This is a genomic window from Pseudomonas sp. SDO5215_S409 (genome assembly GCF_054071325.1).
In genome coordinates this window covers 54,708-159,154 of the sequence record NZ_JBSVWN010000006.1, presented here as the reverse complement: position 1 = coordinate 159,154, position 104,447 = coordinate 54,708, and the positions used below count along the sequence as shown (strand labels likewise).

The 104,447-nt window shown below is 63.2% G+C and carries 102 protein-coding genes, 1 other RNA gene and 1 pseudogene (1 of these 104 only partly in view); 67 read left to right on the top strand and 37 right to left on the bottom strand.

Translation table 11 applies throughout. The annotated features are described in order from the left end of the window. A partial coding sequence (locus ACW9H9_RS05635; protein WP_457342164.1) for a hypothetical protein occupies positions 1-180 on the bottom strand: 180 nt, incomplete at its 3' end. Between ACW9H9_RS05635 and ubiD the strand changes: the two genes are divergently transcribed. From ubiD to ACW9H9_RS05615, 4 genes are all read left to right on the top strand, one after another. Then, complete coding sequence (gene ubiD / locus ACW9H9_RS05630; protein ID WP_457342163.1) at positions 170-1,636, top strand: 4-hydroxy-3-polyprenylbenzoate decarboxylase; 1,467 nt, start codon at positions 170-172, stop codon at positions 1,634-1,636. The genes ACW9H9_RS05635 and ubiD overlap by 11 nt on opposite strands. Further along, positions 1,636-2,604 carry a CDP-6-deoxy-delta-3,4-glucoseen reductase gene (locus ACW9H9_RS05625; protein WP_457342162.1) on the top strand — a complete coding sequence of 323 codons (969 nt, stop codon included), beginning with the start codon at positions 1,636-1,638 and terminating at the stop codon, positions 2,602-2,604. Before ubiD ends, ACW9H9_RS05625 begins: the two co-directional genes overlap by 1 nt. 210 nt (positions 2,605-2,814) lie before the next feature. Then, positions 2,815-5,202: a TonB-dependent receptor plug domain-containing protein gene (locus ACW9H9_RS05620; protein ID WP_457342161.1), complete on the top strand. Its 2,388-nt coding sequence runs from the start codon at positions 2,815-2,817 to the stop codon at positions 5,200-5,202. Between the two features lie 26 nt (positions 5,203-5,228). Beyond that, a complete protein-coding gene (locus ACW9H9_RS05615) occupies positions 5,229-5,882 on the top strand; it encodes a gamma-glutamylcyclotransferase (protein WP_457342160.1) in 654 nt (217 codons plus the stop codon). Here the strand turns inward: ACW9H9_RS05615 and glpT are convergent. Together glpT and ACW9H9_RS05605 are read right to left on the bottom strand one after the other, a co-directional pair. Next, the gene (gene glpT, locus ACW9H9_RS05610) at positions 5,879-7,216 is read right to left on the bottom strand and encodes a glycerol-3-phosphate transporter (RefSeq protein WP_457342159.1); all 1,338 of its coding nucleotides are present in this window, start codon (positions 7,214-7,216) and stop codon (positions 5,879-5,881) included. The two genes, ACW9H9_RS05615 and glpT, sit on opposite strands and share 4 nt — an antisense overlap. Positions 7,217-7,423: 207 nt before the next feature. Further along, entirely contained in the window at positions 7,424-8,401 is a 978-nt protein-coding gene (locus ACW9H9_RS05605) for an NADPH:quinone oxidoreductase family protein (RefSeq protein ID WP_457342158.1), read from the bottom strand. A 148-nt stretch (positions 8,402-8,549) separates the two neighbouring features. Between ACW9H9_RS05605 and ACW9H9_RS05600 the strand changes: the two genes are divergently transcribed. After that, entirely contained in the window at positions 8,550-8,957 is a 408-nt protein-coding gene (locus ACW9H9_RS05600) for a flagellar basal body-associated protein FliL (RefSeq protein WP_457342157.1), read from the top strand. Here the strand turns inward: ACW9H9_RS05600 and ACW9H9_RS05595 are convergent. Beyond that, complete coding sequence (locus ACW9H9_RS05595) at positions 8,947-9,402, bottom strand: EVE domain-containing protein (protein ID WP_457342156.1); 456 nt, start codon at positions 9,400-9,402, stop codon at positions 8,947-8,949. The two genes, ACW9H9_RS05600 and ACW9H9_RS05595, sit on opposite strands and share 11 nt — an antisense overlap. Positions 9,403-9,597: 195 nt before the next feature. On the opposite strand from ACW9H9_RS05595, the gene ACW9H9_RS05590 reads away from it, so the two are divergent. Next, positions 9,598-9,747 carry a hypothetical protein gene (locus tag ACW9H9_RS05590; RefSeq protein WP_457342155.1) on the top strand — a complete coding sequence of 50 codons (150 nt, stop codon included), beginning with the start codon at positions 9,598-9,600 and terminating at the stop codon, positions 9,745-9,747. A 5-nt stretch (positions 9,748-9,752) separates the two neighbouring features. On the opposite strand, the gene ACW9H9_RS05585 is transcribed toward ACW9H9_RS05590, so the two are convergent. From ACW9H9_RS05585 to ACW9H9_RS05570, 4 genes are all read right to left on the bottom strand, one after another. Further along, positions 9,753-10,379: a 5-formyltetrahydrofolate cyclo-ligase gene (locus ACW9H9_RS05585; RefSeq protein WP_457342154.1), complete on the bottom strand. Its 627-nt coding sequence runs from the start codon at positions 10,377-10,379 to the stop codon at positions 9,753-9,755. A gap of 59 nt (positions 10,380-10,438) precedes the next feature. Beyond that, positions 10,439-10,617, bottom strand: a non-coding RNA gene (gene ssrS, locus ACW9H9_RS05580) — 6S RNA. 31 nt (positions 10,618-10,648) lie between these two features. Further along, entirely contained in the window at positions 10,649-10,966 is a 318-nt protein-coding gene (locus ACW9H9_RS05575; protein ID WP_300630676.1) for a cell division protein ZapA, read from the bottom strand. Continuing rightward, positions 10,963-11,172, bottom strand: a complete 210-nt coding sequence (locus ACW9H9_RS05570) for a TIGR02449 family protein (protein WP_003177365.1) — start codon at positions 11,170-11,172, stop codon at positions 10,963-10,965. The genes ACW9H9_RS05575 and ACW9H9_RS05570 overlap by 4 nt, the downstream gene beginning before the upstream one ends. A gap of 138 nt (positions 11,173-11,310) precedes the next feature. Here ACW9H9_RS05570 and ACW9H9_RS05565 point away from each other — a divergent pair, with 138 nt between their 5' ends. The 8 genes from ACW9H9_RS05565 (at position 11,311) to gcvH (ending at position 20,279) form a co-directional block, all read left to right on the top strand. Further along, the gene (locus tag ACW9H9_RS05565) at positions 11,311-11,868 is read left to right on the top strand and encodes a YecA/YgfB family protein (protein ID WP_457342153.1); all 558 of its coding nucleotides are present in this window, start codon (positions 11,311-11,313) and stop codon (positions 11,866-11,868) included. Positions 11,869-11,888: 20 nt separating this feature from the next. After that, positions 11,889-13,211: a Xaa-Pro aminopeptidase gene (gene pepP, locus ACW9H9_RS05560; protein ID WP_457342152.1), complete on the top strand. Its 1,323-nt coding sequence runs from the start codon at positions 11,889-11,891 to the stop codon at positions 13,209-13,211. Continuing rightward, on the top strand, positions 13,208-14,395 hold the full coding sequence (gene ubiH / locus ACW9H9_RS05555) for a 2-octaprenyl-6-methoxyphenyl hydroxylase (RefSeq protein ID WP_457342151.1): 1,188 nt from the start codon (positions 13,208-13,210) through the stop codon (positions 14,393-14,395). The genes pepP and ubiH overlap by 4 nt, the downstream gene beginning before the upstream one ends. A gap of 142 nt (positions 14,396-14,537) precedes the next feature. After that, complete coding sequence (locus ACW9H9_RS05550; protein WP_457342169.1) at positions 14,538-15,755, top strand: 2-octaprenyl-3-methyl-6-methoxy-1,4-benzoquinol hydroxylase; 1,218 nt, start codon at positions 14,538-14,540, stop codon at positions 15,753-15,755. A gap of 156 nt (positions 15,756-15,911) precedes the next feature. Continuing rightward, complete coding sequence (locus ACW9H9_RS05545; protein WP_457342150.1) at positions 15,912-16,916, top strand: extracellular solute-binding protein; 1,005 nt, start codon at positions 15,912-15,914, stop codon at positions 16,914-16,916. 72 nt (positions 16,917-16,988) lie between these two features. Then, positions 16,989-18,605, top strand: coding sequence for an ABC transporter permease (locus ACW9H9_RS05540; RefSeq protein WP_457342149.1), 1,617 nt, complete (start codon positions 16,989-16,991; stop codon positions 18,603-18,605). A gap of 156 nt (positions 18,606-18,761) precedes the next feature. After that, positions 18,762-19,844, top strand: coding sequence for a glycine cleavage system aminomethyltransferase GcvT (gcvT, locus tag ACW9H9_RS05535; protein ID WP_457342148.1), 1,083 nt, complete (start codon positions 18,762-18,764; stop codon positions 19,842-19,844). Positions 19,845-19,895: 51 nt separating this feature from the next. Beyond that, entirely contained in the window at positions 19,896-20,279 is a 384-nt protein-coding gene (gcvH, locus tag ACW9H9_RS05530; RefSeq protein ID WP_457342147.1) for a glycine cleavage system protein GcvH, read from the top strand. Between the two features lie 48 nt (positions 20,280-20,327). Here the strand turns inward: gcvH and ACW9H9_RS05525 are convergent, their stop codons facing one another. The 6 genes from ACW9H9_RS05525 to ACW9H9_RS05500 form a co-directional block, all read right to left on the bottom strand. Beyond that, positions 20,328-21,467 carry a DegT/DnrJ/EryC1/StrS family aminotransferase gene (locus ACW9H9_RS05525; protein ID WP_457342146.1) on the bottom strand — a complete coding sequence of 380 codons (1,140 nt, stop codon included), beginning with the start codon at positions 21,465-21,467 and terminating at the stop codon, positions 20,328-20,330. A gap of 165 nt (positions 21,468-21,632) precedes the next feature. Continuing rightward, complete coding sequence (locus tag ACW9H9_RS05520; protein ID WP_457342145.1) at positions 21,633-21,950, bottom strand: DUF2388 domain-containing protein; 318 nt, start codon at positions 21,948-21,950, stop codon at positions 21,633-21,635. Between the two features lie 69 nt (positions 21,951-22,019). Further along, complete coding sequence (locus tag ACW9H9_RS05515) at positions 22,020-22,466, bottom strand: NfeD family protein (protein ID WP_457342144.1); 447 nt, start codon at positions 22,464-22,466, stop codon at positions 22,020-22,022. Between the two features lie 10 nt (positions 22,467-22,476). After that, positions 22,477-23,397, bottom strand: coding sequence for an SPFH domain-containing protein (locus tag ACW9H9_RS05510; RefSeq protein ID WP_457342143.1), 921 nt, complete (start codon positions 23,395-23,397; stop codon positions 22,477-22,479). 50 nt (positions 23,398-23,447) lie between these two features. After that, positions 23,448-25,151 carry a GspE/PulE family protein gene (locus ACW9H9_RS05505; RefSeq protein WP_457342142.1) on the bottom strand — a complete coding sequence of 568 codons (1,704 nt, stop codon included), beginning with the start codon at positions 25,149-25,151 and terminating at the stop codon, positions 23,448-23,450. A gap of 82 nt (positions 25,152-25,233) precedes the next feature. Next, the gene (locus ACW9H9_RS05500) at positions 25,234-25,572 is read right to left on the bottom strand and encodes a hypothetical protein (protein WP_457342141.1); all 339 of its coding nucleotides are present in this window, start codon (positions 25,570-25,572) and stop codon (positions 25,234-25,236) included. 127 nt (positions 25,573-25,699) lie between these two features. Between ACW9H9_RS05500 and ACW9H9_RS05495 the strand changes: the two genes are divergently transcribed. Beyond that, on the top strand, positions 25,700-26,170 hold the full coding sequence (locus ACW9H9_RS05495) for an Lrp/AsnC family transcriptional regulator (RefSeq protein ID WP_457342140.1): 471 nt from the start codon (positions 25,700-25,702) through the stop codon (positions 26,168-26,170). A gap of 27 nt (positions 26,171-26,197) precedes the next feature. Here the strand turns inward: ACW9H9_RS05495 and ACW9H9_RS05490 are convergent, their stop codons facing one another. Then, positions 26,198-27,565 carry a CYTH domain-containing protein gene (locus ACW9H9_RS05490; protein WP_457342139.1) on the bottom strand — a complete coding sequence of 456 codons (1,368 nt, stop codon included), beginning with the start codon at positions 27,563-27,565 and terminating at the stop codon, positions 26,198-26,200. A gap of 158 nt (positions 27,566-27,723) precedes the next feature. Here ACW9H9_RS05490 and argE point away from each other — a divergent pair, with 158 nt between their 5' ends. Beyond that, positions 27,724-28,872, top strand: a complete 1,149-nt coding sequence (gene argE, locus ACW9H9_RS05485) for an acetylornithine deacetylase (protein WP_457342138.1) — start codon at positions 27,724-27,726, stop codon at positions 28,870-28,872. A 133-nt stretch (positions 28,873-29,005) separates the two neighbouring features. Continuing rightward, positions 29,006-30,304 carry an amino-acid N-acetyltransferase gene (gene argA / locus ACW9H9_RS05480; RefSeq protein WP_457342137.1) on the top strand — a complete coding sequence of 433 codons (1,299 nt, stop codon included), beginning with the start codon at positions 29,006-29,008 and terminating at the stop codon, positions 30,302-30,304. Between the two features lie 43 nt (positions 30,305-30,347). Here the strand turns inward: argA and tauA are convergent. Further along, positions 30,348-31,357, bottom strand: a pseudogene (gene tauA / locus ACW9H9_RS05475) (taurine ABC transporter substrate-binding protein); the annotation flags it as partial. A gap of 369 nt (positions 31,358-31,726) precedes the next feature. On the opposite strand from tauA, the gene ACW9H9_RS05470 reads away from it, so the two are divergent. The 8 genes from ACW9H9_RS05470 to ACW9H9_RS05435 all read left to right on the top strand — a co-directional run bounded on the left by ACW9H9_RS05470 (position 31,727) and on the right by ACW9H9_RS05435 (position 38,964). Beyond that, positions 31,727-33,112 (top strand): OprD family porin, encoded by a 1,386-nt coding sequence (locus ACW9H9_RS05470; RefSeq protein ID WP_457342136.1) that lies wholly within the window; start codon positions 31,727-31,729, stop codon positions 33,110-33,112. Positions 33,113-33,389: 277 nt separating this feature from the next. Continuing rightward, positions 33,390-34,028 (top strand): peroxiredoxin, encoded by a 639-nt coding sequence (locus ACW9H9_RS05465; RefSeq protein WP_457342135.1) that lies wholly within the window; start codon positions 33,390-33,392, stop codon positions 34,026-34,028. A gap of 244 nt (positions 34,029-34,272) precedes the next feature. Then, positions 34,273-34,866 carry an NADPH-dependent FMN reductase gene (ssuE, locus tag ACW9H9_RS05460; RefSeq protein ID WP_457342134.1) on the top strand — a complete coding sequence of 198 codons (594 nt, stop codon included), beginning with the start codon at positions 34,273-34,275 and terminating at the stop codon, positions 34,864-34,866. 95 nt (positions 34,867-34,961) lie between these two features. After that, entirely contained in the window at positions 34,962-35,930 is a 969-nt protein-coding gene (locus ACW9H9_RS05455; RefSeq protein ID WP_457342133.1) for a sulfonate ABC transporter substrate-binding protein, read from the top strand. Positions 35,931-35,955: 25 nt separating this feature from the next. Further along, complete coding sequence (ssuD, locus tag ACW9H9_RS05450; protein ID WP_457342132.1) at positions 35,956-37,104, top strand: FMNH2-dependent alkanesulfonate monooxygenase; 1,149 nt, start codon at positions 35,956-35,958, stop codon at positions 37,102-37,104. Between the two features lie 9 nt (positions 37,105-37,113). Beyond that, positions 37,114-37,902: an aliphatic sulfonate ABC transporter permease SsuC gene (ssuC, locus tag ACW9H9_RS05445; protein WP_457342131.1), complete on the top strand. Its 789-nt coding sequence runs from the start codon at positions 37,114-37,116 to the stop codon at positions 37,900-37,902. Next, positions 37,899-38,705, top strand: a complete 807-nt coding sequence (gene ssuB, locus ACW9H9_RS05440) for an aliphatic sulfonates ABC transporter ATP-binding protein (RefSeq protein WP_457342130.1) — start codon at positions 37,899-37,901, stop codon at positions 38,703-38,705. Before ssuC ends, ssuB begins: the two co-directional genes overlap by 4 nt. Before the next feature lie 43 nt (positions 38,706-38,748). Continuing rightward, positions 38,749-38,964 carry a TOBE domain-containing protein gene (locus ACW9H9_RS05435; RefSeq protein ID WP_003213899.1) on the top strand — a complete coding sequence of 72 codons (216 nt, stop codon included), beginning with the start codon at positions 38,749-38,751 and terminating at the stop codon, positions 38,962-38,964. Positions 38,965-39,022: 58 nt separating this feature from the next. Here ACW9H9_RS05435 and ACW9H9_RS05430 read toward each other — a convergent pair whose 3' ends face one another. Together ACW9H9_RS05430 and ACW9H9_RS05425 are read right to left on the bottom strand one after the other, a co-directional pair. Then, positions 39,023-39,655 carry a TetR/AcrR family transcriptional regulator gene (locus ACW9H9_RS05430; protein ID WP_457342129.1) on the bottom strand — a complete coding sequence of 211 codons (633 nt, stop codon included), beginning with the start codon at positions 39,653-39,655 and terminating at the stop codon, positions 39,023-39,025. A 143-nt stretch (positions 39,656-39,798) separates the two neighbouring features. Beyond that, a complete protein-coding gene (locus ACW9H9_RS05425; RefSeq protein ID WP_003195252.1) occupies positions 39,799-41,175 on the bottom strand; it encodes a glutamine synthetase family protein in 1,377 nt (458 codons plus the stop codon). Positions 41,176-41,453: 278 nt separating this feature from the next. On the opposite strand from ACW9H9_RS05425, the gene ACW9H9_RS05420 reads away from it, so the two are divergent. The 8 genes from ACW9H9_RS05420 (at position 41,454) to ACW9H9_RS05385 (ending at position 50,207) form a co-directional block, all read left to right on the top strand. Beyond that, positions 41,454-41,801, top strand: coding sequence for a hypothetical protein (locus ACW9H9_RS05420; protein WP_457342128.1), 348 nt, complete (start codon positions 41,454-41,456; stop codon positions 41,799-41,801). Between the two features lie 39 nt (positions 41,802-41,840). Beyond that, entirely contained in the window at positions 41,841-43,199 is a 1,359-nt protein-coding gene (locus tag ACW9H9_RS05415) for a glutamine synthetase family protein (protein ID WP_457342127.1), read from the top strand. A 58-nt stretch (positions 43,200-43,257) separates the two neighbouring features. Further along, the gene (locus ACW9H9_RS05410; RefSeq protein WP_457342126.1) at positions 43,258-44,622 is read left to right on the top strand and encodes an aspartate aminotransferase family protein; all 1,365 of its coding nucleotides are present in this window, start codon (positions 43,258-43,260) and stop codon (positions 44,620-44,622) included. A gap of 194 nt (positions 44,623-44,816) precedes the next feature. After that, positions 44,817-45,926 (top strand): polyamine ABC transporter substrate-binding protein, encoded by a 1,110-nt coding sequence (locus ACW9H9_RS05405; protein ID WP_457342125.1) that lies wholly within the window; start codon positions 44,817-44,819, stop codon positions 45,924-45,926. A gap of 177 nt (positions 45,927-46,103) precedes the next feature. After that, on the top strand, positions 46,104-47,198 hold the full coding sequence (locus tag ACW9H9_RS05400) for a polyamine ABC transporter substrate-binding protein (RefSeq protein ID WP_457342124.1): 1,095 nt from the start codon (positions 46,104-46,106) through the stop codon (positions 47,196-47,198). A gap of 68 nt (positions 47,199-47,266) precedes the next feature. Continuing rightward, positions 47,267-48,409 (top strand): ABC transporter ATP-binding protein, encoded by a 1,143-nt coding sequence (locus ACW9H9_RS05395; RefSeq protein WP_457342123.1) that lies wholly within the window; start codon positions 47,267-47,269, stop codon positions 48,407-48,409. Next, on the top strand, positions 48,406-49,326 hold the full coding sequence (locus ACW9H9_RS05390) for an ABC transporter permease subunit (protein WP_457342122.1): 921 nt from the start codon (positions 48,406-48,408) through the stop codon (positions 49,324-49,326). The genes ACW9H9_RS05395 and ACW9H9_RS05390 overlap by 4 nt, the downstream gene beginning before the upstream one ends. Beyond that, entirely contained in the window at positions 49,323-50,207 is an 885-nt protein-coding gene (locus ACW9H9_RS05385) for an ABC transporter permease subunit (RefSeq protein ID WP_457342121.1), read from the top strand. Before ACW9H9_RS05390 ends, ACW9H9_RS05385 begins: the two co-directional genes overlap by 4 nt. 35 nt (positions 50,208-50,242) lie before the next feature. Here the strand turns inward: ACW9H9_RS05385 and ACW9H9_RS05380 are convergent, their stop codons facing one another. Then, on the bottom strand, positions 50,243-50,884 hold the full coding sequence (locus ACW9H9_RS05380) for an HD domain-containing protein (protein ID WP_457342120.1): 642 nt from the start codon (positions 50,882-50,884) through the stop codon (positions 50,243-50,245). 205 nt (positions 50,885-51,089) lie between these two features. Between ACW9H9_RS05380 and ACW9H9_RS05375 the strand changes: the two genes are divergently transcribed. Continuing rightward, the gene (locus ACW9H9_RS05375; protein ID WP_457342119.1) at positions 51,090-52,055 is read left to right on the top strand and encodes a GlxA family transcriptional regulator; all 966 of its coding nucleotides are present in this window, start codon (positions 51,090-51,092) and stop codon (positions 52,053-52,055) included. Position 52,056: 1 nt separating this feature from the next. Here the strand turns inward: ACW9H9_RS05375 and ACW9H9_RS05370 are convergent, their stop codons facing one another. Further along, positions 52,057-52,398 carry a carboxymuconolactone decarboxylase family protein gene (locus tag ACW9H9_RS05370; RefSeq protein WP_457342118.1) on the bottom strand — a complete coding sequence of 114 codons (342 nt, stop codon included), beginning with the start codon at positions 52,396-52,398 and terminating at the stop codon, positions 52,057-52,059. Positions 52,399-52,496: 98 nt separating this feature from the next. Here ACW9H9_RS05370 and ACW9H9_RS05365 point away from each other — a divergent pair, with 98 nt between their 5' ends. Continuing rightward, positions 52,497-53,399 carry an AraC family transcriptional regulator gene (locus tag ACW9H9_RS05365; RefSeq protein WP_457342117.1) on the top strand — a complete coding sequence of 301 codons (903 nt, stop codon included), beginning with the start codon at positions 52,497-52,499 and terminating at the stop codon, positions 53,397-53,399. Positions 53,400-53,417: 18 nt separating this feature from the next. Here ACW9H9_RS05365 and ACW9H9_RS05360 read toward each other — a convergent pair whose 3' ends face one another. After that, positions 53,418-55,781: a penicillin acylase family protein gene (locus tag ACW9H9_RS05360; protein WP_457342116.1), complete on the bottom strand. Its 2,364-nt coding sequence runs from the start codon at positions 55,779-55,781 to the stop codon at positions 53,418-53,420. 208 nt (positions 55,782-55,989) lie between these two features. On the opposite strand from ACW9H9_RS05360, the gene ACW9H9_RS05355 reads away from it, so the two are divergent. Continuing rightward, entirely contained in the window at positions 55,990-57,087 is a 1,098-nt protein-coding gene (locus tag ACW9H9_RS05355) for a GNAT family N-acetyltransferase (RefSeq protein ID WP_457342115.1), read from the top strand. A gap of 19 nt (positions 57,088-57,106) precedes the next feature. Here the strand turns inward: ACW9H9_RS05355 and ACW9H9_RS05350 are convergent, their stop codons facing one another. From ACW9H9_RS05350 to ACW9H9_RS05340, 3 genes are all read right to left on the bottom strand, one after another. Further along, positions 57,107-57,517 carry a DMT family transporter gene (locus ACW9H9_RS05350; RefSeq protein ID WP_457342114.1) on the bottom strand — a complete coding sequence of 137 codons (411 nt, stop codon included), beginning with the start codon at positions 57,515-57,517 and terminating at the stop codon, positions 57,107-57,109. Next, positions 57,517-57,873 (bottom strand): EamA family transporter, encoded by a 357-nt coding sequence (locus tag ACW9H9_RS05345; protein WP_457342113.1) that lies wholly within the window; start codon positions 57,871-57,873, stop codon positions 57,517-57,519. The genes ACW9H9_RS05350 and ACW9H9_RS05345 overlap by 1 nt, the downstream gene beginning before the upstream one ends. Positions 57,874-57,987: 114 nt before the next feature. After that, entirely contained in the window at positions 57,988-58,572 is a 585-nt protein-coding gene (locus ACW9H9_RS05340; protein ID WP_457342112.1) for a DUF6436 domain-containing protein, read from the bottom strand. A 112-nt stretch (positions 58,573-58,684) separates the two neighbouring features. On the opposite strand from ACW9H9_RS05340, the gene bipL reads away from it, so the two are divergent. Further along, positions 58,685-59,626, top strand: a complete 942-nt coding sequence (gene bipL, locus ACW9H9_RS05335) for a phospholipase BipL (RefSeq protein WP_457342111.1) — start codon at positions 58,685-58,687, stop codon at positions 59,624-59,626. A gap of 12 nt (positions 59,627-59,638) precedes the next feature. Here bipL and ACW9H9_RS05330 read toward each other — a convergent pair whose 3' ends face one another. Next, entirely contained in the window at positions 59,639-60,388 is a 750-nt protein-coding gene (locus ACW9H9_RS05330) for a DUF2059 domain-containing protein (RefSeq protein WP_457342110.1), read from the bottom strand. Positions 60,389-60,519: 131 nt separating this feature from the next. On the opposite strand from ACW9H9_RS05330, the gene ACW9H9_RS05325 reads away from it, so the two are divergent. Both ACW9H9_RS05325 and ACW9H9_RS05320 read left to right on the top strand, forming a co-directional pair. Continuing rightward, a complete protein-coding gene (locus ACW9H9_RS05325) occupies positions 60,520-61,152 on the top strand; it encodes a 2OG-Fe(II) oxygenase (protein WP_457342168.1) in 633 nt (210 codons plus the stop codon). Between the two features lie 2 nt (positions 61,153-61,154). After that, positions 61,155-61,643: a DUF523 domain-containing protein gene (locus tag ACW9H9_RS05320; protein ID WP_457342109.1), complete on the top strand. Its 489-nt coding sequence runs from the start codon at positions 61,155-61,157 to the stop codon at positions 61,641-61,643. Position 61,644: 1 nt separating this feature from the next. On the opposite strand, the gene ACW9H9_RS05315 is transcribed toward ACW9H9_RS05320, so the two are convergent. Next, entirely contained in the window at positions 61,645-62,145 is a 501-nt protein-coding gene (locus ACW9H9_RS05315) for a transporter substrate-binding domain-containing protein (RefSeq protein WP_457342108.1), read from the bottom strand. 132 nt (positions 62,146-62,277) lie between these two features. On the opposite strand from ACW9H9_RS05315, the gene ACW9H9_RS05310 reads away from it, so the two are divergent. Further along, positions 62,278-62,718 carry a DUF4399 domain-containing protein gene (locus tag ACW9H9_RS05310; protein WP_457342107.1) on the top strand — a complete coding sequence of 147 codons (441 nt, stop codon included), beginning with the start codon at positions 62,278-62,280 and terminating at the stop codon, positions 62,716-62,718. A 93-nt stretch (positions 62,719-62,811) separates the two neighbouring features. Here the strand turns inward: ACW9H9_RS05310 and serA are convergent, their stop codons facing one another. After that, the gene (gene serA / locus ACW9H9_RS05305) at positions 62,812-64,041 is read right to left on the bottom strand and encodes a phosphoglycerate dehydrogenase (protein ID WP_457342106.1); all 1,230 of its coding nucleotides are present in this window, start codon (positions 64,039-64,041) and stop codon (positions 62,812-62,814) included. 366 nt (positions 64,042-64,407) lie between these two features. Here serA and ACW9H9_RS05300 point away from each other — a divergent pair, with 366 nt between their 5' ends. From ACW9H9_RS05300 to ACW9H9_RS05285, 4 genes are all read left to right on the top strand, one after another. Continuing rightward, the gene (locus ACW9H9_RS05300) at positions 64,408-65,802 is read left to right on the top strand and encodes an FAD-binding oxidoreductase (RefSeq protein WP_457342105.1); all 1,395 of its coding nucleotides are present in this window, start codon (positions 64,408-64,410) and stop codon (positions 65,800-65,802) included. A gap of 26 nt (positions 65,803-65,828) precedes the next feature. Beyond that, positions 65,829-66,494, top strand: coding sequence for a fumarylacetoacetate hydrolase family protein (locus ACW9H9_RS05295; protein WP_457342104.1), 666 nt, complete (start codon positions 65,829-65,831; stop codon positions 66,492-66,494). Between the two features lie 129 nt (positions 66,495-66,623). Continuing rightward, on the top strand, positions 66,624-67,541 hold the full coding sequence (locus ACW9H9_RS05290) for an SdiA-regulated domain-containing protein (protein ID WP_457342103.1): 918 nt from the start codon (positions 66,624-66,626) through the stop codon (positions 67,539-67,541). Positions 67,542-67,669: 128 nt separating this feature from the next. Continuing rightward, positions 67,670-68,554, top strand: a complete 885-nt coding sequence (locus ACW9H9_RS05285; RefSeq protein ID WP_457342167.1) for an SdiA-regulated domain-containing protein — start codon at positions 67,670-67,672, stop codon at positions 68,552-68,554. 46 nt (positions 68,555-68,600) lie between these two features. Here the strand turns inward: ACW9H9_RS05285 and rpiA (ACW9H9_RS05280) are convergent, their stop codons facing one another. Beyond that, a complete protein-coding gene (gene rpiA / locus ACW9H9_RS05280; protein ID WP_457342102.1) occupies positions 68,601-69,272 on the bottom strand; it encodes a ribose-5-phosphate isomerase RpiA in 672 nt (223 codons plus the stop codon). 138 nt (positions 69,273-69,410) lie between these two features. Here rpiA (ACW9H9_RS05280) and ilvA point away from each other — a divergent pair, with 138 nt between their 5' ends. Together ilvA and ACW9H9_RS05270 are read left to right on the top strand one after the other, a co-directional pair. Then, entirely contained in the window at positions 69,411-70,925 is a 1,515-nt protein-coding gene (gene ilvA / locus ACW9H9_RS05275; protein WP_457342101.1) for a threonine ammonia-lyase, biosynthetic, read from the top strand. A gap of 40 nt (positions 70,926-70,965) precedes the next feature. Continuing rightward, on the top strand, positions 70,966-71,379 hold the full coding sequence (locus ACW9H9_RS05270; protein ID WP_457342100.1) for a DUF2269 family protein: 414 nt from the start codon (positions 70,966-70,968) through the stop codon (positions 71,377-71,379). 53 nt (positions 71,380-71,432) lie between these two features. Here the strand turns inward: ACW9H9_RS05270 and ACW9H9_RS05265 are convergent, their stop codons facing one another. Continuing rightward, positions 71,433-72,089: a histidinol-phosphatase gene (locus ACW9H9_RS05265; RefSeq protein ID WP_457342099.1), complete on the bottom strand. Its 657-nt coding sequence runs from the start codon at positions 72,087-72,089 to the stop codon at positions 71,433-71,435. Between the two features lie 143 nt (positions 72,090-72,232). Here ACW9H9_RS05265 and ACW9H9_RS05260 point away from each other — a divergent pair, with 143 nt between their 5' ends. Continuing rightward, entirely contained in the window at positions 72,233-72,712 is a 480-nt protein-coding gene (locus ACW9H9_RS05260; protein WP_124402548.1) for an RNA pyrophosphohydrolase, read from the top strand. Positions 72,713-72,734: 22 nt separating this feature from the next. Further along, a complete protein-coding gene (gene ptsP, locus ACW9H9_RS05255; RefSeq protein WP_457342098.1) occupies positions 72,735-75,014 on the top strand; it encodes a phosphoenolpyruvate--protein phosphotransferase in 2,280 nt (759 codons plus the stop codon). Between the two features lie 47 nt (positions 75,015-75,061). Here ptsP and ACW9H9_RS05250 read toward each other — a convergent pair whose 3' ends face one another. Continuing rightward, positions 75,062-75,808 carry an NRDE family protein gene (locus tag ACW9H9_RS05250; protein ID WP_457342097.1) on the bottom strand — a complete coding sequence of 249 codons (747 nt, stop codon included), beginning with the start codon at positions 75,806-75,808 and terminating at the stop codon, positions 75,062-75,064. 229 nt (positions 75,809-76,037) lie between these two features. Here ACW9H9_RS05250 and lgt point away from each other — a divergent pair, with 229 nt between their 5' ends. After that, positions 76,038-76,850, top strand: coding sequence for a prolipoprotein diacylglyceryl transferase (lgt, locus tag ACW9H9_RS05245; RefSeq protein WP_457342096.1), 813 nt, complete (start codon positions 76,038-76,040; stop codon positions 76,848-76,850). 51 nt (positions 76,851-76,901) lie between these two features. Continuing rightward, positions 76,902-77,735, top strand: a complete 834-nt coding sequence (locus tag ACW9H9_RS05240) for a thymidylate synthase (protein ID WP_457342095.1) — start codon at positions 76,902-76,904, stop codon at positions 77,733-77,735. A 41-nt stretch (positions 77,736-77,776) separates the two neighbouring features. Here ACW9H9_RS05240 and ACW9H9_RS05235 read toward each other — a convergent pair whose 3' ends face one another. Genes ACW9H9_RS05235 through ACW9H9_RS05225 form a run of 3 tightly spaced genes read right to left on the bottom strand, consistent with a single transcriptional unit; the run spans position 77,777 to position 80,655 of the window. Next, positions 77,777-78,538, bottom strand: coding sequence for an SDR family NAD(P)-dependent oxidoreductase (locus ACW9H9_RS05235; protein ID WP_457342094.1), 762 nt, complete (start codon positions 78,536-78,538; stop codon positions 77,777-77,779). Positions 78,539-78,550: 12 nt separating this feature from the next. Then, a complete protein-coding gene (locus ACW9H9_RS05230) occupies positions 78,551-79,516 on the bottom strand; it encodes a C-terminal binding protein (protein WP_457342093.1) in 966 nt (321 codons plus the stop codon). Further along, positions 79,513-80,655, bottom strand: a complete 1,143-nt coding sequence (locus ACW9H9_RS05225; RefSeq protein WP_457342092.1) for a fumarylacetoacetate hydrolase family protein — start codon at positions 80,653-80,655, stop codon at positions 79,513-79,515. Before ACW9H9_RS05225 ends, ACW9H9_RS05230 begins: the two co-directional genes overlap by 4 nt. A 278-nt stretch (positions 80,656-80,933) precedes the next feature. On the opposite strand from ACW9H9_RS05225, the gene ACW9H9_RS05220 reads away from it, so the two are divergent. From ACW9H9_RS05220 to ACW9H9_RS05180, 9 genes are all read left to right on the top strand, one after another. After that, positions 80,934-82,418 carry an aldehyde dehydrogenase family protein gene (locus ACW9H9_RS05220; RefSeq protein WP_457342091.1) on the top strand — a complete coding sequence of 495 codons (1,485 nt, stop codon included), beginning with the start codon at positions 80,934-80,936 and terminating at the stop codon, positions 82,416-82,418. A gap of 3 nt (positions 82,419-82,421) precedes the next feature. Further along, positions 82,422-83,921: a xylulokinase gene (gene xylB / locus ACW9H9_RS05215; RefSeq protein WP_457342090.1), complete on the top strand. Its 1,500-nt coding sequence runs from the start codon at positions 82,422-82,424 to the stop codon at positions 83,919-83,921. Between the two features lie 12 nt (positions 83,922-83,933). Beyond that, on the top strand, positions 83,934-84,608 hold the full coding sequence (locus ACW9H9_RS05210) for an HAD family hydrolase (protein ID WP_457342089.1): 675 nt from the start codon (positions 83,934-83,936) through the stop codon (positions 84,606-84,608). Next, entirely contained in the window at positions 84,605-85,444 is an 840-nt protein-coding gene (locus ACW9H9_RS05205; RefSeq protein WP_457342088.1) for a MurR/RpiR family transcriptional regulator, read from the top strand. Before ACW9H9_RS05210 ends, ACW9H9_RS05205 begins: the two co-directional genes overlap by 4 nt. Positions 85,445-85,483: 39 nt before the next feature. Next, on the top strand, positions 85,484-86,194 hold the full coding sequence (gene rpiA / locus ACW9H9_RS05200) for a ribose 5-phosphate isomerase A (protein WP_457342087.1): 711 nt from the start codon (positions 85,484-85,486) through the stop codon (positions 86,192-86,194). A gap of 87 nt (positions 86,195-86,281) precedes the next feature. Then, a complete protein-coding gene (locus tag ACW9H9_RS05195; protein ID WP_457342086.1) occupies positions 86,282-87,370 on the top strand; it encodes a sugar ABC transporter substrate-binding protein in 1,089 nt (362 codons plus the stop codon). Between the two features lie 69 nt (positions 87,371-87,439). Next, a complete protein-coding gene (locus ACW9H9_RS05190) occupies positions 87,440-88,957 on the top strand; it encodes a sugar ABC transporter ATP-binding protein (protein WP_457342085.1) in 1,518 nt (505 codons plus the stop codon). 26 nt (positions 88,958-88,983) lie between these two features. Further along, a complete protein-coding gene (locus tag ACW9H9_RS05185; RefSeq protein ID WP_457342084.1) occupies positions 88,984-89,982 on the top strand; it encodes an ABC transporter permease in 999 nt (332 codons plus the stop codon). Positions 89,983-90,006: 24 nt separating this feature from the next. After that, positions 90,007-91,527 (top strand): aldehyde dehydrogenase (NADP(+)), encoded by a 1,521-nt coding sequence (locus tag ACW9H9_RS05180; RefSeq protein ID WP_457342083.1) that lies wholly within the window; start codon positions 90,007-90,009, stop codon positions 91,525-91,527. A 3-nt stretch (positions 91,528-91,530) separates the two neighbouring features. Here the strand turns inward: ACW9H9_RS05180 and cadR are convergent, their stop codons facing one another. Beyond that, on the bottom strand, positions 91,531-91,980 hold the full coding sequence (gene cadR, locus ACW9H9_RS05175) for a Cd(II)/Pb(II)-responsive transcriptional regulator (RefSeq protein ID WP_457342082.1): 450 nt from the start codon (positions 91,978-91,980) through the stop codon (positions 91,531-91,533). Between the two features lie 86 nt (positions 91,981-92,066). Here cadR and ACW9H9_RS05170 point away from each other — a divergent pair, with 86 nt between their 5' ends. From ACW9H9_RS05170 to ACW9H9_RS05140, 7 genes are all read left to right on the top strand, one after another. Next, positions 92,067-94,319, top strand: coding sequence for a heavy metal translocating P-type ATPase (locus ACW9H9_RS05170; protein ID WP_457342081.1), 2,253 nt, complete (start codon positions 92,067-92,069; stop codon positions 94,317-94,319). A 16-nt stretch (positions 94,320-94,335) separates the two neighbouring features. After that, entirely contained in the window at positions 94,336-95,199 is an 864-nt protein-coding gene (locus ACW9H9_RS05165; RefSeq protein WP_457342080.1) for a LysR family transcriptional regulator, read from the top strand. Between the two features lie 120 nt (positions 95,200-95,319). Continuing rightward, positions 95,320-96,384 (top strand): putative 2-aminoethylphosphonate ABC transporter ATP-binding protein, encoded by a 1,065-nt coding sequence (locus ACW9H9_RS05160; RefSeq protein WP_457342079.1) that lies wholly within the window; start codon positions 95,320-95,322, stop codon positions 96,382-96,384. A gap of 1 nt (position 96,385) precedes the next feature. Further along, positions 96,386-98,083 carry a putative 2-aminoethylphosphonate ABC transporter permease subunit gene (locus tag ACW9H9_RS05155; RefSeq protein WP_457342078.1) on the top strand — a complete coding sequence of 566 codons (1,698 nt, stop codon included), beginning with the start codon at positions 96,386-96,388 and terminating at the stop codon, positions 98,081-98,083. A 23-nt stretch (positions 98,084-98,106) separates the two neighbouring features. Beyond that, the gene (locus tag ACW9H9_RS05150) at positions 98,107-99,126 is read left to right on the top strand and encodes a putative 2-aminoethylphosphonate ABC transporter substrate-binding protein (protein ID WP_457342077.1); all 1,020 of its coding nucleotides are present in this window, start codon (positions 98,107-98,109) and stop codon (positions 99,124-99,126) included. A gap of 26 nt (positions 99,127-99,152) precedes the next feature. Next, positions 99,153-100,286, top strand: coding sequence for a TIGR03364 family FAD-dependent oxidoreductase (locus tag ACW9H9_RS05145; RefSeq protein ID WP_457342076.1), 1,134 nt, complete (start codon positions 99,153-99,155; stop codon positions 100,284-100,286). Further along, the gene (locus ACW9H9_RS05140) at positions 100,286-100,882 is read left to right on the top strand and encodes a phosphonate degradation HD-domain oxygenase (protein ID WP_457342075.1); all 597 of its coding nucleotides are present in this window, start codon (positions 100,286-100,288) and stop codon (positions 100,880-100,882) included. The genes ACW9H9_RS05145 and ACW9H9_RS05140 overlap by 1 nt, the downstream gene beginning before the upstream one ends. On the opposite strand, the gene ACW9H9_RS05135 is transcribed toward ACW9H9_RS05140, so the two are convergent. Together ACW9H9_RS05135 and ACW9H9_RS05130 are read right to left on the bottom strand one after the other, a co-directional pair. Further along, entirely contained in the window at positions 100,837-102,204 is a 1,368-nt protein-coding gene (locus ACW9H9_RS05135) for a GTPase/DUF3482 domain-containing protein (protein ID WP_457342074.1), read from the bottom strand. The two genes, ACW9H9_RS05140 and ACW9H9_RS05135, sit on opposite strands and share 46 nt — an antisense overlap. Next, positions 102,197-103,576, bottom strand: a complete 1,380-nt coding sequence (locus ACW9H9_RS05130) for a DUF2868 domain-containing protein (protein ID WP_457342073.1) — start codon at positions 103,574-103,576, stop codon at positions 102,197-102,199. The genes ACW9H9_RS05135 and ACW9H9_RS05130 overlap by 8 nt, the downstream gene beginning before the upstream one ends. A gap of 84 nt (positions 103,577-103,660) precedes the next feature. On the opposite strand from ACW9H9_RS05130, the gene ACW9H9_RS05125 reads away from it, so the two are divergent. Then, positions 103,661-104,179: a dihydrofolate reductase gene (locus tag ACW9H9_RS05125; RefSeq protein ID WP_457342072.1), complete on the top strand. Its 519-nt coding sequence runs from the start codon at positions 103,661-103,663 to the stop codon at positions 104,177-104,179. A 53-nt stretch (positions 104,180-104,232) separates the two neighbouring features. Here the strand turns inward: ACW9H9_RS05125 and ACW9H9_RS05120 are convergent, their stop codons facing one another. Then, positions 104,233-104,447, bottom strand: partial view of an L-cystine transporter gene (locus tag ACW9H9_RS05120; RefSeq protein WP_457342071.1) — the 3' end only. 1,174 nt of this gene lie beyond the right edge of the window; only the last 215 of its 1,389 coding nucleotides appear in the window; the start codon falls outside the window, past its right edge — the gene reads right to left on this strand; it ends in the stop codon at positions 104,233-104,235.

Genomic DNA, 104,447 nt, shown 5'->3' with positions numbered 1-104,447 from the left:
CGAATTCTTTTTCATGAAGATCAAGAATGACTTTCCCGGTAATCCGTGAAGAACCTTTTTTTTACCTGTGGTTTTTAACGACCCAAGGCGTGCAATTGGGCCGTGATGAGGCTGCCAGCCGACGCCATAGCAGGTAGGATGTACGCCTATTTTACGGGTGGCATGGTTAATGAAATTCAAGGATCTTCGGGATTTCGTGCAGCAACTTGAGCAGCGCGGAGAGTTGAAACGTATCCAGGTGCCGATTTCCCCGGTACTGGAAATGACTGAGATTTGCGACCGTACCTTGCGTAACAAGGGCCCGGCGCTGCTGTTCGAGAACCCCAAGGGTTTTGATATCCCGGTGCTCGGTAACCTGTTCGGCACCCCTGGGCGCGTGGCGCTCGGCATGGGGGCAGAAGAGGTCAGCGAGCTGCGTGAGATCGGCAAGCTGCTGGCGTTTCTCAAAGAGCCCGAGCCGCCCAAGGGCCTGAAAGACGCGTGGTCGAAGCTGCCGATCTTTCGCAAGATCATCGCCATGGCGCCCAAAGTGGTCAAAGACGCGGTGTGCCAGGAAGTGGTCATCGAAGGCGATGACGTCGACCTCGGCATGCTCCCCGTGCAAACCTGCTGGCCGGGTGATGTCGCCCCGCTGATCACCTGGGGCCTGACCGTCACCAAAGGCCCGAATAAAGACCGCCAGAACCTCGGCATTTACCGTCAGCAAGTGATCGGCTGCAACAAGGTGATCATGCGCTGGCTGAGCCACCGTGGCGGCGCGCTGGATTTTCGTGAGTGGTGCGAAAAACACCCGGGCCAACCGTTCCCGGTGTCCGTAGCCCTGGGCGCAGACCCGGCAACGATCCTGGGCGCCGTTACTCCGGTGCCCGACAGCCTGTCGGAATACGCGTTCGCCGGCCTGTTGCGCGGCAACCGCACCGAGTTGGTGAAATGCCGTGGCAATGACCTGCAAGTGCCGGCCACCGCCGAGATCATCCTCGAAGGCGTGATTCACCCGGGCGAGATGGCCGACGAAGGCCCTTATGGGGACCACACCGGCTACTACAACGAAGTCGACAGCTTCCCGGTGTTCACCGTCGAGCGCATCACCCATCGGATCAAACCGATCTACCACAGCACCTACACCGGCCGTCCGCCGGATGAGCCGGCCATTCTTGGCGTGGCACTCAACGAGGTGTTTGTACCGATCCTGCAAAAGCAGTTTCCGGAAATCACCGACTTCTACCTGCCGCCCGAGGGCTGCTCGTATCGCATGGCCGTGGTGACCATGAAAAAGTCATACCCGGGCCACGCCAAGCGCGTGATGTTGGGTGTGTGGTCGTTTTTGCGACAGTTCATGTACACCAAGTTCGTTATCGTCACCGACGACGACATCAACGCCCGCGACTGGAACGACGTGATCTGGGCCATCACCACGCGAATGGACCCCAAGCGCGACACGGTGATGATCGACAACACGCCAATCGACTACCTGGACTTTGCCTCGCCGGTGTCGGGCCTGGGCTCGAAAATGGGCCTGGATGCCACCCATAAATGGCCGGGCGAAACCACTCGCGAATGGGGCCGAGTGATCGTCAAGGACGATGCCGTCACCGCCCGTATCGATGCGCTCTGGAATGAATTGGGAATAGATTGATGCGTGTAACCCTGCAACCTTCCGGTGCCGTGCTTGAACTGACACCCGGCGAACGCGTGCTCGAAGGCGCCCGGCGCCTGGGCTACGATTGCCCTCAGGCCTGTCGCAACGGGGTGTGCCATGTGTGCGCGGCGTTGCTGGTGGAAGGCCGCGTAAAACAAGCCGGCGAGGTGCGTGACCATGGCGAGTTCTATACCTGCATTGCCGAACCGCTGGAGGATTGCATCGTGTTGTGGGATGGCGTGCTGGCGCCCGGGGAGTTGCCGGTGCGCACACTGTCTTGCCAGCTGAGCGAATGCGTAGAGGTGGGCGGCGACGTATGGCGCGTGCGCCTGCGGGCGCCAGCGGGCAAGCCGGTGCGCTACCACGCCGGGCAATACGTGATGATCGAGCGCGATAACGGCGAAAAATCGGCGTTTTCCCTCGCCTCGGCGCCCAACGCCGGGCGCGAGCTGGAGCTGCATGTACTGGCGCGTGAAGACAGCGCGCGCACCCTGATCGAACAGTTGCAGCGCAACCAGATGGCCCGGGTGCAACTGCCGTTTGGCGACACCCACCTGGCCGAACTGCCCGACGGGCCGCTGGTGTTGATTGCCGCGGGCACCGGCATGGCGCAGATGCACAGCCTGATCGAACACTGCCGCGCCAGCGGTTTTAAACACCCGGTGCATTTGTATTGGGGCGTGCGTCGGCCAGAAGACTTCTATCAGATCGAGCACTGGGAGCAGTGGCAGCAACTGCCCAACCTGTTCCTGCACAAAGTGGTCAGCGACCTGTGCGGCTGGGAAGGGCGCTGCGGGTTGCTGCACGAAGCGGTGTGTGAAGACATCACTGACCTCAAACCCGTGCACGTTTACGCCAGCGGTTCACCCGCGATGATCTACGGCACGCTGGATGCGCTGGTGGAGGCGGGCATGGACGCGCACCAGATGCGCGCCGACGTATTTGCCTACGCCCCAAGACCCTGACTCCCGCCTGCGCTGAATTGTGTCAGCGCTTATACCTTTGCTTATGCTTTTACGGTATTTAATTTGCCGAGAAGATATCTTTAAGCTATATGCCAACGGACTACCGCCTATCTATCGATAACCAATAAATGACCGCCACCGTCCACCACACGGATCGATCGTATGAACTCAGAGCGTTGATGTTCTGACCGTTGATTCAAGGGGAGCGGTATGGGGAGCAACAAGCATCACCTGCTGTACACGGCGATTTTGTCAGCCAATTTGCTGGCCGCCGTAGGGTCCACTTCTGTCGCAGCCGCCGAAACGGCGACTGCCGACGCACCTAAACTCGACACCGTGATCGTCACGGGCACCCGCGCCCAAGAGCGCACCGCCAGTGCTTCGTTGTCGCCCATCGACGTGATTTCCGGCGACACCTTGCGCAGCACCGGCTCCGACGAGCTGGGCGCCGTACTGGCGCGGCTGATTCCGTCGATCAACTTTCCACGCCCCAGCCTGGTCGATGGCGCTGAACTGGTCCGCCCGGCGCAGTTGCGCGGCCTGTCGCCGGACCAGGTCCTGGTGCTGGTCAACGGCAAGCGCCGCCACACCAGCGCGTTCGTCAACCTGGGCGGCGCGGTCGGACGCGGTTCGGCCCCGGCGGACCTGAACGCTATCCCGCTGTCGGCCGTTGATCACATCGAAGTGCTGCGCGACGGCGCCTCTGCCCGCTACGGCTCGGATGCGATTGCCGGGGTGATCAACGTGATCCTCAAGCACACCGACAACGGCGGGTCGATTTCCAGCAAGTTTGGCCAGTACAAAAAAGGCGACGGGATTCAGCGCAACCTCAGTGGCAACACCGGCCTGGCGCTGGGGGATAACGGTTTTATCAACCTGTCGGCCGAAGGCGCCGACAACGATTACACCAACCGTGCGGGCAAGGATTTTCGCCCGGCCAGCGTGGGCTCGACCACGTACGGCCAGCGCGTGTTCCGTCAGGGCGAACCGGCGACCGATCAGGGCAAGCTGTTCTTCAACTCCGAATATTCCTTCAACGACGCGGCCGAATTCTATGCCTTCGGTGGCTACAGCAAGACGCGCGGCGAGACGGCGGCCTTCTACCGGGCGAGCAACGCGTCCAACAACATTGCGGCGCTGAACCCCAACGGCTATTTGCCGCTGATTCGCGGCGACGTGGAAGACACCTCGCTGGCGGTGGGTTTGCGCGGGCTGCTGGCCTACGACTGGCACTACGACGTGTCGGTCAACTATGGCAAGAACCAGTACCAAATTGGCACCGAAACCATCAACACCTCGCTGGGCCTGGCCACGCCGCGCAAGTTCGACAACGGCACGCTGGTCAACGACCAGAAACAAGTGAGCCTGGACCTGTCGCGCGAGTTCGACCTGGGTTGGTTGCCGTACCCGGTATCGGTGGCGTTTGGCGGTGAATACCTGGACCAGGGTTACCAGATCAAGTCCGGCGACGCCGCGTCTTACTTCCAGACCGGCAGCTCGGGCCTGGGCGGTTTCCGCGATGCCGACGCAGGCACCAGCTCGCGCCACAACTGGGCGCAGTACCTGGACTTGGAAACCAACTTCACCGAAAAACTCAGCGCCTCGGCGGCCGTGCGCCACGAGGACTACAGCGACTTCGGCTCCAACGTCAGCGGTTCGTTGTCGGCCCGTTATGACTTCACCCCGCAAGTGGCCTTACGCGGCAGTGTTTCCAACGGTTTCCGCGCACCGTCCCTGGCGCAGCAGAACTTTGCCTACACCTCGTCGCAATTGATCGGCAACACCATCCAGGAGGCGGGCACGTTCCCGGCCAATAGTCAGGTGGCCCGCCTGCTCGGGGCTGAAACACTCAAGCCCGAAAAGTCGCGCAACTACAGCCTGGGCCTGGTGCTGGAGCCCACCGATAACCTGACCGTGACCGCCGATGTGTACCGCATCGACATCAGCGATCGCATCAGCCTGTCGTCCAACCTGGTGCTCAACCCCGCGGCGGTGGCGTACCTGCAGGCCAACGGCGTCGGCAACATCAACTACACCAGCGCCCGTTACTTCACCAACGCCACCGACACCAGCACCGACGGCATCGACCTGGTGGCCAACTATCGCTACCAATTCGACAACGGCATTCGCTGGAACAGCACGGTCGGCTATAACTACAACCACACCAAGGTGACGGACGTAAAAGCCAACCCGGCGGTGCTGGACGGTTTGGGCGTGAATTTGCTGCGGGTCGACCGCCGCGAGCGCATTGGCCTGTTGGGTGATACCACGCCGCAGCACAAGCTGAGCCTGAGCAACGACTTTTCCTATGGTAACTGGGCGCTGCACAGCAACCTGGTGCGTTACGGCGAGTTCACCAGCTATCAGACCGACAAGGTCAACGACCAGACCTTCAACGCGGCCTGGGTGCTGGACCTGTCCGCCGACTACAAGCTGAAAAACTGGACCTTCACCGTCGGCGGCGACAACGTCACCGACAAGTACCCGGAAAAAGTCAACGCATTCGCCAGCAGTGGCGGCAACCTGGCCTATAGCACTTTTTCGCCGTACGGTTACAGCGGCGCGTTCTATTACGGTAAAGTTGCTTACAACTGGTAACACACGGGAGACCGACGCGATTCGCCATGTCCGCTCAAGAATCTGATTTTCTGCAATTGGCTTACCCCCCGCGCCTCGATTTGGGGCCGCAACTCACGCACGAGCAATTGATGAGTTCGATGCAGGCCACCATGGCGCTGCATCGGGGTGGACCGGTCTGGCTTTTCGCGTACGGTTCGCTGATCTGGCGCCCGGAGTGTTCGGCGGCAGAGCGCGTGCGTGCACGGGTGCATGGTTATCACCGTGGCTTGTATTTGTGGTCGCAAGAGCATCGCGGCACGCCCGAATTGCCAGGCCTGGTGTTTGGCCTGGACCGCGGCGGTTCGTGCAGCGGGTTTGCCTACCGCTTGCCGGACGATCAGCTGGACGCTTCGCTGTATGCGTTATGGCGCCGCGAGATGCCGTACCCGTCTTATCGTCCGCACTGGCTCAGTTGCCGACTGGAAGACGGCAGCCAGGTGCAGGCGTTGGGATTTGTCTTGGAGCGGCACCTGCCCACCTATGCGGGCAACTTGCCGGACAGCGTGCTGAACCAGGTGTTTGAAAGTGCTTGCGGGCGTTACGGCACCACTCGCGATTATGTCGAGCAGACCGTCAACGCCCTGCGTAGCCACGCCATGCCAGACAAAAATCTGGAGGCGCGGCTCAAGCGTTGTTCCAAAGGCTGCGCGGGCGATTAACGCGCGGTGCTGGCCTTGTTGGTGTGCCACAGGGTGGGCACCAGGAAGGCAATCGCCAACAGGCATGCGCCGATCAGCAACACAAACCCGCCATCCCAGCCGAAGTGGTCAACGGTGTAGCCCATGGCTGCACTGGCGGCCACCGAGCCCCCCAGGTAACCGAACAGGCCGGTGAAACCCGCTGCCGTACCGGCTGCTTTTTTCGGCGCCAGTTCCAGCGCCTGCAGGCCGATCAGCATGACCGGGCCATAGATCAAGAAGCCAATCGAGAACAGCGCGATCATGTCGATGGTCGGGTTGCCCGGCGGGTTGAGCCAATACACCAAGGTGGCCACGGTCACCAGCGCCATGAACACCACGCCGGTCAGGCCACGGTTGCCACGGAAGATTTTGTCCGACATCCAGCCGCACAGCAGCGTGCCCGGAATGCCTGCCCACTCGTAGAAGAAGTACGCCCACGAGGTTTTATCCACGTCGAAGTGCTTGGCTTCCTTGAGGTAGGTCGGTGCCCAGTCCAGCACGCCGTAGCGCAGCAGGTAGACGAACACGTTGGCGAAGGCGATGTACCAGAGCATTTTGTTGCGCAGCACGTATTTGACGAAGATTTCCTTGGCGCTGAATTCTTCCTCGTGGCTGGCGTTGTAGCCTTCCGGGTAGTCGTTCTTGTACTGCTCGATAGGCGGCAGGCCGACCGATTGCGGGGTGTCGCGCATGGTGATGAACGCAAAGGCGGCCACCAGCAAGGCCACGGTGGCCGGCACGTAGAACGCTGCGTGCCAGTCGTTGAACCAGGCCATGCCCAACAGGAACAGCGGGCCGATCAGGCCGCCGCCGACGTTGTGCGCCACGTTCCAGACCGACACCACGCCGCCGCGCTCTTTCTGCGACCACCAGTGCACCATGGTCCGCCCGCTCGGCGGCCAGCCCATGCCCTGGGCCCAGCCGTTGATGAACAGCAAAATGAACATCATGGTCACACTGGACGTGGCCCAAGGTGCGAAACCGAAAATGAACATCACCCCGGCGGACACCAACAGGCCGAAGGTCAGGAAGTAGCGCGGGTTGGAGCGGTCGGACACCAGGCCCATGAGGAACTTGGACAAGCCGTAGGCAATGGCGATCGCCGACATCGCCAGGCCCAGTTCGCCGCGGGTGTAACCCTCGTCGATCAGGTAGGGCATGGCCAGGGAGAAGTTTTTGCGCAGCAGGTAGTAGCCGGCGTAACCGAAGAAAATACCGGCGAAGATCTGCCAGCGCAGGCGTCGGTAGGTGCTGTCTATTTTTTCTTCAGGCAGGGGGGCCTGATGGGCGGCGGGGCGAAAGAAGGCAAACATTCAAGGGCTCCAGATTTCTTGTTTTGACTGCGGATGCGAATGTTACAGTTTCGTTACCGAAAATAGCACCGCCTCTTATCTGCAAGCACAGGAAATTGGAGCGACGGTATGTTCTTTTACGAACATGTCGCTCATGGATAAGTCGAGGTCGCCCAGGGCGCAGGCGTGCCCCTGTGGACGTTGGCCCCACCGGGGCGACGGTTCAGCTCAGCGAACGCGCACCACCACTTTGCCGACCGCCTTGCGCTGGCCGAGGTCGTTGATCGCTTGCGCGGCGTGTTCCAGCGAATACAACTGCGACACCAGGGGCTTCAATTTGCCCTCGGCAAACCAGCCAAACAGTTGCTGGAAGTTCGCCGCGTTGTCTTGAGGCTGGCGTTGGGCAAACGAGCCCCAGAACACCCCGATCACCGCCGCGCCCTTGAGCAGCGCCAGGTTTACCGGCAGTTCGGGAATGCGCCCGCTGGCAAACCCCACCACCAGTAGCCGACCGTTCCAGGCAATGGCGCGAATGGCCTGGTCGAACAGGTCGCCGCCCACCGGGTCGTAGATCACGTCGGCACCGTTGCCGCCGGTCAGGCGCTTGATCTCTTCCTTGAGGTCCGCTTCGCTGTAGTTGATCAGCTCATCGGCCCCGGCCGCCTTGGCCACCGCGAGCTTGTCGGCGTTGCTGGCGGCGGCGATCACCCGGGCGCCCAGGGCCTTGCCGATTTCCACGGCGGCCAGGCCCACGCCACCGGACGCGCCAAGCACCAACAGGGTTTCACCGGGTTGCAGGTTGGCGCGCTGCTTGAGGGCGTGCATCGACGTGCCGTAGGTCATGCTGAAGGCGGCGGCGGTGTTGAAGTCCATGCTTGGCGGGATCGGCAGTACGTTGTAGCCGGGCACTGCGACCTGTTCGGCAAAGCTGCCCCAGCCGGTCAGCGCCATCACGCGGTCGCCGACCTTCAGGTGGCTGACTTTTTCCCCGACGTCGCTGACCACGCCCGCCGCTTCGCCACCGGGTGAAAACGGGAAGGGCGGCTTGAACTGGTATTTGCCTTCGATGATCAAGGTGTCCGGGAAATTCACCCCGGCGGCGTGCACGTCCAGCAGGATTTCGTTCTTCTTGATCGCCGGGCTGGCGACGTCTTCAAGCACCAGGGTTTCGGCGGGGCCGAAGGCTTTGCACAGCACAGCTTTCATCGGGCTATTCCTTTTGGGGCGTTGGCCGATAAGTGTAGGGGGACGGGGTGGCGGGTCAACGAGCATGCCCCGGCCTGATAAGTCGCCATAAGCTTGTGCTCAGGGCTGCTAGCGTTATGCTACGTGCCACCCAATTGAGGAATGAACTGTGAAAGCGTGGATCCTGTTGATGCTGGCCCTGACAGTGCCGATGGCCGCCGTGGCCGAAGAAGCCAAAGAAGGTGAGGCCCCCAAGGTCAGCTACATCAGCCTGACGCCGCCTTTTGTGGGCAACTACGGCCTGGACGGCACCGCGAAACTGCGCGTCTTCAAGGCCGACATCGCGTTGCGCGTCACCGGTCCCGAGGCGGCTGCGCTGGTCAAGGCCAACGACCCGCTGATCCGCAACCAGTTGGTGGCGTTGTTCACCCAGCAAACCAACGACACCATGAGCAGTGTCGACGGCAAGGAAAAACTGCGTCAGGAAGCCCTCAAGCAAACCCAGCAAGTGATGACCGACGAAACCGGCAAGCCGGTGGTCGAAGACCTGCTGTTCAACAACCTGATCATTCAGTAACCAGCGCCAGCACCGCGGCCCACTGAGGGGGGGTGACCGGCATCACTGAAAGGCGGCTGCCTTTTTGCACCAGTGCAAGGTCTGCCAGCGCGGTTTGTTGTTTCAGGTAGCCCAAACCCAGCACCTTGGGAAACGTCTTGAGGTGGGCCACCGTGATGGCGCTCCACGGGTTTTTTTCTGCGCTGGCCTTGGCGTCGAAATACGGGCTCTCGGGCTCCAGCGCCGTGGGGTCGGGGTAGGCTGCCTGGATGATTTTCCCGACCCCGGCAATGCCCGGCTCCGGGCAGCTGGAGTGATAAAAGAAGAACGTGTCACCCACTGCCATCGCCCTCAAAAAGTTGCGCGCCTGATAGTTGCGCACCCCGTCCCAACGGGCTTCTCCGAGTGTTTCCAGGCCTTTGATCGAGAGTTCGTCGGGCTCGGATTTCATCAGCCAATGGGCCATGTTCAGGCTCCTTAAAAGAGGGGTGGACAGGTTGTCTGGCAATTTCATGACAAACCGACAGTCGGTAATGAGTCAGGTTTGCGTGTTGGTTCACGTTAACGCAAAATGCGCGGATTTTAAGCTTGACGCAGCTACAACGGACTACTTTGGAACGTTGCTGGCATCGTGTGTGAAATGCCTGAAGGGGGGCAATCGATGCAACGTAAACCGGATTTACTATGGATTTTGGTGATTTTGTTTGGTCTGGGTGTCGTGACCACCGGTTATGCGCAGAGCTTGTGGGCCAACAAGGCCAATGCTCCGGTTGAAATTGCACAGCAACAGTTGCAGCCTTTCAAGCGTTAGTCTTTTTAGGCGTTGCCCGTCCGGGTGGCGTCGGCGATATACCATTTCCCGTCGGTGACAGTGCCTTGCAACGGCACGTCCCAGCTCGCCTGGGCAAGCCGCGCGACCTTTTGGCATTCATGGGCCAGGCCCAGCAACGTAGGCTTGTGCCAGTGTTTGCGCCGAGCCAGGTACGCCAGGCTGCGGTCATAAAAGCCGCCGCCCATGCCCAGGCGACCGCCCTCATCATCAAAACCCACCAACGGCAGCAGCACCAGGTCCAGCGCCCAGACCTTGCGCTGGCGGCTGACGTTCACCCGCGGTTCCAGAATGCGAAAACGGTTGGGGATAAGCGCCTCTCCCGGCCTGATGCGCTGGAACACCATCTTGGTGCGCGGCCATGCGCTGAGCACCGGCAGGTAGGTGGCCTTGCCCCGGCGCTGGGCTTCGCGCAGCAACAGGCGCGGGTCGATTTCGCCGTCAGTGGGCAGGTACAGGGAAATGTGGCGGGCCCGACGAAACAGCGGGTGCTGCGCCAGTTGCCGGTACAGGCCCTTGGCGGCCTGGCGCTGCTCGGCCGGCGTGAGGGCGCGGCGGGCCTTGCGCAACATGCGTCGAAGTTGCGGGCGAGAAAGCGGCGCAGGTTCGGTCATGAATGTTCAGCTCATAAAACAATGCCAGTCCTGGGACTGGCATTGAGTATTGGGAATTCAGGCTCCCCGACAGAGCCGCTGTCGACTTAGCCCTTGAACCCGAAAGTTCAAGGTGGAAGAAGCAGTAGGCTTTAAGGCTTTCCGTCTAGCGGACATGCACACCAGCCCAACGTGCAACTTCCAGGGTAGTGCGAATCGGCTCAGGGACATCGCCGACTGGCAAACACGCCAGGGAGTGGGCGCGAGTATACCCCAAACAGACGCTGCAATCAGCCCTTGGGTGCGTCTGAATCGCTGGAAAGCACCAGATCGACGCGATCGAGCAAGTCACGCACCTGCTCGCGGGTAGAACCGCTGGCCTGCACGTCAGGGCGCTCCTGCTTGTGCAGCAGGTCGTGAGTGATATTCAGCGCGGCCATCACGGCGATGCGGTCGGCGCCGATCACTTTGCCGCTGCTGCGGATTTCACGCATCTTGCCGTCCAGGTAACGGGCGGCGCTCACCAGGTTGCTGCGTTCTTCCTGGGGGCAGATGATCGAATACTCTTTGTCGAGAATCTGCACGGTGACGCTATTGCTTGAACTCATGAGTCTTGCTCCAGGGCCTTCAGGCGCGAAATCATCGATTCGACCTTACGCCGAGCGATTTCGTTTTTTTCGATAAGGTGAGCGCGTTCCTCGCGCCAGGTCTTTTCCTGAGCAAGTAGGAGTCCGTTTTGGCTCTTAAGTTGCTCGACCCGGTCAATTAGCAGTTCGAGTCTGGCCATCAGCGCTTGCAGGTCGGTGTCTTCCATTGGGCTTCCACTGGATTTGTCTGATGAATGGCAACTGCTGGGTAAACGATCTGACGCCCTTGATAGTCGGGTGCGTCTGCCGGTGCTAGGATACAGCGCTTCATTCTAGACATTGCGCCGTCTGGCGCCTAGCTCACCATGCCTAATCCGAAATCCCCCTACGATGCTTTTTCCCAACTGCTGAGCACCAGCGGTCATCCTTGCTCGCCTGCCGAGTTGCACGGCGTGTTGCTGGGTCGCAGCTGCACCGGCGTTGGTTTTGACGCCGACAACTGGTTGGCGGATGTGGCTGAACTGCTGGAAACCGAGCCGACCGAAAACGTGCGCAACGCCTTGATCGGCCTGCAGGAAATGGTCAAGGGCGAGCTGACCGGCGATGACGTGACCGTCGTCCTGCTGCTGCCCACCGACGACGCCCCCCTCACCGAGCGCGCCGCCGCGCTGGGCCAGTGGTGCCAGGGTTTCCTCCACGGTTTTGGCGTGAACGCCGCCGGCCTTGAGCTGAGCAGCGACGCCAAGGAAGTGTTGCAGGATTTGGCCGCCATTTCCCAGGTGCAAGACGCGCTGGAAGAGTCCGAAGACGGCGAAACCGACTATATGGAAGTGATGGAATACCTGCGCGTCGCGCCGTTGTTGCTGTTCACCGAAACCCGCAAGTCGGCCGAGCCCGCAACCGCCAAGCCGTCGCTGCACTGAGAAAGGAAGCCCGTCTGCCCATGATCCATATCCCGAAAGCGGAATACACCCGGCGCCGCAAGGCGCTCATGGCGCAGATGGAACCCGACAGCATCGCCATCCTGCCGGCAGCGGCGGTGGCGATCCGTAATCGCGATGTCGAGCACGTCTACCGCCAGGACAGCGACTTCCAGTACCTGAGCGGCTTCCCCGAGCCTGAAGCGGTGATCGTGCTGATGCCCGGGCGCCCCCATGGCGAGTACGTGCTGTTCTGCCGCGAACGCAACGCCGAACGCGAACTGTGGGACGGCCTGCGCGCGGGCACCGAAGGCGCCGTGCGTGACTTTGGCGCCGACGATGCCTTCCCCATCACCGACATCGACGACATCCTGCCCGGCCTCATCGAGGGTCGCGACCGGGTGTATTCGGCCATGGGCAGCAACGCCGAATTCGACCGGCACCTGATGGAGTGGATCAACGTGATCCGCTCCAAGGCCCACCTGGGCGCCCAGCCGCCGAACGAGTTCGTGGCCCTGGACCATCTGCTCCACGACATGCGCCTGTATAAGTCGGCGGCAGAAGTGAAAGTGATGCGCGAAGCCGCGCGCATTTCCGCCGCGGCTCACGTGCGGGCCATGCAGGCCAGCCGTCCAGGCTTGCACGAGTTCAGCCTGGAAGCGGAGCTGGACTACGAATTTCGCAAGGGCGGCGCGAAGATGCCCGCCTACGGCTCCATCGTCGCCTCGGGGCGCAACAGCTGCATCCTGCACTACCAGCAGAACGACGCGGTGCTCAAGGACGGCGACCTGGTACTGATCGACGCCGGTTGCGAGATCGACTGCTACGCCAGCGACATCACCCGCACCTGGCCGGTCAACGGCAAATTCTCTGCCGAACAAAAGGCCATCTACGAAGTGGTGCTGGCCTCGCAACAAGCCGCCTTTGCCGAGATCGCGCCGAACAAACACTGGAACCAGGCCCACGAGGCGACCGTGCACGTCATCACCGCCGGGCTGGTGGCGCTGGGGTTGTTGCAGGGCGATGTCGACGAGCTGATCGCCAGTGAAGCCTACAAGGCGTTTTATATGCACCGCGCGGGGCACTGGCTGGGCATGGACGTGCACGACGTGGGCGAATACAAGGTGGGCGGCGAGTGGCGGGTGCTGGAAGTCGGCATGGCCCTCACCGTGGAGCCGGGCATTTACGTGGCGCCGGACAACCTGAACGTAGCAAAGAAATGGCGCGGCATTGGCGTGCGCATCGAGGACGACGTGGTGGTGACCAAGCAAGGCTGTGAAATCCTCACCGGCGGCGTGCCTAAGACCGTCGCCGAGATCGAAGCCCTGATGGCGGCCGCCCGATGAGCCGGGTCAACCTGGCCATTATCGGCGGTGGCCTGGTCGGCGCGAGCCTTGCGCTCGCGTTGCAGGCCGGGGCCAAGGCGCGGGGCTGGACGATCACGCTGATCGAACCTTTCGCGCCGGGCGAGACGTACCAGCCCAGCTACGACGCCCGCTCTTCGGCGCTGTCGTTTGGCGCCCGGCAAATCTACCAGCGCCTGGGCGTGTGGCAGGCCATTTCCCGGCGCGCCGAGCCGATCAAGCAGATCCACGTGTCGGACCGGGGGCGGTTCTCCACCACGCGTCTGTCGGCGATGGAAGAGGGCGTGCCCGCGTTGGGTTACGTGGTGGAAAACGCCTGGCTGGGCCAGTGCCTGTGGCAAGGCCTGGACAAGGACGTGGCCACCTGGCGCTGCCCGGCCGAAGTCACTCGCCTGGAGCCGCTGGCCGATGGCTACCGCCTGACCCTCAATGACGCCACCGTGCTGGACTGCGACCTCGCCGTGCTGGCCGATGGCGGCCGCTCCGGCCTGCGCGAGCAGCTGGGCATTGGCGTTAAAACGCGCCCGTACAACCAGAGCGCGCTGATCGCCAACATCACCCCGAGCGAAGCCCACAACGGCGAGGCCTTCGAGCGCTTCACCGATGAAGGCCCGATGGCCTTGCTGCCGCTGCCGGACAACCGTTGCGCGCTGGTGTGGACGCGCCTGGGGATGGACGCCAAACGGCTTGCCGAGCTGGACGAACGGCGTTTCCTCGCGCAATTGCAGGACGTGTTCGGCTATCGCCTGGGCACGCTCAAACACGTGGGCGCACGCCACCTGTACCCCTTGACCCTGATCGAGGCCGAGGAGCAAGTGCGCTCCCACCTGGTGGTGCTGGGCAACGCGGCCCACAGCCTGCACCCGATTGCCGGGCAGGGGTTCAATTTGTCCCTGCGTGACGCCAACGCCCTGGCCGAAGCCTTGCTGGCCGGGCCTGCGGTGCCGGGTGACCTGGCCACCTTGCAGGCTTACCGCGAGCGCCAACGCCTTGATCAAAAAATGACCGTGGGCTTCTCCGATCAAGTCACCCGCCTGTTCGGCAGTGGCCAGCCGCTGGTTGCGTTGGGCCGCAACCTGGGCCTGCTGGGCCTGGACCTGCTGCCACCAGCCAAACGCTGGTTCGCCCGTCAGGCCATGGGTTTGGGCACGCGTCCCGATGCGTAAGTGGCTGGCCGAGTGCGGTGACAACCACTTGCCAGGGCCCCAGGTCTGGATTCGTGACGGCTCCGGCGCCCTGGTGGCGTGGGTCGAGCAAACTTTTTACGTGCGGTGCAAGCCGCCAGCAAGACAGGCTTAAAGCATGGACATGCGCGCAGATGTGCTGATTGTCGGGGCCGGAATGGTCGGAAGCGCCCTGGCGCTGGCGTTGGAAGGCAGCGGCCTGCAAGTGCTGCTGCTCGACGGCGGCTCGCTGAGCGTCAAACCGTTTGAACCTGCGGCCGCGTTCGAACCGCGGGTGAGCGCGTTGTCGGCGGCCAGCCAACGTATCCTTGAGCGCCTGGGCGCGTGGGAGGGCATCACCGCCCGCCGTGTCAGCCCGTATGGCGACATGCAGGTGTGGGACGGCAGCGGCACCGGGCATATCCACTTTTCTGCGGCCAGCGTGCATGCCGAGGTGCTGGGGCATATCGTCGAAAACCGTGTGGTGCAGGATGCCTTGCTCGAGCGCCTGCACGACGGCGACCTGGGCCTGCTGGCCAATGCGCGCCTGGAACAAATGCGGCGCTCCGGCGACGACTGGCTGCTGACCCTGGCCGATGGCCGCACCCTGCGGGCACCGCTGGTGATCGCCGCCGACGGTGCCCATTCCGCGGTGCGCCGCCTCACCGGCACCGCCACCCGCGAGTGGGATTACTTGCACCACGCCATCGTCACCAGCGTGCGCAGCAGCCAGCCCCATCAACGCACCGCCTGGCAGCGTTTTACCGACCACGGCCCGCTGGCGTTTCTGCCACTGGTGCGCGACGGCCAGGAGGACTGGTGCTCGATTGTGTGGTCGGTCACGCCGAGTGAGTCCGAGCGGCTCATGGCGCTGGACCAAGACCGCTTCTGCCGCGAACTGGAATGCGCCTTTGAAGGCCGCCTGGGCACCGTCTTGAGCGCCGACCCCCGCGTGTGTGTGCCGTTGCGCCAGCGTCACGCCAAGCGCTACGTGGCCGAAGGCCTGGCCCTGATCGGCGATGCGGCCCACGTGATCCACCCGCTGGCCGGGCAGGGTGTGAACCTGGGGTTTCTCGACGCGGCGGCGTTGGCCCAGGTGCTGCTGGCGGCGCATGAGCGCCAGGAGCGGCTGGCAGACGTGAAAGTGCTCAGCCGCTACGAGCGTCGGCGCATGCCGCATAACCTGGCGCTGATGGCCGCGATGGAAGGGTTCGAGCGCTTGTTCCAGGCCGATCAACTGCCGCTGCGCTGGTTGCGTAACGCTAGTTTGAAAGTCGTCGACCAGTTGCCGGAAGCCAAGGCGGTCTTTGTGCGCCAGGCGTTGGGCCTGACGGGCGACCTGCCGGATCTCGCCAAACCCTGACCCTGTGGGCACCGGGTTTGCCCGCGCTGAGGCCAGTGGCTTCAGCGCAAATCCCCTCACCGCAACATCTGGTAACGCCTCGGCCGCACGATTGATTGAGATGCCAAATGGGACTCCCTATCATTTGCGCTCATTTCGCGACGAGAGATCGCCCCCATGCTGGCACCCAAGCGCCTCCTCACGGCCCTGGCCCTCACCCTGCTTGGCAGCACCGCCGCGCAGGCCGCCGACGAGGTGGTGGTCTACTCCTCGCGCATCGACGAGCTGATCAAGCCGGTCTTTGATGCCTATACCCAAAAAACCGGCGTGCAGGTGAAGTTCATCACCGACAAGGAAGCGCCGCTGATGCAGCGCATCAAGGCCGAAGGCGAAAACGCCACCGCCGACCTGCTGCTCACCGTTGACGCTGGCAACCTCTGGCAGGCCGAGCAGATGGGCATCCTGCAGCCGTTCACCTCCAAGGTGATCGACGCCAATATCCCGTTGCAATATCGCTCCTCGGCCCATGCCTGGACCGGTTTGAGCCTGCGCGCGCGCACCATCGCCTATTCCACCCGCCGCGTAAAACCTGCCGACCTCACCACCTACGAGGCCCTGGCAGACGCGCAATGGGAAGGCCGCCTGTGCCTGCGCACGGCCAAGAAGGTCTACAACCAGTCGCTGACGGCCACGCTGATCGAAACCCATGGCGCAGCCAAGACCGAAGAAATCGTCAAGGGCTGGGTGAACAACCTCTCCACCGACGTGTTCTCCGATGACCTCGCCGTGCTGGAAGCGATCAATGCCGGGCAGTGCGACGTGGGCATCGTCAATACCTACTACTACGGCCGCCTGCACAAGCAGAAACCCGACTTGGCGGTGGCGCTGTTCTGGCCCAACCAGGGCGATCGCGGGGTGCACGTGAACCTGTCGGGCATCGGCCTGACCCGGCATGCGCCGCACCCGGAGGCCGCCAAGGCCCTGGTGGAATGGCTGACCACACCCGAGGCGCAACGGATCTTTGCCGACGTGAACCAGGAATTCCCGGCCAACCCGGCGGTGCCGCCGTCGGCCGAAGTGGCCAGTTGGGGCAAGTTCGTTGCCGATACCTTGCCGGTAGAAGTGGCGGGCAAGCGCCAGGCCGAGGCCATCCGCCTGATGGACCGCGTTGGCTGGAACTGACGCACCGTGGGAGCGGGCAGGCCCGTTCCCACCCCGTGGTTTTCACCTTAACTGCCCCCCCGAGAATGCCCCTTGGCTCACCCCGCTCAACGCCGCTGGTACTTGCCGGTGTTCACCGTCGCTGCCCTGGTGCTCTTGCCGCTGAGCGTCCTGTTGCTGTCCTGGCAGACGATCGACACGCAGATCTGGTCCCACCTGTGGGACACCCAACTGCCGCGCCTGCTGGGCAACACCCTGACCCTGGTGGTGTGGGTGGGCGTGGGCGTCACGTTGCTGGGCGTTGGCCTGGCCTGGTTGACCAGCCTTTGTGAGTTTCCGGGCAGGCGCTGGCTGGATTGGGCGCTGATGCTGCCGTTCGCCATTCCCGCCTATGTGCTGGCCTTTGTGTTTGTCGGCCTGCTGGATTTTGCAGGCCCCGTGCAAACCCTGCTGCGTGAGGTGTTTGGCCCCGGTCTGCGCCTGCCCCGCGTGCGCTCCACCAGTGGCGTGATTATCGTGCTGGTGTTGGTGTTCTACCCCTACGTGTACCTGCTGGCGCGCAGTGCGTTTCTTGCTCAGGGCAAGGGTTTGATGGAAGCGGCGCGGGTCCTCGGGCAATCGCCCTGGCAGGCGTTCTGGCGGGTGGCCTTGCCCATGGCGCGCCCGGCCATCGGGGCTGGCGTAGCCTTGGCATTGATGGAAACCCTGGCGGATTTTGGCGCCGTGTCGGTGTTCAATTTCGACACGTTCACCACCGCTATCTACAAGACCTGGTACGGTTTTTTCAGCCTTTCCAGCGCGGCGCAGCTGGCGAGCCTGTTATTGCTGGTGGTGATGCTGGTGCTGTACGGCGAACGGCGGGCGCGTGGCGCGAGTCGCCCGAGCAATGAGCGGCCGCGCGGCCAGGCGTTGTATCACCTGCGTGGGTTCAAGGCCGCTGCTGCCAGCGCTGGGTGCGGTCTGGTGTTTGCCTGCGCCTTTGTGGTCCCGGTGCTGCAACTGGTGGTGTGGTTCTGGCAACGCGGGCGGTTTGATCTGGATGAGCGCTACGCCGGGTTGATTGTGCACACTCTGTACCTGGGCGTGATTGCCGCGCTGATCACGGTGAGCGTGGCCATGCTGCTGGCGTTTGCCCATCGCCAGGCGCCGACCCGGCTCATCCGCAGCGGGATCAGCCTGGCCAACCTGGGGTACGCCTTGCCGGGCTCGGTGCTGGCGGTGTCGATCATGTTGGCGTTCAGTTACCTGGACCGTGAATGGGTGGTGCCGCTGTCGAGCGCGCTTGGGGGGGCGGGGAAGCCGTTGCTGCTGGGCAGTCTTGCGGCGTTGGTGCTGGCGTACCTGGTGCGTTTTCTGGCGGTGGCCTACGGGCCGCTCGAAAGCAGCTTGGCGCGTATCCGCCCGTCGTTACCGCAGGCGGCGCGTAGTCTTGGGGTGGGTGGACCACGACTGTTTTTCAAAGTGTATCTACCGCTGCTGCTGCCCGGCACGCTCAGCGCGGCGCTGTTGGTGTTTGTGGACGTGCTCAAGGAAATGCCCGCCACCCTGCTGATGCGCCCGTTTGGCTGGGACACGCTGGCCGTGCGCATCTTTGAAATGACCAGCGAAGGTGAGTGGGCACGGGCTTCTCTCCCCGCCTTGACGCTGGTACTGGTGGGCCTGCTACCGGTGATCGGCCTGATCCGGCGCTCGGCCCAACCCATCGGTTAGGTGCCAGTCCTACAGCTTGCGGCTACAATGCGCGGCATTCGGTGCGGTCCATCTTATTGATCGGGTGCCCCAGCGCCGCTATAAGCCTTGTATATCAAGGCCTGTGGCGCGAACGGCTACCGTCCGCACCTTCGCCACGCCCGGAAGGAGAAACCCATGGGACAGCGCACGCCTTTGTATGACCTGCATCTCGCCCTCGGCGCGAAAATGGTCGATTTTGGCGGTTGGGATATGCCTCTGCACTACGGCTCGCAAGTTGAAGAACACCACCAGGTGCGACGTGACTGCGGGGTGTTCGATGTATCCCACATGACCGTGATCGATATCACAGGCCCCCAGGCCAAGGAATGGCTCCAGCACTTGCTGGCCAATGATGTTGACCGCCTGCACGGCTGTGGCCGTGCGTTGTACAGCGCCATGCTCAACGAGCAGGGCGGGGTGCTGGACGACATGATCGTCTACCGCACCGAGGCCGGTTTCCGGCTGGTGGTCAACGCGGCCACGCGTGACCAGGACATGGCCTGGATGCAGGCCCGGCTCGGCCAGTATCAGGTGCAGCTCCTTGAGCGGCCCGAGTTGGCGATGCTCGCGATCCAAGGCCCGCACGCCCGGCACAAAATCGCGGAGCTGGTGACTCAGTCCCGCTCGATCCTGATCCATGAACTCAAGCCCTTTGAGGGCCTGGCCGACGGCGACTGGTTCATCGCGCGCACCGGTTACACCGGTGAAGACGGCCTGGAAATCATCCTGCCAGCCGATCAGGCCCCGGCGTTTTTCAACGATCTGGTGGGCGCGGGCATTTCGCCCATCGGCCTGGGTGCCCGCGACACCTTGCGCCTGGAGGCGGGCATGAACCTCTATGGCCAGGACATCAGCCCGGATGTTTCGCCGCTGGCGGCCAACATGGACTGGTCCATCGCGTGGGAGCCTGCCGGGCGTGACTTCATCGGCCGGGCTGCCCTCGAGGCCGAGTTGGCGGCGGGGGTGGCGTCCAAACTGGTCGGCCTGGTGCTGGAGGAGCGCGGCGTTTTGCGCGCCCAACAGGTGGTTCGTATCGCCAATGTTGGCGAAGGACAGATCACCAGTGGTAGTTTCTCTCCCACGCTGAGCAAATCCATTGCCCTGGCGCGTGTGCCGGTGGCGACTGCCGACCGGGCCGAGGTGGAAATCCGCGGCAAGTGGTACCCGGTACGGGTGGTCAAGCCGACCTTCGTGCGCCATGGCAAGACATTGATCTAACGTTTCCGGCAGGCCGCTGGCCGCTGACATTTCTTTTTGAGGACACAGACTATGAGCAATATCCCTGCCGACCTGCGTTTTGCCGAAAGCCATGAATGGGCCCGCCTGGAAGCGGATGGCACCGTAACGGTCGGTATTTCCGACCATGCTCAGCAAGCGCTGGGTGATGTGGTGTTCGTAGAATTGGCTGAAGTGGGCAAGGTGTTTGCCGCGGGCGACGCCGCGGGCGTGGTTGAGTCGGTCAAGGCCGCCTCGGACATCTATGCACCGGTTTCCGGTGAGGTGATCGCGGTCAACGACGAGCTGGCAGACGGCCCTGAATTGCTCAACGAAGAGCCCTACAGCGCCTGGATTTTCAAGCTCAAGCCCGCCAACACCGCTGAGCTGAGCAAGTTGCTGGATGCCGACGGCTACAAAGCCGCCATCGGCGAGTAAAGCTTTACATCCTGCAAGAGCGGGCAACCCGCTCTTGCAGGGATTCGGTCAGGGTTTCAACACGGCTTTGACGGCCGCCACTGCCCGCTCCACGTCCGCTTCGGTCATCGCCGTGAACATCGGCAGCGACACAATCAAGCGCCCTACTTTTTCCGACACCGGGAACATGCCTTCCTTGAACCCCTGTGCCCGATAAAGGCTCAGCAGGTGGATGGGCGGATAGTGATAACCAATGCCCACGCCATGGGCCTGCATCTGCTCCATGAAGGTTGCACGTGCGGGCAGGCCGTCGGTACGTTCCGGCAACACCAGTTGGAACAAGTGCCAGTTGCTGTTTTCAAAGTCTGCTGGCGGCAGTTGTGCGCCGTAAGTCTGCTCAAAATCGCTGCCAAAGCATTGGAAGTAATGCCGGGCCAGCACCTGGCGGTGCGCGGTGATTTTGTCGATATTGGCGAACTGGCCCAGGCCGATCACCGCGGCGATGTCGGTCATGTTGAACTTGCCGCCCAGCACGTCCACGTCCAGGCCGTCGAAGCCGGTACGGGTCACGCCTTGCAGGCGATATTTTTCTGCCAGGCGCGCTTCTTCGGCGTTGTTCAACACCAGGCAGCCGCCTTCGGAAGACGTGACGTTCTTGTTCGCCTGGAAACTGAACGAGACGAAATCGCCGGTGGCGCCAATCCGTTTGCCGTCCCAGCTGGAGCCCAGTGCCTGGGCGGCGTCTTCGACGATGCGCAGGCCGTGTTTGTTGGCCAGTGCGTAGAGCATCGGCATGTTCAGGGGCAGGCCAGCCAGGTACACCGGAATGATCGCCTTGGTACGCGGGGTGATCGCGGCTTCCACTTGGGCCAGGTCGATGTTGCGGGTCACCGGGTCGATGTCGGCAAACACCGGTGTGGCGCCGACCTCCAGAATCACGTTGGCGGTGGCTACCCACGAAATGGGTGTGGTGATGACTTCATCGCCCGGGCCAACCCCGGCAATGCGCAGGGCAATCTCCATGGTGCAGGTGCCGGAGTTGAACGTACGCACGGGACGGCCGCCGAAATATTCCGACAATTGCGCTTCGAACGCCTGCACTTTCGGCCCGCTGGTGATCCAGCCAGAGCGCAGCACATCACCGACTGCCGAGATAGTGGCTTCATCGATGACAGGTTTGGAAAACGGCAAGAAGGGCAGTTGGCTCATGACGGGGAAGGCATCCGTTTCAGGTAGGCAATGAGAAGAAAAGCATATTAATGCCGGGCATGGTTGCACGGCTCGACTGAATATAGCCTGTCACCCGTGAATGAATCGTCACTGTCCGGACAAAAAAATGCCGCTGATACCAGCGGCATTTTCGATGGGGCGGTATTACTCGGACGCAACGGCGTTTTTTGCCAGGATCGCGTTGGCCAGCTCCATGTCCGTAGCCTTGAGGCCCGGGTTCTCGGCGCGGACTTTCTGCATGGCGGCTTCCAGGTACGGGCCGCGGATGCCGCCGTCACTGGCAACAAAGCTGCCAGCGTCGTCTTGTGCGGCGACCACCATCTTGTGGTCCTTGAAGGTCAGGTACGTGGAGCCGGTGGTGGCGCCCGACGAAATGACGTTGCGCCAGAAGCCATCGGCCATGGCTGATCCAACGGGAAGGGACAGTACAGCGAGGGTAGCGACAGCATATTTAAGACGCATGATGGATGACTCCGACTGGGTTATCTGTACCGTTGGATTGTAGATAACCCGGCGTAGTTCCATGCACGACTAAACCGTTTCGACCCGTAAAACCACGCCCTCCTGACCCACGACTCGTACCTGCGCCCCTACGGCTGCTTCGGGGCCGGTGACGATCCACACCCCGTCACCCGCCTTGATCTTGCCCCGGCCGTCGACAATGGCTTGATGCACCACAAAGGTGCGACCAATCAGCTCCGAACCGCGCATATTCAACCCCGGCTGGTCGCTGACCTTGGCGTTGCTGCGCTGGCGCTTCCACCAATACACGGCGGTGAGGATCGACAGCACGGCAAACAGCAGCAGTTGCCACTCCAGCCCCAGCGTGGGCACCAGGAACTTGATCACCCCTACGGCGGCGGCGGCAATGCCCATCCACAGCAGGTAGCCCCCCGCGCCGAATACCTCAAGGATCAACAGGACCGTACCCAGCGCCAGCCAGTCCCAAAACGTCAGGTGATGCAGGAATTCCCACATGACAGGCGCCTCAGGCTTTCTTGCTATCAAAGGTGGCTTTGACGATTTCACCGATGCCGCCAATGGAGCCGATCACCTGGCTGGCTTCCAGCGGCATGAGGATGACCTTGCTGTTGTTGGCCGAGGCCAGCTTGCCCAGGGCATCGACGTATTTTTGCGCGACAAAGTAGTTAACCGCCTGCACGTTGCCCGAGGCGATCGCTTCGGACACCACCTGGGTGGCGCGGGCTTCTGCCTCGGCTTGCCGCTCGCGGGCTTCTGACTCGAGGAACGCCGCCTGACGGCTACCTTCGGCCTCCAGGATCTGCGCCTGCTTCTTGCCTTCGGCGGTGAGGATCGCCGAGGCCCGCAGGCCTTCGGCCTCCAGGATTTGTGCACGTTTGATCCGCTCGGCTTTCATCTGGCCGGACATGGCCGCCATCAGGTCGGCGGGTGGGCTGATGTCCTTGATCTCGATGCGGGTGATCTTGATGCCCCACGGCGCGGTCGCTTCGTCGACGGTTCTCAGCAGTTTTTCGTTGATGCCGTCGCGCTGGCTGAGCATGGCATCCAGCTCCATGGAGCCCAGGACGGTACGGATATTGGTTTGCAGCAGGTTGCGAATGGCGTGTTCGAGGTTGTTGACCTCGTAGGCGGCTTGCGCGGTGTTGACCACCTGGAAGAAGCACACGGCGTCGATCTGCACGGTGGCGTTGTCGGCGGTGATGACTTCTTGGGGCGGGATGTCCAGCACGCTTTCCATCACGTTGATCTTGCGCCCGATGCGGTCCATCACCGGAATGATGATGTTAAGGCCCGGCTTGAGGGTGTTGGTGTAGCGGCCAAAGCGCTCGACTGTCCACTGGTAGCCTTGTGGGACAACCTTGAAGCCCATGAAGAGAATGGCAACGGCGAGTGCTACAAACAGCAGCAGTACGGTTCCGATCTGCATAACGATTCCTTGTCTGGTGGTGTCAGGTCTGGCGGATTGTAACGAGGTTGTCAGGGATAAGGACGTTTTGGCGCCGCAACAATCAAGGGATTTGTTTCTGGATCTGCCGGAGTGACCCTTAACACCTCCTCCAGCGTGGTCAGCCCCGCCGCCATTTTGCCCAGCCCCGCACTGCGCAGGCTGCACATCCCCCGGCCACGTGCCGCCTGGCGCAAGGCCTGTACCTCGATGCCCGGCGTGATCAGCGCCTTGAGGGGCTCGTCCAGTACCATCACTTCGTAGACTCCGGCACGCCCGTGATAGCCACTGTGTCGGCATTCGTCACAGCCGCCCGGCTTATAGGCCCCCTCAGGCGCTGCCTGCTTGCAGTGCGGGCACAACAACCGCACCAGTCGCTGGGCCATGACCCCTAGTAACGTCGCGTTGATCAGGTAGTGGGGGATGCCCAGCTCCAGCAGGCGGGTGATGGCGCTGGGCGCATCGTTGGTGTGCAGGGTCGACAGCACCAGGTGCCCGGTGAGCGCTGCCTGGATCGCCATTTGTGCGGTTTCCAGGTCGCGGATCTCGCCGATCATGATGATGTCCGGGTCCTGGCGCATGAGCGCCCGGACGCCGCTGGCAAAAGTCAGGTCGATATTGGGCTGCACCTGCATCTGGTTGAACGCAGGCTCGACCATTTCGATCGGATCTTCCACGGTGCATAGGTTGACCTCCCGCGTGGCCAACTGTTTAAGCGTGGTGTACAGGGTGCTGGTCTTGCCTGAGCCGGTGGGGCCGGTGACCAGGATGATGCCGGTGCTCTGGCGGGTCATGGCTTGCCAGCGTTGCAGGTCGTCGTTGCACAGGCCCAGTTGCTGGAAGTCCTTGAGCACCACCTGGGGGTCGAAGATCCGCATCACCAGCTTTTCGCCAAAGGCCGTGGGCAGGGTCGACAGGCGCAGTTCCACTTCGCTGCCCGTCGCGCTTTTGGTTTTTACCCGGCCATCCTGGGGTTTGCGTTTTTCGGCCACGTTCATCCGGCCCAGGCTTTTGAGGCGGCTGACCACCGCCATCGTCACCTGCGGCGGCAATTGATACACGTCGTGCAACAGCCCGTCGATGCGAAAACGCACGCGGCCCTTGTCGCGGCCGGGCTCCAGGTGGATGTCGCTGGCGCGTTGGCCAAAGGCGTACTGCAGCAGCCCGTCGACGATATTGACGATATGCGCGTCGTTGGCATCGGGCGCCTGATCGCTGGCGCCGAGGTTGAGCAAGGGCTCGATGCTGCCCGCCCCCGGGGTTTTGACCTCCCCGTGGGTCGCGCCCTTGACCGACTTGGCCAGGCGGTAGAACTCCACGGTACAGCGCTGTATTTCCCGGGGGCTGGCCACCACCCGTCTGATCGAGCGTTTCAGCACCTGGGCCAAGCCCGCTTCCCAACCCGCCACGAAGGGCTGGGCGCTGGCGACGGTGACGCTGTGGGCATCCACGGCCACGGCAAGAATCTTGTGCCGCTGGGCAAAGGCGTAAGACATCAGCCCAACCACCGCTGCCACGTCGATCTTCAGCGGGTCGATCCGCAGATACGGCTGGCCTGCGTAACGGGCCAGCCATTGCGTCAGGGTTTCCAGGCACAGCGCCTGGCCGGCAATGCATTCCAGCGGGTGCAGGGCGTTGTTGGCCAAAACAGGGGTGTCGGGTGGCACCAGGCCTTGGTCGATCAATACCGGTAACAGCTGATCGATTTTTAGCCAGCGATCCTGGGCGGTGGACATGAGGGTTTTCCTGGGCGGTGGGTGGGTGTCCCCAGGCTAGTTGCCCTTCAGGCCCTGCCCGCCAAGGCTTTATTGCAGGCCTTTACTGAGCGGCGGCCTGCACCGCTTGAGGCCGCGCCGCCTCTGCCGGGCACAGTTGCAGCGAGCACACGCTGATCAGGTTACGAAGTTTTTCGCCGATCACTTGGGCCCTATGCCAGCTCAGGCCGTCCATCACGATGTCGAGCGTCAGCAGGTCATCGTCCCGCTGCACATTTACCTGCACGGGCACCAGACATTGCAGGGCAAAGTAATTGAGCACTCGGCACAACACATCGGGCTCGGCCTCGGCCACGATCTGGTAGCGAGCCTGGCAATGGACGTTGCTGGACGCCCAAGCATCGGCGCGGGTGGCAAGGTTGGCGGTTTCGACGACATGCATGGGAACTCTCCGGATTCGACTGGAGAAATTTTTACATTCGCTGCGGGAGATTTCTTATCTAAGATGAGGCGAATTCGCCATTTAACGAATGGATCAATTCGCCCATCCGCCTCTATCGAGTATTTTTATGCTCACTGAACTGGACGTGTACGACCGGCGCATCCTCGCGCTGTTGCAGGACGACGCCTCGCTCTCCAGCGCGCAGATCGCCGAGCAGGTGGGCCTGTCGCAATCACCCTGCTGGCGGCGCATCCAGCGCCTCAAGGAGGAGGGGGTGATTCGCGCCCAGGTGACGTTGCTGGACCGCAAGAAAATCGGCCTCAACACGCAGATCTTCGCCGAGGTCAAACTCAATGCCCACGGGCGCTCCAACTTCACGGAGTTCACCGAGGCGATTCGCGGCTTTGCGGAAGTACTGGAGTGTTATGTGTTGATGGGCGCAGTGGACTTTTTGTTGCGCATTGTCACGTCGGACATCGAAGCGTATGAGCGGTTTTTCTTTGAAAAACTGTCGATGGTGCCGGGCATTCAGGAAGTGAATTCGATTGTGGCGTTATCAGAGATCAAGTCGACGACCAGCCTGCCCGTGTTGCCATAACGCCGGGCAGGTTGGCGATGGGCGTGCTTACAGGCGCAGCAGGGTCTTCCAGGCGCGGGTCTGGTACACCGCGATCACCTGATGCATGCGCGCGTCCAGCGATTCGTCGGTGATCAGTTGGTTGGCCAGTTGCGCCAACTTGTTCAGTTCACCGTACAAACGGTCCAGCTCAGGGATGTCTACCACATGGCGGGCATGGTGCAGCCAGGCCTGGATACGTTCGATGCGCGGCAGTTGTTCGGCCAGGTCTTCGGGTTGCTGCTGGTAGCGCGGCAGTTGCAGTGCCACGGCGTCGTCAGCGAGCAAGCGCGGCAACCAGTTGGTGATTTGCGCAGCGCCCTGGCGGTTGCCACGCACGTTACGGTCGGCCGTCCAACTGCGGGCCAGCAGCCAGCGCGCGGTGGTCAGCGAGAACAAGCCCCAGCGCACGTCCTGCAATTCTTCGATGAATTGCTCGGGCGCGGCCTTGCGGATGTCTTCGTCGTCGTCACCGGCCTGCACCAGCGGGCGCCAGTCTTCCAGCAGGGCGTCCAGTGCGGCGCGCAGTTCGCGGGTGGATTGGCGCGGCGCGGCCTGCCCGAGGCTGCCGATCAGGGCGCGCAGTTCGCCCAGGTGTTCGACCCAGTCCTGCAACAGGCGCCAGTGGCCATTAAAACGATATTGTTCGGCCAGGCGTTGGCTGCTGCCCAGCAAATGCCACATCACGGCGGCAAAGGCGTCGTCCAGCGGCATTTCGGCGTGCAGCACCGGCGCGGGCAGGCTCAGGGAATAACTGTGGGCGTCGAAAAGGCGGTAGCCGCGCTCGGCCTTGCTGATGTCGCAGGGCATCAGGGCCAGCGTCTCGGCCAGTTCGGCGGCCAGCTCCAGCAGGGCGGCGGGTTCGCCTTCGCGCAGTTCCAGCTCCAGTTCGCAGATTTCTTCTTTGTGCTTGCCGACGATCACGTGGCCCAGGTCCAGCGCCGCTTCGATCACGACCTTGGCTTTGCCACGGCCCCAGGCGATTTCTGCACGCTCGCGCACGAAATCGGTGGTGAAGATCGGCTTGAGGGCTTTTTTGTCCAGTTCGGCCAGTTGCTCGGGCCAGCAGTCGCCGTCGAGTTTTTTCACGTCCAGCTTGGCTTTGGGCAGTTTCCAGTCGTACTCGTTGCGCTCCGACAGCCCGGCGATGCTCTGGCCGCGGGTCTTGAGGGTCTGGATCACCTCGTCGCCGTCCTTGCGCAGGCGCAGGGCGACTTTGGCCTGGGCCAGGTCGCGCTCGGGGGTGTCGAAGTACTGGTTCATCAACTCACGGCGTTCCCAGCCACTTTTGTTGCGTTTTTTCAGGAGCGGGTGCTCGCGCAGCGCGGCGAGGGTTTCGCGGCTGACGCGCAGCTTGATTTCTGTTTCTTTTTGCATGGCCGGAACATCCAGGATCGGGAGTGCAGCCGGGGAAATGCGCGGCTGCCAAGGTCGTGCAGTGTACAGGACTGAGCCCGGCAACGTGCCGCAACGGTTTATTGTGTTGCGCACATGGCTCTATGATGGGCCTCATTCGCACCGTTGAGAGATCGCGCATGCCGTTACCGTCCATGAAAGAGCAGTTCGCCGCGCTGATCGCCGCGCCGTCGGTGAGTTGCACCCAGGCCTCTCTCGACCAGTCCAACCGCCCGGTCATTGATTTGCTCGCCGCTTGGCTGGGGGACCTGGGGTTTGCCTGCGACATCCAGCAGGTCAGCCCCGGCAAGTTCAACCTGTTGGCCAGCATGGGCAGCGGCCCCGGTGGCCTGGTGCTTGCCGGGCACAGTGACACCGTGCCGTATGACGACGCGCTGTGGCAGACCGATCCGCTCAAGCTGACGGAAGTCGACGGTCGCTGGGTAGGACTGGGCAGTTGCGACATGAAAGGTTTTTTTGCACTGGTGATCGAAGCGGTCCAGCCTTTGTTGGACCAGCCCTTCAAGCAACCCTTGCTGATCCTCGCCACCTGCGATGAGGAAAGCTCCATGGCCGGCGCCCGCGCCCTGGCCGAAGCCGGTCGCCCGTTGGGCCGCGCGGCAGTGATCGGCGAGCCGACGGGCTTGCGGCCGATCCGCTTGCACAAAGGCGTGATGATGGAGCGCATCGATATCCTCGGGCGCAGCGGCCATTCGTCGGACCCCAGCCTGGGCCATAGCGCGCTGGAAGCCATGCACGATGCCATCGGCGAATTGCGCGGCCTGCGCCTGGCCTGGCAGCGCGAATACCGCAACCCGCAGTTCAGCGTGCCGCAGCCCACGATGAACTTTGGCTGCATCCACGGCGGCGACAACCCCAACCGCATCTGCGGCCAGTGTTCGCTGGAGTTCGACCTGCGGCCCTTGCCCGGTATGGACCCCGAAGTGCTGCGCGCCGCCATCCGGCAAAAGCTGCAACCCTTGGCCGAACGCCACCAGGTGAAGATCGACTACGCGCCGCTGTTCCCCGAAGTGCCGCCGTTCGAGCAACCCGAGGATGCAGAGCTGGTGCGGGTCGCGGAACGTTTGACCGGCCATCGTGCCGAAGCAGTAGCGTTCGGCACTGAAGCGCCTTATCTTCAGCGCCTCGGTTGTGAAACCCTAGTGCTTGGCCCCGGCGACATCGCCTGCGCCCACCAGCCCGGCGAGTACCTTGAAATGTCACGCTTGACGCCTACAGTGCGTCTATTGCGCGGACTTATCGAACACTATTGCCTTACCCCCGCATAAATTAACCCCGGCCCATCCGTACATAGAGGAGAGCGAGCGTGTCGCCAAGCCTGTTCCGACGATAACCATCAGCCCGCTGTGCGTTGAGCGATTCATCCTTTTTTGGCTGCTTTTTATTACAGGCCCAGGTTTTATGCCCGAATACGTCAATTGGCTTCGTCACGCGTCTCCTTACATCAATGCCCACCGGGACTGCACCTTTGTGGTCATGCTGCCCGGCGACGGTGTGGAGCATCCCAACTTCGGCAACATCGTCCACGACCTGGTGCTGCTGCACAGCCTGGGCGTGCGCCTGGTGCTGGTGCACGGTTCCCGCCCGCAGATCGAAACCCGCCTGGCCGCCCGTGGCCTGACCCCGCATTACCACGAAGGCATGCGCATTACCGATGCCGCCACGCTTGAATGCGTGATCGACGCCGTGGGCCATTTGCGCATCGCCATCGAGGCGCGATTGTCGATGGACATGGCGTCCTCGCCCATGCAGGGCTCGCGCCTGCGGGTGGCCAGCGGCAATCTGGTGACCGCCCGTCCGATCGGCGTGCTGGGCGGCGTGGACTATCACCACACCGGCGAAGTGCGCCGGGTGGACCGCAAGGGCATCAATCGCCTGCTGGATGAGCGCTCCATCGTATTGCTGTCGCCGCTGGGTTATTCGCCCACCGGGGAGATCTTCAACCTGGCTTGTGAAGACGTGGCCACCCGTGCGGCCATCGACCTGGGCGCGGACAAGTTATTGCTGTTTGGCGCTGACTTGGGCCTGATCGATGAACATGGCCACCTGGTCCGCGAATTGCGCCCACAACAAGTGCCCGCGCACTTGCAGCGCCTGGGCAGCAACTACCAGGCCGAATTGCTCGACGCTGCCGCCGAGGCTTGCCGTGGGGGCGTGGGCCGTAGCCATATCGTCAGCTACGCCGAAGATGGCGCCTTGCTTACCGAACTGTTCACCCGGGACGGCGGCGGCACGCTGGTGGCCCAGGAGCAGTTCGAGTTTGTGCGCGAGGCGGCGATCGAAGACGTCGGCGGCTTGCTGGACTTGATCAGCCCGCTGGAAGAGCAGGGCATCCTGGTGCGCCGTTCGCGCGAGGTGCTGGAGCGGGAAATCGAGCAGTTCAGCGTGGTCGAGCGTGAAGGGATGATCATCGCCTGCGCGGCCCTTTACCCCATTGCCGACTCGGACACCGGCGAACTGGCCTGCCTGGCGGTGAACCCCGAATACCGTCACGGCGGGCGCGGCGACGAGTTGCTCGAGCGCATCGAGAGCCGCGCACGCACGCTGGGGTTGAAGACGCTGTTTGTACTCACCACCCGCACCGCGCACTGGTTTCGCGAGCGCGGGTTCGAGCCGAGCAGTGTGGACCGGCTGCCGGCGGCGCGTGCATCGCTGTACAACTATCAGCGCAATTCGAAGATTTTCGAAAAGGCCTTGTAAGCGGTTCTACACAGTGAGGCCGGGGCATGATCGGGGAGCGCAATCGCTCCCCGGTTTGTTTTGAGGCTATTTGTCGATGAATTTTGCACTGACATACGCCGAATAGTCCGGCAGCACCGTCTCCACTTTCTTCTGTTCCTTCAAGAACTTCGCGGTTTCCCCGATGGCCTCTGCCGTACCGCCGCCGAGCAGCGCGCCGGTCAGCTGCGCCTGTGCGTCCGGAAACGTGGTGCCCGCCAGCAACTCGGGAATGTCGGCAGCGTTGGAACCTGTCAATTTGGCGATTTTCTGCACCGGTGCTGAGTCTGCGGTCCAGGCCGAGCGGTGCGCGGCATAGTCGGCGAACGCCTCCAGCGTGACCTTGGCAAAGCTGGCCACGGCGTCAGGATGTTTTTGCGCGAAATCCTTGCGCGCCACCCACACTTCAAACGTCGGTGCACCCCACTGACCCACCTGCGCCGCGTCTGTCAGGGTCTTGCCGGTCTTGCGGATCTCGCCAAGGGCGGGCGACCAGACGAACGCGCCGTCGATGTCCCCACGTTTCCAGGCCGCGGCGATTTCGGCCGGTTGCAGGTTCACCACTTTGACTTTTGAGGTGTCCAGCCCCCAATGCTTCAGGGCGCCGAGCAGGCTGTAATGAGAGGTGGAGACGAAGGGCGTGGCGATGGTTTTGCCGATCAGGTCCTGGGGGGTGTCGATGCCGCTGCCATTGCGCACCACCAAGGCTTCAGAAGTATTGATCTGGGCCGATACGATAAACGCCACGATGGGCACATTGCGCGAGGCCGCCGCCGCGAGGGGGCTGGAGCCCAAGTTAGCGATTTGCACGTCGCCGGAGGCGAGGGCGGTGACCACTTCGGGGCCGCTGTTGAAGCGGCGCCAATCGATGGTTTGGCCGAGTGCTTTCTCGTAGAGGCCGTCTGCCTGGGGCACTTTGCTGGGGTCGATACCGGTCTGATAACCGACGGTGAGGGGGGCGGCTTGGGCGCCAAAAGAAATTACCAGTGACACAAAAACTGTAACAAATTGACGGGACGATGCGCGTTTAGCCATGATGGCGTCGCCTTTTTGATCGTGAGTGACGTATGAGGGTTAGCCTCGACACTAATGGATCTAAAAAGGCGCTGGTAAATACTCTTTTGGAATTAACTTATGGAGCGACACCGCCTTTGACGGTTCTGCGCGCCATGGAAAGTGTTATTCCTGAATCGTATGAAAAAGAATGAAACAATTCTTTTTGGGTGTATGAAAAACTCATTACCCTGCAGGGACCAAATCAACAGCGATTAGACGAAGGTAGTAGACACACAAGGTTACGATTGACTTGCCAGTCACTATCTGGCGCTAATCGCGCATCTGTGGATCGAGGGCGTCAGACCCTGGACCGAGAACTACAAAAATTAGAAATGAGAGGAGCGGTACATGAAGAAGTCAACATTGGCGTTGGCCGTGGCTGTTGCTGCAATCGCCCAACAGGCGAACGCTGCCGGTTTCGTTGAAGACAGCAAGGCCACACTGGGGCTGCGTAACTTCTACATCAACACTGACAACCGTGACGACGCTACCAAAGCGGCCGGCGCGCAAAGCAAGCAAGAGGAATGGGGCCAAGGCTTCATCTTCAACTTCACTTCCGGCTATACCCAAGGCACTGTTGGCTTCGGTCTGGATGCTATCGGCCTGTTGGGCGTCAAATTGGATTCGGGTGGCGGCACCAACGGTGCAAGCGCGCGCTCCGGTACCAGCTATGGCTCCTACGGCGGCACTGTTTTCCCAAGCAAGTCCAATGGCGAAGCAGTGGATGATTTCTCCAGCCTGGGTTTGACTGCCAAGGCCAAGATCTCCAAAACCGAGCTCAAGCTGGGCACCTTGCAGCCAAAGCTGCCGGTCATCATGACCAACGATGGTCGTCTGCTGCCGCAAACCTTCCAGGGTGGCCAGATCACTTCGGCCGATATTACTGACCTCACGCTGACAGCCGGTCAGATCGAGAAGGTCAAGGGCCGTAACTCCAGCAACAACGAAAACCTGTCACTCGGTGGCGCCAACGGCCGTAGCGCTACTGGCCGTGACAGCAACAAATTCCTCTACGCAGGTGGTGACTACAAGATCACCAAGGACCTGACTGCCCAGTACTACTACGGCAATCTGGACAACTTCTACAAGCAGCACTTCCTGGGTCTGGTACACAACTGGGCAATCGGCCCGGGCGTGTTGAAGTCTGACCTGCGTTACTTCCGCAGCCTGGACGACGGCGCCAACGGCAGCGACAAAAACTACTACACCACCGGCGACTACGGCACGGGCATTACCAAAGGTAAGGTCGATAACACACTGTACAGCGGCCTGTTCCTGTACTCGGTGTCCGGTCACACCTTCGGTGGCGGCTATCAGGTCAGCAACGGCGACAGTGACTTCCCGTGGCTGAACCAAGGTGACGGTTCTTCCAACTACACCATCACTGACATGCAAATCCAGAAGTTCGGCCGTGCTGGCGAACGTACCTGGCAAGCTCGCTACGCTTATGACTTCGCCAAAGTTGGCCTGCCAGGCCTGACTGCTGGTGTCATCTACTTGCGCGGCGACAATATCGACACCACAGGTAAAGTCGGTACTGCTCAGAAAACGGTCAATGCTACCGGTGCCAACGAGTGGGAACGTGATATCACGGTTGCCTATGTGGTCCCTGAAGGCACTTTCAAGAACCTTGGCTTTGCTTGGAAAAACGCCATGTGGCGTAACGACATTCCAGGCCAGCGTAATCAGGATGAAAACCGCCTGATCGTCAGCTACTCGATACCGCTGTTGTAAGGCGTTTCGTGTAAAACCTTGCCCGGCGCAACGCCGGGCAGGGTGTCTTACTTTCAAGTCGGGCTCAACCCCCGCAAGCCCTTCCTGAACCCCTCGTTTACAGCGTCTCAAGGCCTTCTCGAACCTTGAAGCCAATAGTGATCCGCGCGTGTTCGGCGCACCAGTGAATAGATTTTTAATATTTCTTTTTCGTCTAAATAAATCGATATTTATTCTTTTTAAATAAATCCAGGCACAGGCACAGTTGGCGTCATAAGCAGCCAACAGGAGCCACACCATGAGCCTTAGACTGGGCGACATCGCCCCCGACTTCGAACAGGATTCCAGCGCCGGCAAGATTCGTTTCCATGAGTGGCTGGGCGACAGCTGGGGCGTACTGTTTTCTCACCCGGCGGACTTCACCCCGGTGTGCACCACCGAGCTTGGGTTTACCGCCAAGCTCAAGGACGAGTTCGCCAAGCGCGGCGTCAAGGCCATCGCCCTGTCGGTCGACCCGGTGGACTCGCACCACAAGTGGATCGAAGACATCAACGAAACCCAGGGCACCACGGTCAACTTCCCGATCTTGGCGGATGCCGACCGCAAAGTGTCCGACCTGTATGACCTGATCCACCCGAATGCCAGCGATACCCTCACCGTGCGTTCGTTGTTCGTGGTCGACCCGAACAAAAAGGTGCGCCTGACCATTACCTACCCGGCCAGCACGGGCCGCAATTTCCACGAAATCCTGCGGGTGATCGACTCATTGCAACTGACCGACAGCCATAAAGTCGCCACCCCGGCCAACTGGCAGGACGGTGACGAGGTGGTGATCGTGCCGTCGCTCAAGGACGAGGATGAGATCAAGCAACGGTTCCCCAAGGGCTATCGCGCAGTGAAGCCGTACCTGCGCCTTACGCCGCAGCCTAATCGTTAAGGCCCAATCCATGCGGGGGTGGGCATGCCCACTCGCGCAGGGTGTTCGCGTCACACAAGCAGGGGTTTTGAGGCCGTTTCGACGGCCTTTTTTATGGACGAAGGGTTTTAAAGGTCATATTCAATTAAAGAATAAACAAATGAAAAAATGAGATTTATAGATATATAAATCTGCTGCTATGGTCTGTCCCATCTTGGCGCCATCGCTACAGCGAACCGCCGACACTGACATAGGAAACGCCTACATGCTGGTCGTAACACTTGGTGGCAGTCCCAGCCAGCGCTCCCGGTCCGGGGTCTTGCTGGAGCATGCGCGGCGCCTGTTGCAGCAACAGGGTGTGGAAGTGGTGAGTTATCAGGTACGGGACTTCCCGGCTGAAGACTTGCTGCACGCCCGCTTCGACAGCCCGAAAATCATTGACCTGCTGCAACAGGTGGCCAATGCCGACGGCCTGGTGATCGCCACGCCGGTGTACAAGGCCTCGTTTTCCGGTGCCCTGAAAACCATTCTCGACCTGCTGCCCGAGCGCGCCTTGGCGCATAAGGTGGTATTGCCCATCGCCACCGGCGGCAGCATCGCCCACATGCTGGCGGTGGATTACGCCCTCAAGCCTGTGCTGTCGGCCCTCAAGGCGCAGGAGCTGCTCAACGGCATCTTTGCCGAAGACAGCCAGATCGCCTACGGCGAGGGCAGTGCCCAGGCGCAATTGGCGCCGGGCCTGGAAGCCCGCTTGAGCGAAGCCCTGGAGCAGTTTCACAGCGCCCTGGCCCGTCGCCCCAAACCGCTGGACCCCAATGTGTTGAACGAACGCCTGCTGAGTGCTCGCTGGAGCATCTGAGCAACGCCTGAACCAAGTACTACTCACCTTACTCAGCCGCCAACGGCCAAGCAGGTGCAGCCAACCCCCTTATCGCATTATTTGGAGAGAGCGCCATGCGCACTGTCATCTTGCGTCGTGGACTGGTCGCACTGTTTGCTGCGGCTGTGTCCTTTGGCGCGGTTATTCACGCTCAAGCGGCCGAAACCCTGCGGATCGGTTATCAGAAGTACGGCACGCTGGTGCTGCTCAAGGCCAAGGGCTCGCTGGAAAAGCGCCTGGCCGAGCAGGGTGTACAAGTGCAATGGACCGAATTCCCCGGTGGCCCGCAGTTGCTGGAAGGGCTGAACGTGGGCTCGATCGACTTTGGCGTGACAGGCGAAACCCCGCCGGTCTTCGCCCAGGCCGCAGGCGCCGACTTGCTCTACGTCGCCTATGAGCCGCCAGCGCCCCACAGCGAAGCGATCCTGGTGCCCAAGGACTCGCCGATCAAGTCGGTGCAAGACCTCAAGGGCAAGAAAGTAGTGCTCAACAAAGGCTCCAACGTGCACTACCTGCTGGTGCGCGCCCTGGAAGATGCGGGCCTTAAATACACCGACATCCAAACCGTGTTCCTGCCGCCCGCCGATGCTCGCGCCGCGTTCGAGCGCGGCAGCGTAGATGCCTGGGCGATCTGGGACCCGTACCAGGCCGCTGCCGAGAAACAGCTGCAAGCGCGCACCCTGCGTGACGGCGCGGGAATCGCTGACAACCATCAGTTTTACCTCGCCACCAAACCCTACGCCGAGAAGCACCCCGAGGTGATCAAGGCCTTGGTGGATGAAGTCCGCGCCGTGGGCGAATGGTCCCAGGCCAACCCTGAAGAAGTGACGGCCCAGGTGGCCCCGCTGCTGGGCCTGCCCGCCGACATCACGCTGACTTCGGTGAAGCGCCAGGGCTATGGGGCGTTGTTTCTGACCCCTGAAGTGATCGCAGCACAACAGAAAATCGCCGACACCTTCTACCAGCTCAAGTTGATTCCCAAACCCTTGAGCATCAAGGACGTGATCTGGACGCCACCTGCGTCCGTGGCCAAAGCGCCGTAACCCGACTTCTTCAGGAGACAACTCCATGAGCCTCAATATTTTCTGGTTTCTACCCACCCACGGTGACGGCCATTACCTGGGCACCGCCGAGGGCGCACGCGCTGTCGACCACGGTTACCTGCAACAAGTGGCGCAGGCGGCCGATCGCCTGGGGTTTGGCGGGGTGCTGATCCCGACTGGCCGTTCCTGCGAAGACTCCTGGCTGGTGGCCGCGTCGTTGATCCCGGTCACCCAGCGGCTGAAGTTTTTGGTGGCGCTGCGCCCCGGGATCATTTCCCCTACCGTGGCGGCGCGCCAGGCCGCGACCCTGGACCGCCTCTCGGGCGGGCGGGCGCTGTTCAACCTGGTGACTGGGGGCGACCCTGAGGAGCTGGCCGGTGACGGGCTGTTCTTGAGCCACGAAGAGCGTTATCAGGCTTCGGTGGAATTCACCCGTATCTGGCGCCGTGTGCTGGAAGGTGAAACCGTGGACTACGACGGCCAGCACATCAGCGTCAAAGGCGCCAAATTGCTCTACCCGCCGATTCAGCAGCCCCGCCCGCCGTTGTACTTTGGCGGCTCTTCCGAGGCGGCCCAGGACCTGGCCGCCGAGCAAGTGGAAATGGTGCTGACCTGGGGCGAGCCCCCGGCCGCCGTGGCAGAAAAAATCGAGCAGGTGCGGGCCAAGGCCGCCAAGTTGGGCCGCACCGTGCGTTTCGGCATCCGCTTGCATGTGATCGTGCGTGAAACCAACGCCGAAGCCTGGCAAGCGGCCGACAAACTGATCTCCCACGTGGACGATGACACCATCGCCCGTGCCCAGGCTTCCCTGTCGCGCTTTGACTCGGTGGGCCAGCAGCGCATGGCCGCCCTGCACGGCGGCAGCCGCGACAACCTCGAGGTGAGCCCCAACCTGTGGGCGGGCGTGGGCCTGGTGCGGGGCGGTGCCGGTACGGCGCTGGTGGGCGATGGCCCGACCGTGGCCGCGCGGGTCAAGGAGTACGCGGACCTGGGCATCGACACCTTTATTTTCTCCGGCTACCCCCACCTGGAAGAGTCGTACCGCGTCGCCGAATTGCTGTTCCCGCACCTGGATATCGAACGCCCCGAGGCGCCCAAGGGGGCCGGTTACGTGAGCCCGTTCGGCGAGATGGTCGCCAACGATATCCTTCCCAAAGCTGCTTCACAAAGCTGAGGCGCCGTCATGAACCTTGAGAAACTGAGCCATCGGCTCGCGCCCTGGTTGCTGCCGGTGCTGTTGCTGGCCGGGTGGCAGTTGTCGGTGTCGGCGGGCTGGTTGTCGACCCGCATTCTGCCGGCGCCCAGTGCTGTGATCGAGGCGGGCATCAACCTGGTCAGCAGCGGCGAAATCTGGACGCACCTGGCCATCAGTGGTTGGCGTGCGGCCGTGGGCTTTTTGATCGGCGGCAGCATCGGCCTGGTGCTGGGGTTTATCACCGGCCTGTCGAAGTGGGGCGAACGCCTGCTGGACAGCTCGGTGCAGATGATCCGCAACGTGCCGCACCTGGCGCTGATCCCGTTGGTGATCCTGTGGTTCGGCATCGACGAGTCGGCGAAGATTTTTTTGGTGGCGCTGGGCACCCTGTTCCCGATTTACCTCAACACCTATCACGGCATCCGCAATGTCGACCCGGCGCTGGTGGAGATGGCTCGCAGCTACGGCCTGTCCGGTTTCAGCCTGTTTAGCCAGGTGATCCTGCCCGGCGCGCTGCCCTCGATTCTGGTGGGCGTGCGTTTTGCGCTGGGGTTCATGTGGCTGACGCTGATTGTGGCGGAAACCATTTCTGCCAGTTCCGGCATCGGCTACCTGGCAATGAACGCCCGCGAGTTCCTGCAAACCGACGTCGTGGTGCTGGCCATCGTGCTCTATGCCGTGCTCGGCAAGCTGGCCGACCTGGCCGCGCGCGGGCTGGAACGGGTGTGGTTGCGTTGGCACCCGGCTTATCAAGTCAATAAAGGCGGTGCGGCATGACAGCTCAACAACCTCCGCGCCTGTTGCAAGGCATCCCCCTGGCGGTGCGCAAGTTGCGCAAGGCGTTTGGCGCACGTGAAGTGCTCAAGGGCATCGACCTGCATATCCCGGCGGGCCAGTTCGTGGCCGTGGTGGGGCGCAGCGGGTGCGGCAAAAGCACCTTGCTGCGCCTGCTGGCCGGGCTGGACAAAGCCAGCGGCGGCGAGCTGCTGGCGGGCTCTGCGCCGCTTGGCGAGGCCATTGAAGACACGCGGTTGATGTTCCAGGAAGCGCGCTTGCTGCCGTGGAAAAAGATCATCGACAACGTGGGCCTGGGCCTCAAGGGCAACTGGCGCCCCCAGGCGCTGGAAGCCCTGGAAGCGGTGGGCCTGGCCGAGCGCGCCAATGAATGGCCGGCGGCGTTGTCCGGTGGCCAGAAACAACGCGTGGCCCTGGCCCGCGCCCTGATTCACCAACCGCGCTTGCTGCTGCTGGACGAGCCCCTGGGCGCGTTGGACGCCCTGACCCGCATCGAGATGCAGCAACTGATCGAGAACCTCTGGCAAAAGCGCGGTTTCACCGTGTTGCTGGTGACCCACGATGTGAGCGAGGCCGTGGCGATCGCCGACCGCGTCATTCTGATCGAAGAGGGCGAAGTGGGCCTGGACCTGCAGGTCGACCTGCCACGCCCGCGCGCGCGCGGCTCACACCGCCTGGCCGCGCTGGAAACCGAAGTACTCAACCGCGTGCTGTCGCTACCCGGCACCCCGCCAGACCCCGAACCTGTTTCACCGCTGCCCACGCAATTGCGATGGGCGTTGTAGGCCGTGGTGAATTGCCGCTTCTTATCCCCCTAGGAGAAACCGTATGACTATTAAAGCCATCAACGTGCGTAACCAGTTCAAAGGCACCATCAAGGAAATCGTCGAAGGCGACGTGCTGTCGGAAATCGACGTGCAGACCGCATCTGGCATCGTGACGTCCGTGATCACCACCCGCTCGGTCAAAGAGCTGGAACTGGTGATCGGCAGCGAAGTGATTGCCTTCGTGAAGTCCACCGAGGTGTCGATCGCCAAGTTGTGACCGGCGCGCTGCATACGGCCCCGAAGGTGCGAGCCTGTCGGGGTTTTTGGCGTGTGCGTCAGGCCCGCTTGGGCAAAAAGGCCGGCAGGTAGAGGCCCACGTAGGCGTCGAACACGCGCATGCCTTCTTCGGCCATGCGCGGGGTGATTTGCCCGTGCTGGTGCACCGAGCGCGCGTAGACGCGGTCGCTCAGCTCCAGGGCCAGGGCAAACACGTCCACATCGGCCGGTAGCGTCGGCAGTTCAAAGTGGCGGTTGAACACGTCGAACATCAGGTCTCCCAGTTCCAGGTCGTGCTGGCGGTCGGCCTGGGTCACTTCGGTCAGGCCGTGCTGGGCCAGGATCAGCTGGCGCGCCGCCGCGTCGCTACCGTAGATGGCGAGCATGCGCTGCTCGACGATGCCGGACAGGTCGCGCCAGTGCTTGAGCGGCGCGGGGTCGATAGGCGCTTGCAGGGCCGCGCGAAAGGCGGCGTGGACATCGGCGGTGAGCGCTTCGAGCAGGGCCGGCACGCTGGCGAAGAAGTGATAAACCGAGGACGGCGGAATCTGCGCCCGTTCGGCCACGCTGTAGATCGACAGGCCGGCCACCCCTTCACTCGCCAGCAAGGTGCGGGCGGCGTCCAGGATCGCGTCGATCCGGGCCTGGCTGCGGGCGCGGGGTTTGCGAGGGGCGGCGGGGCGGGTGGTCATGGATGTCTCCTACAGGGCAGGGGGCATTGTACGAGGCAGGGGGTGTGTTGTCTGCCAACCCGCTCTTGCGGGCACGCCCCGGCGCCCATAAAAAAACGCCACAGGCCAACAGCCTGCAGCGTTCTTTTTACGCCAGCACCCGCTTACACGGTATGCAAGTACCAGTTGTACTCAAGGTCGGAGATGGAGTGTTCGAACTCTTCCAGCTCACTTTCCTTGCAGGCGACGAAGATATCGATGTACTTCGGATCGATGTACTTGGCCATCACCTCGCTGTCGTCCAACTCGCGCAGGGCATCGCGCAGGTTGTTGGGCAGGCTTTGCTCGTTCTGCTCGTAGCTGTTGCCTTCGACCGGCGCGTTGGGCTCGATCTTGTTGGTCAGGCCGTGGTGCACGCCCGCCAGTACCGAAGCCATCAGCAGGTACGGGTTGGCGTCGGCGCCCGCCACGCGGTGTTCGATGCGCACGGCATCGGAGGAGCCGGTGGGCACGCGAATGGCGACGGTGCGGTTGTCCAGGCCCCAGCACGGCGAGTTCGGCACGTAGAACTGTGCGCCGAAGCGGCGGTAAGAGTTGACGTTGGGGCACAGAAACGCCATCTGGGCGGGCAGGGTCTCGAGCACACCGCCGATTGCATGACGCAATGCGGCGTTCTGCTCGGGATCCTCGCTGGCAAAGATATTTTTGCCGTCCTTGTCCAGGATCGAAATGTGCACATGCAAGCCGTTGCCTGCCTGGCCCGGGTAAGGCTTGGCCATGAAGGTGGTGTCCATTTCATGGTCGTAGGCGATGTTTTTGATCAGGCGCTTGAGCAGTACCGCGTAGTCGCAGGCCTTGATCGGGTCGGCCACGTGGTGCAGGTTCACCTCGAACTGCGCCGGGGCGCTTTCCTTGACGATGGCGTCGGCGGGAATGCCTTGCTCTTTGGCACCTTCCAGAATGTCCTGGAGGCAGTCGACGTATTCGTCGAGGTCGTCGATCAGGTAGACCTGTGTCGAGTGCGGGCGTTTGCCGGAGATCGGCGAGCGGGGCGGTTGTGGGCGGCCATTCACGTTCTCCTGGTCGATCAGGTAGAACTCCAGCTCGAAGGCGGCGCAGATGGTCAGGCCCAGATCGTCAAATTTGGTAACAACTTGACGGAGTACTTCGCGCGGATCGGCGAAGAAGGGCTCACCTTCCAGTTCGTGCATGGTCATCAGCAGTTGCGCGGTAGGGCGCTTTTGCCACGGCTCGTTGCACAGGGTGTCGGGGATGGGATAGCAGATTCGGTCAGCATCACCGATGTCCAGGCCCAGGCCGGTGCTTTCCACCGTAGAGCCGTTGATATCCAGGGCAAATAAAGAGGCAGGCAGGTTAATGCCCTTCTCGTAAACCTTGTGGAGGCTGGTGCGTTCGATGCGCTTGCCGCGCACCACACCATTCATATCCGCAATTAGAAGGTCTACGTACAGAACCTCAGGATGATCCTTAAGGAACGCGTTCGCTTCGTTAAGCTGAACGGCACGCGGGGGTACCGACATGATGCAACACCTTTGTTGTTAAAAATATCAATCATTGATCTTTTCTGGTTTCAGTCAACCCGAACGGCATGCCGAAGTCAAGCGAGGCCTTTTTTGCCCTAAAAAAGCGCCTCGAGGCCATTTTTGGGGCTTTTTGGGGCGGTTTTTTGGGATAGGGGTGCAGGGGGCCCGCAGGTTTGAGCGTCGCGTGTTGTATTTTTTACGGGGGTGTTGTGTAAAAAAATGAACAAGGCTAAGCTCGATTCAAACCCATAACAGCAATAATACCGGGGTGCTTCATGTCTCGCCTGCCGCCATCTGGCGTCTCGATCTGCGCAAGACAGGTCGGTTTGCAAGCTTTTCAGCCGTGCAGTGATACCGCCGCGCGTTCAGTGTTCAGCCCTGAACCGCGTGTTTTATTCACCGTCACGGTTTCTCTGAACACCCCGCGTGCGGCCATTATTCTTGACGGCCCGCACACGCCGCTTTTCTGTGCTTTGCCTGCCCGCTCAATCACGTTCAACCCATGCCCGGTTGCCGCCTGGCCGTGGGCTGCTCATGATTCTGCACGGCTTTTGCTTGAGGAGCAGGTAAGCTCCCACCTGGATCGACAGAACGACGCGGATGCTGCGTCAACCAACGCCTGACTTTTAATGGACGTCAGGAAACCCAGCCCAGAGGCATTTATGAGTAACAACCTCGACCAGCTCACCGATTGGTTGAAAAACCACAAGATCACAGAAGTCGAATGCATGATTGGCGACCTGACCGGCATCACCCGGGGCAAGATCTCGCCGACCAACAAGTTCATCGCCGAAAAAGGCATGCGCCTGCCCGAAAGCGTGCTGCTGCAAACGGTCACCGGCGACTACGTCGAAGACGACATTTATTACGAACTGCTCGACCCGGCCGACATCGACATGATCTGCCGCCCGGACGAGAACGCGGTGTACCTGGTGCCCTGGGCCATCGAGCCCACCGCCCAGGTGATCCACGACACCTACGACAAGCAAGGCAACCCCATCGAGCTGTCGCCGCGCAACGTGCTCAAAAAGGTTCTCAAGCTCTACGCCGACCGGGGCTGGCAGCCTATCGTGGCGCCCGAGATGGAGTTCTACCTGACCAAGCGCTGCGAAGACCCGGACTTCCCGCTGCAACCGCCGATTGGCCGCTCGGGCCGCCCGGAAACCGGTCGCCAGTCGTTTTCCATCGAAGCGGCCAACGAATTCGACCCGCTGTTTGAAGACGTCTACGACTGGTGCGAGTTGCAGGAACTGGACCTGGACACCCTGATCCACGAAGACGGCACTGCGCAGATGGAAATCAACTTCCGTCACGGCGATGCCCTGTCCCTGGCCGACCAGATTCTGGTGTTCAAGCGCACCATGCGCGAGGCGGCGCTCAAGCACAATGTGGCGGCCACCTTTATGGCCAAGCCCATGACCGGCGAGCCCGGCAGCGCGATGCACCTGCACCAGAGCATCATCGACATCGCCACCGGCAAGAACGTCTTCTCCAACGAAGACGGGACCATGAGCCAGCTGTTTCTCAACCACATTGGTGGCCTGCAGAAATTCATCCCCGAATTGCTGCCGCTGTTTGCGCCCAACGTGAACTCGTTCCGCCGCTTTTTGCCCGACACCTCGGCGCCGGTAAACGTGGAGTGGGGCGAAGAAAACCGCACCGTGGGCCTGCGCGTACCGGATGCCGGGCCGCAAAACCGCCGCGTGGAAAACCGCCTGCCGGGCGCCGACGCCAACCCCTACCTGGCCATTGCCGCCAGTTTGCTGTGCGGGTTCATCGGCATGGTCGAAGGCCACAACCCCAGCGCGCCGGTGGTGGGCCGTGGCTACGAGCGCCGCAACCTGCGCCTGCCGCTGACCATCGAAGACGCCCTGGAACGCATGGAAAACAGCAAGACCATCGAGAAATACCTGGGGCACAAATTCATCACAGGCTACGTCGCGGTCAAGCGGGCCGAGCATGAAAACTTCAAGCGCGTCATCAGTTCGTGGGAGCGGGAATTCCTGCTCTTTGCCGTCTGATGCGCCGGGCGCGCCGTGCAAGCGGTGCGCCCTCACCCGAAATGTCTAGGAGATCGGTATGTCCAGCAACAACCCGCAAACCCGTGAATGGCAAGCCTTGAGCAGTGAGCACCACCTGGCGCCGTTCAGCGACTTCAAGCAATTGAAAGAAAAAGGCCCCCGCATCATCACCCGCGCCGAAGGCGTTTACCTGTGGGACAGCGAAGGCAACAAGATCCTCGACGGCATGGCTGGCCTGTGGTGCGTGGCGGTCGGTTACGGCCGTGATGAACTGGCTGAAGCTGCAGCCAAACAAATGAAAGAACTGCCGTACTACAACCTCTTTTTCCAGACCGCCCACCCACCCGTGCTGGAACTGGCCAAAGTCATTTCCCAAATCGCGCCCGAAGGCATGAACCACGTGTTCTTCACCGGCTCCGGTTCCGAAGGCAACGACACCATGTTGCGCATGGTCCGCCACTACTGGGCGATCAAAGGCCAGCCGAACAAAAAGACCATCATTGCCCGCAAGAACGGCTATCACGGTTCCACCGTGGCCGGCGCGAGCCTGGGTGGCATGACCTATATGCACGAGCAGGGCGACTTGCCGATCCCGGGCATCACCCACATCGCCCAGCCGTATTGGTTTGGCGAAGGCGGCGACATGAGCCCTGACGAATTCGGGGTGTGGGCCGCCAACCAGTTGGAAGCAAAGATTCTGGAGCTGGGCGTGGACAACGTCGGCGCCTTTATCGCCGAGCCGATCCAGGGCGCTGGCGGTGTGATCGTGCCGCCAGACAGCTACTGGCCGCGCATCAAGGAAATCCTCGCCAAGTACGACATCCTGTTCGTCGCCGACGAAGTGATCTGCGGCTTTGGCCGTACCGGCCAATGGTTCGGCAGCGACTTCTATGGCCTGAAGCCGCACATGATGACCATCGCCAAGGGCCTCACCTCCGGTTACATCCCCATGGGTGGCCTGATCGTGCGGGACGAGGTGGTGGCGGTGCTCAACGAAGGCGGCGATTTCAACCACGGCTTCACGTATTCGGGCCACCCGGTGGCGGCGGCGGTGGCGCTGGAAAACATCCGCATCCTGCGCGATGAGCAAATTGTTAAACGCGTTCACGACGAAACGGCACCGTATTTGCAAAAGCGTCTGCGGGAACTGGCGGACCACCCCCTGGTGGGCGAAGTGCGCGGCGTGGGCATGCTCGGTGCCATCGAGCTGGTGCAGGACAAGGCAACGCGCAAGCGTTACGAAGACCGTGGCGTGGGCATGATCTGCCGCACGTTCTGCTTTGAGAACGGCCTGATCATGCGCGCCGTGGGCGACACCATGATCATTTCGCCGCCGCTGGTCATCAGCCATGCCGAGATTGACGAGTTGGTCAGCAAGGCCCGCCAGTGCCTGGACCTGACTTTGGCGGCCTTACAGGGCTAAGTGCTAGGCTCAGTGCGCAGTGGCTTGGGGTGCTGCGCCTGGGAGGGGAAGAAAAAGGGGGTGTTGGTTGAAAGCCGAGCCCCGAACTTGCCAGACTGCGCCCTGTTTGGCTGCCCTCAAGCGGGCCGCTGACACAATCGCTGGTTATAAATAAAGAATGTGGCCCGAAAAAGAAAAATTTGGAGGTTAACCGAATGAAGGCATTAGGTTTCAAGCACGCTGGCAAGACCCTGTTGGCCCTGTCCCTGATGGGCGCCATGGCCGGTGCGGCGCATGCAGACGATAAAGTACTGCACGTCTACAACTGGTCGGACTACATCGCACCGGACACCATCGCCAACTTTGAAAAAGAGTCGGGCATCAAGGTGGTCTACGACGTCTTTGACAGCAACGAAACCCTGGAAGCCAAGTTACTGGCGGGCAAGTCCGGCTACGACATTGTGGTGCCGTCCAACAACTTCCTGGCCAAGCAGATCAAGGCCGGTGTTTACCAGCCGCTGGACAAGTCCAAGTTGTCCAACTACGACAACCTGAACAAATCGCTGCTCAAGGCCGTGTCCGTCAGCGACCCGGACAACAAGCACGCGTTCCCGTACATGTGGGGTTCGATCGGCATCGGCTACAACCCGGAGAAGGTCAAGGCGGCGCTGGGCGTCGACAAGATCGACTCGTGGGACGCGGTGCTCAAGCCCGAGAACCTGGCCAAGCTCAAGAGCTGCGGCGTGAGCTTCCTCGATTCGCCGACCGAAATGCTGCCGGTGGCGCTGCACTACCTGGGCCTGCCTACCGACACCCAGAAGAAAGACGACCTGAAAAAAGCCGAGGACCTGTTCCTCAAACTGCGTCCGTCGATCAGCTACTTCCACTCCTCCAAGTACATCTCGGACCTGGCCAACGGCAACATCTGCATCGCCATCGGTTACTCGGGTGACGTGCAACAGGCCAAGTCCCGCGCCGCAGAAGCGGGCGGCAAGGTCAAAGTGGCCTACGACATTCCCAAAGAAGGCGCCGGCAGTTTCTATGACATGGTGGCCATCCCCAAAGATGCCGAAAACCTCGATGCGGCCTACCAGTTCATGAACTACCTGCTCAAGCCTGAAGTGATGGCCGCCATCACCGATGCCGTGCGCTTCCCGAACGGCAACGAAAAAGCCACCCCATTGGTGGACAAGGAAATCACCGGCGACCCAAGCATCTACCCGCCAGCGGACGTGCAGGCCAAGCTCTACGCCATCGCCGACCTGCCGGCGGCAACCCAGCGTGAAATGACGCGCAGCTGGACCAAGATCAAGTCCGGCAAATAAGCCGGGCGCTGTTAACCACCGCGAGGCGCGCGGTGGTTAACGCACTATTTAAATGACGGAAAGTTTTGCCGGATCGGTTTATCGAGGGTAAGTTGCGCGCCGGTTTTGTTGTCGGGCTGTTCATCGGCCTGCCACACGGGCAACAACTTGGGCCCAACTAGTTGAGAGGACCTCCACTTGCCAATGTCTTTATTTCGCAACGCCATGCTGGTGGGTGCAGGGTTCGCGCTGGCGTTCAGCGTGCAGGCCGCATCGACGGTGCATATTTATAACTGGTCGGACTATATCGGCCCCGACACCCTGGCCAACTTTGAAGCGGCCAGCGGCATCAAGCCCGTGTATGACGTGTTTGATTCCAACGAAACCCTGGAAGGCAAGTTGCTGGCCGGGCGTACCGGGTACGACGTGGTCGTGCCGTCCAACCATTTCCTGGGCAAGCAGATCAAGGCCGGGGCATTCCAGAAGCTCGACAAGTCCTTGCTGACCCACTATGCCAACCTCGACCCGGCGCTGCTCAAGCGCCTGGAAAAGAACGACCCGGGTAACCAATACGCCGTGCCTTACTTGTGGGGCACCAACGGCATTGGTTACAACGTCGATAAAGTCAAAGCCGTACTGGGCGTCGACAAGATCGATTCCTGGGCCGTGCTGTTTGAGCCAGAGAATATGAAGAAACTCGCCAGTTGCGGCGTGTCGTTCATGGACTCGGCCGATGAAATGTTGCCGGCCGTGCTCAACTACATGGGCCTGAGCCCCAACAGCGAAAACCCGGCCGACTATAAAAAGGCCGAAGACAAACTGCTGAAAGTACGTCCCTACGTGACCTACTTCCATTCTTCCAAATACATCTCGGACCTGGCCAACGGCAACATTTGCGTGGCGGCCGGTTTCTCCGGCGATGTGTTCCAGGCCAAGGCCCGTGCAGCCGAGGCGGGTAAAGGCGTGAACATCGCCTACGTGATTCCCAAAGAAGGCGGCAACCTGTGGTTCGACGTGCTGGCCATCCCGTCGGATGCGAGCAACGTCAAGCAAGCCCACGCCTTCATCAACTATTTACTGCAACCTGAAGTGATCGCTCAGGTCAGTGATTACGTCGGTTACGCCAACCCTAACCCTGGGGCGGACGCACTGATGGAGCAATCGATACGCACTGACGCCGCGGTTTACCCACCGCAGGCGGTACTCGACCGCACATTCGTCAACGCCGAGTTACCCCCCAAAGTGCAACGTTTGATGACCCGTAGCTGGACCAAGGTCAAGACGGGCAAGTAAGGCTCAAACTATCCAAGGTTCGTCCGTACTGGACGTACTGCACTCTTTTTTTTCTGGGAGTTTTGTAAATGGCAGTTGCCTCCGGCGCCTACAAGAAAGCCCTCGAGGGCGACCAGACACCCAAAAAGGTGCTGGTCAAAATCGACCGGGTCACGAAGAAATTCGACGAGACGATTGCCGTGGACGATGTGTCCCTGGAAATCAAGAAAGGCGAGATCTTCGCCTTGCTCGGCGGTTCGGGTTCGGGCAAATCCACCCTGCTGCGCATGCTCGCAGGCTTCGAGCGCCCAACGGACGGACGCATTTACCTGGACGGTGTGGACATCACCGACATGCCGCCGTACGAGCGGCCGATCAACATGATGTTCCAGTCCTACGCCCTGTTCCCCCACATGACCGTGGCGCAGAACATCGCGTTTGGCCTGCAGCAGGACAAGATCCCCAAGGCCGAGATCGACGCCCGCGTGGCCGAGATGCTCAAGCTGGTGCAGATGAGCCAGTACGCCAAGCGCAAGCCGCACCAACTGTCCGGCGGCCAGCGTCAGCGCGTGGCGCTGGCCCGCTCGCTGGCCAAGCGGCCCAAACTGCTGCTGCTCGATGAGCCGATGGGCGCGCTGGACAAAAAACTGCGCTCGCAAATGCAACTGGAGCTGGTGGAGATCATCGAGCGCGTGGGCGTGACCTGCGTGATGGTGACCCACGACCAGGAAGAGGCCATGACCATGGCCGAGCGCATCGCCATCATGCACCTGGGCTGGATCGCGCAGATCGGCAGCCCCATCGACATCTACGAAACCCCCACCAGCCGCCTGGTGTGCGAGTTCATCGGCAACGTCAACATCTTCGACACCCAAGTGGTGGACGACGCCGAAGGCCACGCCGTGCTCAAGTGCCCCGACCTGGACCGCGATATCTACGTGGGCTACGGCATCGCCACCTCGGTGGAAGACAAGTCCGTGACCTACGCCATCCGCCCGGAAAAACTGCTGGTCACCACCCAAATGCCGACCTGCGAGCACAACTGGTCCAGCGGCAAAGTGCACGACATCGCCTACCTGGGCGGCCACTCGGTGTTCTACGTGGAGTTGCCCAGCGGCAAGCTGGTGCAGTCCTTCGTGGCCAACGCCGAACGCCGTGGCGCACGCCCCACCTGGGGTGACCAGGTGTACGTGTGGTGGGAAGACGACAGCGGCGTGGTGCTTCGCTCATGAACCTCAAAAAGCTCAAGCGCCGACTGCAACGAATAACCCCCTCGGGCCGACATGCGGTCATCGGGATCCCGTTCCTGTGGTTGTTCCTGTTCTTCATGCTGCCGTTCTTCATCGTCCTGAAGATCAGCTTTGCCGAAGCGGACGTGGCCATTCCGCCGTACACCGAGATCTACACCTTCGTTGACCAGAAGCTGCAACTGGTGCTGAACCTGGCCAACTACGCGATGCTGGGCGACGATGACCTGTACATCTCCGCCTACCTGGGCTCGCTGAAGATGGCGTTTTTCAGCACGCTCTTGTGCCTGCTGATCGGCTACCCGATGGCCTATGCCATTGCCAAGGCGCGCAAGGAAACCCAGACCGTGCTGGTGCTGCTGATCATGATGCCGACCTGGACGGCGATCCTGATCCGCGTGTACGCCTGGATGGGCATCCTCAGCAACAACGGCTTGCTCAACGGTTTCCTGATGTCCATCGGGCTGATCCACGAACCGCTGCAGATCCTCAACACCAACATCGCGGTGTACATCGGCGTGGTGTATTCGTACCTGCCGTTCATGATCCTGCCGCTGTACGCCAACCTGGTGAAGCACGACCAGAGCCTGCTGGAAGCGGCGTCCGACCTGGGGTCGAGCACCTTCAACAGCTTCTGGAAAATCACCGTGCCGCTGTCCAAGAACGGCATCATCGCCGGTTGCATGCTGGTGTTTATCCCGGTGGTGGGCGAGTTCGTGATCCCCGAACTGCTCGGCGGCCCGGAAACCCTGATGATCGGTAAAGTCTTGTGGCAAGAGTTCTTCAACAACCGTGACTGGCCGGTGGCCTCGGCCCTGGCGGTGGTGATGCTGGCGATTCTGATCGTGCCCATCATCCTGTTCAACCGCAGCCAGGCCAAAGAGATGGAGGGCAAGGTATGAAGCGTTTCAGTTTTTCCAGCTTCATGCTGATCGTGGGGTTGGTGTTCATCTACCTGCCGATGCTGATCCTGGTGATCTACTCGTTCAACGAATCCAAACTGGTGACGGTGTGGGGCGGTTGGTCGGTGAAGTGGTACGTGGGCCTGTTGGACAACACCCAGTTGATGGGCTCGGTCGGCCGCTCCCTGGAAATCGCCTGCTACACGGCGGTGGCCGCCGTGGCCCTGGGCACGCTGGCGGCATTTGTGCTGACCCGCATCAGCCACTTCAAGGGCCGCACGCTGTTTGGCGGCCTGGTGACGGCGCCATTGGTGATGCCTGAAGTGATCACCGGCCTGTCGCTGTTGCTGCTGTTCGTGGCCATGGCGCAGATGATCGGCTGGCCGCAGGAGCGGGGCATCGTGACCATCTGGATCGCCCACACCACGTTCTGTGCCGCGTATGTGGCGGTGGTGGTGTCGGCGCGCTTGCGGGAGCTGGACCTGTCGATTGAAGAGGCGGCGATGGACCTGGGTGCGCGGCCGTGGAAGGTGTTCTTCCTGATCACCATCCCGATGATCGCGCCGTCACTGGCGGCGGGCGGCATGATGTCGTTCGCGCTGTCGCTGGACGACCTGGTACTGGCCAGCTTCGTGTCGGGGCCGGGCTCCACCACCTTGCCGATGGAAGTGTTCTCGGCGGTGCGCCTGGGGGTCAAGCCCGAGATCAACGCCGTGGCCAGCCTGATCCTGCTGGCGGTGTCGCTGGTGACGTTCATGGTGTGGTTCTTCAGCCGCCGCGCCGAAGAACGCCGCAAGAAAGCCATCCAGCAAGCCATCGAAGAAGCGGCGGCGGACGGCTGGAAACAACCCGACCCTCGCCGCGCCTCCACCCCGGCCTGATGACCGTTCCCACGCCTGGCGTGGGAACGCTCCTTTTAGGCATTCCACGGTGAGTTGCGAATCACCTGCACAAAGTTCATTGGCTTGAAGCCCGGCTCCTGGTCCACCAGCACGTCGGTCTTCACGTTGCCAAACGTGGTCTGTGGTCGATGGCGCAAGCCATCGGCAAACGCGCAGATGATGCACTCCTTGAACCCTTCGCCGCGTGGGTGCGCATGCACCACGGCTTCACGCTGCACGGTGGTGAACGCCGCGTAGTCCATGCCCAGCACGTCCATTTCCACGCCCGCAGTCACCAGCGCCACGGTGGGGCGCAGGTGCTTGGGCACGCCTGGCGTGGTGTGCAGGGCGATGGACAGCCAGACCTGCTCGATGTCGTCGTCACTCAGGCCGTAGGTTTTCAAGAAGTCCGCCGCGGCGTTGGCGCCGTCCACTTCAAAGCGTTCGTCTTGGCTGCGATGGCCTTCCACCAGGCCCAGGTCATGGAACATCGCGCCCACGTAGAGCAGGTCCGGGTTGTAGGCCAGTTGCTTGCGCTCGCCGCTCAACGCGCCAAACAGGAACACGCGGCGGGAGTGGTGGTAGAGCAGGTCGGATTCGACGTCGCGGATGTAGTCGGTGGTGGCGCGGGCCAGGGCGCTGTCGGGGATCTTGATGCCGGCGATGGTGGTGGTCATGGGGGCTTTCCTCACAAAAGCGCCGGTGTGGCGCCGATGAGTCCAGTCTGCTGGCGCGCGCGTGAGCGGGCCACCGCCACAGGGGGGCGATCCCGGCCAATGTGGCTGCACATCGCGCCAAGTGGCATGTTGGGCGTGGTTTGGCTAGGGTGGCTCTGGCGAAATCGCCTCCTTGCGCGTTCATCCAGTCAAAAAGGTGTGTTCCATGGGCAAGACCGTTGCCATCCTGATCTTCCCCGGCGTGCAGTCACTGGACGTGACCGGCCCCATGGACGTGTTCTGCGAGGCCAACCGGTTCTTGCCGCCCGAGAACCACTACCACCTCGACGTGATCGGCTTCGGGCACGGCACCATGGCCTGTTCCAACGGCCTGTCACTGCACGCCCATCGCCATTTCAGCGAGGCCCTGCAACCCTACGACCTGCTGCTGATGGCCGGTGGCCCGCAGCTGCCGTTCCAGGCGTTCGGCCCGGTGTTCAATGACTGGCTGCGGGGCGCGAGTGCCCGCGCCCAACGCTACGGCTCGATCTGCAACGGGGCCTTTGTGCTCGCCCGCGCCGGGCTCCTGGACGGGCGCACCGTCACCACCCACTGGAGCGATGCCGAAGGCCTGGCGCGCCTGTGCCCGTCGGCGCGGGTCGAGGCCGACCGCCTCTACGTGCAGGACGGCAACCTCTACACCTCGGCGGGGGTCACGGCGGGTATCGACCTGTCGCTGTACCTGCTGGCCCAGGACCACGGGCCCGAAGTGGCGCTGAGCGTGGCCAAGCGCCTGGTGGTGTTTACCCAGCGTGCGGGCGGGCAGTCCCAGTTCAGCCCGTTCCTTACACCGCACGCCGAAGCCACCTCGGCGGTGGCGCTGGTGCAGCGTTACGTGTTGGCGAACCTGACCGGGGATTTGAGCATCGCCGACCTCGCCAAGGCGGCCAACATGAGCGCGCGCAACTTTTCCCGGGTGTTTGCCCGGGAGGCCAAGATCACCCCGGCGGAATTCGTCGAGCGGGCGCGGGTGGACGCCGCGCGCGTGATGCTCGAAAGCAGCCCGGCCCCCTTGAAGACGGTGGCCTACCAATGCGGTTTTCGCGATGCCCAGCACATGCGCAGCGTGTTCAGCCGCCGGCTCAAGGTGACGCCGCAACAGTTCCGGCAGAACTTCGCGGCGCCCGTGTAGCTCAATTTTTCAGCGTGTCGTAGGCTTCCAGCGCCCGCAGCGAGTAGATGTAGGCGGCGCCCGCATTCAGCGAAATCGCGGTGGCCAGGGTGGCGGCGACTTCTTCGCGGGTGGCACCGGCCTTGATCGCCGCGTCGGCATGCACGCCGATGCAACCGTCGCAGCGGGTGGTGATGGCCACGGCGATGGAGATCAGTTCGCGAGTCTTGGCATCCAGTACGTTGTTTTCTTCGGCAGCTTCGCCCAGCGCCATGTAGGCTTTGACCATTTTCGGGTTGCTCTTGCCCAGCGCGCCAAAGGCTTTTTTCACGGTAGGCAGCAAGTCGGACCAGTTATTGAACATTGCGTTAACTCCTGAGCAGTAAGGTGTGAAGCCAGTCTGCGCGGATCCCGGTTGGCGCTTTTGTTCGATCCACTCACCTTTTTGTTTGATGCTCGCACATGCATTCGATCGACACCCTTATCGCCCTGGCCAACCTGCAGGGTAGCCTGGACTTGCGTTGCCAGTTCCAGGGCGACTGGGCCCTGGACCACGCGCCGGAGCCCCTGGGCGTGGCGCCTTATCACATCGTGCTCAGCGGCACCTGCCGGGCCGAATTGTCCGGCGGGCAGCGGGTCACGCTGCACGAAGGCGACATCCTGCTGATGCCCGGCGGCGCCACGCACCTGGTGCGCAGCCAGGGTGTGCCCGTGCCGCCGTCGGTGTGCACGCTGATCGAAGGCGGCCTGCTGCCGATTCACCGCGTGGGCGGCGAGCGGCCGGACGTGGACATGCTCTGCGGCAGCTTTCGCTACAACCGCCAGTCGCTGCTGTTCAGCGCGTTGCCGGACCACCTGGTGGTGTCCAGCCGCCAGTGGCAGGCCGACGGGCAACTGGCGGCGCTGATCGCCCTGATGCGCAGCGAAGCGGACGGGCAGCGGATGGGCGCGCGGTTTTTTATCGATGCCTTGTCCCAGGCGTTGTTCACCCTGATCCTGCGTGCCTGGCTGGACCGCCAGGCGCCGGTGGCCGGGGCGTTGGCGCTGTTCGACGACAAGCGCCTGAGCAAGGCCTGGCAGGCGATGCTGGCCGAGCCCGGCCATGAGTGGACCATCGACAGCCTGGCCGCGCTGGCTGCCATGTCACGGGCCACGTTCATGCGTGCGTTTGTGAAAGTCGCGGGCGCCTCGCCCTGGGTGCTGTTGACGCAACTGCGCATGGAGCTGGCGTTCAACCTGTTGCAGCAGTCGCGGTTGAGCCTGACCGACATCGCCGTCCAGGCGGGCTACCAGTCCCAGGCCGCCTTCAGCAAGAAATTCAAGGAAACCTACGGCGAGGCCCCGGGCCGCTTGCGTGCCCGCTAGCGCCGGGGCCTGCCCGCGTTACGGCGCGGGCCGGGCCGGCAGCAGCTTGAGCGTGCCGCGGGTATTGGCCGTGACTTCTTCCTCGTTGAAGTGGGCCTGTTCATACCCGCCCTCGATGTACGTCTCGGCCTGGTCGGCGTAGTAGCGGTCAAACGGCACGCCGCTTTGGCCCACCGGGTTGATGGTGAGCGCATGGGCCGGGTCGGCGAAGTCGATCAGGCGCCGGGTGGACGGCCCGTAGGTGACCGGCCACGGCGCCGGGCCGATGTTGGCAGACAGGTTGTTGGGCACTTCATGACTGCCCGGCGCGGCAAACGGGCCGACGTTGACGATGCGGTCCAGCGGTTTCTGCGAGCCCAGCGGGTGGGCGTGGGTCAGGGTGTGCGCCGTGCCCCAGCGCCACTGCGCCGGGTCGTCGCCAAACGTGGCCTTAAGGTGCGTGAGGCTGTTGTCCCAGGCCAGCTTGACGGTTTCGGGGCGGCGGTTGTTCCACCACGGCGAATTGGGCGAGGCGGCCAGGCGCGGCAGGGCGGCGTCGATCACGCGGGTGCTGAGCAGGGTCTGGAACATGGCGTCGCCGAGCTTGTCGTGCATGGCGGCGTAGGCCAGTTCATACAGGAACTGGTTGAACAGCGTGGCGCTGGTGGAGTCGAGCGGGTAATCGCCTTTCCAGGCGGCCAGTTGCTCCACCAATTTCAATTCGCCCGGGTCCTGCACCACCTGGCGCAGCACCGGCAACAGCGGCGCCAGTAACCGTGGCCCGTAGGCGGTGGTGGTGCCGAGCTGCAAGGCCTGGCTGTTTTGCACGTCCCACTTCACGCTCTTGTCGCTCAATTGCGCATTCAACTGCTGGCCACGGTCGGCCAGGTTGTAATACCCGGGGATCTCCATGCCGGTGGGCGACACGGGCTGGGCATTGGCCGACACCACATAGCCGCGTGCCGGGTTTTCTTCCTGGGGGTTGGCGCTGAACGGGTAAAAGCCCAGCTTGTCGGCCTGGGCGGTGCTGCCGTCCAGGATAAACCCCGGGTTGACCCCGGCCGGGCGGATCGGCAACTGCGCGGCGGCCCACCAGCCAATGTCGCCCCGGGCGTTGGCCCAGACGATGTTCAGGCCCGGCGCCGAGATCTTGGCCGCCGCCGCACGGGCCTTGGCCAGGGTGTCGGCGCGGTTGAGCTGGTAGAAGCCTTCGAGGATCGGGTTTTCGGTGTCCAGGAACGCCCACCACATGGCAATCGGCGTCTTGCCGGCGTCGGGGCCGATCACGTCATTGACGATCGGGCCGTGGGGCGACTGGCGCAGGGTGAGCGTCACCGGCGCCTGGCCCTTGACCGCAATCTGTTGCTCGCTGCGGGTCATGTCCACCCACTGGCCGTGATACCAGACCTGGTCGGGGTTGTCCGGGTTGACCTTTTCGGCGATCAGGTCGAGGTCGTCGTTCTGGAACATGGTCAGGCTCCAGCCGAACGCCTTGTTGTGGCCCAGGAACGCCACCGGCACCAGCGCGTTGTGGTAGCCGTACAGCTCAAACCCCGGCGCCGACAGCTGCGCCTCGTACCACACCGACGGCGCCGAAAAGCGGATGTGCGGGTCACCGGCCAGCAGCGGCTTGCCGCTTTTGGTGCGCGTGCCGCTGATGGCCCAGGCGTTGCTGCCTTCGAACTGCGGCAGGCCGTTGTCGGCCAGGGCCTTGTCGCTCAGGGCGGCGAGGGCGCCCAGGCCTTTCCAGTCGTCGGCGGCCAGGTTCAGCGCGCCTTTGGGTTGCCAGTCCAGGTCGAACACCTTGAGGTAGTCACTGCCCAACTGGTCGCGGATGTACGTCAGCAGCGGCTCGGTGCGAAAGGCGGCGGCAAAGCTGTAGGCCATGTAACCGGCGACGCTGATGGTGTCTTCGGCGGTGAAGGGCCGTTTGGGAATGCCCAGAATGTCGAACTCCATCGGCCGGGGATGGCTGTCCTGATACTGGTTGATACCGTCCAGGTAGGCTTGCAGGGCTTTCCAGTGCGGCGACTGGCGATCAAGTTTGGCCACATAGGTGGCCGCCCGGTCGCGGATGCGCAGGCTGCGAAACAGCTTGTCGGTGTCTACAAGCTTTGGCCCCAGCACTTCAGCCAGTTCACCGCGGGCCAGGCGGCGCAGGATCTCCATCTGGAACAGCCGGTCCTGGGCCTGCACGTAGCCCAGGGCGCGGTACAGGTCTTCTTCGTTTTCGGCGCGGATGTGCGGCACGCCCCGGTCGTCGTAGCGCACGGTGACAGACCCTTGCAGGTTGGCCAGGGCCACCGTGCCCTGGCGGGTCGGCTGCTTGCTGTAGACGTACCACCCGGCCCCGGCCAGGAGGGCAACGATCAGCAGGGCAAGCACAGTCAGGAAGCGTTTCATGGGCGGTCCTTGGTCAGTCGGTCACCGTTGGGGTGAGCGGAGTTTATGGGTTGATGTGCGGCGTGGGAACGGGTGTCTGCGTCAAACCCGGCGACTTTCATGTTGGCGCCAATGCGGTTTTCTGACAGCCGGGGTTCAAGTGGCGGGCGCGGCAAAGGCGCTATGATCCGCGCCACGCGCAACAAGGCCTTTTGCTATGAGTCCCGCCATGCAACGTAAGACCGCCAAACCCTGCCTTTTGACGCCTGACTACGCCTGTTGCATGGAATCGACGGCGCTGCTCGCAGGGTTTGTGCAGCACCCGCCCGTGGGGTTTGACGTGCGGTTGTCGGAGCACGGGCTGGCGCACTTTTTTACCCCGTTCGATGTGCTGACCAGTGCCGACGAAGCGTTCCGCGCCCGCCTGCAGAAGTGGCCGGGTTACCGCGTCTGGGGCCGGTGGCTGCGTGTCGACAGCTGCTTTGTGGGCACCACGGTCAGCGAGTACTCACCGCTGCCGCGCCAGGTGGCGCCGCAGGACCTTGCACAGTGGCTGCAAGAGGCGTGCGCGCCGCTGCGCAGATTGACCGTGGTGAAAGACCTGCCCATCGATTCGCCGCTGCTCAGTGACGCCGACAACCAGTACGCCCGCGCCTTGACCGAGGCGTGCACCCGCCGTGGGTTTATCAGCCTGGAAGGTCAGGCGCTGGCGTATGTGCCGATTGATTTCGCGACGATTGACGAGTACCTGTCGCGCTTGTCCCACAGCCGGCGGCGCAATATCCGACGCAAACTGCGCAGCCGCGACCAACTGCGTATCGAGGTCCTGCCGACCGGCGACGCGCGCTTCAACGACCCGCAGTGGCTCACCCGGCTCTACGCGCTCTACAAGGCGGTGTACGACCAGAGCGAGGTGCACTTTGACCTGCACACCCCCGCGTTCCTGGCCCGCCTGCTCACCGACGCCACCAGCGGCGGGCAGGTGTTCTGCTATTGGCACGGCGACCAATTGGTCGGCTACAACCTGTGCTACCGGCAAGGCGACACGTTGCTCGACAAGTACATCGGCCTCAACTACCCGCTGGCCCTGGACTTCAACCTGTACGTTGTCAGCTGGTTCGTGAGCCTGGAGTACGCGTTGGCCCACGGCCTGCGCTTTTACGTGGCGGGCTGGACCGACCCACAGGTCAAGGCCAGCCTGGGCGCGCAGTTCACCTTTACCCGTCACCTGGTGTGGGTCAGAAACCCGTTGCTGCGCAAGCTGGGCAACCGGTTCCGCCACCTTTTTGAAGGTGACAAGCAGTGGCAGGCGGACCCCGCGCCATGAGCGTGCAGTGATCGGTTGATTACGCGGCGGGTGCCTGCGACGGGCCGGTCGCCCCCTGCGGTACTTGTGCGTCTTTGCGCGCCAGGCACAGGATGCCCGCCACGATCAACAGGCCGCCGACGACCTTGGGCAGGGTGAGGGTGTCGTTGAACAACCACACCGAAACCAGGGTCACGCTGATCAGCTCCAGGTAGGAGGCCGCGAAGGCCGGGCCGAGCGGGGCGTGCTTCATCAGGGTCATCCAGGTAAAAAAGGCGCCGAGGTAGCCCACAAAGGCGCCGTAGATCCACGGGTGCCCAAACACCCGCATCAGCCAGGCGGCGTCCAGGGCCAGGGGTTCGGCGTGCAGGGAGGCATATTTGAAGCTGACCTGCGCCAGGGTGTCGAAGAAAATCAGCGACAGAAAGCCCAGGATATAAAAGCGTCTCATCATTCAAACCCTACAACGGCCGTGCCCAGGGCGATCAGCAGAATGCCGATCAGGCGCCATTTGGTCAGGGCTTCTTTGAACCACAATCGACCGGCAATCATGATCACCACAATGTTGATGGAGCCCAGCATCACGGCCACCGACAGCGGCACCATCGTGATAAAGGCCAGCCACAGCATGAACTCGACGACGTAAAGCAGGATGCCGATCCAGAACCAGTGGCGTTTCATCAGGTGATACCAGTGCGCCATGCCCGAGTAGTCGGCGCTGTCGACGGCGGCGGCTTTGAAGGCCAACTGGCCTGACGTATCGACGATCACGTTCAGTATCCAGAAGATAAAAGTTAACTGGCTCATGGTTCCCGTGTCGGTGTGAGGCTCCCAGGGCGCCAAGATACCGCAGCCTGGCGCAGGCGTCGGCACAGTTTGCCCGGGTAACAGCATCCGTTCAGCTTGCCGCCGGGCAGCGGTTCAGGGGGCGGGGGCGTCTGAGTGCCACTGGCAATAACACCCGGCGCTGAGGGTGTGCGTGGCGTTGACCTGGCGGCCGTCCTCCAGCGCTTGCAGGATCGGTTCGATGAAGCTGTTGCCAAAATTGCACGTCAGCCCTTCGCTGTAAGGCCCGAAATACGCCAGCGCGCCGCTGCGATCCCAGATGCCCACGGCGGGGCTGGCGGGCACCTGTTCGGCGCCGGGCAGGCGCCTGAGGGGTTTTATCGCGCCCAGGGTGGCGGGCAACTGGCCGTGGCTGCCGGTTTTTTGCAGCGAATAAAACGCCACGCCTTTGGGGGCGTAGTGCTCCACCAGTTCGGAAAGGTGCTGCTGGTTGCCCACGTTGCAGGGGCAGGCCGGGTCCCAGAAGTGCACGAGGCGGATCGGCCCCGGCCCTGCCAGTTCGGCGGGCAGCCTGAGCGCATCACCGGAAAACACCGCCGTGTGTTCGCTGAACGCCCGCAGGTAGCGGCCCTGGAACCAGCCATACGCGGCCCACAGGACGCCTGCGCAAATCATCAGGATTACGCTGGCGAACAAGGCGGTACGGTAGGGGTGGCGCATGGGGGGTCGGTCCTCAGAGGACGCGTAGCTTGCCATGCTTGCCCTGACAGATGAATATCGGGGCTCGATATTCGTCTGTTCATCGCTGCAAAGCCCTCGTGTGGAAGCCTTTATGCCCGTTACGTTCGACCCCGATCACCTGCGCGCCAGCCTGCAGCCACTGGCCGTGGGGCAGCCGTTGTCGGCCGAGGCCCGGGTGTACCAGCGCTTTTATGGCCTGGACCTGGCGGCCCGCCAGGTGCCTGCCGTGAGTCGGCTGGGGCGTTTCGACAGTGGCGGCTTCGAGGTGGTGGCACAGGTGTGGTGGCCGCCTGCGCCGGTGGCGACGCTGTTTTTGTTTCACGGTTTCTACGATCACATGGGGCTGTACCGCAATGCGGTGAACTGGGCCCTGGACCAGGGCTTTGTGGTGATCGCCTGCGATTTGCCCGGCCACGGCCTGTCCAGTGGCGAGCGCGCCAGCGTGAGCGATTTTTCGGTGTACCAGGACGTGGTGCAGGCGCTGTTCGCCGAAGCCCAAACCTTGCAGTTGCCGCAACCCTGGCACCTGTTCGGGCAAAGCACCGGCGGGGCGATCGTGGTGGACCACCTGCTCAACCACGGTGCGCAGAGCCCGGCTCAAGGCCAGGTATTCTTGCTGGCGCCGTTGGTGCGGCCGCGCAGTTGGGGCTGGTCACGCTTGAGTTATTACCTGCTCAGGCCGTTCGTCAAAGGCATCGCCCGGCGTTTCAGCGAGAACACCAACGACCCGCACTTCAAGGCGTTCCTTGAGGCCGACCCGTTGCAGCCGCGGCAACTGCCCACGGCCTGGGTGGGGGCGCTGGCCCGCTGGATCACCCGCATCGAAGCCGCGCCGCGCAGCGCGCGCAGGCCGGTGATCGTGCAGGGTGAGGAGGACATGACGGTGGACTGGCCACACAACTTGCAGGTCTTGCGCAGCAAGTTCGACCAGCCGCACGTGCTGATGGTCCCGCGGGGGCGGCATCACTTGGCCAACGAGATTGCACCGATTCGCCAGCAGTACTTCGCCTTTCTGAACGATCACCTGGGCTGAGGGCCCAGCGGCTCACTGCAGGCTGGAAGTGCTCTGGCCTACCGCCAGGCCCGCCCGAATGGCCGCCAGCGCAGCCTGGTAATACGCCTTGCCCTGGGGTGATTCGGCAAAGGTGGCGTACTCTTCCAGCTCCGGGTCGGACAGGTCGCGGTACACGTACAGCAGGGTGTTGTTCAGGTCGTTGCCGATCTGCTGCATCAACCGCTCACGCTGGCCGTTCAACATGCCCTGGGCCTGCCCGCCGCCGAGCAGGCCGGGGATCATCTGGCTCAGGCTGTCGGCCGCCACGCCTGCAATCGCCAGGCTCACTTCTGCACCGGCTTCCCGGGCGGGCAAGGCCTGGGCCAGGTGGCCGATGATCAGGCTGCGGGTGGCGTCGGCCTGCATGTGCGGCAGGCCCTGGGCATTCTTGGCCAACTGGTCGCGGCGGGTGGCGAGCAATTCGGCAGCGACGATCTTGCGCCCCAGCGGCGACTGGAAAAACGCCAGCGCAGGCTTGGGGTCGGCGAGGTGCTTGCGCAACTGGGCCTCGGCGCGCTGGTCCACGGCCTGGGGCGCGAAGCGTTTGTTGCTGTTGTCCACCAACGCCTGGAACACCGCGGGCGGCAGGCTGTTGCGGTAGCGTTGCTGGGCGGCACTGAGGGCGTCATTAAAATGCGCGCGCTGTTCTGCCCAACCGGCGACCTTGTACAACTGGTCATGGCTGTCGGCCCAGGCGGGCAACGTGCAGAGCATCAGCAGGGAGAAAAACAAACGACGCATAAGGACTCCTGTCAGTCGGGCGCTATTGTCCGTGTCGGGCGTAGGATTTGTCGAGAATTCCTATCGGCTCCCTGATTAAAGTTTGGTCAGGTGCCCGGTGGCGCTGTCGCAGTGAGAGGCAGATGGATACTATGCGCGCCATGCACTTACCTTCCGATGACCCCTTATTGCTGCGCATTATCGATGACCTGGCCACCCAGGGCTGGTCGCAGCAAAACCTGTTCTTGCCCCGGGACCTGACCCTGGCGCTGGCGGCCGAGTGCCGTAAACGCGCCGCCGAAGGCGAGCTGGCACCGGCCGCGGTCGGTCGCGGCCCGGCGCAGGAAGTGCGTGAAGGCATTCGCGGGGACCATATCCAGTGGCTGGAGCCCGGCGAGGCCGCCAGTTGCGATGCCTACCTGGCGCTGATGGACAGCCTGCGCATGGCCCTGAACCAGGGCCTGTACCTGGGCCTGGAAACGTTCGAGTGCCACTTTGCGCTGTACCCGGCCGGAGCGTTTTACCGCAAGCACGTCGACCGTTTCCGCGACGATGACCGGCGCATGGTATCGACCGTGATCTACCTCAACGACGACTGGCAGCCCGAACACGGCGGCCAGTTGCGGATGTACCTGGACGGCGACGTGGCGCATGACGTGGTGCCGGTGGGCGGTTGCCTGGCGGTGTTCCTGTCGGGCGAGGTGCCCCATGAAGTCCTGCCGGCCACGCGCGAGCGCCTGTCGTTGACCGGCTGGTTTCGCCGGCGCGGCAACGAGCCGTTTTGAGCATGCACAAGATCCTGGTCAGCCGCTGCCTGCTGGGGCACAAGGTGCGCTACGACGGCGGCGCCAGCGGCCCGTTCGATCCGTTGGCCGCGTGGCAGGCCGAGGGCCGGGTGGTTGCGCTGTGCCCCGAAGTGGCGGGCGGCCTGCCCACGCCGCGCCCGTCCGCCGAGATCCCGGGCGGGCAGGGCGTGGACGTGTGGGAAGGGCGCGCCCAGGTCCTGACGGCGCAGGGGCAGGACTTCACCGAAGCCTTCCTGGACGGTGCCCGCCAGGCGCTGGCTTTGGTGCAGCGCCACGGCATTCGGATCGCCGTGCTCAAGGCCAACAGCCCCTCGTGCGGGAATGTGCTGACCTACGACGGCACCTTCAGCGGTGTGAAAGTGCCCGGTGAAGGCGTGACGGCCGCGTTGCTCAAGCGCCACGGGGTGCAGGTGTTCAGTGAGTTGCAACTGCCCGAGGCCTTGGCCGCCCTGGCCCAGCTCGGCGGCTGAATCATTCGGCTTTCGCCACCGGCGTGTCCGCCGCGTTCTCCAGCCATTTGTGCGACAGCCCTTGCAGTCGCCCATCGGCTTTGATCCGCATCAGTGCATTGTCCAGGCTGGACTTGAACGCCGGGTTACCCTTTTGAAACGCCACCGCCAACGCTGGCGCCTGATGGTAAGGCTCGCTGAAGTCGAAACGTTCTTGCAGTTCGGCAGTCATAGCGATGTGGTTGATCGCGACGTCGTACTTGCCGGTTTCGACCCCGGGCAACAAGTCAGCGTCGTCGGTGGTGATAAAGGCGGGGCGCACGTCCATTTCCTTGGCCAGCAACTCGCCCAGTTCCACTTCAAAGCCGGTCAGTTTGTCGGCGTCCTTGAAGTTGTACGGCGGGGTATTGGCCTCCAGGGCAATGCGCAATTCGCCCCGGTCAAACACATCGTCGATCAGTTCGGCGTGAGCCAAGGGGCTCGCCAGGGGAAGTAAAAGCAACAGGCCAGGCAAAAAACGCATGGTCACTCCTGGAAAATTCAAAAGGGCGAGGGTGTTGTTCAGGCTCGCTTTGCTATGGTGTTGAGTGCCTTGGACAGCAATTTGTCGCGAAGTTGTCATAACCCTGAAAATTTCACAAAAGTGGAGAAGCGAATGAAAGCTCTTTTGTCCCGCGTAACGCTCGCCAGTCTGTTGCTGGGTGCTTCGATGTTGGCAACCGCTGCCGACGGTATCCCGCGCAGTGCACCGCCTGAAGGTGCCAAGGTGTTTATCGTTTCGCCCAAAGACGGCGCCACGGTCGATAAAACCTTCACCGTGAAGTTCGGCATGGAAGGCCTCAAGCTGGCCCCGGCCACCGACCAGACCCCAGGCACCGGCCACCACCACCTGCTGATCGACCAAAAAGCCCTGCCCGACGCCAGCCTGCCGATCCCGGCCACCGACACCGTGATCCACTACGGCAAGGCCCAGACCGAAACCGAACTGACCCTGACCCCTGGCAAACACACCCTGCAACTGGTCGCGGGCGACAAACTGCACATGCAGTTCGACCCGACGGTAGCGTCCAAAGTCATCACGATTAACGTGAAGTAAGTTTTCTAGCGACAAAAAAACGGGAGCCCTGGCGGGGCTCCCGTTTTTTTTGCTGCCAGCTTCAGGCTTCAGATAGCCCTTGCCGCTGCCCGCTTAAAACAACACGCGGCTGCGGATGGTGCCATTGATGTGCTGCAGCTTTTCTTGCGCCAGGTCCGAGTACTCGGCATCGACGTCGATGACCACGTAGCCGACCTTCTCGTTGGTCTGCAGGAACTGACCGGAGATGTTGATGCCGTTTTCGGCGAAGACCTTGTTGATCTCGCTCATCACACCCGGGATGTTTTCGTGGATGTGCAGCAGGCGGTGCTTGCCAGGGTGAGCGGGCAGCGCCACTTCCGGGAAGTTGACCGAGGACACCGACGTACCGTTGTCGCTGTACTTGACCAGCTTTTCGGCCACTTCCAGGCCGATGTTGGCTTGGGCTTCAGCGGTGGAGCCGCCGATGTGCGGGGTCAGGATCACGTTGTCCAGGCCACGCAGCGGGCTTTCGAAGATGTCGTCGTTGGAGCGTGGCTCCACCGGGAACACGTCGATGGCGGCGCCGATCAGGTGCTTGTCCTTGATCGCGTCGGCCAGGGCGTCCAGATCGACCACGGTGCCGCGCGCGGCGTTGATCAGGATGCCGCCTTTCTTGATGGCGCGGATTTCCTTCTCGCCGATCATCCACTGGGTTTCAGCGGTTTCCGGTACGTGCAGGGTGACGATGTCGGACATGCCCAGCAGGTCGGTCAGGCTGGCCACTTGAGTGGCGTTGCCCAGCGGCAGCTTGGTCAGGGTGTCGTAGAAGAACACCTGCATGCCCAGGCCTTCGGCCAGTACCGACAGTTGGGTGCCGATCGAGCCGTAGCCGATGATGCCCAGCTTCTTGCCGCGAATCTCGAAGGAGTTCGCCGCGCTCTTGATCCAGCCGCCACGGTGGCAGGAGGCGTTCTTCTCGGGAATGCCGCGCAGCAGCAGGATGGCCTCGGCCAGCACCAGTTCCGCCACGGAACGGGTGTTGGAGTACGGTGCGTTGAACACCGCGATGCCGCGCTCGCGGGCGGCGTTGAGGTCGACCTGGTTGGTGCCGATGCAGAAGCAACCCACGGCTACCAGCTTCTTGGCGTGCTCGAAGATCTCTTCGGTCAGCTGGGTGCGGGAGCGAATGCCGATAAAATGCGCGTCAGCGATCTTTTCCTTGAGCTGGGCTTCCGGCAGAGAACTGGTGATGTACTCAATGCTGGTGTACCCGGCGGCCTTCAGAACGTCGACGGCCGAGGGGTGGACGCCTTCCAGAAGAAGGAACTTGATCTTGCTCTTATCGAGAGAAGTCTTGCTCATCTGCTTAAACCTGTATCCCAAAGAAAAATGGCAGGGAATCGAGCAGCTGGATGTGCCGTGATTCACCCGGAGTGTTTCGGTTTGGCGGCGTCCGTTGCCGTCATGCTGCGTTGCCGCTCCTCCCCATAGCCTGCTATGAGTCGTCGCGGCGCCAGGCCTGACGAAAACAGCCACGCGTCCAACAAAAACGTGTGGGCGAATCATGATGCAGAGCTGACCCGGACGGCAGGAAAGCCGTCACCGCAGAAACGCCCTTGGGCTCTGTCCTGCGGGGGCGGTATGCTAGCATACGCGCCCCGCTAAACACTCATACCTGCGACGTGAAGCGTTCTCAGGGTGACCATGAATTGTTCGAGAGTTCCGTCGATGACCCATCCTGCCCTGATTGATGAGCTGAAGACCCTGGTTGAGCCTGGAAAAGTGCTGACCGATGCAGACTCCCTGGAAGCTTTTGGCAAGGATTGGACCAAACACTTCGCCCCGGCGCCTATCGCCATCGTGTTTCCCAAGACCACCGAGCAGGTGCAGGCCATTGTCCGTTGGGCCAATGAACACGCGGTGGCGCTGGTGCCGTCCGGCGGTCGCACGGGCCTGTCGGCCGCGGCGGTGGCGGCCAATGGCGAAGTGGTCGTGTCGTTCGACTATATGAACCAGATCCTCGACGTGAACCTCACCGACCGTACGGCCGTGTGCCAGCCAGGGGTGGTCACCAAGCAGTTGCAGAACGTCGCCGAAGAACACGGCCTGTATTATCCGGTGGACTTCGCGTCGTCCGGCTCCAGCCAGATTGGCGGCAATATCGGCACCAATGCCGGCGGGATCAAGGTCATTCGCTACGGCATGACCCGCAACTGGGTGGCGGGCATGAAAGTGGTCACCGGCAAGGGCGATGTGCTGGAACTCAACCGCGACCTGATCAAGAACGCCACCGGCTACGACATGCGCCAGCTGTTCATCGGCGCCGAAGGCACCCTGGGTTTTGTGGTGGAAGCCACCATGCGCCTGGACCGGGCGCCGAAAAACCTCACCGCCATGGTGCTGGGCACTGCCGATTTCGACGCGATCATGCCGGTGTTGCACGCGTTTCAGGGCAAGCTCGACCTTACAGCCTTCGAGTTCTTTTCTGACAAGGCCCTGGCCAAAGTCCTCGCCCGTGGCGACGTCCCGGCGCCGTTCGAGTCCGAGTGCCCGTTCTACGCGCTGCTGGAATTTGAAGCCACCACCGAAGAAGTCGCCAACCACGCCCTGGAAACCTTCGAGCACTGCGTGGAGCAGGGCTGGGTGCTGGACGGCGTGATGAGCCAGAGCGAAACCCAGCTGCACAACCTGTGGAAGCTGCGCGAGTACATCTCCGAAACCATTTCCCACTGGACGCCGTACAAAAACGACATTTCGGTCACCGTGTCGAAAGTCCCGGCGTTCCTCAAGGAAATCGACACGATCGTCGGTGAGCACTACCCCGACTTCGAAATCGTCTGGTTTGGCCACATCGGCGACGGCAACCTGCACCTCAACATCCTCAAGCCCGAGAACCTGAGCAAGGACGAGTTCTTCGCCAAGTGCGCCACGGTGAACAAGTGGGTGTTTGAGACCGTCGAGAAGTACAACGGCTCGATCTCCGCCGAACACGGCGTGGGCATGACCAAGCGCGATTACCTGACCTACAGCCGTTCCCCGGTTGAAATCGAATACATGAAGGCAGTCAAGGCGGTGTTCGACCCGAACGGGATCATGAACCCGGGCAAGATCTTCGCTGTTTAACCAGTCCCTGAAGCAGGAGTCGTTTCATGAGCTACCAGCACAAGTATGTCGACGGCACCAACATCCACTTTCCCCTGGGCAAAGTGGTGTGTATCGGGCGTAACTACGCCGAACACGCCAAGGAGCTGGATAACCCGGTGCCTTCCGAGCCGCTGCTGTTTATCAAGCCGGGCAGTTGCGTGGTGCCGCTGGAAGGCGGTTTCAGCATCCCGACCGATCGCGGTTCGGTGCACTACGAGGCAGAAATCGCCGTGTTGATCGGCAAGCCCCTGTCGGCCAAGCCCAGCCGCGAAGAAGTGCTGGACGCCATCTCCGGCTTCGCCCCGGCGCTGGACCTGACCCTGCGCGACAAACAGGCCGAGCTCAAGGCCAAGGGCTTGCCGTGGGAGATCGCCAAGTCGTTCGATGGCGCGGCGGTGATCGCCCCGTTCGTGGTGGGCAGCACCTTCCCGGACGTGACCGACATCGGCATCCGCCTGACCATCAACGGCGAAGTGCGCCAGGATGGCAACAGCGCGATCATGCTCAACCCGATCATCCCGATGATCCAGCACATGGCTGGCTGCTTCTCGCTGCAGGCCGGTGACGTGATCCTCACCGGCACGCCCGTGGGCGTCGGCCCGCTGAACGTGGGTGACGAACTGGTGCTGGAATTGCCCGGTGTGAGCCGCTTCGAAAGCGTCGTGCGCTAAGCCTCGGCACGGAGGGAGTGGGCTTGCCCGCTCCCTCACGGGGTGTGTAAAGGCCTTGAAGCCCTGGTTTTGCATTTTTTTCACACCCTATCCGGATAATTCGCGGCCTGACTTTCCGGAATGCGTTCAATGGCCCAGCCTCGTCCCTCTGCAAAACCCGTCCTGTTCATGCGCTGGTACGCCTGGCTGTTGCTGATCGGCGTGATCCTCTACGCGCTGGCGTGGGCGATGCATTGGGATGACCGGGGTCTGCTGTGGCTTGAAGAGCGCTTTGAAACCCCGGTGCAGCGCCAGGCAAGCATCTGGCTGCCGGACTATCACGCCGTCATCGACGCCAAGCCGCTGCCCGGCATGGAAAAGGACGAAGCCTCGGACGTGGCCTACAACCCGCAGACCCGCACCCTGTTCTCGGTGATGGGCAAAAACCCGTTCCTGGTGGAACTGACCCTGCAGGGCGACGTGTTGCGCAAAATGCCGCTTCACGGCTGGAACAACGCCGAAGGCCTCACGGTGATGGAAAACGGTGTGATCGGCATCGTGGACGAGCGCATGCACACCCTCTCGCTGGTAACAGTGGACGCCAACACCCAGCAACTGAATTTTGCCGACTTCCCCCACTACGACCTCGGCCCGTCCAAAAACCAGAACAAAGCCTTTGAAGGCATTGTGTGGGACAAGCGCAACCAGCAACTGATCCTCGGCGAGGAGCGCCCACCGGCGTTGTTCACCTGGAAAAGCGACGGCAGCCAGGTGCTGAGCGGCGACAAGGTCAAGCAGCCGAGCACCGAGCTGGACATGCGCAACCTGTCGGCCCTGGCCATCGACCCGCGCACCGGCCACATGCTGGTGCTGTCAGCCGACTCGCACTTGTTGCTGGAGCTGGATGAAAAAGGCGAGCAAGTCAGCTTCATGACGTTGCTCGGCGGCTTCAATGGCCTGAAAAACACCATCCCTCGCGCCGAAGGCGTGACGATGGATGAGGCGGGCACGGTGTACATGGTCAGCGAACCCAACCTGTTCTACCGCTTCGAAAAGCCCCGGCAATAGGCCCGATTGCGTCGGATTTGGCTCTGTCTGCGGCATCCACCCCCACGGAGCACGGCGTTTAAGTTTAAATTCAGAACACCGTGGTATTCATTCGCCCGTTCTGACCTTGAGCCTGCCCGATGCGCTGACTGTTGCTGCTGTTACTACTCCTTGCCCTGGTGGCCGCGGGCGCGGTCGCCCAGCAGTTTCGCCTGTTCGAGCGCGCCTGGTTCAACTGGCAGACCTGGCGCCACCCGGCCGATGAACGCTCGATTGGCCTGGGGGCCTACCGCGTGACGGTAGAAGCGCAGGTGATCGACGGCCTCAACGATGATGTGTCGGCGCTGACCTTCGACCCGGTGCGCAACAGCCTGTTTACCGTGACCAATAAAAATGCCGAGCTGATCGAGCTGTCGCTGGCGGGCAAGATCCTGCGGCGCATCCCGCTGATCGGGTTTGGCGATGCGGAGGCGGTGGAGTTCATCAGCGACGACACCTATGTGATCACCGATGAAAGCCAGCAGCGCCTGATCAAAGTCCATGTGGACGACGACACCCGCTACCTGGACGCCGCCGACGCCGAGCAAATGACCCTGGGCGTGCACCTGGGCGGCAATCAGGGGTTTGAAGGGCTGGCGTACGACTCGGTGGGCAAGCGCCTGTTCGTCGCCAAGGAAAAGAACCCGATGCTGATCTACGAGGTGCACGGTTTTCCCCATTTCAAGGCAGAAAAAACCTACTCGGTCCACGTGATCAACAACCCCAAGCGCGACGCCGGGTTGTTTGTGCGGGATTTGTCGAGCCTGCAATACGACGAGCGCAGCGGCCACTTGCTGGCGCTGTCCCACGAGTCGTTTCTGGTGTTGGAGCTGGACATCGACGGTCGGCCGCTGAGCAGTCTGTCACTGCTCAAGGGCCGCCATGGCCTGGGCCAGCGAGTGCCCCAGGCCGAAGGCATCGCCATGGACGATGCGGGCACGCTGTACATGGTCAGCGAGCCGAACCTGTTCTACGTCTTCAAGAAAGCCCCGTGACACTGCGCTCGCAGGCCCGCGGGCTTCCACAACACGTGTAACGCACTCAGGCCTTGAGGGTTTTCACGCCCTCAGCCGTGCCCAGCAGCAGCACGTCCGCTGGCCGCGCCGCGAACAGGCCGTTGGTCACCACGCCGACGATCGCGTTGATCTGCGCTTCGAGCTCCACCGGGTGGCTGATCTGCATATTGAACACATCCAGGATGATGTTGCCGTTGTCGGTCAGCACGCCTTCGCGGTACACCGGGTCGCCGCCCAGTTTCACCAGCTCGCGGGCCACGTGGCTGCGGGCCATGGGGATGACTTCGACCGGCAGCGGGAACGCGCCGAGCACCGGCACCAGCTTGCTGGCGTCGGCAATGCAGATAAAGGTCTTGGCCACGGCCGCGACGATTTTCTCGCGGGTCAGGGCCGCGCCGCCGCCTTTGATCAGGTTCAGGTGCGCGTCGCTTTCGTCGGCGCCGTCGACGTAGAACTCCAGGTCGCTCACGGTGTTGAGCTCATACACCGGGATGCCGTGGCCCTTGAGGCGCGCGGCGGTGGCTTCGGAGCTGGCCACGGCGCCGTCGAAGGCGCCCTTGTGCCGGGCCAGGGCGTCGATAAAGCAGTTGGCAGTGGAGCCGGTGCCGACACCGACGATGCTCTTGTCGTCGAGTTTGGGGAGGATTAAATCGACGGCGGCCTGGGCCACTGCCTGTTTGAGTTGATCCTGGGTCATGCGGGCTCCGGAACGGGCGGGGAGTTATCGAGGGCGGCGAGTATACCCCAACAAAACCTCGGGATTCGTGTGGTCGCCCGGCCAAAAGGCGGGTTAGACTCCCGAGCCCTGCCCAATCTGCAAAGTAGATGCCCGCCGATGCTCGAACACTACGTCCAAAAGATCCTCACCTCGCGCGTCTATGACGTTGCCGTCGAAACCCCGCTGCAGACCGCCCGCCAGCTTTCCGAGCGGCTGGGCAACCAGGTCTGGCTCAAGCGCGAAGATTTGCAGCCGGTGTTCTCGTTCAAGATTCGCGGCGCCTACAACAAGCTCACCCAGCTGAGCGACGAAGAGCGCGCCCGTGGCGTGGTCACGGCCTCAGCGGGCAATCATGCACAGGGCCTGGCCCTGGCGGCCAAGGTGCTGAGGGTCAAGGCCACTATCGTGATGCCCAAGACCACCCCCGAGATCAAGGTCGAAGGCGTGCGTTCCCGGGGCGGCAAAGTGGTGCTGCATGGCGACTCGTTCCCCGAAGCGCTGGCGTATTCGCTCAAGCTGGTCGACGAAAAAGGCTACGTCTACATCCACCCCTATGATGACCCACACACCATTGCCGGGCAGGGCACCGTGGCGATGGAGATTCTGCGTCAGCACCCGGGGCCGCTGGACGCGATTTTTGTGCCGGTGGGCGGCGGCGGGCTGATCGCCGGTATCGCGGCGTACGTGAAATACCTGCGGCCCGAGATCAAGATCATCGGGGTCGAGCCGGACGACTCCAACTGCCTGCAAGCGGCCATGGCGGCGGGCGAGCGCGTGGTGTTGCCCAGCGTGGGCATCTTTGCCGACGGCGTGGCGGTGGCGCAGATCGGCCAGCACACCTTTGATATCTGCAAAGACTATGTGGACGAGGTGATCACCGTCAGCACCGATGAAATCTGTGCGGCGATCAAGGACATCTACGACGACACTCGTTCCATCACCGAGCCTGCGGGCGCGCTGGGCGTGGCGGGCATCAAGAAATACGTGGAAACCCGTGGCGTCACCGGGCAGACCCTGGTGGCCATCGACTCCGGCGCCAACGTCAACTTCGACCGCCTGCGCCATGTGGCCGAGCGCGCCGAGCTGGGCGAGGGCCGCGAAGCCATCATCGCCGTGACCATCCCCGAGAAGCCGGGCAGCTTCAAGGCGTTCTGCGAGGCCGTGGGCAAGCGCCAGATCACCGAATTCAACTACCGCTATCACTCGGGCCGCGAGGCGCACATTTTTGTCGGCGTGCAGACCCACCCCGACAACGACCCGCGCAGCAGCCTGATCGACAGCCTCGAACGCCAAGGTTTCCCGGTGCTGGACCTGACCGAAAACGAGCTGGCCAAGCTGCACATCCGCCACATGGTGGGCGGGCATGCGGCGAAGGTCAGCGACGAAGTGGTGTTTCGCTTCGAGTTCCCCGAGCGTCCGGGCGCGCTGTTCAACTTTCTCAACAAGCTGGGCGGGCGCTGGAACATCTCGATGTTCCACTACCGCAACCACGGCGCGGCCGACGGGCGTGTGGTGGCCGGGCTGCAAGTGCCCGCCGACGAGCGTCACCTGGTGCCGGCGGCGCTGGAGCAAATCGGCTACCCATATTGGGATGAAAGTGAAAACCCGGCCTACCAGTTGTTCCTGGGTTGAACGACTACGCTGAGTAAGCCGCCTTCAAGGAATCGACCCTATGGAAACGCTGACCACCCTTAAAGTCCTCCACGTCATGGCCATGGCCCTGGTGCTGATCAGCGGCCTGGCCCTGGCCGTGCTGGCCTGGCACAAACGCAGCACCGGGCCTGCCTCTACCGTGCACCGCCCGTGGGTGTTTGTGTGGGGCTTGATGGGCATGTGCCTGGTCAGCTTGCCATTCACCGGCTGGTGGCTGGTGCATTTGCTCGGCTGGCCGCTGGGCGCCACCTGGATTCTGGGCTCCAGCATCCTCTATACCGTGGCGGCGCTGGCGTGGTTCTGGCTGGTGGTGCGGCTCAACCGGCTGCGGGTGGGCGGGGCGGGGAACCTGAATTTCACCCTGGCACTGGCGGTGATCAGCCTGGTGGGGTTTGTGGCGATTGCCGGGTTGATGGGCGCCCGGCCCGTTTAAGGCGTGAACACGGGCGGGCCTCATCGCAGGCCCGCCCGCTCCCGCGCTTGCAATCAGCCGCGCAGGCTAATCACCGGCCAGCCACGCTTCTGGGCCTCGGCCTGCAGGTTGGGGTCCGGGTCCACCGCCACGGGGTGGGTCACCTGCTCCAGCAGCGGCAGATCGTTCATCGAGTCGCTATAAAAGTAGCTGTCTTGCAGGCTGTACCCGGTTTCTTCCAGCCAACGGTTCAGGCGCGTCACCTTGCCTTCACGAAAGCACGGTACATCGGTGCTGCGCCCGGTGTAGCGGCCATTGTCCATTTCACATTCGGTGGCGATCAGGGTTTCGACCCCCAGGCGCTCGGCAATCGGCGCGGTCACAAAACGGTTGGTGGCGGTGATGATCACCAGCTTGTCGCCGGCCGCCCGGTGCTTGGCCAGCAGCTCCACGGCCTGGGGCAGCATCAGCGGTTCGATGCAGTCGCGCATGAAATCGCGGTGCCATTCGTCGAGTTGGGCCATTTCGGTGCGGCCCAGGATTTCCAGGCTGAAGTTAAGGTAGGCCGCGTTGTCCAGCTGACCGGCCAGGTAATCCTGGTAGAAGGCGTCGTTGCGGGCTTTGTAGGCCACCGGGTCGAGAATCCGGCGTTCACACAGGTAATCGCCCCAGGCATGGTCGCTGTCGCCGCCAAGAAGGGTGTTGTCCAAGTCGAATAAAGCCAGGCGCATTGCGGTTACTCGCTGAAAAGTCTGTAAAAAGGCGTCCAGAATACGGTCTTTTCACAAGACTGCACATAAGCTAAGCAGCCTCGTTGCCGCTGCAACAAGCTTTGTGGAACAATGCGGCGACATGCGTTTGCGAGGTTGTTGCCGTGATCGACCCCGATGGTTTCCGTCCCAATGTCGGGATCATTCTTACGAATGATGCCGGCCAGGTGCTATGGGCTCGCCGTATCAACCAAGATGCCTGGCAGTTTCCTCAAGGCGGGATCAACCCCGATGAAAGCCCTGAAGACGCCCTGTACCGCGAGTTGAACGAAGAAGTTGGCCTTGAGCGTGAAGATGTGCAAATTCTCGCCTGTACCCGAGGCTGGTTGCGCTATCGTTTGCCGCAACGCCTGGTGCGTACCCACAGCCAGCCGCTGTGCATCGGCCAGAAGCAGAAATGGTTTCTCCTGCGCCTGATCTCCAACGAGCAGCGGGTGCGGATGGATTTGACCGGTAAACCGGAGTTCGATGGCTGGCGCTGGGTCAGTTATTGGTACCCGTTGGGCCAGGTGGTGACATTCAAGCGCGAGGTTTATCGTCGCGCTCTCAAAGAGCTTGCCCCGCGCCTTTTAGCGCGCGACTGACGACGGAGTTCGACCCCGAGCCATGCTCAATACGCTGCGCAAGATCGTCCAGGAAGTTAACGCCGCCAAGGATCTCAAAGCGGCGTTGGGGATTATTGTGTTGCGCGTCAAGGAAACCATGGGCAGCCAGGTCTGCTCGGTTTACCTGCTCGACCCCGAAACCAACCGTTTTGTGCTGATGGCCACCGAAGGCCTGAACAAGCGGTCCATCGGCAAGGTCAGCATGGCGCCCAATGAGGGGCTGGTGGGTTTGGTGGGCACGCGTGAAGAGCCCCTGAACCTGGAAAACGCCGCCGATCACCCGCGTTATCGCTACTTCGCCGAAACCGGCGAGGAACGCTACGCCTCGTTCCTCGGCGCGCCGATCATTCACCACCGCCGCGTCGTGGGCGTGTTGGTCATCCAGCAAAAAGAGCGTCGCCAGTTCGATGAAGGCGAAGAAGCCTTCCTGGTGACCATGAGCGCGCAGCTCGCAGGCGTTATTGCCCACGCCGAGGCCACCGGCTCCATTCGCGGCCTGGGCCGTGAAGGCAAGGGCATCCAGGAAGCCAAGTTCGTCGGCGTGCCCGGCTCGCCCGGTGCGGCGGTGGGTACGGCGGTGGTCATGCTGCCCCCGGCCGACCTGGATGTGGTGCCGGACAAGACCGTCACCGACATCGACGCCGAGATCAAACTGTTCAAGACCGCCCTCGACGGCGTGCGTAACGACATGCGCAACCTGTCGAACAAGCTGGCCAGCCAGTTGCGCCCCGAAGAGCGGGCCTTGTTCGACGTGTACCAGATGATGCTCGACGACGCGTCCCTGGGCAGCGAAGTCAAAAACGTGATCAAGACCGGCCAATGGGCCCAGGGCGCGCTGCGCCAGGTGGTGACCGATCACGTCAACCGCTTTGAACTGATGGACGACGCCTACCTGCGCGAACGCGCCTCCGACGTGCGCGACCTGGGTCGCCGTCTGCTTGCCTACCTGCAGGAAGACCGCACCACCAACCTGGTCTACCCCGACAACACCATCCTGATCAGTGAAGAACTGACCGCCACCATGCTCGGCGAAGTGCCCGAGGGCAAGCTGGTGGGCCTGGTGTCGGTACTCGGTTCGGGTAACTCCCACGTCGCGATCCTGGCCCGGGCCATGGGCATTCCGACGGTGATGGGCCTGGTGGACCTGCCGTACTCCAAGGTCGACGGCATCGACATGATCGTCGACGGCTACCACGGCGAGGTCTACACCAACCCCAGCGACGTGCTGCGCAAGCAATACGCCGAAGTGGTGGAAGAAGAACGCCAGCTGTCCCAAGGCCTCGACGCCTTGCGCGAACAGCCTTGCGTGACCCCCGATGGCCACCGCGTGCCGCTGCTGGTCAACACCGGCCTGCTGGCGGACGTGGCCCGCGCCCAACAGCGCGGTGCCGAAGGCGTGGGCCTGTACCGCACCGAAGTGCCGTTCATGATCAATCAGCGCTTCCCGAGCGAAAAGGAACAGCTGGCGATTTACCGCGAGCAGCTGTCGGCCTTCCATCCGCTGCCGGTGACCATGCGCAGCCTGGACATCGGCGGCGACAAGTCGCTGTCCTACTTCCCCATCAAGGAAGACAACCCGTTCCTGGGCTGGCGCGGTATCCGCGTGACCCTCGACCATCCGGAAATCTTCCTGGTGCAGACCCGCGCCATGCTCAAGGCCAGCGAAGGCCTGAACAACCTGCGCATCTTGCTGCCGATGATCTCCGGCACCCACGAGCTGGAAGAAGCACTGCACCTGATCCACCGGGCGTGGGGCGAAGTGCGTGACGAAGGCGCCGACGTGCCGATGCCGCCCGTGGGCGTGATGATCGAAATCCCGGCGGCGGTGTACCAGGCCAAGGAACTGGCGCGGCAGGTGGACTTCCTCTCGGTGGGCTCCAACGACCTGACCCAATACCTGCTGGCGGTGGACCGCAACAACCCGCGGGTAGCCGACCTGTACGACTACCTGCACCCGGCGGTGCTGCAAGCCTTGCAGCACGTGGTGCGCGACGCCCATGCCGAAGGCAAGCCGGTGAGCATCTGCGGCGAAATGGCCGGTGACCCGGCGGCAGCGGTGCTGTTGATGGCGATGGGTTTTGACAGCCTGTCGATGAACGCCACCAACTTGCCCAAGGTGAAGTGGATGCTGCGCCAGGTGCACCTGAGCAAGGCCCAGGACCTGTTGAAAGAGCTGATGACCATCGACAACCCGCAGGTGATCCACAGCTCGCTGCAATTGGCGCTGAAAAACCTGGGCCTGGCGCGGATGATCAACCCGGCCTCGGCCAAAACCCTCTAGCCCGCGCCATCCTCTGTGGGGAGGGCGGGCTCGCCCGGTCCTCCCCGCTAAATCCTGAGCTGCACCTCACCCAATTGCCCGCCATGGGGCCCGAAGCTGCGTTCCACCAAGTGGCGTGTGCCATCGGCATTCACGATCAGCGCGGTGCTCGCCCGCGTCCCGTAGCTGGGGCTCTGGATAAACACACTCGACAGCAGGCTTTCCGTGGCCAGCCCCACGCCCGTGTCGGGCAGTTCGGCGAATGGCGCGGTCTGTGGGTCACTCAACAGCTCGAGCAACGCCCGCGGCTGCGGGTCGTCCAGCACCCCGGCGAGCGCCGCCCGGGCATTGAGCAGCTTGGGCCAAGGCGTGTCCAGGCCCGCATTGGAGAGCCCGTACACCCCGGCCGCCAGCCGGGTCGGCGCCGTGTCGTTGGCGTGGTAGTGCCACAGCGCCTCAGGTGTGCCAATCAACAGGTTAAAACCGGCGTACTCAATCGATCGGCTGTTAACGTCGGCCAAATATTCCTCGACCGATTGTGAGCCACTCAAAAAGCGCGCCACCAACTCGCCCCGGGAGCGGCGCCCTGGCGGTTGGTGCGGGTCGCGGATATTGGTCAACGCGGCAAACCGGCCGCTGGTGCTCACGCCAAGCCAGGTGCCACCGGCTTCCTGGTCGCGGCCGGCGTACACGTGCGGCGCATCCGGCCATTGCGCCAAGGGCAGGCTGGGCCGGGCGTAGAACTCGTCGCGGTTGGCCGCCACGATCAGCGGTTGGGCGTGGCCCGGCCGCCAGGCAAAAACAATCAGGCACATCAGGCGATCCCTTTTGTGGTTTTTGCCACTCTACCGACAGAACGGTTTGTAATGCCATTGCATCGAAGTTGGGTCGGGCGCCTCTCATCCGTTAACATGCCGCCGTGGTCGGGCTGGCATGATCCTGCCCTGGTGTTTTTGCCGGGTGCAATTTCTTACTGTAATGCAGGCTTAATCGCGCCCCGGCATGGTCCGATGCGCCATAGCCAATGATTAACGAGGAGTCTTAATGCTGCCTTATCCGCAGATCAATCCGGTGGCCGTCGAAATCGGTCCGCTGAGTATCCATTGGTACGGGTTGATGTACCTGATCGGCATCGGCGGTGCCTGGCTGCTGGCTTCCCGGCGCCTGAACCGTTTCGACCCCACCTGGACCAAGGAAAAGCTCTCCGACATGGTGTTCTGGATGTCGATGGGCGTGATCGTCGGCGGGCGGCTGGGCTACGTGTTGTTTTACGATCTGCCCGCGTACATCGCCCACCCGGCACTGATCCTGGAAGTGTGGAAGGGCGGCATGGCGTTCCACGGCGGGTTTATTGGCGTGATGATCGCGGCCTGGTGGTTTGGCCGACGCAACGGCAAGTCGTTCTTCCAGCTGATGGACTTTGTCGCCCCCTTCGTGCCCATCGGCCTGGGCGCCGGGCGCATTGGCAACTTCATCAATGCTGAGCTCTGGGGCAAGCCCAGTGACGTGCCGTGGGCCATGGTGTTCCCGCCGTTCAGCGACCCGGCGCAACTGCCGCGCCACCCGTCGCAGCTGTACCAGTTCGCCCTGGAAGGGGTGGCGCTGTTTTTGATCCTCTACATCTTCTCGCGCAAGCCGCGCCCGACCATGGCCGTGTCCGGCATGTTTGCGCTGTTCTACGGGATCTTCCGCTTCATCGTCGAATTCGTGCGGGTGCCCGACGCGCAACTGGGCTACCTGGCGTGGGGCTGGGTGACCATGGGTCAGATTTTGAGCCTGCCGATGATTCTTGCTGGCCTGGGCCTGCTGTGGTGGGCTTACAATCGCCCGCAGGGCATCAAGAACGCCGCGCTTTGAATTTGAACGCCTGGGCCTGTGGGCCCGGGCTTCACCGATACAGGTAACGTCATGAAGCAATATCTCGAACTCCTGCAGGATGTGATCACCAACGGCCAGGTCAAGGGCGACCGCACCGGCACCGGCACCCGGGCGGTGTTCGCCCGCCAGTACCGGCACAACCTGGCAGACGGCTTTCCGCTGCTGACGACCAAGAAGCTGCACTTCAAAAGCATCGCCAACGAACTGATCTGGATGTTGAGCGGCAACACCAACGTCAAGTGGCTCAACGAAAACGGCGTGCGCATCTGGGACGAATGGGCCACTGAAGACGGCGACCTCGGCCCCGTCTACGGCGAGCAATGGACCGCCTGGCCGACCAAGGACGGCGGCACCATCAACCAGATCGACTACATGGTCGACACCCTCAAGAACAACCCCAACAGCCGCCGCATCCTGTTCCACGGCTGGAACGTCGAGTACCTGCCCGACGAGTCCAAGAGCCCCCAGGAAAACGCGCGCAACGGCCGCCAGGCCTTGCCGCCGTGCCACTTGCTGTACCAGGCGTTCGTGCATGACGGGCATTTGTCGATGCAACTGTACATCCGCAGTTCCGATGTGTTCCTCGGCCTGCCGTACAACACCGCTGCCCTGGCGCTGCTGACCCACATGCTGGCGCAGCAGTGCGACCTGATCCCCCACGAGATCATCGTCACCACCGGCGACACCCACGCCTACAGCAACCACATGGAACAGATCCAGACCCAGCTGGCGCGCACGCCGAAAAAGCTGCCGACGCTGGTGATCAAGCGCAAGCCTGCGTCGATCTACGACTATAAGTTCGAAGATTTTGAAATCGTCGGGTATGACGCAGACCCAAGCATCAAGGCTGACGTGGCCATCTGAAACACGCTATCGCGGGCTTGCCCGCGATAACGGCCCCCTTTTCAGATGCAGGTGTACCCCGCATCCGCAGTGATGATCGAGCCCGTCAGCAGGCTCGACGCATCCGACGCCAAAAACTGCACCACCGCCGCCACTTCATGGGGTTGGCCCATGCGCCCGCTGGGCGTCAGGTCCAGCCAGCGGTCGATCAGCCCCGGCTGGCTTTCCAGCCCCTGCAGCAAAGGCGTTTCGATGTAGGTCGGCGCCACCGCATTCACCCGTACCCCGCGCTTGGCCCATTCCACCGCCAATGACTTGGTCAGTTGATGCACACCGGCCTTGGACGCGTTGTAGTGGCACTGCGGTTGCGGGGTGTTCACCACCAGGCCCGACATGGAGCCGATGTTGATGATCGAGCCGCGCCCGGCCTCCAGCATCCGCCGCCCGAAACCCCGACAGGTGCGAAACGCGCCGGTCAGGTTGACGGTGATGACCTTGTCCCATTCGGCGTCGCTCATGTGCTCGGCCGCTGTGTTGGTCACGATGCCCGCGTTGCACACCAGGATGTCCAGCGGGGCCAGGGCATTGGCCAGGGCGTCGATGGCGTCGCTGTCGGTCACGTCCAGCACCCCGGCGCGAGCCTTGAAGCCTTTGGCCTTCAGGGCTTGTGCGGTGGCTTCGGCGCGTTCGCGCACAAGGTCGGTGCAGATCACCTCGGCACCGGTTTCGGCCAGTGCCTCGGCGATGGCCGCGCCGATGCCCTGGCCTGCGCCGGTCACCAGGGCGAGCTTGCCGACCAGCGATTGCTTGTCACGGTAAGTCATGGTGGCCGTCTCTCAGGTCAATGGGCAGCGCAGCGCCTCGCCGCGCAGTCCGCGCAGGGCCTCTTCGCTGGCCAGGCGCTGCAAGGCGTCCACCGAGGCGTCGGAGAAAAACGCCGCGTGGGGCGACATCAGCACATGGGGCGCCGTGCGCAGTGGTGCGTCGGCGGGCAAGGGTTCTGTTTCAAACACATCCAGCCCGGCGCCGCTGAGTTGGCCGCTGACCAGCGCGGCGGCCAGTGCGGTTTCATCGATCAGACCGCCGCGCGAGCAGTTGATCAGGATCGCGCCCCGGGGCATGCGGGCGATGGCGGCGGCGTCGATCACATGGCGGGTTTCGGGAGTGAGTGGCACGTGCAGCGACAGCACGTGGGCGGCGGCGATGACTTCATCGCGGGACATGGGCTCGATCCCGGCCGCGCGCGCCTGTTGGTTGGTCACGTAAGGGTCGTAGCCGACCACACTGCAGCCAAACGCGGCCATGCGCGCCGCGTAGGAGCGGGCGATGCGGCCCAGGCCGATCAAGCCGACGGTGGTGTCGCGCAGCGAGCGCACGCCATCGACCATCTGCGCGATCTTCCACTCCCCACGGCGAATGCCTTGGCCGTAGTGGTCCAGCTTGCGGGCCAGGGCCAGGGTCATGGCGGCGGCGTGGTCGGCCACCTCTTCAACCCCGTAGTCCGGCACGTTGCACACCCGCACGCCCAGGGCCTTGGCCGCCGCGAGGTCGACGTTATCCACGCCCACGCCATAACGCACCACCACCGCGCCCGGCGCCATGGCCTGCATCACGCGGTGAGTCATGGGCGCAAAGTTGTTGAGCACCGCCTGCGCGCCGCGCACGGCTTCCAGGGTTTCGTCTTCGCTGCGGCATTGGTGTTCGCTGAACGCGGCGCCCGCCGCGGCGGCGGCGGCCTGTTCATGGCGGGTGTTGCCGAACGCCTGGTCGGTGACCACGAATTTCAAGTGGGCCTGATTCATAGCAGCCCCCGTTTTGCCAGGTTGCGCATCAGGGCGCGGGTGCCGTAGGTCCAGGGCGCGGCCTCGTCGGAATACACCACGGTGTTGCGCAGGGTGCCCAGCAGCGGCGAATGGATTTCCACGATGTCACCGGCCTTGTGGGTAAAGCCGGAGCCTTTTTTCTGGCGGTCCTGGGTGGGCGCGAACATGGTGCCCAAAAACAGCATGAAACCGTCCGGGTACTGGTGCGAGGTGTTGCAGGTCTGCGCCACCAGGTTGGCGGGCTTGCGGCTGATCTCGGCCATGTTCGAGCGGCCGAGCATTTCAAAGCCGTCCAGGCCCGTGACCGACAGGCTCAGCGTGGCGTTTTCCACGTCGGTCAGGGTGAAGTGCTCATCGAACAGGCGAATGAACGGGCCGATCGAGCACGACGCGTTGTTGTCCTTGGCCTTGCCCAGCAGCAGGGCGGAGCGGCCCTCGACGTCGCGCAGGTTCACATCGTTGCCCAGGGTGGCGCCGCGGATGTGGCCCTGGCTGTCCACCGCCAGCACCACTTCGGGTTCGGGGTTGTTCCACTCCGAAATACGGTTGATGCCCACCTGCGCGCCATACCCCACGGCCGCCATGGGCTGGGACTTGGTGAACACCTCGGCGTCAGGGCCGATGCCCACTTCCAGGTATTGCGACCACAAGCCTTCGGCGATCAACGCCGCCTTGATCTCGGCGGCCTTTGCAGAACCTGCCTGGACGTTGGACAGGCTGTCACCGATCAAGGCGCCGATCAGCGCGCGCAGTTCATCGGCGCGGCCCGGGTCACCGGCGGTGCGTTCATCAATCACCCGCTCGACCATACTTCTGGCAAACGTCACGCCGCAGGCTTTCAGGGCCTGGAAGTCGCACGGCGCCAACAGGCAAGGGCGGTCGGCGTGGTAGCCCATCTCACTGGGGTCCAGGATCAGGTCGGCGAGGTCGCCCACCGGCTCGCCGGTCAGGGTGTCGAAGCGCTCGGCAGGCTGGTTGTCGAGAAAGTCCGCCATCGACACCACCGACGGGGTGACGTCAATCAACACGTTGTCACGCAGGATGACAACACACGGGCCTTTGCCGGGAAGCCAGACGCGGCCGACCAGTTTGGCGTTTTTGAGGGAGGTGGGCAGCATGAGGGTGGTTCCTTATTGTTGATATCTAGTAATGCTACGTTTTGATTTTAAGCACGGTCAAGCGGCGCTTGCATGAAAGAAATCGGAATATAAGCGCTGTTTTACTGGGGTTTTCCGTTAATTGCCTGAAAAACAAGGCGAATATTCATTGCCCTGAGCGGCGGCTGATCGGGCTCGTGCAGATCATTTTTCGAACGGCGCTTGCAAAAAACTAGCAATACTATATTTTTGAATCAAGTCAGTGGTTCAACCGCAGAGAAAGGTGACGGAGCAGTCCCATGCATAACAATAATTCTCTCTCCGAGTCGATTGCCGCCCTGGAAGGCGCTTTGTTTATCAACGGCCAGTTCCGCCAAGGGGCCGGTGAGCGTTTGCCGGTGGAGAACCCGGCGACCGGCAAAACCATCGGCTTTATCGCCGCCGCGACCGCCCAGGAAATCGAAGACGCCGTGGCCGCCGCCCATCGCGCCTTTGCCGCCTGGTCCCGCGAGCTGCCCAAGACCCGCGCCAGTGCCTTGCACCGCCTGGGCGACCTGATCGGCGCGGACGCGCTGAACATGGCGCAGATCATGACCCTGGAGCAGGGCAAGCCGGTCAACGAGGCGAAGGGTGAAGTGCTCAAGCTCGCCGAGGCCTGCCACTTCTATGCCGAAGAAGCCACCCGCGTGCACGGCGAGATCATCCCCAACGACCAGCCGGGCTTCCAGAGCCTGGTGGTGCGCGAGCCGATTGGCGTGGTGGCGGCGATCACGCCGTGGAACTACCCGGCAGAACTGGTGGGCTGGAAGCTCTGCGCGAGCCTGGCGGCCGGTTGCACCATTGTCATCAAGCCCGCTGAGCTGACGCCCTACACGGCGTTGGCCATCGCGCAAAAATGCGTCCAGGCCGGTATTCCCGCCGGTGTGGTCAACGTCTTGACCGGCAAGGGTTCAAAGGTCGGCCAGGCGCTGGTCGAGCACCCCAAGGTGAGCAAAGTGGCCTTTACCGGCTCCAGCGCGGTGGGCCTGCATATCCAGCAGACATGCCCACAGGTCAAGCGCCTCACGCTCGAGCTGGGCGGTAACTGCCCGATGGTGGTCACCGCCAGCGCCGATGTGGCGGCGGCGGTAAAAGGCGCGGCCCGCCGCAGCTTTCGCAACTGCGGGCAGATCTGCATCGCGATCAACCGCATTTATGTGCACCGCTCCCTTTATGAAGCGTTCGTCAGCCAATTGGGCGCCGCCGCCGATGCCTTGAGTGTGGCGGACGGCCTGGAAAACCCCGCCGCCGACCTGGGCGCCATGGCCTCTGCCGACCCCCTGAACAAAACCCGTGCGCACCTGGAAGACGCCCTGGCCAAAGGCGCACGCCTGGTCGCCGGGGGCCACGCGCCGCAAGGCGAAGCGTTCGCTCACGGGCATTTTTGGCGCCCCACCGTGGTTGCCGATTGCACCCACGAGATGCAGGTGATGAGCGAAGAAACCTTCGGCCCGCTGGTGGGCGTCGCGCCCTTCGACGACCTGGCCGACGCCATCGCCCTGGCCAACGACACTCCTTACGGCCTGGCGGCCTACGTGTACGCACGCGACCTGGTCGAGATCCACACCCTGTCGGCGGCGCTCGACTACGGCAACGTGGCCATCAACAACGTCGACGCCGGGATCATGAATGCGCCCTACGGTGGCCGCAAACAGAGCGGCGTAGGCTACGAACACGGGCGCGAGGGGCTGCTGGAGTACTTCAACTTCAAGCATGTGCGCCTGCACCACGGCGTCGGGAATTGAGCCATGCAGGCCCTCATTGGTATCGACATCGGCACCTCCGGGTGCAAGGCGTTGCTGCTTGACGTCTCGGGTGCGGTGATTGCCGCCGACACGGCGACCTATCCGCTTTCACAACCTCGCCCGGGCTGGACCGAGCAAGACCCGCAACTGTGGATCGACGGCGCACGCCAGGCGATTGCCGGTGTGCTGGCCAAGGCCCCCGGCGTGCAATTGCTCGGCGTGGGCTTGTCTGGGCAAATGCACGGCCTGGTGCCGCTGGACGCCGCGCACCAGGTGCTGCGCCCGGCGATTTTATGGAACGACCAGCGCAACGCCGCCGAATGCGAGTGGATCACCCACACCGCCGGGGGCCTTGAAGGCCTGCTGGCGGCCACCGACAACCGCATGCTGGTGGGCTACACCGGCGGCAAGATCGTGTGGATGCAGCGCCACGAACCCGAGCTGTTCGCCCGCCTGGCCACGGTGCTCAACCCCAAGGACTACCTGCGCCTGCGCCTCACCGGCGAGGTGGCCAGCGAAGTCTCGGACGCTTCGGGCACCGGCCTGTTCAACGTGCGTTCGCGGCGGTGGGCCACAGGCTTGATCGAACAGTTGGGTATCGACCCCGGCGTGTTGCCGCCGGTGTTTGAGTCCCAGGTGATTTCGGGCCGCGTCAGCGCCGCCGGTGCGCAGCTGTTCGGCTTGCCGGTGGGCACGCCGGTCGCGGGCGGCGGCGGTGATTCGGTGATCCAGACCCTGGGCTCCGGCGTGATCGCCCCGGGCGAGTTGCAGACCACCATTGGCACCGCCGGCATTCTTGCCGCGGCGCTGGACACCCCCCAGGACAACCCCGACGGCCGCTTGCAGATCTTCTGCAACGTGGCCGCCGACAAATGGCATTGCATGGGCGTGTCGCTCAATGCTGGCGGCTCGATGAGCTGGTTTCGCGACACGTTCTGCCCCGGCGTGCCGTTCGAGCAGATCGCCAGCGAGGCCGCGCAGAGCCCGGCCGGTGCCCGTGGCCTGGTGTTTTTGCCCTACCTGAACGGCGAACGCTGCCCGCACCCCGACCCGGCCCTGCGCGCCGCCTTTATCGGCCTGACCGGGCGGCATAACCGTGGCGACCTGGCCCGCGCGGTCATGGAAGGTTCGGTGCACGCCCTGGCCGACATGCACGCGCTGATGCAGCCGTTGGGCATCGACGGGCGCGTGATCAAAGCCTCGGGCGGCGGGGCGCGCTCGGTGCTGTGGCGCCAGATCCAGGCCGATATGTTCGGCTGCGACGTGGTCACCACCGAGGGCGCGGCCGAGGGGGCCGCCTTTGGTGCGGCGCTGGTGGCGGGGCTGGCCGTGAACGTGTGGCCCGACCCGGCCCGCGCCGCCGCCAGATGCCGGGCCCTCACCCGCCAGGCGCCCGAGGGCGCAACGGCCCCGGTGTACGCCCGCGCGCATCGCCTGTATCGCCATTTGCTACCGACGCTCAGGGACACCTTTGTCGAGCTCGGCGCCCCTCTTTTTGATTAGGAGTCTGTTGTCATGTCCGTCTATTGCGCGCTTGTTTTCGATCTTGACGGGACGCTTATCGACAGTGCGTTCGATATCGCCAACGCCCTGAACGTCGGCTTCGCCCTCAACGACTGGCCTGAACTGGACCCGGCGCACGTCGAGACGTTTCTGGGCAATGGCCCCCGGCGGCTGATCACCGACATCCTGGACGATTTGAGCATCGCCTACGACGAGGCCCAGGTGCAGCGCGCCTTCGACGGCTACCTGGACGCCTACCTGCGCGACCCGGCGGGCAGCACGCGGTTTTTCCCGCATGTGCGTGAAGACCTGGTGGCGCTGCGCGAAGCGGGGATCCGCCTGGGCATCTGCACCAACAAAAACCACGCCGTCACCGGCAAGGTGCTGGAGCAACTGGGCCTGGCGCCGCTGTTTGACGCCGCGATCGGCGCCGACGCCGTACCGGCCTGCAAGCCCGACCCCGGCCACCTGCTGGCGGTGGCCCAGGCGATGAACCTGCCCGACGGCGAATGGGCCTACGTGGGCGACACCCGTGTCGACCAAATGACCGCGCAGGCGGCGGGCGTGCCGTTTTTTGTGGTGCCTTGGGGCGGCGGTGCCCAGGTGGAGATTTCCCCGGCGCAGCGCTTGAACCGTTTGGCCGATCTGTTACAACGCAGCCCACTCATCGCCAAGGAGCTTTTATGAGCGACAGTTTGCTGCAACGCATCATTGATGAAAGCAAGAACATGCACCGCGCCGAGCGCCGGGTGGCCAATTTTGTGTCCATCTCGCCCTCCAAGGTGCTGCAGATGAGCATGGCCAAGTTGTCGGAAACCTGCTCGGTCAGCGACCCGACGGTGATGCGCTTCTGCCGCCGGTTCGGCTTTGAAAGCTACCAGGACCTCAAGCTGCACCTGGTGCAGAGCCTGGTGCCGTCGGCGCCGTTTGCCTACGAGCAGATCATCCCCGACGACAGCATCGACAACATTGTGCGCAAGACCTGCCGCAACTCGTTGAACGCCATCCAGCGCCTGGAAGAAGACCTGGCGCCGGAAAAAGTCGCGCAAGCTGCGCAGGTGCTTCAAGGCGCGAGCTGGATCGGCATCTACGCCACCGGCATCTCCGTGGTCAACGCGCTGGACGCCGAGCACAAGTTCCAGCGCCTGGGCCTGCGTTGCCAGGCGTTGCTGGGCGGCAAGCGCCAGGAGATGCACGCCGAAGGCGCCCGCACGGGTGAAGTGGCGCTGATCTTTTCCCAGTCGGGCCACACCCGGCAAATGGTCGACATGGCCATCGCCGCCCGCAAGGCCGGGGCCCGGGTGGTGTCGATCGCCGCCGATGACAGCCCGCTGGCCAAAGTCTCGGACGTGCTGGTGGCGGTCAAGCCTTACGAACATACCGAGTTGATGACGCCGCTGGCGTCGCGGCTCAACCACCACCTGGTCACCAACATGCTCGTCGCGGCGATTGCCATCGCCAGCGGCAGCCAGTTCCCCGACCAGTTGACCGCCCTGGATTCCTGGCGGACCGACAAGATTTAACCCGCAGCGTGCGGGAACACTGCCCCACCGGAGACGTAGATGAGCAACCAACAGAACGAAGCCAAGAAAGTCGCGGCGCGCCGGGTCATCGAGGAGTTCGTGCATGACGGCATGAAGCTGGGCCTGGGGTCGGGGACCACCTCGCACTTTTTTGTGCGCGAACTGGGCAAGCACGTGGCCAACGGCTTGAAGCTGACCTGCACCACCACCTCGCGCTCCACCAACGACGTGGCGCGGGAAGTCGGGATTGCCATCATCGACCCCAATGACATCGGCGAAATCGACCTGACCGTGGACGGCCCGGACGAAATCGACCGCCAGTTCAACATGATCAAGGGCGGCGGCGCCTGCCTGCTGTGGGAAAAGATCATCGCCCACGCCTCCAAACGCATGATCTGTGTGACCGACGAAACCAAGATCGTTGAGTGCCTGGGCCAATTCCCGCTGCCGGTGGAAGTGGTGCAGTTCGGCTGGAAACAGACCGAGCGCCAGGTTTTGCGCGTGTTGGCCGAGCACGGTATCCACGACGTCAACCTCGTCCGTCGCCAGCGCGAAGGCCAGATCGTGGTGACCGACAGCGGCAACTTTATCCTCGACTGCCACTGCGGCCCGGTGATTGCCAACCCCGCGCCGCTGGAAACCGAACTCAACCGGATCCCCGGCGTGGTCGAGAACGGCCTGTTCACCCGTGAAGCCGCGGGCATGGTGGTGGGCTGTTTCGACGGCTCGTCCTACGTACAGATGCGCTAAGCACTACCGTTGTCTGGAGCAACACCGCACACCGCGTGAAAAAGGAAAGATGTACTCAACCAACAATAATAAGTCGGAGTCATTTCCATGAAAAAAGTCGATTTTTCGAGCGTGAGCCGTCGCAGCGTTCTGGCGGGCGGTGTGGTACTGGGATTGGGCGCGGCGCTGGGCCGTACCGCCATGGCGCAAACCGCGCTGTCGGTGGCCTATTCCAACAAAAGCCTGGATTACTACTTCTTCGTGATCCAGGAAGAGTCGGTCAAGCGCGCCGTGCAGGCGCAGTCCGGCAAGTTCCAGGCGACCAACGCCAGTTTTGACAACACCACCCAGCTGGGCCAATGGCAGAGCCTGATGCTGTCCCAGCCGTCGGCGATCATCTCTGACCCCATCGACAGCCAGGCCATCGTCTCGGCCATCAAGCGCTACAACCAGCGCAAAATCCCGGTGGGCATCATCGACACCCCGGCCGACGGCGGCGACGTGGCCATCACCGTGAGCTTTGACAACTTCAAGGGGGGCGTGATGGCCGCCGAAGAAATCGTCAAGCGCCTGGTGGCCAAGCACGGCAGCCCCAAAGGCACCGTGCTCAACTGCTTCGGTGCGCTGGCCTCGGTGGCCTGGCGCCTGCGCAAAGAAGGCATGGACTCGGTGTTCGCCAAGTACCCCGAGATCAAATACCTGGCGCGCCCCACCGAAGGCCAGTTGGACAAGATGCAGTCGGTGACGCTCTCCACCCTGGCCGAATTCCCGGACCTGGACGCCGTGCACGCCCCCTCGGACTCCCCGTCACGGGGCATCGCCGCCGCGCTCAAGCAAAAAGACCGCTGGAAGAAAGTCGGCGAACCGGGCCACGTGATCTTCATCAACATCGACGGTGAGCCGGTGGCGCTGGACTGGATCAAGGACGGCTACATGGACGGCTGCGTGTCCCAAGACCCAGTGGCCTACGGCCAGATCGCCGTGGAGATGATCACCAAGTACGCCCTCAACGGCCAGCCCGTGCCGCTGGGCCCTTACCAGAACAAGGACTACTTCTGGGAAACCGGCGAGATCGTGCAGGGCAAGACCGGGCCGGCGCTGATCATCCCGGCGTTCATGATCACCCCCGAAAACGCTGGCGACAAACGGCACTGGGGTTACGTCGCGGAGAAAGTGTGGGGCGTGCCGTCCAAGTGACGGCCGTTCGCCGCAGCGCCTGGCGCTGCTGCGAGGTTTATCCGACAAGGTGATGGTGAGAACAACAAAATGACCTTACACCCAACGCACGACACGGCCGCCGACACGATCCTGGTGATCGATAACGTCGCCAAAAGCTATGGCCCGGTGCACGCCCTGCGCGGCGTGTCCACGCAGATCCAGCGCGGCTCGATCCATGGGCTGCTGGGGGAAAACGGCGCGGGCAAATCCACCTTGGTGGGGATTATTTCCGGGCAGGTGGTGCCCACCTCCGGGCAGATCCTGATGGACGGCCGCGTGCTCAAGCAGGTGGACGTCAAGGCCATGGAGCAGGCCGGGGTGTTCCTGGTGACGCAGGAGCCGATGATCATCGCCAACCTGTCGGCGGCAGAAAACCTGATGCTGGGCATCTGGCCGACGCGCAACGGGTTGGTCGACTGGAAACAGCTGAACGCCGATGCATCGCGCATGCTCCAGGGCTCGGGCATCGACCCTGCGGCGCTGGCCGGGCAACTGGACGCGGTGGCGCGGCGCAAGTTGAACATCCTGCGGGCGATGTTTTCCGGCGGCAAGGTGATCATCCTCGACGAGCCCACCGCCTCGCTGACGGTGGTGGACCGGCGCCAGTTGTTCGACTTCATGCTGCGCCTGAAGGGCGAGGGCGTGACCTTCATTTTTATCTCGCACTACAACGACGAGATCCTCGAGATCTGCGACGCCGTGACCGTGCTGCGCGACGGCAGCCTGGCGGGCACCCGCTCGGACATCACCGCGATGACCTCCGAGCAGCTCACCGAAATGGTGATTGGCCGGGGCGTGGAGCTGTTCCAGCGCGAGCGCCGCGACCACACCGGCAAGACGCCCGCGGTGACGCTGCGCGGGGTGCGCGGCAAATGGCTGGCCCTGGACGGGCTGGATATCGCCCCGGGTGAGGTGGTGGGTTTCACCGGCCTGCCGGGCGCGGGCGCCAAGGAAATGGCCCGCGCCATTTTTGGCCTGCACCCGGCGTTGGGCACGCTGTCGATGGGCGGCGAGACGCCGCGCCCGCTGCCGCGCAACCCCCGGGAGGCGTTCGACAGCGGCATTGCGTTTTTGTCCGACGACCGCCGCCGTGACGGCGCGGTGGGGCAAATGTCCATCGCCAGCAACATCGCCATGTCGTCCCTGGGCGCCCGGGCGAACCTGGGGTTTATCGACACCCAGGCCGAGGACTCGGTGATCCGGCACTACTTTGCGGCGATGGGCGTGAAGGCGCTCAACCCCGAGTATTCGGTGAACACCTTGAGCGGCGGCAACCAGCAAAAGGTCTGCCTGGGCCGGGTGCTGGCCACGCAGCCGCGCCTGTTGATGGTCGATGAGCCGACACGCGGCATCGACATGGGCGTGAAACAGGACGTGCTGCGCATCATCGACGGGCTGAGCGAGGCCGGTGTGGCGGTGATCATCGTGTCCAGCGATACCGACGAACTGGTGCGCGCCGTGGACCGCGTGTGCATTTTCGACCAGGGCAGCATCAAGGAAACACTGACGGGAGAGGACATCACCGTCGAGCGCATTCGCGCATCCGTACAAGGATCGGGCAGTTGAACAAGAACAAGAGTGGAGACGCGGGTATGGGAACGATTGCCGGGACTGCCAGCGGGGTAACGCCTGCCGCAACCAAAACCAACGGCCCGGCCATTATGGGCTGGGTTTTACACAACGTGGTGTGGATCTGGCTGATCGCGCTGGTCGCGCTGTTCGGCACCTTCAACGAATTTTTCTTCACCCTGTTCAACCTGCAGAACGTGCTGGTGCAGGCCACCGTGCTGGGCACGTTGGGCCTGGCGGTGGCGTTGCCGCTGCTGGTGGCGGAGATCGACTTGTCGATCCCGGCCAACGCCGGGTTTTCCTCGGCGGTGGGCGCGCTGGCGTATTCGAGCTGGGGCCTGCCCTGGTTCGTGGCGGTGGGGCTGGGGTTGTTGGTGGGCACGTTGATCGGCTTTTTCAACGGGCTGTGCATCACGCGTCTGAAGATGGTGTCGCTGATCGAAACCCTGGCGATGATGATCATCTTGCAAGGCGCCCTGCTTGCGCTGACCCAAGGCACCACGCTCACCAACATGGCCGACGGTTACATCTGGATCGGCCAGGTGACGATCGACGGCTGGCCGCTGATGCCGCTGGTGTTTCTGGCGGCGCTGATCGTGATCGGCGTGGTGCTCAAGCGCACGGTGCTGGGGCGCTCGATCTACGCGGTGGGCGGTAACCCGATTGCGTCGAACTCGGCGGGTATCCGGGTGGACCGGGTCAAGATCATCACCTACACCATTTCCGGTTTTCTCGCGGCGCTGGCCGGGTTTCTGCTGGCGTCCTGGCAAATGGCGATTACCTCAAGCCAGGGCTCGAGCTACCTGCTGTATGCCATTGCGGCACCGATCATCGGCGGCGTCAGCGTGTTTGGCGGGCGCGGCAACGTGAAGGGGGTGCTGGGCGGGGTGCTGCTGTTGACGGTGATTCAGGTGGGCCTGGCCATCGTCAACGTGCCGTCGTTTTACGTGGGCATGATCGGTGGCGTGATGATCTTTATTGCGGTGGCCATCGACGCCATCCGCGTGCGTTATTTCGGCTGATTCATCTACTTTCGAGGCACGGCAATGGCTTTTACCCCGCATGGCAAACACCTGGTCGCAGGGCAATGGGTGGCGACGGATACGCAGTTTTTGAACGCGCCCACCCAGGGCCAGGCCCAGTCGTTTTCGGTGGGCACGGTGGAGGTGGTCAACCTGGCCTGCGAAGCGGCGGAGGCAGCGTTTGCCAGCTTTGGCTACAGCAGCCGGGAGGCGCGGGCGCGGTTTCTGAATGCGATCGCCGATGAAATCGACGCCCGCGGCGCGCTCATCACCGCCATCGGCAGCCAGGAAACCGGCCTGCCCGAGGCGCGTCTGCAAGGCGAGCGCGGGCGCACCGTGGGGCAGTTGCGGTTGTTTGCCACGCACATTCTGGCGGGCGACTACCTGGACCGTCGCCACGATGTGCCGCTGCCCGAGCGCCAGCCCGCGCCGCGTCCGGACATTCGCCTGATGCAACGCCCCATCGGCCCGGTGGCGGTGTTTGGCGCCTCGAATTTCCCGCTGGCGTTTTCCACCGCCGGGGGCGATGTGGCCTCGGCGCTGGCCGCCGGGTGCCCGGTGGTGGTCAAGGGGCATGAAGCCCACCCGGGCACCAGTGAAGTGGTGGCCGAAGCGATTCACGCCGCCATCCAGCACTGCGGCGTGCACCCGGGCGTGTTCAGCCTGGTGCACGGCGGCTCGCGCACCGTGGGCCAGCGGCTGGTGCAACACCCGCTGATCAAGGCGGTGGGGTTCACCGGCTCCCTCGCCGCTGGCCGGGCGCTGTTCGACCTGTGCGCCAAGCGCTTTGAGCCCATCCCGTTTTTTGGCGAGCTGGGCTCGGTGAACCCGATGTTCGTGCTGCCCGCCGCCCTGGCTGCACGCGGCCAGGACATTGCCAAGGGCTGGGCCGGTTCGCTCACGTTAGGGGCGGGGCAGTTCTGCACCAACCCGGGCGTGGCGGTGCTGGTCGAAGGGGCCGACGCCAATGCCTTTATCCTGGCGACCGTGCAAGGGTTGGCGTCGGTGGGCGCCCAAGTGATGCTGACCGACGGCATCGCCGCCGCCTTTCGCGCCGGTCGTGACCGCGTGGCCGAGGCCGTCGGCGTGCGCGAGGTATTGAGCACCACCTGTGACCTGCGCCACGCCACGCCTTACCTGTTTGCCACCACCGGCCGTGAGTGGCTGGCCAACGCGTCGCTGGGCCATGAAGTATTCGGCCCGTTGGGGCTGGTGGTGACGGTGACGGGCGTTGACCAGTTGCTGGCCGTGGCGCGCTCGCTCGAAGGCCAGTTGACCTGCACGCTGCACCTGGACGACGCCGACATCGAGAGCGCCACGCGCCTGCTGCCGATTCTGGAGCGCAAGGCCGGGCGCATCCTGGCCAATGGTTTTCCGACCGGGGTGGAAGTGTCAGAGGCCATGGTGCATGGCGGGCCTTACCCGGCCTCGACCAACTTTGGCGCGACGTCGGTGGGGACCATGGCCATTCGTCGGTTCCTGCGCCCGGTCAGTTACCAGAACATCCCGCTGGCGCTGCTGCCCGAGGATTTGCAACAGCTGTAACCGTCAATGCCCGTGGCTGCGGCCGACGTGGGAGTGCTCGACTTCCGTCGGCGCCACGCTGCCGCTGACCTCCAGCCGCTGCAAGATCCCGCACTGGTCCAGGTCCGGCCCATTGGCGCAGCGTTGGCGCAGGTCCAGCAATTGGGCCTGCAAGGCCAGGAGCCCGTCGATGCGCGCCTTGACGTGGTGGATGTGTTCGTCGATCAACGCGTTCACGCTTTCGCACTGGTCCTGCGGGCTGTCGCGCAGGCCCAGCAGGCTGCGGATTTCCTCGAGTGTCATGTCCAGGCTGCGGCAGTTGCGGATAAAAATCAGCCGCTCGGTGTGCGCCTGGGTGTACAGGCGGTAATTGCCCTCGCTGCGGGCGGGCGGCGGCAGCAGGCCTTCTTTCTCGTAATAGCGGATGGTTTCCACCTGGCAATCCGTGAGTTTTGCCAATTCGCCGATCTTCATCGCCACAATCTCCAACAGGGGGGCTTGACCCTATAGTGGCTACAGGGTCTTTACTTGGCAACAGGCACCTTTTTTGGACTGTTCCCATGAGCGACTCCCTTCACACCCCGCACCCGCATGATCACGACCACGGCCCCAAGCTTGTGCCGGTGAAAAAGCATGACCACGCCAGCCACGGCGGTTCCTGCTGTTCCAGCAAAGCGGCGCCTGCGCGGGTCACGCTGAGCGAGGCGCCCACGGCGGGCTCGCGCTTGAGCACGTTTCGCATCGAAGCCATGGACTGCCCCACCGAACAGACCCTGATCCAGAACAAACTGGGCAAGCTGGCCGGTGTGCAGCAACTGGACTTCAACCTGATCAACCGCATCCTGGGCGTGACCCACGACCTGCCGAGCACCGCGCCGATCGTCGAGGCCATCAAGTCCCTCGGCATGCAGGCCGACCCGATCGAAGAGGGCGCCCCCGCCGCCGAACCGCCTGCCAAAAAGCATTGGTGGCCGCTGGCGGTGTCGGGTGTCGGCGCGCTGGGCGCCGAAGTGCTGCACTTCACGGGGGCTGCGCCGACCTGGGTGATCGCGTTGGTGGCGTTGGCGTCGATCCTCAGCGGCGGCCTTACCACCTACAAAAAAGGCTGGATTGCCCTCAAGCACCTGAACCTGAACATCAATGCGTTGATGAGCATCGCCGTGACCGGCGCGATCCTGATCGGCCAGTGGCCGGAAGCGGCCATGGTGATGTTCCTGTTCACCGTGGCCGAGCTGATCGAAGCCCGCTCGCTGGACCGGGCGCGCAACGCCATCAGCGGCCTGATGCAAATGGCCCCGGAACAGGCCACCGTGCAGCAGGCCGACGGCACCTGGGCCGAGCGCGAGGTTAAAAGCATCGAACTGGGCGCGATCGTGCGGGTCCGCCCCGGCGAGCGCATCGGCCTGGACGGTGAAGTCACCGCAGGCCAGTCCACCCTCGACCAGGCGCCGATCACCGGCGAAAGCCTGCCGGTTGAAAAAACCGTGGGCGACAAGGTCTTCGCGGGCACCATCAACCAGGCCGGGTCCCTGGAGTACCGGGTGACCGCCGCCGCCAACAACTCCACCCTGGCGCGCATCATCCATGCGGTGGAGCAGGCCCAGGGCGCGCGGGCGCCGACCCAGCGGTTCGTGGACAGCTTCTCGAAAATCTACACCCCGGTGGTGTTTGTGTTTGCCCTCGGCGTGGCGGTGATTCCCCCGTTGTTCATGGCGGGCGCCTGGTTTGACTGGATCTACCGTGCGCTGGTGCTCCTGGTGGTGGCATGCCCCTGTGCGCTGGTGATCTCCACCCCGGTGAGCATCGTCAGCGGCCTGGCGGCGGCGGCGCGCAAAGGCATCCTGATCAAGGGCGGCGTGTACCTGGAAGGCGGGCACAAGCTCGATTACCTGGCGCTGGACAAGACCGGCACGCTCACCCACGGCAAGCCGGTGCAAACCGATTACCTGGTGTGGGACGCCAACGCGCAAAGCCGCGCACCGGCCCTGGCCGCCAGCCTGGCCGGGCGCTCCGACCACCCGGTGTCGCTGGCCATTGCCACGGCGGCGGCGGGTCAAGACCTGGCGTCGTACACGGTGGACAACTTTGAGGCCCTGACCGGCCGTGGCGTGCGCGGTGACATCGACGGCCAGACCTACTACCTGGGCAACCACCGCCTGGTCGAAGACCTGAACCTGTGCTCGCCCGCCCTGGAAGAAAAACTCTTCGCCCTGGAAAAACAAGGTAAGTCCGTGGTCCTGCTGCTGGACACGTCCGGCCCGCTGGCGCTGTTCGCCGTGGCCGACACGGTCAAGGACAGCAGCCGCGAAGCCATCGCGCAGTTGCACGCGCTGGGCATCAAGACCCTGATGCTCACCGGCGACAACACCCACACCGCCCAGGCGATTGCCGCCCAGGTGGGCATCGATCAAGCCCAGGGCGACCTGCTGCCCACCGATAAGCTGGACGCTATCGAAGCGCTCTACGCCCGCGGCCACCGCGTGGGCATGGTGGGCGACGGCATTAACGACGCCCCGGCGCTGGCCCGCTCCGAGATCGGTTTTGCGATGGCGGCGGCGGGCACCGACACCGCCATTGAAACCGCCGATGTCGCGCTGATGGACGACGATCTGCGCAAGATTCCTGCCTTTATTCGGCTTTCGCGGCAAACGTCGCGTATCCTCAGGCAGAACATCGCCCTGGCGCTGGTGATCAAGGCGATCTTCCTGGCTGTCACCTTCCTGGGCCTGGCCACCATGTGGATGGCGGTGTTCGCCGACATGGGCGTGAGCCTGTTGGTGGTGTTCAATGGCCTGCGCCTGCTGCGCAAATAGTCGATGAGAGGGTGGTGTGCTGAGTGCCGAGCTAAAGGCGTTTTACCTGGTCGCCCGCCTGGGCAGCATCACCTTGGCTGCGAAAAAGCTCGGCCTGAGCCAGCCCACCGTGACCACCCAGATCCGTCACCTGGAAAGCCAGTACGCGGTCGAGCTGTTCTACCGCGGCGGGCGCCGCCTCACCGTCAGCGACGCGGGCGCGCGGCTGTTGCCGATGGTCAAGGTGCTGTTGCAGCAGGAAAACGATATCGAGTTCTTCCTGCGCAACCTGGGGCAGGTCCAGGGCACATTGCGCATCGCGGCCACGGCGCCGTATTACATCCTGGACCTGGTGAAAGCCTTTCGCGAACGCCTGCCCCAGGTGCAGGTGTCGATGGACATCGGCAATTCCCAGTCGGTGCTGGAGGCCCTGGACGGTTACCGCGTCGATGTGGCCGCGTCTTCCCAACTGCTTGAAGACCCGCGCCTGATTCGCCGCGTGCTGGGCAGCGACCCGCTGGTGCTGGCGGTGCACCGCAACCACCCGCTGGCGTCCCTTGAGCACGTTCCCTTGAGTGCCTTGGCCGGGCACACCTTGCTGATGCGCGAAGTGGGCTCGACCACTCGGCGCCTGACCGAAGAATTGCTGCACAACGCCTCGGTGAGCTACGGCTCGCTGCTGGAGATCGGCAGCCGCGAGTCGATTCGCGAGGCGGTGCTGCGCAACATCGGCATCAGCATCATCGCGCGCCAGGAAGTGCCCCACGACCCGCAATTGCGGGTGCTGAGCATCGAGCATGCGCCCTTGATCTGCGAATACCTGTACTGCCTCAAGGAGCGAAAAAACGCACGGCTGCCCGCAGCTTTTCTGGGGCTGGCGCAGGAAATGTCGCCGCTCTGATCATTTAGGGCGTCCTACACAAATCTACCAATACCCCTATCGTCAGGTTTTGCCTTACTGCCATATCAAGGACGCATTCGCGCCCTAGCATCAGCCTCATCCGATTGATGAGGTGCCCCCATGAACCCAGCCATCACCCACCCCGGCGTGCCAATGACCGTGCGCGGCGTGCACAAGCGCTTCGGCGCCTTTACGGCACTGGACAACGTGTCCCTGGACGTCGCCGCCGGTGAGCTGGTGTGCCTGCTGGGGCCTTCGGGGTGTGGCAAGACCACCTTGCTGCGCTGCATCGCGGGCCTTGAGCGCCAGGACAAGGGCGAGCTTTACCTGGGCGGTCGCGATGTTTCCCGACTGGCGCCGCAGGCCCGGGACTACGGCATTTTGTTTCAGTCCTACGCGCTGTTTCCCAACCTCAGCGTGGAGGCCAACATCGGCTACGGCCTGACCGGCAGTGGCCGCGACGAGGTGAAAACGCGCGTCGGCCAGATGCTCGAACTGGTGGGCCTGACCGGCAGCGAAAAGAAATACCCCGGCCAACTCTCCGGCGGCCAGCAACAGCGCGTGGCCCTGGCCCGCGCCCTGGCCCCGGCGCCCTCCCTGTTGCTGCTGGACGAACCGATGTCGGCCCTCGACGCCCGGGTGCGCGAGCATTTGTGCACCGAACTGCGCCAGTTGCAGCGCCAGTTGGGGGTCACCACCTTGATGGTCACCCACAACCAGGACGAGGCCATGCTGATGGCCGACCGCATCGCCGTGATGAACAACGGCCGGGTCGAGCAGTACGCCACGCCGCAGGAGATCTACGACCGCCCGGCCACGCCGTTCGTGGCCGAGTTTGTCGGCAAGGGCAACTGGCTGCCGTTTCAGCGCAGCAGCGCCAGCCATGCGCAGGTGGGCGGGCTGCACATGCGCCTGGCCGACGACGCGGGCGTGGCCCGCTCGGGCCGCCTGTTCTGCCGCCCCGAAGCCATCACGGTCAACCCGCCGGTGCACGAAGAAAACCTGTTCCCGGCCAAGGTCTGCGACATCACCTTTATGGGCAACCGCTGCCGCATGCGCTTTGAGCTGGAGCAACTGCCCGGCCACCCGCTGCTGGCCGAGCTGGCCCCGCAGGACATGCCGCGCCTGGGCGCGCAACACATCTGGGTTGCCCTGCCGCCGCGCAGCCTGCAGGTGTTTGCCTGAGATGGCCGTGCCCATGAGCCTGCCCTCCCGTGGCGACGTCGGTGACCGCCTGTTTGTGCTCGGCGGCAAATTGCTGTGGCTGTGCCTGCTGGGCGTCGCCGTGTTGCTGCCGCTGCTGGCGATCTTCTGGCGCGGTTTGAGCAGCGAAGCCGGGCAGGGCGGTGGCCTGGTGGCTGCCCGTGAGTTGGTGACCAGCGACAACTTTCACTGGCTGGTCGGCAACAGCCTGAAGGTGTCCTTCAGCGTTGCGGCCATTGTCGTACCGCTGGCCTACCTGTTTGCCTACGCCCTGCAACGCACGTTGATTCCCGGCAAAGCGCTGTGGCGCGGCCTGTCGCTGCTGCCGTTGATGGCGCCGTCGATGTTGCCGGGCATTGCGCTGGTGTACTGGTTCGGCAACCAGGGCCTGCTGCGCGGGTGGTTGCCAGACAACATCTACGGCTTCTGGGGCATTGTGCTGGGGGAAGTGATCTACACCTTTCCCCATGCCCTGATGATTTTGCTGTCGGCGCTGTCCTTGGCCGATGGGCGCCTGTTCGACGCCGCCTCCAGCATGGGCGCGAGCCCCGCCCGGGCGTTTCGCAGCATCACCTGGCCGGCCACGCGCCAGGCGGTGTTTGCCGCGTGTTGCCTGGTGTTCACCCTGACCATCACCGATTTTGGCGTGCCGGTGGTGGTGGGCGGTGACTATCAGGTGCTGGCGCTGGAGGCCTACAAGGCGGTGCTCGGCCAGCAGCAATTCGGGCGCGGCGCGTTGATCGGCATGGTGCTGCTGGTGCCCGCGCTGTTGAGCTTTGGCGTGGATGCCTGGCTGCGCCGCCGCCAGGGTGACGCCATGAGCGGCCGCGCCCAGGTGTTCCAGCCCGCGCCGTCGCGGTGGCGGGACGCCTGCTACCTGGCCATCGTGGCGCTGATCTGCGCCGCGCTGTTGCTGGTGTTCGGCATGGCCGTGTACGCCTCGCTGGTCAAATTCTGGCCGTACAACCTGTCACTGTCGCTCAGCCACTACCAGTTTGAAGACACGGCCGGCGGCGGCTGGCTGGCCTATCGCAACAGCCTGACCCTGGCCCTGTGCACCGCGTTGATCGGCAGTGGGGTGATCTTCACCGGCGCCTACCTGATGGAGAAAACCCGGGGCCAGCGCGGCGTGAACCTGGTCCTGCGCCTGCTCAGTTTTATCCCGATGGCCGTGCCGGGGTTGGTGCTGGGCTTGGGCTATGTGTTCTTTTTCAACCTGGCCGGTAACCCGCTGCATGTGTTCTACGGGAGCATGACCCTGCTGGTGGTGTGCACCATTGCGCACTATTTGACCACCGCCCAGATGACCGCCACCACCGCGCTGCGCCAGCTCGACAGCGAATTCGAAGCCGCCGCGCTGTCCCTCAAGGCGCCGCTGTACCGCCATTACCTGCGCGTGACCGTGCCGATCTGCCTGCCCGCCTTGCTGGACATCGTGCGTTACCTGTTCGTGTCGGCGATGACCACTGTGTCGGCCGCAATCTTTCTGTACAGCCCCGACACGATTCTGGCGGCGGTGGCGGTGCTGAACATGGACGACGCGGGCAACGTGGGCGGCGCGGCCGCCATGTCCACCCTGATTCTGTTCACCTCGGCGGGCGTGTCCCTGCTGCTGGCGTGGGCGTCACGCGGCGTGTTGCACCGTTCCCAGGCCTGGCGCCAACGCGCCCCGGGTCAATGATCCATCCCTCAAGGAGATGCCCCATGTTCAAGCCCCTGGCCGCCGTGCTGCTCACCGCATTGAGCCTGAATGCCTTCGCTGCGAAAACCGAGTTGACCGTGTACACGGCCCTCGAAGCCGAACAGTTGAAGACCTACAAACAGGCCTTTGAAAAAGCCAACCCGGACATCGAGATCAAGTGGGTGCGTGATTCCACCGGCATCATTACCGCCAAGCTTCTGGCCGAAAAAGACCGCCCGCAGGCCGATGTGGTCTGGGGCCTGGCGGCGTCCAGCCTGGCGATTCTGGAGCAGCAAGGCATGCTGCAAAGCTACGCCCCCAAAGACCTGGACAAAATCGGCAAACACTACCGCGACGCCGCCAACCCGCCCGCCTGGGTCGGCATGGACGTGTGGGCCGCGACTATTTGCTTCAACACCGTGGAGGCCCAAAAGCAGGGCCTGACCAAGCCCGTGAGCTGGCAGGACCTGACCCGGCCCGAGTACAAGGGCAAGATCGTGATGCCCAACCCGGCCTCGTCCGGCACCGGGTTTCTGGACGTGAGCGCCTGGTTGCAGACCTTTGGCGAAAAACAGGGCTGGCAGTACATGGACGACTTGCACCAGAACATCGGCCAGTACGTTCACTCCGGCTCCAAGCCCTGCAAGCTGGCGGCGGCGGGGGAATTCCCCATCGGCATTTCGTTTGAATACCCGGCGGTGCAGTTGAAGCGCCAGGGCGCGCCGCTGGACATCGTGCTGCCCAAGGAAGGCCTGGGCTGGGACATCGAAGCCACCGCGGTGATGAAAGGCACCGCCCACGCCGACGCGGCCCAGGCACTCGCCGACTTCTCCGCAAGCCCGGCGGCAATGGAGCTCTACAAAGACAACTTCGCGGTGCTGGCCCAACCGGGCATTGCCAAGCCGCAGACCGAATTGCCGGCCGACTACGAGCAGCGGCTGATCAAGAACGACTTCGCCTGGGCCTCGAAAAACCGCGACAGCATCCTGGCCGAGTGGCGCAAGCGCTATGACGGAAAGTCCGAAAAAGTGACCGGGCAATAACGGCTGCACATTCAAGGCATTTCGTCATGACACAACACAGCGATCTTCTCATCGTTGGCGCGGGCATCCTGGGCCTGTCCCACGCCTTCGCCGCCGCCCGGCGCGGGCTCAAGGTGCGGGTCTTCGAGCGCAGCGCCACCCCGCTGGGCGCCTCGGTGCGCAACTTCGGCCAGGCGCTGGTCACCGGCCAGCCGCCGGGCCTCATGCTGGACCTGGCCCGGGAAAGCCGCGAAATCTGGGGGCAATGGGCCCAGGCGACGGGCCTGCACCTCAAGCGCAACGGCGCCTACCTGTTCGCCCGCACCGAGGCGCAAGAACACCTGCTGGAAGCCTTTTGCGCCGGGCGTGCGCGCCAGTACGGCTACCGCGTCGCGCTGTTGCAGGGCGCGGCGATGAACACGCTGTATGGCGGCCAGTTCCGCCACCATCGTGCGGCGCTGCACGGGCTGGACGACCAGCAGCTGTATTCGCGCGAAGCGATTCCGGCGCTCATCGACTACTTGCAGCGCGAGTTCGACGTGGCGTTTCACTTTTCTACCCTGGTGCGCGACATCGAGCCGGGCCAGGTGCACAGCACGGCGGGCCGTTTTCGCGCCGGGCAAATCCTGGTGTGTGCGGGCCACGACTACCAGACCCTGCTGGCCGACGACCTCGCGGCGCTCAACCCGCAGATCTGCCGCCTGCAAATGCTCCGCGCCCGGCCCTTGCAGCCTTTGAACCTGCAACACGCGCTGCTGACGGGCCTCAGTTGTGTGCATTACGGCGCCTTCGCCGACTTGCCCGAGGCCGCCGCCGTGCAGGCGCAGCTCCTCAAGGAAACGCCGCACCTGCATGAAAACGGCATTCACTTGCTGATCAGCCCGACGCCCCATGGCGATCTGATCATCGGCGATTCACACCACTACGGCAGCGACGCGTCACCGTTCAACGCCGAACAGGTGGACGACTGGATGATCGCGCTGGCCGAGCAGACCCTGGGTTGCCGGGTGCAGGTGCTGGAACGCTGGCAGGGTGTGTATGGCGCGCGCGGGCCCGGGCCGTTCTCGTTTTTGCGCGTGGCGCCGGGGGTGAGTGCGGCGCTGATGCACAGCGGCGTGGGCATGAGCGTGGGACCGGCGCTGGCCGAACGCAATATCACTGAACTATGGGGGCACGCGTGATGAACATCGAACAGAGACTGGCCGAGGTCTTCGGGTTGTACGAGCAACATGGCACCGCCGATTACATCGGCGAACCGGTGTCGCAGATCGAGCACATGTCCCAGGCGGCGCAACGGGCGATGGCCGAAGGCTTTGATGACGAAGTGGTGCTGGCGGCGTTCTTCCATGACATCGGCCACCTGTGCGGCCAGGGCGGCGAAAACATGGGCGGCTACGGCGTGGTCAGCCACGAGCGACTGGGCGCCGATTACCTGCGCCGTGCAGGCTTCAGCGAACGCCTGGCGACCCTGGTGGAATACCACGTGCAGGCCAAGCGCTACCTGACGTTCAGCCAGCCCGACTACTACGCCTGCCTGAGCGAAGCCAGCCGCCGCACCCTGGCCTACCAGGGCGGGGTGATGAGCGCCGAAGAGGCCCACGCCTTCGAGCAGCACCCGCTGTGCGCGGTGAGCCTGCGCATGCGCCACTGGGACGAGCAGGCCAAGCAACTGCACGTGCCGGTGTTGGACTTGCACGTGCTCAAGGACAAGGCCCGGGCATTGTTGGCGGCTCAGGTTTCGTCCAGTGCGCGTGCCAGTGCGTCGACCTGCTCCTGACGCTCGGCCTGGTTCAGCCGGGCGTTGGGGTTCAGCGATGACCATTGTGGGTGGGCGCGGGCTTTGCGCAGGGCGCCGGGCAGTTTGCCTTCGCGCCAGGATTTGTCTTGCGGGGTGTCGACCTGGATGCTGTGCATCGCCGCATGGCCGCGCAGGTTGAGGGCCTTGAGCAGTTGGCGTTGGCGCAGGGCCAGCAGGCGCAACACGCTGTCGTCCACCGTCAGCTCGCGCTGGCCCTTGATCTTGCCCAGCAGGCGGCTGCCGTAACCGCGTGCGGTTTGCAGCGCGCCGCCAGCGATGGCACCGGCCAGGGCGGCGGCGCCCAGGGTGAGGCCGCCCACCAGCAGGTCGACCCCGGCACCGGCCGCCGCGCCTGCCGCGATACCGCCGCCGACGCGCACGCCCAGCTGCTTGAGGGTTTCGGGGTTGAACAGGTCGTCGCCCCAGCGCCCGTCCAGCAGCGGCAGGTCGCTGGCGGCGGCGTCGTGCGGGCGAAAGCCGTACCGCTTGAGCAGCGCCTCGACGCAGCGTTGCTCGCGCTGGCGCACGGCGTTGCGCACATCGCTGATGGCGTGCGGTTCGTCGTCGCTGAGCACGCTGCGTCGGCACGCGGCGCAGTCGATCAACAGTTCGGCGATCAAGCGGGCGGCGCTTTGCTGGCGGGCCTGGCGCTGGGCCTCCTGGTCGAGGATCAGCCGCTCCAAGGGGCCGCGTGCGGTTTCCAGCAGCAGCGCCAGGCTTTCGTACAGGCGCCGTTCGCCGTCTTCGGGCGGCGCCACGCTGTCAAACCGCACCAGTGCATGCAGGCCCAGGCGGGCCAGGGCGTCGCGCCATTGCGGCTCGCGGTGCGCGTGGCTGCTCACAAAGTTGAGCACCGGCAGCAGCGGCTTGCCGCAACTGGCCAGCACCTGCAGCTCGTCGCGGTACTTGGCCAGCACCGGCTCGCGGGCGTCGATCACATACAGCCCGGCGTCCGAGGCCAGCAGCTGGCGCACCACCTTGGCCTCTTGCTCGAAACGCTGGCGCGCTTCGCTGCCGTCCAGAAACCGTGCGAGCCGGGCCGGGCCGTCGAGGCGTTCGCCGGGGTGGTCGAGGCGTTCGAGGTAGTCGAGCAGGGCGATGGCGTCTTCAAGGCCGGGGGTGTCGTACAGCTCCAGCAAGGGCTCGCCGTCCACCGACAGGCGCGCGCCTTCGACATGCCGGGTGGTGCTGGGGCGGTGGGACACTTCGCCAAAGCCCACGTCACGGGTGAGGGTGCGCAACAGCGAGGTCTTGCCGACGTTGGTGTGGCCGACCACGGCCAGTTTCAGCGGGTTAGTCATGGCCTGTCTCCAGCCAGTTCAGCGGTGCGCAGTCGGCGAAGGGCAGTTGCAACTGGTGCAGCGCGCTGTGCCAGTCGCCCAGGCGCTCGGCGTCCAGCGCTTGCCCGGGCGGGGCTTGCAGCAGCCAGACGCGCGTGGCCGTGGCGTTGCGGGCCAGCTCGGCGATAAGCGCCAGGCTGCCACGGTCCGGCGAGCGGCGCGGGTCGCAGGCGATGAGCAGGCGGGCGGGCGGGAAGCGCGTGAGTTGGTCCAGCAAGGTGTTGCGCGATTCGCGGCTGTCGAGGATACCGGCGTGTTTCACCCCGCTCGGCAAGGTGGGTGGCCAGGGGTGTTGGTCGTCGAGTTCAATGGCCACCAGCAAGGCACCGTCGCGGGGCGCGTCGCTGAGGCGGGAGGTGGCGGTGTGCAGCAAGTCGGGGGCCGCATCGTTGACGCCGAGCCGTTCGCTGCTGGGCATCAGGCGTTCGCGCAGGGGGCTGTAGCCGGGCAGGTCGGGGTCCAGACGCAGCCCGGCGCGCCCTTGTTTCCAACGGCCCAGGCACAGCAGCGCGAGCATCAGGCGGGGCAGGATGCCATACACCAGCAGCACGCCCACCAGCCACGCGGCCCAGGTTTGGCGGGCGCTTTCGAGGTTCAGGGCGGCGTCGCCGCTGGCGCGGATCATGTCCACCGATGGCACGTTGAAGCCCAGCAGGGCGGGCAGGGCGCCGAGGGCTTGGGTGACGTTGACGAAGGTGTCGGCGCCCAGGAGGGTGGTTTCCCACACAAACCCGTAGCGCCGGGTGGCGAGCAGGGTCAGCACAATGGCCATCGCACTGAGCAGGGCCAGCAGCCACAGGCCGTTGACCAGCATGCCCACCGCCCAGCGGTTGAGTTTGCGCCGTTGCAGCAGGATCAGCAGGGCGGGCGCCAACTGCGCGGCCTTGGCGTCGCGCGCGAGTTTTTCGCTGAGCCACAACCACAGGCGGCCCAGGCTGGCGCTGTGTTCACCGGCAAAGATCAGCCCCAGCGCCCAGCTCAGCAAGAGGATCAGGTTCAGGCCCAGCAGGCTGCCCAGGGCCCAGAACACGTTGACCGGCGCCAGGCCGTTGCCCAATGCGGCAACGCCCAGCCCGGCACCGCTGACGATTGCGACGATGGCCAGCACCACCAGTGCCAGGCGCGCGCCTTGCAACCAGCGGCCCAGGGCGGCGGTGAGACCGTCACGTTCGGCCAGCCACAGGGCGCGTTGCTGGATGCGCGTGGCCAGGTCGCCGCCTGCGGCGCGGGCCTGGCGGTTGGCTTGCTGATCGTCCAGGGGGCCTGCGTGTTCTTCGCGCAGGCGCACGGCCTCGGTGAGCCAAAGGGTGTGCAGAGGGGTCAAGGCAGTCACGCGTTGTCCTGTTGAGCGGGTGAGTCAGGAGCATAACCCAGCCCATTAGGGTATGCCGCGCGCGGCTCTGGTATTCTCGCCCGCATGAAAAAATCTCTCCCTTTAAGCCTGATCGCAGCCCTCGGTGAAAACCGCGTGATCGGCGTCGACAACAGCATGCCCTGGCACTTGCCGGGGGATTTCAAATACTTCAAGGCCACCACCCTGGGCAAGCCGATCATCATGGGGCGCAAGACCTGGGACTCCCTGGGCCGACCGCTGCCGGGGCGCCTGAACATTGTGGTCAGCCGTCAGACCGGCCTTGTGCTTGAAGGTGCAGAAGTTTTCCCGTCCCTGGACGCCGCAGTGGCGCGGGCCGAGGAATGGGCCAAGGCCCAGGGCGTGGACGAGCTGATGTTGATTGGCGGCGCGCAGTTGTATGCACAGGGGCTGGCGCACGCAGACCGCTTGTACCTGACGCGGGTGGCGCTGAGCCCGGAAGGGGATGCGTGGTTTCCGCCGTTCGATGCGGGCCAGTGGACGCTGGTGTCCAACCAGGAAAACCCGGCGCAAGACGACAAGCCCGCGTATCACTTCGAGGTGTGGGAGAGGGGCTGTCGCTAGCCTGGCGCTGCAAGCCAGGGCCGAGTGGCGCCTGCTTGCAGCTTAGGGCTTGCTCAACCCGCTAAATGCCCATGCTCATCGGCATTGAGCCGGGCTTTATCGGTCTGCCCCATGACCTGGCTGGTAATCGCCCCTGCCGTCATCGAACCGTTTACGTTCAATGCGGTGCGGCCCATGTCGATCAGCGGCTCCACCGAAATCAGCAGCGCCACCAGTGACACCGGCAAGCCCATGGCAGGCAATACGATCAGCGCGGCAAAGGTCGCGC

What these genes read in the sequence shown, in the direction of transcription:
- ubiD (WP_457342163.1), top strand. Translation starts at nt 170, where the DNA reads ATGAAATTCAAGGATCTTCGGGATTTCGTGCAGCAACTTGAGCAGCGC.
- ACW9H9_RS05625 (WP_457342162.1), top strand. Translation starts at nt 1,636, where the DNA reads ATGCGTGTAACCCTGCAACCTTCCGGTGCCGTGCTTGAACTGACACCC.
- ACW9H9_RS05620 (WP_457342161.1), top strand. Translation starts at nt 2,815, where the DNA reads ATGGGGAGCAACAAGCATCACCTGCTGTACACGGCGATTTTGTCAGCC.
- ACW9H9_RS05615 (WP_457342160.1), top strand. Translation starts at nt 5,229, where the DNA reads ATGTCCGCTCAAGAATCTGATTTTCTGCAATTGGCTTACCCCCCGCGC.
- glpT (WP_457342159.1), bottom strand. Translation starts at nt 7,216, where the DNA reads ATGTTTGCCTTCTTTCGCCCCGCCGCCCATCAGGCCCCCCTGCCTGAA.
- ACW9H9_RS05605 (WP_457342158.1), bottom strand. Translation starts at nt 8,401, where the DNA reads ATGAAAGCTGTGCTGTGCAAAGCCTTCGGCCCCGCCGAAACCCTGGTG.
- ACW9H9_RS05595 (WP_457342156.1), bottom strand. Translation starts at nt 9,402, where the DNA reads ATGGCCCATTGGCTGATGAAATCCGAGCCCGACGAACTCTCGATCAAA.
- ACW9H9_RS05590 (WP_457342155.1), top strand. Translation starts at nt 9,598, where the DNA reads ATGCAACGTAAACCGGATTTACTATGGATTTTGGTGATTTTGTTTGGT.
- ACW9H9_RS05585 (WP_457342154.1), bottom strand. Translation starts at nt 10,379, where the DNA reads ATGACCGAACCTGCGCCGCTTTCTCGCCCGCAACTTCGACGCATGTTG.
- ACW9H9_RS05575 (WP_300630676.1), bottom strand. Translation starts at nt 10,966, where the DNA reads ATGAGTTCAAGCAATAGCGTCACCGTGCAGATTCTCGACAAAGAGTAT.
- ACW9H9_RS05570 (WP_003177365.1), bottom strand. Translation starts at nt 11,172, where the DNA reads ATGGAAGACACCGACCTGCAAGCGCTGATGGCCAGACTCGAACTGCTA.
- ACW9H9_RS05565 (WP_457342153.1), top strand. Translation starts at nt 11,311, where the DNA reads ATGCCTAATCCGAAATCCCCCTACGATGCTTTTTCCCAACTGCTGAGC.
- pepP (WP_457342152.1), top strand. Translation starts at nt 11,889, where the DNA reads ATGATCCATATCCCGAAAGCGGAATACACCCGGCGCCGCAAGGCGCTC.
- ubiH (WP_457342151.1), top strand. Translation starts at nt 13,208, where the DNA reads ATGAGCCGGGTCAACCTGGCCATTATCGGCGGTGGCCTGGTCGGCGCG.
- ACW9H9_RS05550 (WP_457342169.1), top strand. Translation starts at nt 14,538, where the DNA reads ATGCGCGCAGATGTGCTGATTGTCGGGGCCGGAATGGTCGGAAGCGCC.
- ACW9H9_RS05545 (WP_457342150.1), top strand. Translation starts at nt 15,912, where the DNA reads ATGCTGGCACCCAAGCGCCTCCTCACGGCCCTGGCCCTCACCCTGCTT.
- gcvT (WP_457342148.1), top strand. Translation starts at nt 18,762, where the DNA reads ATGGGACAGCGCACGCCTTTGTATGACCTGCATCTCGCCCTCGGCGCG.
- gcvH (WP_457342147.1), top strand. Translation starts at nt 19,896, where the DNA reads ATGAGCAATATCCCTGCCGACCTGCGTTTTGCCGAAAGCCATGAATGG.
- ACW9H9_RS05525 (WP_457342146.1), bottom strand. Translation starts at nt 21,467, where the DNA reads ATGAGCCAACTGCCCTTCTTGCCGTTTTCCAAACCTGTCATCGATGAA.
- ACW9H9_RS05520 (WP_457342145.1), bottom strand. Translation starts at nt 21,950, where the DNA reads ATGCGTCTTAAATATGCTGTCGCTACCCTCGCTGTACTGTCCCTTCCC.
- ACW9H9_RS05515 (WP_457342144.1), bottom strand. Translation starts at nt 22,466, where the DNA reads ATGTGGGAATTCCTGCATCACCTGACGTTTTGGGACTGGCTGGCGCTG.
- ACW9H9_RS05510 (WP_457342143.1), bottom strand. Translation starts at nt 23,397, where the DNA reads ATGCAGATCGGAACCGTACTGCTGCTGTTTGTAGCACTCGCCGTTGCC.
- ACW9H9_RS05505 (WP_457342142.1), bottom strand. Translation starts at nt 25,151, where the DNA reads ATGTCCACCGCCCAGGATCGCTGGCTAAAAATCGATCAGCTGTTACCG.
- ACW9H9_RS05500 (WP_457342141.1), bottom strand. Translation starts at nt 25,572, where the DNA reads ATGCATGTCGTCGAAACCGCCAACCTTGCCACCCGCGCCGATGCTTGG.
- ACW9H9_RS05495 (WP_457342140.1), top strand. Translation starts at nt 25,700, where the DNA reads ATGCTCACTGAACTGGACGTGTACGACCGGCGCATCCTCGCGCTGTTG.
- ACW9H9_RS05490 (WP_457342139.1), bottom strand. Translation starts at nt 27,565, where the DNA reads ATGCAAAAAGAAACAGAAATCAAGCTGCGCGTCAGCCGCGAAACCCTC.
- argE (WP_457342138.1), top strand. Translation starts at nt 27,724, where the DNA reads ATGCCGTTACCGTCCATGAAAGAGCAGTTCGCCGCGCTGATCGCCGCG.
- argA (WP_457342137.1), top strand. Translation starts at nt 29,006, where the DNA reads ATGCCCGAATACGTCAATTGGCTTCGTCACGCGTCTCCTTACATCAAT.
- ACW9H9_RS05470 (WP_457342136.1), top strand. Translation starts at nt 31,727, where the DNA reads ATGAAGAAGTCAACATTGGCGTTGGCCGTGGCTGTTGCTGCAATCGCC.
- ACW9H9_RS05465 (WP_457342135.1), top strand. Translation starts at nt 33,390, where the DNA reads ATGAGCCTTAGACTGGGCGACATCGCCCCCGACTTCGAACAGGATTCC.
- ssuE (WP_457342134.1), top strand. Translation starts at nt 34,273, where the DNA reads ATGCTGGTCGTAACACTTGGTGGCAGTCCCAGCCAGCGCTCCCGGTCC.
- ACW9H9_RS05455 (WP_457342133.1), top strand. Translation starts at nt 34,962, where the DNA reads ATGCGCACTGTCATCTTGCGTCGTGGACTGGTCGCACTGTTTGCTGCG.
- ssuD (WP_457342132.1), top strand. Translation starts at nt 35,956, where the DNA reads ATGAGCCTCAATATTTTCTGGTTTCTACCCACCCACGGTGACGGCCAT.
- ssuC (WP_457342131.1), top strand. Translation starts at nt 37,114, where the DNA reads ATGAACCTTGAGAAACTGAGCCATCGGCTCGCGCCCTGGTTGCTGCCG.
- ssuB (WP_457342130.1), top strand. Translation starts at nt 37,899, where the DNA reads ATGACAGCTCAACAACCTCCGCGCCTGTTGCAAGGCATCCCCCTGGCG.
- ACW9H9_RS05435 (WP_003213899.1), top strand. Translation starts at nt 38,749, where the DNA reads ATGACTATTAAAGCCATCAACGTGCGTAACCAGTTCAAAGGCACCATC.
- ACW9H9_RS05430 (WP_457342129.1), bottom strand. Translation starts at nt 39,655, where the DNA reads ATGACCACCCGCCCCGCCGCCCCTCGCAAACCCCGCGCCCGCAGCCAG.
- ACW9H9_RS05425 (WP_003195252.1), bottom strand. Translation starts at nt 41,175, where the DNA reads ATGTCGGTACCCCCGCGTGCCGTTCAGCTTAACGAAGCGAACGCGTTC.
- ACW9H9_RS05420 (WP_457342128.1), top strand. Translation starts at nt 41,454, where the DNA reads ATGTCTCGCCTGCCGCCATCTGGCGTCTCGATCTGCGCAAGACAGGTC.
- ACW9H9_RS05415 (WP_457342127.1), top strand. Translation starts at nt 41,841, where the DNA reads ATGAGTAACAACCTCGACCAGCTCACCGATTGGTTGAAAAACCACAAG.
- ACW9H9_RS05410 (WP_457342126.1), top strand. Translation starts at nt 43,258, where the DNA reads ATGTCCAGCAACAACCCGCAAACCCGTGAATGGCAAGCCTTGAGCAGT.
- ACW9H9_RS05405 (WP_457342125.1), top strand. Translation starts at nt 44,817, where the DNA reads ATGAAGGCATTAGGTTTCAAGCACGCTGGCAAGACCCTGTTGGCCCTG.
- ACW9H9_RS05395 (WP_457342123.1), top strand. Translation starts at nt 47,267, where the DNA reads ATGGCAGTTGCCTCCGGCGCCTACAAGAAAGCCCTCGAGGGCGACCAG.
- ACW9H9_RS05390 (WP_457342122.1), top strand. Translation starts at nt 48,406, where the DNA reads ATGAACCTCAAAAAGCTCAAGCGCCGACTGCAACGAATAACCCCCTCG.
- ACW9H9_RS05385 (WP_457342121.1), top strand. Translation starts at nt 49,323, where the DNA reads ATGAAGCGTTTCAGTTTTTCCAGCTTCATGCTGATCGTGGGGTTGGTG.
- ACW9H9_RS05380 (WP_457342120.1), bottom strand. Translation starts at nt 50,884, where the DNA reads ATGACCACCACCATCGCCGGCATCAAGATCCCCGACAGCGCCCTGGCC.
- ACW9H9_RS05375 (WP_457342119.1), top strand. Translation starts at nt 51,090, where the DNA reads ATGGGCAAGACCGTTGCCATCCTGATCTTCCCCGGCGTGCAGTCACTG.
- ACW9H9_RS05370 (WP_457342118.1), bottom strand. Translation starts at nt 52,398, where the DNA reads ATGTTCAATAACTGGTCCGACTTGCTGCCTACCGTGAAAAAAGCCTTT.
- ACW9H9_RS05365 (WP_457342117.1), top strand. Translation starts at nt 52,497, where the DNA reads ATGCATTCGATCGACACCCTTATCGCCCTGGCCAACCTGCAGGGTAGC.
- ACW9H9_RS05360 (WP_457342116.1), bottom strand. Translation starts at nt 55,781, where the DNA reads ATGAAACGCTTCCTGACTGTGCTTGCCCTGCTGATCGTTGCCCTCCTG.
- ACW9H9_RS05355 (WP_457342115.1), top strand. Translation starts at nt 55,990, where the DNA reads ATGCAACGTAAGACCGCCAAACCCTGCCTTTTGACGCCTGACTACGCC.
- ACW9H9_RS05350 (WP_457342114.1), bottom strand. Translation starts at nt 57,517, where the DNA reads ATGAGACGCTTTTATATCCTGGGCTTTCTGTCGCTGATTTTCTTCGAC.
- ACW9H9_RS05345 (WP_457342113.1), bottom strand. Translation starts at nt 57,873, where the DNA reads ATGAGCCAGTTAACTTTTATCTTCTGGATACTGAACGTGATCGTCGAT.
- ACW9H9_RS05340 (WP_457342112.1), bottom strand. Translation starts at nt 58,572, where the DNA reads ATGCGCCACCCCTACCGTACCGCCTTGTTCGCCAGCGTAATCCTGATG.
- bipL (WP_457342111.1), top strand. Translation starts at nt 58,685, where the DNA reads ATGCCCGTTACGTTCGACCCCGATCACCTGCGCGCCAGCCTGCAGCCA.
- ACW9H9_RS05330 (WP_457342110.1), bottom strand. Translation starts at nt 60,388, where the DNA reads ATGCGTCGTTTGTTTTTCTCCCTGCTGATGCTCTGCACGTTGCCCGCC.
- ACW9H9_RS05325 (WP_457342168.1), top strand. Translation starts at nt 60,520, where the DNA reads ATGCGCGCCATGCACTTACCTTCCGATGACCCCTTATTGCTGCGCATT.
- ACW9H9_RS05320 (WP_457342109.1), top strand. Translation starts at nt 61,155, where the DNA reads ATGCACAAGATCCTGGTCAGCCGCTGCCTGCTGGGGCACAAGGTGCGC.
- ACW9H9_RS05315 (WP_457342108.1), bottom strand. Translation starts at nt 62,145, where the DNA reads ATGCGTTTTTTGCCTGGCCTGTTGCTTTTACTTCCCCTGGCGAGCCCC.
- ACW9H9_RS05310 (WP_457342107.1), top strand. Translation starts at nt 62,278, where the DNA reads ATGAAAGCTCTTTTGTCCCGCGTAACGCTCGCCAGTCTGTTGCTGGGT.
- serA (WP_457342106.1), bottom strand. Translation starts at nt 64,041, where the DNA reads ATGAGCAAGACTTCTCTCGATAAGAGCAAGATCAAGTTCCTTCTTCTG.
- ACW9H9_RS05300 (WP_457342105.1), top strand. Translation starts at nt 64,408, where the DNA reads ATGACCCATCCTGCCCTGATTGATGAGCTGAAGACCCTGGTTGAGCCT.
- ACW9H9_RS05295 (WP_457342104.1), top strand. Translation starts at nt 65,829, where the DNA reads ATGAGCTACCAGCACAAGTATGTCGACGGCACCAACATCCACTTTCCC.
- ACW9H9_RS05290 (WP_457342103.1), top strand. Translation starts at nt 66,624, where the DNA reads ATGGCCCAGCCTCGTCCCTCTGCAAAACCCGTCCTGTTCATGCGCTGG.
- rpiA (WP_457342102.1), bottom strand. Translation starts at nt 69,272, where the DNA reads ATGACCCAGGATCAACTCAAACAGGCAGTGGCCCAGGCCGCCGTCGAT.
- ilvA (WP_457342101.1), top strand. Translation starts at nt 69,411, where the DNA reads ATGCTCGAACACTACGTCCAAAAGATCCTCACCTCGCGCGTCTATGAC.
- ACW9H9_RS05270 (WP_457342100.1), top strand. Translation starts at nt 70,966, where the DNA reads ATGGAAACGCTGACCACCCTTAAAGTCCTCCACGTCATGGCCATGGCC.
- ACW9H9_RS05265 (WP_457342099.1), bottom strand. Translation starts at nt 72,089, where the DNA reads ATGCGCCTGGCTTTATTCGACTTGGACAACACCCTTCTTGGCGGCGAC.
- ptsP (WP_457342098.1), top strand. Translation starts at nt 72,735, where the DNA reads ATGCTCAATACGCTGCGCAAGATCGTCCAGGAAGTTAACGCCGCCAAG.
- ACW9H9_RS05250 (WP_457342097.1), bottom strand. Translation starts at nt 75,808, where the DNA reads ATGTGCCTGATTGTTTTTGCCTGGCGGCCGGGCCACGCCCAACCGCTG.
- lgt (WP_457342096.1), top strand. Translation starts at nt 76,038, where the DNA reads ATGCTGCCTTATCCGCAGATCAATCCGGTGGCCGTCGAAATCGGTCCG.
- ACW9H9_RS05240 (WP_457342095.1), top strand. Translation starts at nt 76,902, where the DNA reads ATGAAGCAATATCTCGAACTCCTGCAGGATGTGATCACCAACGGCCAG.
- ACW9H9_RS05235 (WP_457342094.1), bottom strand. Translation starts at nt 78,538, where the DNA reads ATGACTTACCGTGACAAGCAATCGCTGGTCGGCAAGCTCGCCCTGGTG.
- ACW9H9_RS05230 (WP_457342093.1), bottom strand. Translation starts at nt 79,516, where the DNA reads ATGAATCAGGCCCACTTGAAATTCGTGGTCACCGACCAGGCGTTCGGC.
- ACW9H9_RS05225 (WP_457342092.1), bottom strand. Translation starts at nt 80,655, where the DNA reads ATGCTGCCCACCTCCCTCAAAAACGCCAAACTGGTCGGCCGCGTCTGG.
- ACW9H9_RS05220 (WP_457342091.1), top strand. Translation starts at nt 80,934, where the DNA reads ATGCATAACAATAATTCTCTCTCCGAGTCGATTGCCGCCCTGGAAGGC.
- xylB (WP_457342090.1), top strand. Translation starts at nt 82,422, where the DNA reads ATGCAGGCCCTCATTGGTATCGACATCGGCACCTCCGGGTGCAAGGCG.
- ACW9H9_RS05210 (WP_457342089.1), top strand. Translation starts at nt 83,934, where the DNA reads ATGTCCGTCTATTGCGCGCTTGTTTTCGATCTTGACGGGACGCTTATC.
- ACW9H9_RS05205 (WP_457342088.1), top strand. Translation starts at nt 84,605, where the DNA reads ATGAGCGACAGTTTGCTGCAACGCATCATTGATGAAAGCAAGAACATG.
- rpiA (WP_457342087.1), top strand. Translation starts at nt 85,484, where the DNA reads ATGAGCAACCAACAGAACGAAGCCAAGAAAGTCGCGGCGCGCCGGGTC.
- ACW9H9_RS05195 (WP_457342086.1), top strand. Translation starts at nt 86,282, where the DNA reads ATGAAAAAAGTCGATTTTTCGAGCGTGAGCCGTCGCAGCGTTCTGGCG.
- ACW9H9_RS05190 (WP_457342085.1), top strand. Translation starts at nt 87,440, where the DNA reads ATGACCTTACACCCAACGCACGACACGGCCGCCGACACGATCCTGGTG.
- ACW9H9_RS05185 (WP_457342084.1), top strand. Translation starts at nt 88,984, where the DNA reads ATGGGAACGATTGCCGGGACTGCCAGCGGGGTAACGCCTGCCGCAACC.
- ACW9H9_RS05180 (WP_457342083.1), top strand. Translation starts at nt 90,007, where the DNA reads ATGGCTTTTACCCCGCATGGCAAACACCTGGTCGCAGGGCAATGGGTG.
- cadR (WP_457342082.1), bottom strand. Translation starts at nt 91,980, where the DNA reads ATGAAGATCGGCGAATTGGCAAAACTCACGGATTGCCAGGTGGAAACC.
- ACW9H9_RS05170 (WP_457342081.1), top strand. Translation starts at nt 92,067, where the DNA reads ATGAGCGACTCCCTTCACACCCCGCACCCGCATGATCACGACCACGGC.
- ACW9H9_RS05160 (WP_457342079.1), top strand. Translation starts at nt 95,320, where the DNA reads ATGAACCCAGCCATCACCCACCCCGGCGTGCCAATGACCGTGCGCGGC.
- ACW9H9_RS05155 (WP_457342078.1), top strand. Translation starts at nt 96,386, where the DNA reads ATGGCCGTGCCCATGAGCCTGCCCTCCCGTGGCGACGTCGGTGACCGC.
- ACW9H9_RS05150 (WP_457342077.1), top strand. Translation starts at nt 98,107, where the DNA reads ATGTTCAAGCCCCTGGCCGCCGTGCTGCTCACCGCATTGAGCCTGAAT.
- ACW9H9_RS05145 (WP_457342076.1), top strand. Translation starts at nt 99,153, where the DNA reads ATGACACAACACAGCGATCTTCTCATCGTTGGCGCGGGCATCCTGGGC.
- ACW9H9_RS05140 (WP_457342075.1), top strand. Translation starts at nt 100,286, where the DNA reads ATGAACATCGAACAGAGACTGGCCGAGGTCTTCGGGTTGTACGAGCAA.
- ACW9H9_RS05135 (WP_457342074.1), bottom strand. Translation starts at nt 102,204, where the DNA reads ATGACTAACCCGCTGAAACTGGCCGTGGTCGGCCACACCAACGTCGGC.
- ACW9H9_RS05125 (WP_457342072.1), top strand. Translation starts at nt 103,661, where the DNA reads ATGAAAAAATCTCTCCCTTTAAGCCTGATCGCAGCCCTCGGTGAAAAC.